At 72.7% G+C, this 90,107-nt stretch carries 71 protein-coding genes, 2 tRNA genes, 1 pseudogene and 1 riboswitch (1 of these 75 only partly in view); of the genes and pseudogenes, 44 read left to right on the top strand and 30 right to left on the bottom strand.

The window, feature by feature from the left end:
- Positions 1-154 precede the first annotated feature (154 nt).
- Together otsB and ACFYE1_RS05095 are read right to left on the bottom strand one after the other, a co-directional pair.
- Positions 155-961 (bottom strand): trehalose-phosphatase, encoded by an 807-nt coding sequence (gene otsB, locus ACFYE1_RS05100; protein WP_387740643.1) that lies wholly within the window; start codon positions 959-961, stop codon positions 155-157.
- Positions 961-2,463 (bottom strand): alpha,alpha-trehalose-phosphate synthase (UDP-forming), encoded by a 1,503-nt coding sequence (locus tag ACFYE1_RS05095; protein ID WP_387740641.1) that lies wholly within the window; start codon positions 2,461-2,463, stop codon positions 961-963. The genes otsB and ACFYE1_RS05095 overlap by 1 nt, the downstream gene beginning before the upstream one ends.
- 165 nt (positions 2,464-2,628) lie before the next feature.
- Here ACFYE1_RS05095 and ACFYE1_RS05090 point away from each other — a divergent pair, with 165 nt between their 5' ends.
- From ACFYE1_RS05090 to ACFYE1_RS05080, 3 genes are all read left to right on the top strand, one after another.
- A complete protein-coding gene (locus ACFYE1_RS05090; RefSeq protein WP_387740639.1) occupies positions 2,629-3,492 on the top strand; it encodes a DsbA family protein in 864 nt (287 codons plus the stop codon).
- 172 nt (positions 3,493-3,664) lie between these two features.
- Positions 3,665-3,741, top strand: a tRNA-Thr gene (locus tag ACFYE1_RS05085).
- A 443-nt stretch (positions 3,742-4,184) separates the two neighbouring features.
- The gene (locus ACFYE1_RS05080; RefSeq protein ID WP_387740637.1) at positions 4,185-4,796 is read left to right on the top strand and encodes a hypothetical protein; all 612 of its coding nucleotides are present in this window, start codon (positions 4,185-4,187) and stop codon (positions 4,794-4,796) included.
- A 136-nt stretch (positions 4,797-4,932) separates the two neighbouring features.
- On the opposite strand, the gene ACFYE1_RS05075 is transcribed toward ACFYE1_RS05080, so the two are convergent.
- The gene (locus ACFYE1_RS05075) at positions 4,933-5,814 is read right to left on the bottom strand and encodes an alpha/beta fold hydrolase (protein WP_387740635.1); all 882 of its coding nucleotides are present in this window, start codon (positions 5,812-5,814) and stop codon (positions 4,933-4,935) included.
- Positions 5,815-6,139: 325 nt separating this feature from the next.
- On the opposite strand from ACFYE1_RS05075, the gene opgC reads away from it, so the two are divergent.
- From opgC to ACFYE1_RS05060, 3 genes are all read left to right on the top strand, one after another.
- Complete coding sequence (gene opgC, locus ACFYE1_RS05070) at positions 6,140-8,593, top strand: OpgC domain-containing protein (protein WP_387740633.1); 2,454 nt, start codon at positions 6,140-6,142, stop codon at positions 8,591-8,593.
- Between the two features lie 701 nt (positions 8,594-9,294).
- Entirely contained in the window at positions 9,295-9,948 is a 654-nt protein-coding gene (locus tag ACFYE1_RS05065) for a hypothetical protein (protein ID WP_387740631.1), read from the top strand.
- A 20-nt stretch (positions 9,949-9,968) separates the two neighbouring features.
- On the top strand, positions 9,969-11,975 hold the full coding sequence (locus tag ACFYE1_RS05060; RefSeq protein WP_387740629.1) for a L,D-transpeptidase family protein: 2,007 nt from the start codon (positions 9,969-9,971) through the stop codon (positions 11,973-11,975).
- Positions 11,976-12,039: 64 nt separating this feature from the next.
- Here ACFYE1_RS05060 and ACFYE1_RS05055 read toward each other — a convergent pair whose 3' ends face one another.
- The 4 genes from ACFYE1_RS05055 to ACFYE1_RS05040 all read right to left on the bottom strand — a co-directional run bounded on the left by ACFYE1_RS05055 (position 12,040) and on the right by ACFYE1_RS05040 (position 16,878).
- Positions 12,040-12,642 (bottom strand): TIGR03085 family metal-binding protein, encoded by a 603-nt coding sequence (locus tag ACFYE1_RS05055; protein ID WP_387740628.1) that lies wholly within the window; start codon positions 12,640-12,642, stop codon positions 12,040-12,042.
- Positions 12,643-12,744: 102 nt separating this feature from the next.
- On the bottom strand, positions 12,745-13,200 hold the full coding sequence (locus ACFYE1_RS05050) for a DUF3817 domain-containing protein (RefSeq protein WP_387740627.1): 456 nt from the start codon (positions 13,198-13,200) through the stop codon (positions 12,745-12,747).
- On the bottom strand, positions 13,187-15,145 hold the full coding sequence (locus ACFYE1_RS05045; RefSeq protein WP_387740626.1) for an ABC transporter ATP-binding protein: 1,959 nt from the start codon (positions 15,143-15,145) through the stop codon (positions 13,187-13,189). The genes ACFYE1_RS05050 and ACFYE1_RS05045 overlap by 14 nt, the downstream gene beginning before the upstream one ends.
- Positions 15,145-16,878 (bottom strand): ABC transporter ATP-binding protein, encoded by a 1,734-nt coding sequence (locus ACFYE1_RS05040; RefSeq protein ID WP_387740624.1) that lies wholly within the window; start codon positions 16,876-16,878, stop codon positions 15,145-15,147. The genes ACFYE1_RS05045 and ACFYE1_RS05040 overlap by 1 nt, the downstream gene beginning before the upstream one ends.
- 225 nt (positions 16,879-17,103) lie before the next feature.
- On the opposite strand from ACFYE1_RS05040, the gene ACFYE1_RS05035 reads away from it, so the two are divergent.
- The 6 genes from ACFYE1_RS05035 to ACFYE1_RS05010 all read left to right on the top strand — a co-directional run bounded on the left by ACFYE1_RS05035 (position 17,104) and on the right by ACFYE1_RS05010 (position 24,542).
- Entirely contained in the window at positions 17,104-17,895 is a 792-nt protein-coding gene (locus tag ACFYE1_RS05035) for a DeoR/GlpR family DNA-binding transcription regulator (RefSeq protein WP_387740622.1), read from the top strand.
- Positions 17,892-18,866, top strand: a complete 975-nt coding sequence (locus tag ACFYE1_RS05030; protein WP_387740620.1) for a 1-phosphofructokinase family hexose kinase — start codon at positions 17,892-17,894, stop codon at positions 18,864-18,866. The genes ACFYE1_RS05035 and ACFYE1_RS05030 overlap by 4 nt, the downstream gene beginning before the upstream one ends.
- Before the next feature lie 64 nt (positions 18,867-18,930).
- Entirely contained in the window at positions 18,931-21,072 is a 2,142-nt protein-coding gene (locus ACFYE1_RS05025; protein WP_387740619.1) for a PTS fructose transporter subunit IIABC, read from the top strand.
- A gap of 71 nt (positions 21,073-21,143) precedes the next feature.
- Positions 21,144-22,844: a phosphoenolpyruvate--protein phosphotransferase gene (gene ptsP / locus ACFYE1_RS05020; protein ID WP_387740617.1), complete on the top strand. Its 1,701-nt coding sequence runs from the start codon at positions 21,144-21,146 to the stop codon at positions 22,842-22,844.
- An 80-nt stretch (positions 22,845-22,924) separates the two neighbouring features.
- Positions 22,925-23,203, top strand: a complete 279-nt coding sequence (locus tag ACFYE1_RS05015; RefSeq protein WP_017832764.1) for an HPr family phosphocarrier protein — start codon at positions 22,925-22,927, stop codon at positions 23,201-23,203.
- Between the two features lie 136 nt (positions 23,204-23,339).
- Positions 23,340-24,542 carry an ATP-grasp domain-containing protein gene (locus tag ACFYE1_RS05010; protein ID WP_387740615.1) on the top strand — a complete coding sequence of 401 codons (1,203 nt, stop codon included), beginning with the start codon at positions 23,340-23,342 and terminating at the stop codon, positions 24,540-24,542.
- A gap of 9 nt (positions 24,543-24,551) precedes the next feature.
- On the opposite strand, the gene murJ is transcribed toward ACFYE1_RS05010, so the two are convergent.
- Positions 24,552-26,102 carry a murein biosynthesis integral membrane protein MurJ gene (gene murJ / locus ACFYE1_RS05005; protein WP_387740613.1) on the bottom strand — a complete coding sequence of 517 codons (1,551 nt, stop codon included), beginning with the start codon at positions 26,100-26,102 and terminating at the stop codon, positions 24,552-24,554.
- A 319-nt stretch (positions 26,103-26,421) separates the two neighbouring features.
- Between murJ and ACFYE1_RS05000 the strand changes: the two genes are divergently transcribed.
- Together ACFYE1_RS05000 and ACFYE1_RS04995 are read left to right on the top strand one after the other, a co-directional pair.
- Complete coding sequence (locus ACFYE1_RS05000; RefSeq protein ID WP_387740609.1) at positions 26,422-27,504, top strand: lipid II:glycine glycyltransferase FemX; 1,083 nt, start codon at positions 26,422-26,424, stop codon at positions 27,502-27,504.
- Positions 27,505-27,562: 58 nt separating this feature from the next.
- Entirely contained in the window at positions 27,563-29,512 is a 1,950-nt protein-coding gene (locus ACFYE1_RS04995) for a threonine/serine exporter family protein (RefSeq protein ID WP_387740607.1), read from the top strand.
- Between the two features lie 84 nt (positions 29,513-29,596).
- Here the strand turns inward: ACFYE1_RS04995 and ACFYE1_RS04990 are convergent, their stop codons facing one another.
- From ACFYE1_RS04990 to ACFYE1_RS04980, 3 genes are all read right to left on the bottom strand, one after another.
- Positions 29,597-30,532, bottom strand: a complete 936-nt coding sequence (locus ACFYE1_RS04990) for a siderophore-interacting protein (protein WP_387740605.1) — start codon at positions 30,530-30,532, stop codon at positions 29,597-29,599.
- A 30-nt stretch (positions 30,533-30,562) separates the two neighbouring features.
- A complete protein-coding gene (locus tag ACFYE1_RS04985) occupies positions 30,563-31,240 on the bottom strand; it encodes a uracil-DNA glycosylase (RefSeq protein ID WP_387740603.1) in 678 nt (225 codons plus the stop codon).
- Positions 31,241-31,314: 74 nt separating this feature from the next.
- Complete coding sequence (locus tag ACFYE1_RS04980) at positions 31,315-32,412, bottom strand: YihY/virulence factor BrkB family protein (protein WP_387740601.1); 1,098 nt, start codon at positions 32,410-32,412, stop codon at positions 31,315-31,317.
- 110 nt (positions 32,413-32,522) lie between these two features.
- Between ACFYE1_RS04980 and ACFYE1_RS04975 the strand changes: the two genes are divergently transcribed.
- The 7 genes from ACFYE1_RS04975 (at position 32,523) to ACFYE1_RS04945 (ending at position 38,317) form a co-directional block, all read left to right on the top strand.
- Entirely contained in the window at positions 32,523-33,230 is a 708-nt protein-coding gene (locus ACFYE1_RS04975) for an SDR family oxidoreductase (protein WP_387740599.1), read from the top strand.
- Between the two features lie 29 nt (positions 33,231-33,259).
- Positions 33,260-33,667, top strand: coding sequence for a DUF3263 domain-containing protein (locus tag ACFYE1_RS04970; protein ID WP_387740597.1), 408 nt, complete (start codon positions 33,260-33,262; stop codon positions 33,665-33,667).
- Positions 33,664-33,882 (top strand): hypothetical protein, encoded by a 219-nt coding sequence (locus ACFYE1_RS04965; protein ID WP_387740595.1) that lies wholly within the window; start codon positions 33,664-33,666, stop codon positions 33,880-33,882. Before ACFYE1_RS04970 ends, ACFYE1_RS04965 begins: the two co-directional genes overlap by 4 nt.
- 78 nt (positions 33,883-33,960) lie before the next feature.
- Positions 33,961-34,560: a GNAT family N-acetyltransferase gene (locus ACFYE1_RS04960; RefSeq protein ID WP_387740593.1), complete on the top strand. Its 600-nt coding sequence runs from the start codon at positions 33,961-33,963 to the stop codon at positions 34,558-34,560.
- 250 nt (positions 34,561-34,810) lie between these two features.
- Positions 34,811-36,442: a chaperonin GroEL gene (groL, locus tag ACFYE1_RS04955; RefSeq protein ID WP_387740592.1), complete on the top strand. Its 1,632-nt coding sequence runs from the start codon at positions 34,811-34,813 to the stop codon at positions 36,440-36,442.
- 144 nt (positions 36,443-36,586) lie between these two features.
- On the top strand, positions 36,587-37,294 hold the full coding sequence (locus ACFYE1_RS04950; RefSeq protein WP_387740590.1) for an MgtC/SapB family protein: 708 nt from the start codon (positions 36,587-36,589) through the stop codon (positions 37,292-37,294).
- A gap of 60 nt (positions 37,295-37,354) precedes the next feature.
- Positions 37,355-38,317: an RNase H family protein gene (locus ACFYE1_RS04945; RefSeq protein ID WP_387740588.1), complete on the top strand. Its 963-nt coding sequence runs from the start codon at positions 37,355-37,357 to the stop codon at positions 38,315-38,317.
- Between the two features lie 9 nt (positions 38,318-38,326).
- On the opposite strand, the gene ACFYE1_RS04940 is transcribed toward ACFYE1_RS04945, so the two are convergent.
- Genes ACFYE1_RS04940 through ACFYE1_RS04920 form a run of 5 tightly spaced genes read right to left on the bottom strand, consistent with a single transcriptional unit; the run spans position 38,327 to position 44,604 of the window.
- Positions 38,327-39,793 carry a sensor histidine kinase gene (locus tag ACFYE1_RS04940; protein WP_387740586.1) on the bottom strand — a complete coding sequence of 489 codons (1,467 nt, stop codon included), beginning with the start codon at positions 39,791-39,793 and terminating at the stop codon, positions 38,327-38,329.
- Positions 39,794-39,805: 12 nt separating this feature from the next.
- On the bottom strand, positions 39,806-40,528 hold the full coding sequence (locus ACFYE1_RS04935) for a response regulator transcription factor (RefSeq protein WP_387608436.1): 723 nt from the start codon (positions 40,526-40,528) through the stop codon (positions 39,806-39,808).
- 36 nt (positions 40,529-40,564) lie between these two features.
- On the bottom strand, positions 40,565-42,241 hold the full coding sequence (locus ACFYE1_RS04930) for a DNA repair helicase XPB (RefSeq protein ID WP_387740584.1): 1,677 nt from the start codon (positions 42,239-42,241) through the stop codon (positions 40,565-40,567).
- On the bottom strand, positions 42,229-44,343 hold the full coding sequence (locus ACFYE1_RS04925; RefSeq protein WP_387740582.1) for a helicase-associated domain-containing protein: 2,115 nt from the start codon (positions 44,341-44,343) through the stop codon (positions 42,229-42,231). Before ACFYE1_RS04925 ends, ACFYE1_RS04930 begins: the two co-directional genes overlap by 13 nt.
- Before the next feature lie 3 nt (positions 44,344-44,346).
- On the bottom strand, positions 44,347-44,604 hold the full coding sequence (locus ACFYE1_RS04920) for a hypothetical protein (RefSeq protein WP_387740580.1): 258 nt from the start codon (positions 44,602-44,604) through the stop codon (positions 44,347-44,349).
- A gap of 154 nt (positions 44,605-44,758) precedes the next feature.
- Here ACFYE1_RS04920 and ACFYE1_RS04915 point away from each other — a divergent pair, with 154 nt between their 5' ends.
- From ACFYE1_RS04915 to ACFYE1_RS04905, 3 genes are all read left to right on the top strand, one after another.
- Positions 44,759-45,142: a cold-shock protein gene (locus ACFYE1_RS04915; protein WP_387740579.1), complete on the top strand. Its 384-nt coding sequence runs from the start codon at positions 44,759-44,761 to the stop codon at positions 45,140-45,142.
- An 80-nt stretch (positions 45,143-45,222) separates the two neighbouring features.
- Positions 45,223-45,759, top strand: coding sequence for a DUF3027 domain-containing protein (locus ACFYE1_RS04910; RefSeq protein ID WP_387740577.1), 537 nt, complete (start codon positions 45,223-45,225; stop codon positions 45,757-45,759).
- 53 nt (positions 45,760-45,812) lie between these two features.
- The gene (locus ACFYE1_RS04905) at positions 45,813-47,033 is read left to right on the top strand and encodes an MFS transporter (protein WP_387740575.1); all 1,221 of its coding nucleotides are present in this window, start codon (positions 45,813-45,815) and stop codon (positions 47,031-47,033) included.
- Here the strand turns inward: ACFYE1_RS04905 and serC are convergent.
- Complete coding sequence (gene serC / locus ACFYE1_RS04900) at positions 47,030-48,184, bottom strand: phosphoserine transaminase (protein ID WP_387740574.1); 1,155 nt, start codon at positions 48,182-48,184, stop codon at positions 47,030-47,032. The two genes, ACFYE1_RS04905 and serC, sit on opposite strands and share 4 nt — an antisense overlap.
- Positions 48,185-48,408: 224 nt before the next feature.
- Between serC and ACFYE1_RS04895 the strand changes: the two genes are divergently transcribed.
- The 4 genes from ACFYE1_RS04895 to ACFYE1_RS04880 all read left to right on the top strand — a co-directional run bounded on the left by ACFYE1_RS04895 (position 48,409) and on the right by ACFYE1_RS04880 (position 51,910).
- Positions 48,409-49,095 carry a metal-dependent transcriptional regulator gene (locus ACFYE1_RS04895; RefSeq protein ID WP_387740572.1) on the top strand — a complete coding sequence of 229 codons (687 nt, stop codon included), beginning with the start codon at positions 48,409-48,411 and terminating at the stop codon, positions 49,093-49,095.
- A 428-nt stretch (positions 49,096-49,523) separates the two neighbouring features.
- A riboswitch (cyclic di-AMP (ydaO/yuaA leader) is annotated at positions 49,524-49,673 on the top strand.
- 5 nt (positions 49,674-49,678) lie between these two features.
- Complete coding sequence (locus ACFYE1_RS04890; RefSeq protein WP_387740570.1) at positions 49,679-50,359, top strand: C40 family peptidase; 681 nt, start codon at positions 49,679-49,681, stop codon at positions 50,357-50,359.
- A 271-nt stretch (positions 50,360-50,630) separates the two neighbouring features.
- On the top strand, positions 50,631-51,512 hold the full coding sequence (locus ACFYE1_RS04885; RefSeq protein ID WP_387740568.1) for an NlpC/P60 family protein: 882 nt from the start codon (positions 50,631-50,633) through the stop codon (positions 51,510-51,512).
- 131 nt (positions 51,513-51,643) lie between these two features.
- A complete protein-coding gene (locus tag ACFYE1_RS04880) occupies positions 51,644-51,910 on the top strand; it encodes a hypothetical protein (RefSeq protein WP_387740567.1) in 267 nt (88 codons plus the stop codon).
- Here the strand turns inward: ACFYE1_RS04880 and ACFYE1_RS04875 are convergent.
- On the bottom strand, positions 51,828-53,219 hold the full coding sequence (locus tag ACFYE1_RS04875) for a DUF4031 domain-containing protein (protein ID WP_387740565.1): 1,392 nt from the start codon (positions 53,217-53,219) through the stop codon (positions 51,828-51,830). The two genes, ACFYE1_RS04880 and ACFYE1_RS04875, sit on opposite strands and share 83 nt — an antisense overlap.
- 63 nt (positions 53,220-53,282) lie before the next feature.
- Between ACFYE1_RS04875 and ACFYE1_RS04870 the strand changes: the two genes are divergently transcribed.
- A tRNA-Arg gene (locus ACFYE1_RS04870) sits at positions 53,283-53,355 on the top strand.
- A gap of 134 nt (positions 53,356-53,489) precedes the next feature.
- On the opposite strand, the gene ACFYE1_RS04865 is transcribed toward ACFYE1_RS04870, so the two are convergent.
- Complete coding sequence (locus tag ACFYE1_RS04865) at positions 53,490-54,143, bottom strand: hypothetical protein (protein ID WP_387740563.1); 654 nt, start codon at positions 54,141-54,143, stop codon at positions 53,490-53,492.
- A 149-nt stretch (positions 54,144-54,292) separates the two neighbouring features.
- On the opposite strand from ACFYE1_RS04865, the gene ACFYE1_RS04860 reads away from it, so the two are divergent.
- Complete coding sequence (locus ACFYE1_RS04860; protein WP_387740561.1) at positions 54,293-55,021, top strand: integrase; 729 nt, start codon at positions 54,293-54,295, stop codon at positions 55,019-55,021.
- A 55-nt stretch (positions 55,022-55,076) separates the two neighbouring features.
- Positions 55,077-57,542: a DNA helicase PcrA gene (pcrA, locus tag ACFYE1_RS04855; RefSeq protein ID WP_387740560.1), complete on the top strand. Its 2,466-nt coding sequence runs from the start codon at positions 55,077-55,079 to the stop codon at positions 57,540-57,542.
- Positions 57,543-57,732: 190 nt separating this feature from the next.
- On the opposite strand, the gene ACFYE1_RS04850 is transcribed toward pcrA, so the two are convergent.
- Positions 57,733-59,181, bottom strand: a complete 1,449-nt coding sequence (locus ACFYE1_RS04850) for a sugar porter family MFS transporter (RefSeq protein ID WP_387740558.1) — start codon at positions 59,179-59,181, stop codon at positions 57,733-57,735.
- A 303-nt stretch (positions 59,182-59,484) separates the two neighbouring features.
- Positions 59,485-60,222, bottom strand: a complete 738-nt coding sequence (locus ACFYE1_RS04845; protein ID WP_387740556.1) for a hypothetical protein — start codon at positions 60,220-60,222, stop codon at positions 59,485-59,487.
- Positions 60,223-60,484: 262 nt separating this feature from the next.
- Here ACFYE1_RS04845 and sucC point away from each other — a divergent pair, with 262 nt between their 5' ends.
- Together sucC and sucD are read left to right on the top strand one after the other, a co-directional pair.
- Positions 60,485-61,654: an ADP-forming succinate--CoA ligase subunit beta gene (sucC, locus tag ACFYE1_RS04840; RefSeq protein WP_387740554.1), complete on the top strand. Its 1,170-nt coding sequence runs from the start codon at positions 60,485-60,487 to the stop codon at positions 61,652-61,654.
- Positions 61,655-61,689: 35 nt separating this feature from the next.
- Positions 61,690-62,607 (top strand): succinate--CoA ligase subunit alpha, encoded by a 918-nt coding sequence (gene sucD, locus ACFYE1_RS04835; protein WP_387740552.1) that lies wholly within the window; start codon positions 61,690-61,692, stop codon positions 62,605-62,607.
- A 97-nt stretch (positions 62,608-62,704) separates the two neighbouring features.
- Here the strand turns inward: sucD and ACFYE1_RS04830 are convergent, their stop codons facing one another.
- Entirely contained in the window at positions 62,705-63,097 is a 393-nt protein-coding gene (locus tag ACFYE1_RS04830) for a tautomerase family protein (protein ID WP_387740550.1), read from the bottom strand.
- Positions 63,098-63,559: 462 nt separating this feature from the next.
- Between ACFYE1_RS04830 and ACFYE1_RS04825 the strand changes: the two genes are divergently transcribed.
- The 7 genes from ACFYE1_RS04825 to ACFYE1_RS04795 all read left to right on the top strand — a co-directional run bounded on the left by ACFYE1_RS04825 (position 63,560) and on the right by ACFYE1_RS04795 (position 71,989).
- Positions 63,560-64,519: a sugar phosphate isomerase/epimerase family protein gene (locus ACFYE1_RS04825; RefSeq protein WP_387740549.1), complete on the top strand. Its 960-nt coding sequence runs from the start codon at positions 63,560-63,562 to the stop codon at positions 64,517-64,519.
- 34 nt (positions 64,520-64,553) lie between these two features.
- A complete protein-coding gene (locus ACFYE1_RS04820; protein ID WP_387740547.1) occupies positions 64,554-65,444 on the top strand; it encodes a sugar phosphate isomerase/epimerase family protein in 891 nt (296 codons plus the stop codon).
- Positions 65,441-66,427 carry a 5-dehydro-2-deoxygluconokinase gene (gene iolC / locus ACFYE1_RS04815; protein ID WP_387740545.1) on the top strand — a complete coding sequence of 329 codons (987 nt, stop codon included), beginning with the start codon at positions 65,441-65,443 and terminating at the stop codon, positions 66,425-66,427. The genes ACFYE1_RS04820 and iolC overlap by 4 nt, the downstream gene beginning before the upstream one ends.
- A complete protein-coding gene (locus ACFYE1_RS04810; protein WP_387740542.1) occupies positions 66,424-67,362 on the top strand; it encodes a Cgl0159 family (beta/alpha)8-fold protein in 939 nt (312 codons plus the stop codon). The genes iolC and ACFYE1_RS04810 overlap by 4 nt, the downstream gene beginning before the upstream one ends.
- On the top strand, positions 67,359-69,314 hold the full coding sequence (gene iolD / locus ACFYE1_RS04805) for a 3D-(3,5/4)-trihydroxycyclohexane-1,2-dione acylhydrolase (decyclizing) (protein ID WP_387740540.1): 1,956 nt from the start codon (positions 67,359-67,361) through the stop codon (positions 69,312-69,314). The genes ACFYE1_RS04810 and iolD overlap by 4 nt, the downstream gene beginning before the upstream one ends.
- Before the next feature lie 12 nt (positions 69,315-69,326).
- Entirely contained in the window at positions 69,327-70,862 is a 1,536-nt protein-coding gene (locus tag ACFYE1_RS04800; protein ID WP_387740537.1) for a CoA-acylating methylmalonate-semialdehyde dehydrogenase, read from the top strand.
- An 89-nt stretch (positions 70,863-70,951) separates the two neighbouring features.
- Positions 70,952-71,989: a Gfo/Idh/MocA family protein gene (locus tag ACFYE1_RS04795; RefSeq protein WP_387740534.1), complete on the top strand. Its 1,038-nt coding sequence runs from the start codon at positions 70,952-70,954 to the stop codon at positions 71,987-71,989.
- Between the two features lie 99 nt (positions 71,990-72,088).
- On the opposite strand, the gene ACFYE1_RS04790 is transcribed toward ACFYE1_RS04795, so the two are convergent.
- Positions 72,089-73,096, bottom strand: coding sequence for a LacI family DNA-binding transcriptional regulator (locus ACFYE1_RS04790; protein WP_387740531.1), 1,008 nt, complete (start codon positions 73,094-73,096; stop codon positions 72,089-72,091).
- Between the two features lie 163 nt (positions 73,097-73,259).
- On the opposite strand from ACFYE1_RS04790, the gene ACFYE1_RS04785 reads away from it, so the two are divergent.
- A complete protein-coding gene (locus tag ACFYE1_RS04785) occupies positions 73,260-74,438 on the top strand; it encodes a Gfo/Idh/MocA family protein (RefSeq protein ID WP_387740528.1) in 1,179 nt (392 codons plus the stop codon).
- Positions 74,435-75,442, top strand: a complete 1,008-nt coding sequence (locus ACFYE1_RS04780; protein ID WP_387740525.1) for a sugar phosphate isomerase/epimerase family protein — start codon at positions 74,435-74,437, stop codon at positions 75,440-75,442. The genes ACFYE1_RS04785 and ACFYE1_RS04780 overlap by 4 nt, the downstream gene beginning before the upstream one ends.
- 73 nt (positions 75,443-75,515) lie before the next feature.
- Here ACFYE1_RS04780 and iolB read toward each other — a convergent pair whose 3' ends face one another.
- Both iolB and ACFYE1_RS04770 read right to left on the bottom strand, forming a co-directional pair.
- Entirely contained in the window at positions 75,516-76,433 is a 918-nt protein-coding gene (gene iolB, locus ACFYE1_RS04775) for a 5-deoxy-glucuronate isomerase (RefSeq protein WP_387740522.1), read from the bottom strand.
- A 63-nt stretch (positions 76,434-76,496) separates the two neighbouring features.
- A complete protein-coding gene (locus tag ACFYE1_RS04770; RefSeq protein WP_387740519.1) occupies positions 76,497-77,237 on the bottom strand; it encodes a GntR family transcriptional regulator in 741 nt (246 codons plus the stop codon).
- Positions 77,238-77,581: 344 nt separating this feature from the next.
- On the opposite strand from ACFYE1_RS04770, the gene ACFYE1_RS04765 reads away from it, so the two are divergent.
- Positions 77,582-78,646, top strand: coding sequence for a Gfo/Idh/MocA family protein (locus ACFYE1_RS04765; RefSeq protein ID WP_387740516.1), 1,065 nt, complete (start codon positions 77,582-77,584; stop codon positions 78,644-78,646).
- 34 nt (positions 78,647-78,680) lie between these two features.
- Here the strand turns inward: ACFYE1_RS04765 and purU are convergent, their stop codons facing one another.
- From purU to ACFYE1_RS04745, 4 genes are all read right to left on the bottom strand, one after another.
- Positions 78,681-79,547, bottom strand: coding sequence for a formyltetrahydrofolate deformylase (gene purU, locus ACFYE1_RS04760; protein WP_387740514.1), 867 nt, complete (start codon positions 79,545-79,547; stop codon positions 78,681-78,683).
- A 627-nt stretch (positions 79,548-80,174) separates the two neighbouring features.
- Complete coding sequence (locus ACFYE1_RS04755) at positions 80,175-81,320, bottom strand: VIT1/CCC1 transporter family protein (RefSeq protein ID WP_387740512.1); 1,146 nt, start codon at positions 81,318-81,320, stop codon at positions 80,175-80,177.
- A gap of 261 nt (positions 81,321-81,581) precedes the next feature.
- A complete protein-coding gene (locus tag ACFYE1_RS04750) occupies positions 81,582-82,994 on the bottom strand; it encodes a TY-Chap domain-containing protein (protein WP_387740509.1) in 1,413 nt (470 codons plus the stop codon).
- Between the two features lie 201 nt (positions 82,995-83,195).
- Complete coding sequence (locus ACFYE1_RS04745; RefSeq protein WP_387740508.1) at positions 83,196-86,558, bottom strand: DEAD/DEAH box helicase; 3,363 nt, start codon at positions 86,556-86,558, stop codon at positions 83,196-83,198.
- Between the two features lie 120 nt (positions 86,559-86,678).
- Here ACFYE1_RS04745 and ACFYE1_RS04740 point away from each other — a divergent pair, with 120 nt between their 5' ends.
- Complete coding sequence (locus ACFYE1_RS04740) at positions 86,679-89,804, top strand: hypothetical protein (protein ID WP_387740506.1); 3,126 nt, start codon at positions 86,679-86,681, stop codon at positions 89,802-89,804.
- Between the two features lie 93 nt (positions 89,805-89,897).
- On the opposite strand, the pseudogene ACFYE1_RS04735 reads toward ACFYE1_RS04740, so the two are convergent.
- Positions 89,898-90,107, bottom strand: a pseudogene (locus ACFYE1_RS04735) (GMC oxidoreductase); its annotated part runs 258 nt beyond the window's last position; the annotation flags it as partial.

Below are 90,107 nucleotides of genomic sequence, written 5' to 3'. Positions count from 1 at the left end.
GGCGTAGCGCACGGAAGACATGGGAAGGCCTCTTTCCCGGCAGGCACGTGCCGGACGATCCGAAGGAGAAGAGCAGCCCCCTCAGGTGACGGGGGCCACGGTGAGCCTACTCACCGTCCGGGTGCCGCCGCCGTCGACGCTCCGTCGTCCGAGGTCACCGCAGCGCACCCCGTCTCAGTTCGGCCAGCCGGGCCAGGGCCGTGGCCAGCTCCTCCGGCGAGGCGACCCGGTGCGCGGCCACGCTCTGTCCCGTGCCCACCTTGATGCCGAGATCGGCGGGACCGAGCTCGCGCATCGCGTTCTCGTCCGTCACGTCGTCGCCGGCGAACAGGGTGACGTCCGCCCCCGTGGCCTGCATGAACGCCGTGATGCCCTCGCCCTTCGTCGCCGAGTGCACCGAGGACTCGACCACGTGCTGACCCGGGGTGATCTTCAGTCCCTCGAGCTGCTCGAACTGCTCGGCCATCTCCTGCTCCGCCTGGGCGCACAGGGTCTGGTCCGCCATCGTGCGGGTGTGGAAGGCGGCTCCCGTGGGTTTGAGCTCCAGCTTGGATCCTGGATACCGGGACACCTGCGCCTCCACGAGAGCGGTGGCCTGCGCCAGCAGCTCCTGCTGGGCGGGGGAGAGCTGCAGCGCGGTGTCGGCGGCCGCGTCCCCCAGCGCGTCGAGGAGCAGCTCCGCCCCGTGCGACCCGGACAGGAGCATCCGGCCGGCCGGGTCCACCACGGAGCGCAGGAACCGCATCGGCCGGCCGGAGATGACGGCCACGTACGTGCGGTCCAAGAGCAGGAGCTCCTCGAGCGCGGACCGGGCCTCCGGCAGCGCCCGGCTGTCGTCCGGGTCGTCCGTGAACGGGGCCAGGGTGCCGTCGAAGTCGAGGGCGACCAGCAGGGTGTCGGCGCCCGCAGCCCGGGCCAGGGCCTCCGCGAGCGCATGTTGGGTGTCGTCGTGCGGGTCCATCACCGCTCCTCCTCTTCGGCCGTTCCAGGGCGGGTGCGGGCGAGGTCCCGCAGGAACGCCTCCGACCAGTCGTTGACGTCGTTGCCCAGGACCTGCCGGCGCATCGAGCGCATCCGCTTCTTCGCCTCGGCCGCGGGCATGTCCTTGGCCCGCAGCATCGCGTTCTTGAGCCCGTCGATGTCGTGGGGGTTGATCAGCAGAGCCTGCTTGAGCTGCTCCGCGGCGCCCGTGAACTCCGAGAGGACCAGGGTCCCGGACCCGTCCGTCTTGGCCGCGACGTACTCCTTCGCCACCAGGTTCATGCCGTCCCGGAGCGAGGTCACGAGCATGACGTCGGTCGCGAGGTACAGCGCCACCATCTCCTCGAACGGGTAGCCGTGGTGCAGGTAGCGGATCGCGGTGTGGGAGATGGTGTCGTGCTGGCCGTTGAGGTGGCCCACGAGCCCTTCCACGTCCTCGCGCAGCTGGACGTAGGACTCCACGCGTTCCCGTGAGGGGTTCGCCACCTGCACCAGCACCGACGGCCCCACCGTCAGCCGGCCGTCCTCCAGCAGCTCCCCGTAGGCCTTGATGCGGTGCAGGATGCCCTTGGTGTAGTCCAGGCGGTCGACGCCCAGGAACACGGTCTCGGGGTCGCCGAGCTCGTGGCGGATCTCCCGGGCCCGCTCCTTGACCTCCGGCCGGGATGCCAGTTCCATGATCGACTGCGCGTCGATGGAGATGGGATAGGACTGCGCGTGCACGGTCCACGCGGCGTCGTCCCTCCCGAACCGGGCCGCTCCGTTCTTGAACTGCACGTCCAGGAGCCGCCGCACACAGCGCTGGAAGTTCTGGGCGTCGCCGGGGCGCTGGAAGCCGATGAGGTCCGCACCCGACAGACCGTCCAGGACGGCCCGCCGCCAGGGCAGCTGCGCGAAGATCTCCAGGGGCGGGAACGGGATGTGATTGAAAAAGCCGATCGTGAGGTCCGGCCGCAGCTCCCGCAGCATCTTGGGGACCAGCTGCAGCTGATAGTCCTGCACCCACACCGTGGCGTTCTCGGCGGCGATCTCGGCGGTCCGCTCCGCGAAGCGGCGGTTGACCTGGCGGTAGGCGTTCCACCACGCGCGGTGGAACTCCGGCGGCGCGATGACGTCGTGGTAGAGGGGCCACAGGGTCGCGTTGGAGAAGCCCTCGTAGTAGGCCTCCACCTCCCGGGCGGCGAGCGGAACCGGGGCGAGGTGGAAGACGTCGTGGTCGAAGCGCTCGAGGGTCTCGTCGGCGGCCCCGTGCCAGCCCACCCAGGCGCCGGCGTTGCGGGCCATCACGGGGGACAGCGCGGCCACGAGCCCGCCGGGGGAGCGGCGCCAGGACGACTCCCCGTGCTCGACGACGCGTTCGACCGGCAGCCGGTTGGAGACCACGACGAAGTCGTATCCGTGCTCCTGCGGCACGTCCGTCCGGGGCTCCGGCACCTGCTCCAGATCGGCCGGGGAGGCGGTGGGGGTCTGCTCTGCGCTCACGAGGTGTCCTTCCGGTAGGTCGTCGTCGTCCTGGCTCCAGTCTATTCATCAGCGTGCTCACGGTTCTGCCTGATGATCTCCTGAGTCGGCGGCTCGGGAGGGGGTCCGATAATCTGGGCGACGACACGTCCCCATCCGCCCCCCAGGATCTTTCGAAGAGGACCCATGGCAGCCAGCAGCAGCACGACCCCCGACCCCCGCGACCGCGACGCCGCCCGAGAGCGGGCGCGGCAGGTCGCGGACCAGCACGCACGGCAGGACAAGCGCTCCCGCCGGATCCTGCAGCTGGGCATCCTCGCCCTGGTCCTCGTCATCGTCGCGGTGATCGGCATCGTCGTGGCGCAGAACCGTGCCCAGCAGATCCCCGAGGCCGGGCCCGTTCCCGCCAGCGCCAACCAGTGGGGCGGCACCGTGCTGACGGCCGACGGGATCCGCACGGGCGAGTCCGAGGTCGAGGAGCGCGACCTCGGCGAGGTCCCCGCGGCCCCGGAGACGCCGGACGAGTCCGCCGTTCCGCCGGGCGTCGAGGCCTCCGGCGACGACGAGCCCGTGCAGGTCGTCATCTTCCAGGACTTCGAGTGCGTGCACTGCGCCGACTTCGAGGCCGAGAACGCGGATGCGCTCGAGGAGGCCGTGACCTCCGGGGACATCATCCTCGAGTACCGCAACCTGAACTTCCTCGACCGCTCGACGCCCACGCAGTACTCCTCCCGGGCCGCGGCCGCCGCCTACGAGGTCGGCAACCAGGTTTCCACCGAGCAGTACCTCGCCTTCGTCGAGGAGGTGTTCTCCCACCAGGGCTCCGGAGGACTGGACGACGAGGAGCTCGTGGAGATCGCCTCTTCGCACGGCGCCGACATCGCGAGCGCGCTCGAGGAGAACACGTGGCGGCCGATGGTCAACGTGGTCACACGGGAGTCCTCTGCCAACGGCGTGTCCGGCACCCCGACCGTCTTCATCGACGGGGAACGGCTCGGCAACGAGGCGTTCCAGGACGCCCTCGAGGCGGCTGTGGAGGCCAAGGAGTAGGGCCCCGCTCCGACCGGCAGTGCGACGGCGCCGCGTCCCCGCCCCGGGACGCGGCGCCGTCGCACTGTGCGGACCCCCGGTGCCCGGGGATTTCGGGGTCATCGGGCGTGTCCGATATCCTGAGGAACCGGCAGCTCGGGCCGCACCCGTGCGGTTGCCCGAAGGCCGACCCGCCTCCTTAGCTCAGCTGGCCAGAGCACCTGTCTTGTAAACAGGGGGTCACCGGTTCGAATCCGGTAGGGGGCTCCACCGGTCCGCGACGTTGCCTTCGCGACCGCTCATGACGTCACATGTTGCGCTGAGATCTCGGCTCGGGAGGCAGGCCCGCCGATGTCCCGGCGGCGGGCGGGCGACCCGTGGGCTCGGCCGGAACTGGCTGGCGGCTGTGCGCCGGCGAACGATGCCGCTGGGTTCCGCGCCAGCACTGGGCCCGGGCGGCCGCCCCTCCGAAGCGGCCGACAGGCCGACCGTCAGGCGGTCGCACCGGCGAGGGCCCGGGCATTTCGTGCCGCACGGGGGAATGTGACGAGACGGAACCGTGACGGTGCTCCCCTCGCCTGCATCTTGAACCGTGACTCAGGTCACTTCTACGGTGTCCATACCCATCTCATGGGTGAGACCTCTTGCTCAGGCCTCGGAACATCTCCATCGCATGACGATCCCCATGTCATGCCTTGTCCACAGGAGCAGCAATGAGCGATCTGCGGAGAATCCTCGTCGGAGCGGCCATGGCCGCCGCCCTCGTGGGAGGAGCGGTTGCCACTCCGGCGATCGCGGGGGCAGATGATCACAGCGGCGATGATCGCCATGACAACAGTGAATATGAGGAGAAGCGTCACGAGCGCCGGGACCGTGATGAGCGGAAGGACGGTGACGAGCGCAAGCATCGGGGTGATCGCCATGGCGACTACCGGGGTCACCAGGACCGCTCCGAAGACAACGGTCACCGGGCCGACAAGAACTATCAACGGGCTCACCACCACAGGGACGGCCACAGGCGCGACGACGACTGGTCTCGCCACGACGACGACCGGTCTCACCATGACGACGACCGGTCTCACCATGACGACGACCGGTCTCACCATGACGACGACCGGTCTCACCACGACGACGACCGGTCTCGCCACGACGACGACCGGTCTCGCCACGACGACGACAAGAATCACTGGTGGCACTGCGAGGAGCACGGCTGGCACTACTACGACCATGAGGATGCGGAGAGCAGGAAGCACCACGAAGACATGGACGACGAGGGCAAGCACTCGCACGAGAACGACGACGACGACCACGACCAGAAGACCTGAGCCGGTCGGCACCCGGCCCGACGCGCACGGACTGTCCGTGATCGGACGCCGTGACAGCCGTCCGTAGGATCAGGATCCGCGCGAAGGAACGAGCGCCCCGTCCCGTGGTGGACGGGGCGCTCCCCTGTGCGGAGTGTCAGCCGGTGCTGTCGCCGTCGATCGCCGCCATGTGCTGGAGGATTGCGTCGGCCAGGGGACCGATCGCCATCTCCGGCAGCGCGTGGCCCATCCCGGGGACCGTGACGAGGTGGGCGGAGCCGATCACCGCGGCGAGGTGATGCGCGTGCGGCGGTGGGTTCACCGGGTCCTCGGGGGCCTCGACGACCAGGACGGGCACCGCGACGTCGGCCAGTTCCCCGGCGCGGTCCAGGCCCGACTGGTCCGCGAGGGCGTGCGCCGCCGGATTCTCCGCGGTTCCCGAGTGCGCGACGACGCGCTCCTCCAGGCGCCGGAACTCTTCCGCGTCGAACGGCAGCGCGTCGCCGTTGAGGATCCTCCAGTGCTCGACCCGCCACGCGATCTCCTCCTCCGGACTGCGCGGATCGGCGAGGTGCTGCCACAGCTCCAGGAGGCGCGGATCGGGGCCCGGGAGTTCGGCGTGACCGACAGCGGCCGGGTGGGCCGGTCCGGCGCCGAGCGAGGACGTCGCGAAGACCGTGGCACTGAGCAGCCGGTCGGGGTGGTCGAGCAGGAGGAGCTGGACGAGCGTGCCGCCCATCGACATGCCCACCGCGTGCGCCCGGTCGACGCCGAGGGCGTCCAGGATCATGACCGCGTCCTCGGCGAGGTCACGGATCGCGTAGGGGCGCGTGGCGAAGGCGCGGGTCGATCGGCCGGTGTCGCGGTGGTCGTAGCGCACCACGCGGTGGTGGACGCCCAGACGGGCCACCAGCTCGGCCGGCCACGCGGCGCCGGAGGCGTTGGCCCCCATCACGAGGAGCAGGAGCGATCCCTCGGCGCGGCCCGTCTCCTCCACCCACAGCTCGTAGTACTCGTCCACCCGCACCGTCCGTTCCATGACGCCCAGTATCGGTCCCGCCCGTCCTGCCGGGCCAGGGGGCGTCCACGCCAGGCCCGGCCCCCTGTGCTGCGGGCCGAGCCGCCCGGCCCACCGTGCACGGAGTCGGGGACGCCCCGCGGGGGACGTCCGAGGACACGGGGCGAGCCTCCGCACGTCGGGCGCCGCCCCGTGATGATATCGGTGGACGCACGCGGGAACGGCTGTTCCCCCGTGACGTCCGTCGTCCGCCGCAGGACCCCCCGGCCGCTTCGGCAACCCCGGGCGACGGTCCCCCCTGCGAGCGGACGACGCCGCACGCGGATCGACTCTGGAGTGCACCCTGATGCCCATCGTCCGACCCCGCCTGCGCCCCCTCGCCGCCGCGGTGGCGATCCTGTTGCTGCTCGTGCTCCTCCTCGTGCCGACAGGGGAGGCACGGGCGACGGGGGAAGCGCGGGCGACGGGGGACGTGGGGGCCGAGGACCCGTACCTGGGGGCACTGCTGGACTGGGGCACGGACACGGCGGCCGGCCACGCCGAGCGTCTCGGCGCACCGGCCGCGGTCTACGGGCGGCCGGTGCCGCTGCCGATGGACGACCGGGAGCAGGGCTACCTGCGGGACTACCTGTCCCAGGTCTCCGAGCAGGGCGCCCACGCCCTGCTCACGATCCGCCCCGGGATCGCGCTGGACCGGGTGGACGAGGCCCGGGCCGCCGTCCTCGCCGGGCAGCTGGCCGACGTCACGGAGGGCTTCGGCGGCACGGTGTTCATCCGCTTCGCGCCGCAGATGAACGCGTCCTGGGTGTCGTGGGGCCAGCAGCCCGAGGCCTACACCGAGGCGTTCCGGGCCGTGGCGGCCGCGATGGACGCCCGGCTCGGGGATCCGGTGATGGTGTGGTCGCCCACCGCCGGGACCGACTACCCGTTCCGCGCCCCGACGTCCGTCGCCCCGCAAGGGACGGATCTCGCGGCGCTGGACACCGACGGCAACGGGGTCTGGGACCGGGACGACGACCCCTACGGTCCCTATTACCCGGGCGACGACGTCGTGGACTGGGTGGGTCTGTCCGCCTACCACGACGAGACCGGCAACGGGGCGGCCCGCAACACCGTCCCGGGGCCGGAGGAGTTCGGCACGCTGCTGGGCGCGCCGGGCGGCTTCTACGCCGCCTATGCCACGGGTCGGGACAAGCCGCTCATGGTGGAGACGGGTTCCTTCTACAGCCCGGACGCGGACGGGCCGTCGGCTCTCGAGGTCAGGACGCCGTGGTGGGACCAGGTGCTCGCGGCGGCCTCCTCGGACGACTACGACCGGATCGGCGCGGTCGTGTGGAACGAGACCGTGGAGGAGCGGGCGGACGGGGCGGTGACGGTGGACTGGCGGTCCACCGCCGATCCCGGGCTCGCGACGGCCTTCCGGGAGCGAGCACGGGCCTCGTCCCTGGTGACGGGCCCGGTGACCGAGCAGGCGGCGCTGCCGGGCGCGGTGTCCTCCGCCCCGGGGGTCGTCCTGCGGGGTCCCGCCGCGTGGACCGCGGCAGCCGCCGTCCTCGGCGCGGGGCTCTTCCTGTGCCTGCTGCCCCGATGGCGGCCCGCACGAGCGTGGCGCTACGCGGAGCCCGAGCCGCGCGACAGCCGGATCGACATGCTGCGGGGAGTCGCGATCGTGTTCGTCGTCGTCAACCACGTGGGACTCACCTCGTTGTTCCAGCTGCTCACCCAGGAGGCCGTGGGCGTCGTCTCGGGGGCCGAGCTCTTCGTCCTGCTCTCCGGGGCCGTGCTGGGCATGGTCTACGGGCCCCGGGCGAAGGGCGAGCTGGGGACCGTCGTCGACCGCACCGCTGCACGGGCGTGGAAGCTCTACGTCACCGCGCTGGCAGTCGTGCTCCTCGTCTACGCCCTGAGCTGGATCCCCTTCCTCGACGCCGGCGCCGTCACCACGTTCACGGACCAGGGCACCGGCGCCGCCGGCACGGGGGCCGCGGGCACCACGTACGACCTCTACGCGGGCATGGAGGGGCTCTTCGCGTTCCCCGTCCAGGCCCACCTGGTCCCCGCCGTGCTGCTGCTGCAGGTCGGCCCGTGGCAGTTCAACATCATGGGCCTGTACGTGATCCTGCTCCTGGTGAGCCCGCTCGTGCTCGCCGCTCTGGCTCGCGGCCGGGCCTGGCTGGTCCTGCTGGTCAGCGGTGGGCTCTACGCCGCGGGCACGGTCTTCCGGGTCCGCCTGCTGCCGTCCCAGTTCGAGGACTCGTTCCCCCTGCTCGTGTGGCAGGTGCTGTTCGTGCTCGGCCTGGTCGCCGGGTACTACCGGCGGCAGATCGTCGCATGGTTCGCCGACCGGCGCCGACGGCCGCTGCTGGTCGCCTCCCTGCTGCTCGCCGTCGCCTTCGCACTGTTCTCCTGGTCCAGTCCCTATGCCAGCAGCGCCTACGACGTCCGGCTGGTCCTGCTGCCGGACGCGGCGTTCCGCACCGTCTACGACGGCTTCTTCGGCCGGACCTACCTGGGGATCGGCCGGCTGGTGAACGTGCTGCTCGTGCTGATCGCCGGCTACGCCCTGCTCAGCGCCTACTGGGCCCTGCTCCGGCGCGCCCTGGGCTGGTTCCTCATCCCGCTGGGCCGGGCCACCCTGTACGTGTTCATCGTGCACGTGTTCATGGTCCTGGCCGTGGCCAACGTGCCCGCCCTCCAGCAGGGGGACCTGTGGCTCAACACCGCCGCCTATGTGGGGGTCCTGGGGCTGCTGTGGGCCATGGTCCGGACCGAGTTCCTGTTCCGGCTCGTCCCCCGCTGAGATCCCGCGGCGCCCCGGCCGAGCCCCCGGTTCGCACGTGCCCCCTGCGCTTCGGCGTCGGCACGGCCCGTGGTCCCGCGGCCCCCGCCGAGCTCGGCGGGGGCCTCCCTGACCGGGGAGAAGCCGTCGATCGTGCTCGACTACGGGTCCACGCCCCTGGACGGGCTCTGCCCCGGCGCGGACCACGTCGACGTCGTGGCTCTGGACGACGACACCTGGGGCCCCTCCCGGACCTGGTCCAGCCGGCAGCAGCCGTGGGACCTGTTCGCCGACGGGCTGTCCGAGATGCGGCGCCTGGCCCCCGGCAGCGACGTCATCATCGCCGAGACCGCCACCGCCGAGGCCGGCGGGTCCGGGCCCGGGACGGACGCACGATCCAGACCCCACCCACCGAGGTCTGGATCAACCAACCCCTCACCCCCATCAACCCCCAGCTGTCGCAAGCAGCTTGGGTCATACCGACGAGGAGGTGGACTGGCGGATCAGCTCCTCCGCCGCATCGGCTCGGTCCCTGGCTGCCGAGCTCGCCGAGCGTCCCCGCCCGTGACGACCGCGGCGCCGCGCGCCACACGGTGTCATGCAAATCACAAAAGCAAATGACACGTGTAGCGTGACCCCCAACGACCGGCGCCACGCCACCGCTCATCCGGAGGCGGCGCGGCGCCGGTCGGTCCCCCTGGACCGTGTCGAGGAGTCCCCCCATGGCAGTTCACTTCCCCCCATCGCCCGGCCACCGGCTCGGGTCTGTCTGCGCGGCGCTGCTCGTCGTCGCGCTGGCGGGCTGCGCCGAGGACCGGGGGACCGGCACCACCGCGGCGTCCAGCGCGAGTCCGCCGGCGGCCACGTCCGGACCCACGTCCGGGTCCGGAGCCGCGGAGACCGGGAGCGCTGCGCCGGAGACGCCGGGTGGCAGCCCGGCCCCGTCGGGCAACGACGTGGCCCCCTACGACGACACCTCCACCCGGGACGCCGCCGCGTCCTTCGGCGCCGCCCAGCGGCTCGGCGATTCCCTCGAGGCCGTCGTGGAGGGCCCTCGTCCCGGCACCACCGGCGAGCGCCCGGTCCGCGCCGCCCCCGGCACCCCGGTGCAGGTGTTCACGCTGACGCTCACCAACACCGGCAGCACCCCGGTCGACGCCGTGCCGTGGTCCTTCCCGGTCGCCGTCGAGGGCGATGAACCGGCGACCCCCGTCTTCGACGACTCCCTGGGCGTGCCGATGGAGACTTTCCCGACCATCGCCCCCGGGGACAGCGCCTCCCTCGAGGTCGCCTTCTCCGCGGAGCACGACGCCGACCTGGCCGTCCGCGTCTTCGACAACACCGCCCCCGACCACTACGTCGAATTCACCGACTGAAGCCCAGCAAGGGACCCCCCATGAAGATCTCAGCTCTGCGCACTCCCGCCGCGGTCGCGGCCTGCTTCGCGGTCGTCCTCGCCGGTGCCCCGGGGGCGTCCGCGGCGCCGTCCGCGCCCGCCCCCGGCGTCTCGGCCGGTCCGACGACGGACCCCGGCCCCGCGGCGGGTGCCGTCGCGGCGACCGCGCATCTCGCACCGGTGGACGACGAGTTCACCGCGCCCGCGACGAGGACCGCACTCGTCGACGTCCTGGCCAACGACGGACTCGAGGACCCGGCGACGGCGCGGCTCCTGCTCGTGGACCCCTCGGCCCCCCAGACCGATGACGAGCTGGCCGACGAGCTGCGCACGGACCTCGGGACCCTGCGCGTGGTGGCCCCGGGCACGGCGCCCGGGGCCCTGCCCGAGGGCTGGGAGGCCCCCGACCACCCAGTCCTCGTCCTGACACCCGCTCCGGACCAGCCGGCCGACGCCCCCTCGGTGGAGGTCTCCTACGCCGTGGTGGAGGCCACGGGTGCCGAGGCCCGGGCGGTGCTCACGGTCGCCCCGCACCCCGAAGGGCAGGCGGCCCCCGCCGACCCCACCACCTCGGCGGACGATGCGGAACCGGCCGTCCCGGCCGAGCCGACGGCGCAGCCCTCCACGGGCGCGGAGTCCGCCGAGGAGCGGCCGGCCGCACCGGAGGCAGCGCCGCAGAAGACCGCGGCCGCGGCCGCCGCGGAGAACGCGGCCGTGCCCGCCGAGGTCCGACAGGCCCTGGAGGCCGCCGCGGCCCGGGCGGCCTCCAGGACCGGGGAGCCGACCGCGGAGATGCGCCCCTGGAAGGGCGGCTGGGAGTGGCCGCACCAGAAGGGCGTGGTCCTGTGGTCCGAGGCGCACGGCGCGCACTTCGTGCAGCTGCGGGGCGCGATCGGCCACCGGTGGATCTCCACGGGCAGCGTGGACGCGCTGGGCTGGCCCGTCGACGACGAGACCTGCCTCCTGACGGGCGGCGGGTGCCGGCAGTCCTTCTCCAAGGACCGCACGATCTACTGGAGCTCCTCCACGGGGGCGCGGGCCGTGCACACCCGGGGCGCGATCGGCCACAAGTGGGTCCTCGGCGGGCGCGAGGCCGGGACCTACGGCTACCCCACGACCGACGAGGTCTGCGGGCTGACCGGCGGCGGGTGCCGGCAGTCCTTCACCAAGGCGCACACGATCTACTGGAGCTCCGGGACGGGGGCACGGGCGGTCAAGACGAACGGCGCCATCGGCCAGCGGTGGATCGCCACGGGACGCGAGCGGGGGTCGCTCGGCTACCCCGTCACGGACGAGGTCGGGACCGGGACCGTGCACCAGAAGTTCCAGCGGGGACTCGTCACCTGGAGCCGGGCCACCGGAGTCCGGACGCACCTGTTCCGCGGCGAGTGCCACCACCTCAACACGGGGCGCTCCGTGCAACCCACCCGCAACGCGGCGCGCGTGTCCCTGACCATCGCCGAGGGCTACGGGCGCTCGCAGGCCACGTTCATCAACTGCGTGCGGATCGGCGGCAGCTACGTCGAGGAGTGGCGGACGTCCGCCTACGTGGGCGCCAGCGGGTTCAAGCGGCCCGGTGTGCCCTCGGGCCACACGCAGTACCTGTTCTCACCGCAGGGCTCGTACTCGGTCACGGAGTCCTTCGGCGTCTACAACCCGGGCACCGCGCTGCCCTACCGGCCGCTCAACCCGAACTCCCGGTGGGGCGGCCGCCTGGGCACGCTCTACAACAAGTACTTCGAGTCGACCGGCTACACCTGGCCGGACGAGAACATGTGGTACTTCGCGCAGTCGGGCGACTACCGGCTCGGCGTGGTGATCAACTACAACCGCCCGCCCGACTCGTCCATCGTCCAGGGCAACGGCTTCGCGATCTTCCTGCACGCGAACAAGAAGCCCACGGCGGGGTGCATCGCCCTGCACGAGCACGAGGTCGCCCGGTACATGCGCACCGCGCGGTCCGGTGACCGGATCATCATGGGCGTCAGGGCGGACCTGTTCCGCTGAGCGCCGGGAGACGGAGGAGGGGGCCGCGCCGCGCGCGGCCCCCCTCCTCCGTGCGGCTCGCGGACTACTCGACGGTCAGCTCCACCTTGGCCTGCTCGCGGCGGCCGAAGGTCCACAGCAGCAGCTCGCTCGGCACGGCGCGCAGCACGCGCACGGTCCCCGTTCTGCCGCGGCCGCCGCGCACGGCGCCGTAGGACGGGGCGATGAGCACCACGGTGTCGTCCTCGTCCTTGAGCATGACCTTGGCCACCAGGGTCAGGGACCGCCACAGGGTCTGCTCCTCGTCGTGCAGCAGCGGGCGCTCGTGCCAGCCGGGCTGGGCCCGGCGGACGTCCTCGTGGTGGACGAAGTACTCCACGGTGTTCATCCTCTTGTCCACCGGTCCCAGCCGCGCGGGCGAGTACAGCGGAGGGTGCTCCACCTTCCGCACGAGCTCCTCCCACGGCTGGCCGGCGACGGTCTGCTCCGTGCGGCGGGCGTGCTCACCCAGCACGGGCACCCGCGGCAGCACCCGCCCGGCGAGGACGTCCGGTCGCCCGGAGCGCAGGACGAGGTGCACGGCGAGGTCACGGGTCCTCCAGCCCTCGCACAGGGTCGGGGCGTCGGGGCCCAGTCGGCGCAGGAGCGCGGCGAGGTGCCGGCGCTCGACGTTGGCGAAATTGGTCACGTGGATCCTCCTCGTGGCGCCGCCGTCGGTCGGCGGGGCTGTCCTCCGACCACGCTATACCGGGTGCGTGCCCACCGGTGCCCGGCGCGGCGCGGGCCGGGCTCAGCCGCGGGGGACGGGCGGGCCCAGGTACAGGAGCACCGAGGCGAGGCCGGCGACCACGACCACGCCCGCCACCACCGCCAGCCACGGGCTGCGGAGGGACCAGGCCTCCAGCCTCTCCAGCACGGTGCCGGGACGGTCGCCGCCGGGTGCCAGGCGCCAGCGGCCTGCGAGCCGGCCCGTGCGCTCCGCGCGGCGCTCGAAGGGGATCGTGGCGTACGGGACGACGGCGCTGGCCAGGCCCAGGGCCCCGAATCCCGCGGACCACCGCTGGTCCACCCAGACGAAGCAGGTCACCACGCAGTACCCCAGGAACACGAGCCCGTGCAGCATGCCGAAGACGGGCACGAAGGCCTCCGAGACCCCCGTGTACTTCAGGACCATGCTGAGGATCAGCAGCGTCCAGGTCACCGCCTCCGCGAGGGCGAAGCGTCCGTAGAGCTCACGGGGTGTCATGGGTGGTGCTCTCCTGCACGTCGAGGGGCTGGCGGGTGGTGGGGCCGTCGTCCGGGACCGTCGGAGCCGTGAACTGGCTCGCGTGCAGGGCGGCGTACGCGCCCCGAGCGGCGAGCAGGTCGTCGTGGGCGCCCTGCTCCACGATCCTGCCGTCCTCCATCACCAGGATGATATCGGCGTCGCGGACGGTGGAGAGACGGTGCGCGATGACGAACGAGGTCCGGTCGCTGCGCAGCGCGGCCATGGCCTGCTGCACGAGCAGCTCCGTGCGCGTGTCCACCGAGGACGTCGCCTCGTCCAGGATCAGCAGGGAGGGATCGGACAGGAAGGCCCGGGCGATGGTGATGAGCTGCCGCTCGCCCACGGACACGTTGCTGCCCTCCGGGTCGATCACGGTGTCGTAGCCCTCCGGCAGCGCCCGCACGAAGCGGTCCACGAGGGTGGCCCGGGCGGCCTCGAGCACCTCCTCGTCCGTGGCGTCGAGCCGTCCGTAGCGAATGTTCTCCCGGATGGTCCCGCCGAACAGCCAGGCGTCCTGCAGGACCATCCCGACCCGCGAGCGCAGCTCGGCGCGGGAGAGGTCGGTGATGTCCACGCCGTCCAGCGTGATCCGCCCGGCGTCGAGCTCGTAGAAGCGCAGCACGAGGTTCACGAGGGTCGTCTTGCCGGCGCCGGTGGGCCCCACGATGGCCACGGTCCGGCCGGGGCGCGCCTCGAGGGTCAGGTCCTGGAGGAGCGGTGCACCGGGGGCGTAGGAGAAGGAGACGTGCTCGAAGCACACCCGGCCCGGGGACCGCCCCGGGAGGCGGGCGCGGGCGGCGTCGGGCCGCTGCTCCGGGGCGTCGAGCAGCTCGAAGGCGCGCTCCGCGGAGGCCACCCCGGACTGCAGGGTGTTGGCCATGCCCGCCAGCTGGGACAGGGGCTGGGTGAACTCCCGCGAGTACTGGATGAACGCGGTCGCCGCCCCGAGGCTCAGCTGCCCGGAGGCCACGCGCAGCCCGCCGAGCACGGCGATGCCCACGTAGGAGAGGTAGGAGATGAACTGCATGACCGGCAGGATCGTGCCGGAGACGAACTGCGCCCCGAAGGCCGCCCGGTACAGGTCCTCGTTGCGCTCGTCGAAGCGCTCGGCCATCTCCTGCTCGCGGCCGAAGACCCTGATCAGCTCGTGGCCGGAGAAGGAGTCCTCGATGTGCCCGTTGAGCGCGCCGGTGGCGCGCCACTGCTCCGTGAACAGCCGCTGGGCGCGCACCCCGATGAACCCGGCGGCCCCCGCGGACAGGGGCAGGGCGACCAGGGCCACGAGTGCCAGCTGCCACGACACCACGAACATCATGATCACGATGCCGACGACCGTGAGCAGGGACTGGACCAGCTGGGCGAAGGAGTGCTGCAGCGCCGTCTGGACGTTGTCGATGTCGTTGGTCACCCGCGAGAGCACGTCCCCGCGCTCACGGGTGTCGAACCACCCCAGCGGCAACCGGTTCAGCTTGTCCTCGACCGCGTTGCGCAGGTCGTGCACCACCTGCATGACCAGGCGGTTGAGCAGCCAGCCCTGCGCCCACATGAGCAGCGAGGCCACCAGGTACATCACCAGCACCGCCGTGATCAGCCGGGCGAGCGCGGAGAAGTCGATCCCCGCGCCGGGAACGAGGTCCATGGCCGAGACCATGTCCGCGAGGTTCTGCTCGCCCCGGTCCCGCAGGGCCTGGGCCACCTCCTCCCGGGTCGCGCCCGCGGGCATGTCCCGGCCCATCACCCCTGCGAAGATCACGTCCATGGCCCGGCCCAGGACGAGGGGGGCCCACACGTTGAGCGCCACGGACACCGTCCCGGCCAGGAGGACGAGCACCAGCGCCCGCCACCGCGGCGCGAGCAGGCCGAGGAGTCGCCCGGCGGAGGACCAGAAGCGCTGGGGCCTGCGCGGCGGGGCGGGGGCGGCCATCAGGCCACCTCCTCCGCGCCGACCTGCGACTCGACGATCTCCCGGTAGGTGCCGGAGGAGGCCAGCAGCTCGTCGTGGGTCCCGCGCCCCGTGATGCGTCCTCCGTCCAGGACGAGGATCTGGTCCGCGTCCCGGACGGTGGACACGCGCTGGGCCACGACCAGGACGGTCGCGTCCCGGGTTGCCGGCACGAGGGCGGCGCGCAGCCGGGCGTCGGTGGCCACGTCGAGGGCCGAGAACGAGTCGTCCAAGAGGTACACCGCCGGGCGGGCCACCAGCGCCCGTGCGATGGACAGCCGCTGCCGCTGCCCGCCGGAGACGTTGGTGCCGCCCTGGGCGATCGGGGCGTCGAGCCCTCCGGGCATCCGGCGCACGAAGTCCTCCGCCTGCGCGGTGCGCAGGGCGGCCCACAGCTCGTCGTCCGTGGCGTCGGCGTCCCCGAGCCGGAGGTTGGAGGCCACGGTGCCGGAGAACAGGTACGGCCGCTGCGGGACGAGGGCCACCCGGGCGGCGATGTGCTCGTGGGCCAGGCGTGGCAGCGGCACGTCGTCGAGCACCACCGTGCCCCCGGTGGGGTCCAGCAGACGAGGGACGAGGTGGAGCAGCGTGGACTTCCCCGATCCGGTGGCGCCCACGAGGGCGGTCGTCCGGCCCGGCTCGGCACGGAAGCCCACTCCCTCCAGCACGGGTGCCTCGGCACCGGGGTAGCGGAACGCGACGTCGCGCAGCTCCACCACGCCGGACCGGGAGGCGGGGACCACGGGCTCGGCGGGCTCCCGCACGGAGGGCGCGGTGCGCAGGACCTCGGTGATGCGCTCGGCGCACACCATGGCGCGCGGGACCATCATGACCATGAACGTCCCCATCATCACGGCCGTGAGGATCTGCAGGAGGTACTGCAGGAACGCGGTGAGCGAGCCGACCTGGATCTGCCCCGCGCCCACCCGCTGGCCGCCGAACCAGAGCACGGCGGCAGTGGCCAGGTGCAGGATCATGGTGATGATCGGGAACATCAGCACGAACAGGGAGCCGATGCGCACCGACACGTCGGTGAGCTCACGGTTGGCGGCCGCGAAGCGGCGGCACTCGTGGTCCTCGCGCACGAAGGCCCGCACCACCCGGATGCCGACGATCTGCTCGCGCAGCACCGCGTTGATCCGGTCGATCCGCCCCTGCATGAGCCGGAAGAGGGGCATGAGCAGGCCCACCAGCACCCCCACCGCGATCCCGAGCACGGGCACCGACACCCACACGAGCCAGGAGAGACCGGCGTCCTCCCGCAGGGCCATCACGATCCCGCCGACGCACATGATGGGCGCGGCCACCATGAAGTTGAGCCCCATGAGCACGAGCATCTGGATCTGCTGGACGTCGTTGGTGCCCCGTGTGATGAGGGTGGGGGCACCGAAGCGGTTGACCTCGCGGGAGCCGAAGGAGCCGACCTGCCGGTGCACGGCGCGGCGGAGGTCGCGGCCGGTGCCCATGGCCGCCCGGGCCGCGCAGTACACCGCGGCGTCGGCGGCCGTCACCTGCAGGAGCGCGACGCCGAGCATCACCTCCCCGACGTGCAGGATGAGTCCGGTGTCCCCCCGGACGACGCCCTCGTCGATGATCCGCGCGTTGAGGCTCGGCAGGAGCAGCGCGGCGATCGTGGCGACGAGCTGGAGCGCGACGACGGCGAGGACCCACGGCAGGTACCGGCCGGTGTGCTGCCGGACGAGACGGAGAAGCATGGGCGTCCGCTCCTGGTCGGGGACGGGCGGGGCGGGCCGGGCGGTCCGGGGTCCAGGCTACGCCCGGGCGCGGACACCGTGCCCGGACACCCGGACCCGGCCCGGCCGCCGAAGGTAGCCTTCCGTGAAGTGGATCACCACGACCCCTAGTAAAACCACACGAACTCACATAAACTCAACGGAACGCAGAGCTCGTCCATCGTTCCCGTCCGTAAGGTGCACGCCATGTTCGCAGAAGAACGCCAGGCCGAGATCGCCGCGCTGGTGCTCACGACCCGCCGGGTCAACGGCGCGGACCTGGCACGCCGCTTCGACGTCACCATGGAGACGGTCCGCCGCGACCTCGCGGCCCTCGAGGCCGCGGGCAGGCTCCGCCGGGTGCACGGGGGCGCGGTCTCCGCGGACCAGTCGACGTCCGACGAGAAGGCCATCTCGTCCCGCAAGCACCTGAACACCCCGGAGAAGCGGCGGATCGCGCAGGCGGCGTTCGACCTCCTGCGCACCAGCGGGGCGGGGGCCGTCGTGCTCGACGCCGGCACCACCGTCGAGGCCCTGGCCGACCTCATCGTCCGCACCGACTCCACTCTGCCGGACGGGCAGGAGCAGCTCATCATCACCCACGCCCTGCACATCGCCGCCAAGCTCGCCGACGCCTCGGGCATCGGGCTCGAGCTCGTCGGCGGGCGGGTCCGCAAGCTCACCTGGGCCGCCGCCGGCGGACGGGCCGCGGAGCACTACACCCGGCTGCGCCCCGACCTCGCGTTCGTGGGCTGCAACGGGATCCACGCCGCGTTCGGGCTGAGCACCCCGGACCCCATCGAGGCGGTCGTCAAGGCCGCCATCATCCAGACCTCCCGCCGGGTCGTGGTCCTCTGCGACTCCGCCAAGCACGATCAGGAGACCCTCATGCGCTTCGCGTCGCTCGACGAAGTCGACACCCTCATCACCGACCGGGCGCCCGGTCCCGAACTGGCCGCCGCCCTCGAGGAGGCCGACGTCGAGGTGGTGATCGCGTGATCCTCACCGTCACCCTCAACCCGTCCCTCGACCGCACGGTCGAGCTCCCGGACCCGCTGCGCCGCGGCGCCGTCCAGCGCGCCGACGGCGCCCGGCAGGACGCCGGGGGCAAGGGCGTGAACATCTCCCGGGCGCTGCGCGCGAGCGGCGTCCCGACCCTGGCCGTGCTGCCGGGGGACCCCGGCGACCCGCTGCTGGCGGAGCTCGCCGCGGCCGAGGTCCCCTACGAGACGGTCCCCGTGGGCGCCCCGATCCGCTCGAACATCACGATCACCGAGCCGGACGGCACCACCACCAAGATCAACGCCCCGGGTGCGCCGCTGGGCCCCGAGCACGTCGACGCCGTCGTCGAGCTCCTCGTGCACCGCGGCGCGGACGCCTCCTGGGTGGTCCTGGCCGGCTCCCTGCCGCCCGGTGCCCCCGAGGACGTCTACGCCCGGGTTGTCCGCCGTGTCCGGTCGGCCCTGGGGGAGCGTTCGCCCTTGTTCGCCGTGGACACTTCCGGGGCGGCGCTGCGAGGCGCCACGTCCGGCGACGACGCCCTGCCCGACCTCATCAAGCCCAACGGCGAGGAGCTCGCCGAGCTCGTGGGGACGGTCGACGGCGAACGGCTCGAGTCCGATCCCGACCTCGCGGCCGCGACCGCCGCCGCGCTCGTGGGCCGCGGCCTGGGCGCGGTCCTCACGACCCTCGGGGCCGGCGGGGCGGTGCTCACCGTCCCGGAGGGCTCCTGGCACGCCGTCCACGACCCCGTGGCCGTGCGCTCCACCGTGGGTGCCGGCGACAGCTCGCTCTCCGGCTACCTCATCGCCCACGAGCGCGGCGACGCGCCGCCGGAGTGCCTGCGGCAGGCCGTGGCCTCGGGGTCCGCGGCGGCTGCCCTGCCGGGCACCCGGGTCCCCGCCCTCTCAGAGACCACCCCGGAGGCGGTCAGCGTGCGGGAGATCCCCGCGCGCGCCGTCTCCGGCTGAACCGCCCCATCCGACCTCATCCACACCACCCGGGCCACTGACCCGGCCGCTCAAGGAGGACATCGTGTCCGAGCTCATCACTCCCGACCTGGTCTCGCTCGACCAGGACCTGGGAGCAGACAAGGAAACCGTCATCGGCCGGCTCGCCGCCCTGGTGCAGCGCACCGGGCGCGCGGAGCAGCTCGACGGGCTGCTGGCGGACGCCATCGCCCGCGAGAACAAGACCGCCACCGGCATCCCCGGCGGCATCGCGATCCCGCACTGCCGCTCCACGGCCGTGCTGGAGCCGACGCTGGTCATGGCACGGCTCGCGCAGGGCGTCCCCTGGGGCGCCAAGGACGGCCCCGCCGACATCGTCTTCTTCATCGCGGCGCCCGAGGGCGCCGACCAGACGCACCTGAAGCTGCTGGCCAAGCTCGCCCGGTCGCTGATGAAGAAGGACTTCGTGGCCGCCCTGCGCGCCGCGCGGTCCGAGCAGGAGATCGTCCAGATCGTCGACGACGCACTGGGGCTCGGCCGCACCGCCGAGGGCGCCTCCGCGACCGGCGCGGGGACCGCCGGCTCCACCTCCGCCGCCGCGGTGCCCGCGTCGGTGGACTCCCGGTCCGGGGACGGGGACGCCGCACCGGCGCCCACCGCCCAGACCCCGGACGCCGCGCCGACCTCGGGCGACTCCGGACCGCAGCACGCCGGCAAGAAGATCGTGGCCGTCACGGCGTGCCCCACCGGCATCGCCCACACCTACATGGCCGCGGACGGGCTGACCTACGCGGCCGAGGAGATGGGGGTCGACCTCCAGGTCGAGACCCAGGGCTCCGCCGGTTTCACCAAGCTCGACCCGGCCACCATCGCGGCGGCGGACGCGGTGATCTTCGCGACCGACGTCGACGTCCGGGACCGCTCCCGGTTCGCCGGCAAGCCCTTCGTCGCCTCGCCGGTCAAGCGCGGCATCGACGAGCCGAAGGTCATGATCGAGGAGGCCCTCGCCAACGCCGGGAACCCCAACGCCAAGCGCGTGCAGGGGGCGGCGGGCGCCGCCGACGAGGCCGCCTCCTCCGGCGGTCGCGAGGGCTGGGGCACCCGCATCCGCAAGGCCGTGATGACCGGCGTCAGCTACATGATCCCCTTCGTGGCCGCCGGCGGTCTGCTCATGGCCTTCGGTTTCATGATCGCCGGTGCCGACATCGCCAACGTCGCCGACGACGTCCTCACCGGCTCGACCATCTGGAACCTGGGCGAGTTCACCCTCGCCCAGTACATCGGGGCCGTGCTGTTCAAGATGGGCAACCTGGCCATGAGCCTGCTCGTGCCCGCCCTGGCCGGCTACATCGCCTACGGGCTGGCCGACCGTCCCGGCATCGCCCCCGGCTTCGCCGCGGGCCTGGTCGCCAACTTCATGGGAGCCGGCTTCCTCGGCGGCATCGTGGGCGGCCTGCTGGCCGGTCTCGCCGCCTACTGGCTGGCGCAGCCGCGCCTGCCGCGCTGGCTCGGCTCGCTGATGCCCGTGGTGATCATCCCGCTGCTCGCCACCATCTTCGCCGCGGGCCTGCTGCTGCTGGTCCTGGGCGGGCCGATCGCCACCTTCATGGCGTGGCTGACCGAGGTCCTCAACGGGATGACCGGTGCCAGCGCGCTGGCACTCGGCGCGATCCTCGGCCTGATGATGGGCTCGGACCTGGGCGGGCCGATCAACAAGGTGGCCTACACGTTCGCCGCCGCGGGCCTCGGTGCCGCGACGGTCGCCAACACCGCCCCGCAGGAGATCATGGCCGCGGTCATCGCCGCGGGCATGGTGCCCCCGCTGGCCATGGCCCTCGCCTCGACGGTGGCCAAGCGCTACTTCACGGTGGCCGAGCAGGAGAACGGCAAGGCCGCGTGGCTGCTGGGTGCCTCCTTCATCTCCGAGGGCGCCATCCCATTCGCCGCGGCCGACCCGCTGCGAGTGCTGCCCGCGTCCATGATCGGCGGCGCCGTGACCGGTGCCATCAGCATGGCCACGGGCGTCACCTCCGCCGCGCCGCACGGCGGGGTCTGGATCCTGCCCGTGATCGGCAACCCGCTGATGTTCCTGCTCGCCGTGGTTGTCGGTACCTTGGTCACAGCAGCAGTCGTCGTCGCCCTCAAGCACGTGGGTGGAGCGCACGGGCGGGTGGCGGACGCCACCCGCTCGCGCGAGGACGCCGCCGCTGTGCCGACCACCGCCTGAGCGGTGCGCACGGGCCCCGGCCGGGGCCCGTGCGCTGACCGACTGGACTTTTCTCGAGGAAGAGGAACACCATGCAGACACTGACAGGCGTGGGGGTGTGCGCGGGCCGCGTCATCGGCGAGCTCGTGAGCATGCCGGAGCCCGTCTCCGAGCCGGCCGCGGGGCTGACCCTGCAGGACGAGGAGCCGGAGGCGGCGGTGGCCCGGCTGCAGACGGCCGCTGCCGCCGTCAAGGCCGAGCTCAAGCGCCGCGCCGAGGTCGCCGTCGAGAAGGACGCCGCGGACGTGCTCAAGTCCACCGCCCTCATGGCGGGGGACAAGGCGCTGCTGAAGAACGCCGCGAAGCTCATCACCGGCAAGGGGCTCGCCCCCGAGCGTGCCCTGTGGGAGGCCGCGAGCGACTACGCGGACCAGATGCGCGCCCTGGGCGGGTACATGGCCGAGCGCGCAGCGGACATCGAGGACGTCCGGGCGCGCCTGGTGTCCCAGCTCCGGGGACTCCCCATGCCGGGCGTGCCGCAGCGGGACGTCCCGTTCGTGCTGACCGCCGAGGACCTCGCGCCCGCCGACACGGCGACCCTGGACCCGGAGATGGTGCTGGCCCTGGTCACCTCCGGAGGCGGTCCGCAGTCCCACACGGCCATCCTGGCCCGGAACCTCGGGCTGCCCGCGATCGTGGCGGTCCGGGGCGTCGAGGCCATCGCGGACGGCACGCGCGTGTTCGTGGACGGCGCCACCGGCGAGATCCGCACCGAGCCCGGGGAGGACGAGCAGGAGCTCGTGGAGGCCTGGGTGCGCAGCGCCGCGGCGCGCAGCGCCTTCGACGGTCGCGGCGTGCTCTCGGACGGCACCGAGGTCCCGCTGCTGGCCAACGTGGGCACCCCCGAGGACGCCCGCACCGCGGCCGCGGCCGGGGCCCAGGGCGTGGGGCTGCTGCGCACCGAGTTCTGCTTCCTGGGGCGGGACAAGGAGCCCTCCGTCGAGGAGCAGGTGGAGCAGTACACCGCGATCCTCGAGTCCTTCGCCGGCAAGAAGGTGGTGGTCCGCACCCTCGACGCCGGAGCGGACAAGCCGCTGCCCTTCCTCACCGACACCGCCGAGCCCAACCCCGCGCTCGGGGTGCGGGGCTACCGCACGGACCGCTCCGTGCCGGGCGTGCTCGCCCGCCAGCTCGAGGCGATCGCCCTGGCGGAGAAGGCCACGGACGCGCACGTGTGGGTGATGGCGCCGATGATCGCCACGACCTCGGAGGCCCGGGACTTCGCCGAGATGGCGACGGCCGCCGGCCTGCGGGTGCCGGGGGTCATGGTCGAGACCCCGTCCGCGGCGGTCACCGCCGACCAGATCCTGCGCCACGTCGAGTTCGTCTCCCTGGGTACCAACGACCTGACCCAGTACACGATGGCCGCGGACCGGATGATGGGCTCGCTCGCGGAGCTCAACAACCCGTGGCAGCCCGCCGTGCTGCGCATGATCCGGTACACCGTGGAGGGCGCCCGCCGGGCCGAGTCCGAGGGCGCGGGCCCCCGCAACGTGGGCGTCTGCGGCGAGGCCGCGGCCGATCCCGCGCTCGCCGTGGTGCTCGTGGGCCTCGGGGTCCACACCCTGTCCATGAGCCCCCGCGGACTGGCCGCGGTCGCCGCCGTGCTGCGCAGCGTCGATCTCGCCACCGCCCAGGCCCTCGCCGAGGTCGCGATCGAGCAGCCCAGCGCGGAGGAGGCCTCCGCCGCCGTGCGGGCGCAGCTCGGCGTGCTGGCCGAGCTCGGGCTCTGATCGCCCGACCGCACCGTTCCGCACCACCCCAACCACCGGGGCCCGTCACGCAGGACCCCGCAACCCGAAGGAGCACCACCATGGCAGAACGCACCGCCACCATCGCCTCGTCCGTGGGCCTGCACGCCCGCCCCGCCGCGATCTTCGCCGAGGCGGCCGGGGAGTACGACCTCGACATCACGATCGCCGCCGAGGGCGAGCCCGAGGACGAGGCGATGGACGCCTCGAGCGTGCTGTCGCTGATGTCCCTGGGCGCAGGTCAGGGGGACAAGGTCGTCCTCCGCGCCGAGGGCGCGGGCGCCGACGACGCGCTCGACGCGCTCGTGCAGATCCTCGAGACGGACCACGACGCCGAGTAGGGACCCACCGCCCGGCCCCGGCGCCCGCCCACCGCACGGTGGGCGGGCGCCGTCGCGTGCCCCGACCTGTCTCACGGGCCTCTCACGTGCGCCGACTACCGTGGAGGGGATGCCCGCACACCCCGATGGAGGACCGATGACCGCCGACCGACCACCGCTCGACCAGCGCCGCCGGGAGCCGGAGCGCGCCGCGCCGGCACCGCGACGAGCCCTCATCGTGGGCACGGGCCGGGATCGGGGGGCCCTCGCGGCGGTGCGCGCGCTCGAGCGGGCGGGCTGGTACGTGGGCGTCGGCACCCCGGACGGCCCTGGCATGCTCGGCGCCACGCGGGCGGCCGCGGTCCGCCACGAGGTGCCGCGCCCCCGCGGGGACGGCGCCGGCTTCATCGACGGCGTCCGCCGGGCGATCGCTGAGGGGTCCTACGACGTCGTCTTCGGCGCCGGCGACGACTGGATGGCCGCGATCTCGTCCTACCGCCAGCACTTCCCGGCGGCGGTGGCGCACCCGGGGCCCGACGTGGTCGCGGCGGCCCTCGACAAGGTCGGCCTCGCGGACCGTGCGGCCCGGGCGGGCCTCGCCGCTCCCCGGACGCTGGTGGCCACGGACGAGGCGCTCGCCGCCTGGGACGGCCCGGTCGTCGTCAAGTGCCGGGCGCACTGGGCCCCCGGGCAGACCCGGCCGCACCGCATCGAGGCCAAGCTCTTCCCGGACGCACCCGCCGCCGCCGGACAGGTCCGGCGCATCCGCGAGGCCGGCGCCGAGCCCGTGCTCCAGGCGCCCGTGCGCGGCACCCTCGGGGCCCTCATCGGGGTCCACCACGACGGCCGCCTGGGCGGCCGGGTGCAGCAGGCCACCACCCGGCTGTGGCCCACGCCCAACGGTGTCTCGGCCCGCGCGCAGACGGTGCCTGTCGACGAGGCCCTCGCGGCCCGAGCCGAGGCGCTGCTGCGGGACCTGGGCTGGTGGGGCCTCGTGGAGCTGCAGTTCCTCACCGGCGACGACGGCGTCCCGCAGCTCATCGACCTCAACGGCCGCTTCTTCGGCTCGATGGCCCTGGCAGAGGCCGCCCGCCCCGGGCTGGCCGACGCGTGGGGCCGGCTGGTCCTCGGCGCGCGCGTGCCGGCGCTGCCGGACGCCCGCCCCGGGATCCGCTACGCCTGGCTCGCCGGGGACCTGCGCCGGGCGTCCGTGGAGCGCCGCGGCGGTCTGGCCGCGGACGTCGCGGACACCCTCCGCTGGGGCCGCGGTGCCCAGCACAGCGTGTGGGACCGGCGCGATCCCGGGCCCGCGTGGCACCTGGCCACGTGGCGGCTCGGGAGCGGCGCCCGTTCCCGGTAGCGCGGCCCGTCAGCGCCGTCGGCGCAGCGTGCCCAGGGTCTCGCCCACGAGCCGGCGCTCGGGAGCCCGCAGCACGACGAGACCGAGCAGGTACGCCCCGCCCACCACGGCGGCGCAGAGCGCCGCCAGCACGAACGACGGCAGCTCCGGCAGCGCCTCCCGTGCGCCCAGCCCCGCGGCGCCGGCGACGGCCGCCAGTACGAGCGCCCGGACCACCAGGGCCGTCGTCGTCCGGGCGTCCAGCCCGGCGTGGCGCCGGTGCAGCAGCCACGCGTTGAGCAGCGCCGCGACGACCAGGGACGCGCTCGTGGCCGCAGCGATGCCGGCGAGGCCCAGTACGGGGGCCAGGACGACGTCGCCGACCACGTTGACGACCATGGCCAGCACCGCCACGACCACCGGACCGCGGGAGTCGCCGAGGGCGTAGGAGGCGCGGACCACCACCTGGCGGAAGCCGAGGGCGAGCAGGGCCGGGGCGTACCAGGCGACCGCGGTGGCCGTTGCCGCGACGTCCCGGTCGTCGAACGCGCCGTGGCCGAAGGCCGTGGCGACGAGGGGACCGGCCGCGACCACGAACACCGCGCACACCGGGGCGAGCACCGTGACGACCACGGACAGCCCGCGGTTCACGAGCCGCCGCAGCTCGGGCCGGTCGTCCGCGGAAGCGCCCAGGGCCGGGTACAGGGGGACGAGCAGGGCGGCGATGACGATGGTCTCCGGCAGGTCGACCAGGCGCCAGCCGTAGGACAGTGCCGTGATCGTGCCGTCCTCGAGGGTGGAGGCCACCGCCCGGTCGACGAGCGTGTTGATGTTGACCACGGCGTTGCCGACCAGCATGGGCGGCACGAGCCGGGCGATCTCCCGGAAGCCCGGGTCCCGCAGCTCCCACCGGGGCCGGAGCCGGGTGCCGAGCGCCTGCACGGGGGGCACCTGCATGAGCAGCCGCGCCGCGGAGCCCACCACGTAGCCCACGGCGAGCGCCGAGATGCCGTAGCGGGGCCCGAGCAGGCCCGCCGCGGCGATCATGACGAGGTTGAACGGGACGCCCTGCAGGGAGGACCACGCGAACCGGCCGTGCGCCTGGACGAGCGAGGCCAGCAGATCGGTGCCGGCCACGAGCACCGTCGCGACAAGGACGATCCGGGTGAGCGAGGCGGCCGTGGCGGTCTGGGCGTCGTCGAACCCGGGGGCGAGCAGAGCTGTCACCGGTTCCGCGAGCAGACCCGTCACCACGGCGGCCAGGCCGAGGACGACCACGGTCACGGTGAGGGAGACCTCGAAGCCGCGGTGGCCACGGCACCCCCGGCCGTCGGCGCGCTCCCGGGCGGCCTCCCGGGAGGTCACGGGGGTCACGGAGCGGGCCATCGCCCAGGCGATGAGGCCGAGGACGACGTTCAGCACGCCCTGCGCCACGAACCACGCGTCGAGCTCGGCGCCCGCGCCGAAGACCGCGCCGATGACGACGTCCCGGACCAAGCCCAGGAGCGTGGAGACGGCGGTCAGCCCGGTCACGAGGACTGCGGCGCGGGCGATGCTCCACCGCCCGCCCGGTCCACCCACGGCTTCCGCCACCTCCCTGGTCCGGACCGCGCCGGGGATCGGTGCGGGCTCCGTCTGGTGCGAGCCGCGGACCTGCCGGTGCGAACCGCCTGAACAGGATACACATCGCGGCCCCCGGTCCTTTCCGGGTCCCGCCGGGGTCCCGTCCTGGCCTCCGTCCCGGGGACGCGGTCCCGATGCGCGGCACCCGTCCGGCACGGCTCAGAAGCCGCTCAGGCCCGCGCGGTTAGACTGACCGGGGCCGGCCCCCGCCGGCGCACCGGTCCGCCGGTCACCCCCGGCCGACCGGCCCCCGAAGACCCCGACGATTGAGAGAGCCTTGCGAGAGTTCACCGCACGCTTCGCCACCGCCCAGGAGATCGCCGACTGGGACACCCACGTCACGGCGAACCCCCACGGCGGAAACCTGCTGCAGTCCGCCTCCTTCGCGGACGTCAAGGCGGACCACGGCTGGCGGCCCCTGCACCTCGTGCACGAGCCCGCCGACGGCGGGCAGGCGTCCTACAACCTCGTCCTCGAGAAGCCGGTGCCCGCCCTCGGCAAGCTCTGGTACATGATCAAGGGCCCCGACGTCGCCTCCGTCGACGACATCCCCGGGATCGCCGCGGCCAGTGCCCGCCTCGTGGCCGAGCAGCGGCTCAACGTCTTCGCGATCAAGATCGAGCCGGACGTCCTGGCCTCCGACTACGCCCGGGGCGTGCTCGCGCGGGCCGGGCTGAAGAAGTCCTTCAACATCCAGCCCAACGACTCCACCGCGGTCCTCGACACCGACCGGGACGAGGAGGCCGTGCTGAAGTCCTTGCACTCCCGTGGGCGCAACGCCGTCCGGCGGGCCCTGCGCGAGGGCTGCGCGGTCGAACGGGTCGAGCTCACGGAGCAGAACATGCGCCGGATGTACGCGCTCATGGACACGGTGGGGCAGGGGGACGCGAACGTGAACCTGCGCTCCTACGAGTACTACGCGAAGTTCTGGACGGCGTTCGAGCAGGCCGGTCAGGGCCGGCTCTACTTCACCTACGAGGACGGCGAGCCCTCCGTGGGCGCCTACGTCATCGCCTACGGCACCAAGGGCACCTACAAGGACGGCGGCTCGAAGCCCCGGCGCCGCCAGTACGGTGACTCCCACCTGCTGCAGTGGACCGCGATCACGGACCTCATGCGAGAGCACGGGATCGTCGAGTACGACTTCTGCGGCACCCCGCCCAGCGACCAGCTCAAGAACAAGGAACACCCCTACTACGGGCTGGGCCTGTTCAAGACGAGCTTCACCAAGACCGTGGTCGACTTCGTGGGCGTCCACGACCACGTCCTGAACCCCGCCAGGTACGCGGTCTGGACCAACGTGGCCGAGAAGGTCCAGCGCCAGCTGTGGGTCCGGCGCACGGGCCAGCCCTTCTACTGACCCGGCCCCGACCGCCCGCCGGGCCCCCGCCCCCGCGCCACGGAAGGAGGACCGCCGCGTGGTGACCGACCAGCGCGCCCCCCTGCGCCCGTTCGCCGCCTACCCGTCGTCGGACGGGGCCGAGGAGCCCGACGTCCATGTCGTCGAGCCGTTCGGGCCCGGCGGGGACACGACGCTCACGGGCGCAGCCCGCCCGCTCGCCCGGCACGGTGCGGGTTTGCCCGCGGTGCGCCCCACCGAGGACCAGGCCCTGCACGCCCGGCGCCGCGCCGGGACCGCCGCGTCCGACGACGTGCCCGACGCCCCGCAGGCGCTGCCCGTGCTCAGCACGAGCCTGATCCGCGAGTACGGGGACACCTCCGAGCCGGAGAAGCGCCGGGAGCTGCTCTCGGCCGCCCAGACCGTGCCCCGGACGACGTCGGCCCGCCGGCGTCGCCGCACCGACGCGGCACCCGTCTCCCGGCCGGAGACGACGACGATCGGAGCCGTCCCGGCCCCCGGCAAGAGCTCCGACCGGATGCAGCGGGGCGCCTACCCGTCCACCCGGGCGCAGGCGGCCCGGCCCGGCGGGCGCGCCCGGCTGCGCTCCATGCTGCAGGGGGAGGCCGCCCCGACCGCCCCGATGCGCGTGGTGGAACGGCTCAACGCCTCGCCCTTCGCCAATCTGCGCCGCTTCGGGGAGTCCACCAGCCGACAGGCCCGGCGCACCCTGAACTTCGCGCTGCGGCTCGCGGAGACGATGTTCCACTACGGCGCGGACGCCCTCGACGTCGAGAACGCCATCATCGCCGTGTGCGCCACCTACGGGGTCGAGAACGTCGAGGTGGACATCACCAACCAGGCCGTGACGATCAACTACGTGGAGGACACCGACGACGGCGGGGACACGCGCACCCGCGCGGACGTCTTCAACGACCCGGACACCTCGAGCCACACCGTCATGCGCGTGGTGCGCTCCTGGACCGACAACTACGCCGGGCTGGGGGAGACCCACCAGCTGGTCGCGGAGATCGCGGGCGGGGAGATGCCCCGTGCCGAGGCCGAGCGGCGCCTCGACGCGATCAACGCCAAGCCCAAGCCGTACCCGCGCTGGATGGTCTCGGCCGCCCTCGTCGTGGCCGTGATGGCTCTGACCATCGGCATGGGCGGCAGCCCCACGGGCGCGGCGGTCGCCGGGGTGACCTGGATCGTGGTGCAGTCCGCCGTCGGCCGCCTGCGGACCTGGCGGATCCCCGAGTTCTTCGTGCTGGCGACCCAGTCCGGGATCGTCACGGTCTTCGCCCTGCTGCTGTCGTGGACGGGGCTGGACCTGTCACCGGCGCTGGTCATCGCGGGCGGGATCATCCTGCTCCTGCCCACCAACCGGATGGTCTCCACGATGCAGGACGCCATCAACGGCTTCCCCGTCACGGCGGCCGGCCGGATGCTGTCCACGGCCATGGCCTTCCTCGGCCTGGTCGCGGGCATCGCCGGCGGCGTGTCGCTCGCGGGCTACGTCGGCATGCCCCGCGTCGACGTCGCCCAGGGCACGTTCGTCCCGGCGTCGCCAGTGGTCAACACGGTCTTCATGCTGGTGGGCACGGCCCTGATCGCCCTGTCGGTGCACGCCAAGCCCCAGCACATCCTCTCCAGCGCGCTCGCAGGCTTCGCCGGGCTGCTGGTCTACCACGCGGGGATCGCCGTCGGCCTCGGCGGGCGCATGGACACCGCGCTCGCCGCCGTGGTCAGTGCCTCCGTGGCGACCCTGCTCGCGGCCTACCACCGTGTGCCCCAGCTGATCGTGGCGATCCCGGCCCTGACGTTCCTGTTGCCCGGTCTGTCCATCTTCCGGGGCATGTACATGCTCACCGTGGAGACGGAGAGCTACTCTGCGGGCGTCGTGCTCCTGGCCAACGCCATGGCCACCATCCTGGCCCTGGCCTCCGGCGTGGTGCTCGCCAAGTACCTCATGCGGCCCTTCGTGGGCCATCTCAACGGCACCGGCTCCCGGCGCAACCGACGCCGCTGACCGGGTCGGAGTCCTTGCCGAGGCCCTCCCCGGCGCACCGGCCGCCACGGGCGGACTCCGGCATGTCGGGTGGTGTGACCCGGGTCAGAGAACCTGGCCGACCGGCAGCTTCTTCTCCGCCTGGAACACGTCCTCGGTGCGGCCCCGCGCCCAGTAGCCGGACAGCGAGACCTGGTCCCGCTCCAGCCGGCGGTGGGTGAACAGCTCCTCGCGCAGGGCCTTCATGACCTCCCGCTCGCCGTGGGCGAAGACCTGGACCCCTTCCGGGCCCGCGGGCCACCCGGCCTCACGCACGGCCCGCGCCAGGGCAGCGTCCTCGCCGGGCTCGACGTCCGCGCGGAACACCCAGTGCACCGCCATCCCGGCCGGGGCGGACACCGGCTGGACGTCGCCGGGGGAGTCCACCTCCAGCAGCACTTCGCCGTGCGCGGACGCCGGGAGGGCCTCCAGGACGGCGAGGGCGGCGGGGATCGCGGCGTCGTCGGCGGCGATCAGGGTCCACGCGGCGTCCGGGGCGGGCGTCCACCTGCCGCCGGGACCCAGGGCGATGATGCGGTCCCCGGGCTCGGTGCGGGCCGCCCACGGGCCGGCGAAGCCCTCGTCGCCGTGCAGCACGAAGTCCATCCACAGCTCGTGCCGCTCGGGCACGTACCGGCGGATCGTGAGGTGGCGGGTGACGGGCTGCCGGTCGCCCGGCAGGGTCTCCTTGAGCTCCCAGTAGTCCGGGTTTCCCCCGGGCTCCGTGTCCGGGCGCGTCGAGCCCGGGGTCTCAGCGCCGGGGCCCTCCGGACCAGAGTCCGCCGTGCCGGGGTTCTCCTCACCGAGGTGCTGCGTGCCGGGCCGGAGGAAGACGAGCTTGACGTACTTCTCGGGCGGCGCGATGTCCGCGTAGCGCTCGGGCTCGTCGAGGCCGAGGACCACCCGGACCATCGACGGCGACAGCAGCTCGCGGGAGCGCACCGTCAGGTTCAGCTGCGGCCTGCGGGGGCGGGCGGGCCGGGCGCCGGGGGTCGTCGTCATGCGGCCCACCCTAACGGAGGCCTGCCGGGGTCACAGCCGCCAGTCGACGGGCTCCGCGCCCTGCTGCTCCAGGAGCTGGTTCGTCCGGGAGAACGGCCGGGAGCCGAAGAAGCCCCGGGACGCGGACAGCGGGGACGGGTGCGCGGACTCGACCGTGGGGAAGCCGTCCAGCCACGCGGCGGTGTTCCGCGCGTCCCGGCCCCACAGGATGGCCACGAGCGGGGTCCCGCGGGCGGCGAGGACCTGGATGGCGCGCTCCGTGACCGCCTCCCAGCCCTTGCCGCGGTGGGAGGCAGGGGCGCCCTCGCGCACGGTGAGGACCCTGTTCAGGAGCATCACTCCCTGCCGCGACCACGCGGACAGGTCCCCGTGCTCCGGCGGGTCGACGCCGAGGTCCTCCCGCAGCTCCTGGTAGATGTTCTGCAGGGAGCGCGGCACGGGGCGCACGTGGGGTTGCACGGAGAAGGACAGGCCCATGGCGTGGCCGGGCGTGGGGTAGGGGTCCTGCCCGACGACCAGCACCTTGACCTGCTCGAGCGGGTCCTCGAACGCCCGCAGGACCGCTGCGCCCTCCGGGAGCGTGCGGTGCCCGTCGGCGTGCTCCTCGCGCAGGAACCGGCCCATCTGCCGGATCTGCGGTTCCACCGGGGCCAGGGCCTCCGCCCAGTCGGGGGCCATGATCCTGTCCAGGGGCTGCGGCTCGCTCACGGTGCTCCTCGGTGCCGGTAGTGGTGCGGGTGTCGGGTGCAGGCAGTCGTGGGCACGGGTGCCCGGGCACCACTCTAGGCCGGAGCCGCGCCGTCCCCGGTCCGGTCGCCCGCCGGGTGGTCGGGGACGGAGTGCCGACGGCGCAGCGCGCGGCCCTCCTCGACCAGCTCCTGCTCCTTCGCCTGCAGCTTCCGGACGCCCCGGAGGTCCCGCGGCGGCAGCCGCAGGTTCTCCTCGGCCTCGATCCCGGCCTGGAGCTGGCGTCCGCGCTCGATCTCGGCGTTGAGCTCGGCGCCGGCGAGCAGCACGATGTTCATGATCCAGATCCACAGCAGCAGGACGATCACGCCGCCGATGGCGCCGTAGGTGGCGTTGTAGTCGTTGAAGTTGGACACGTAGAAGGTGAACCCGGTGGTCGCCGCGGCCATGACCAGGATGGCGACCACCGAGCCGATGCTGAGCCACCGGAACCTCGGCTGCCGGATGTTCGGGGTGGTGTAGTAGAGCAGGGCGATCATGAAGACGAGCAGGAGCAGCAGGGCCGGGATCCGGGCGGCCTGCCAGAGCTGGAGGGCCGCCTGACCCAGGCCGATCAGCCCGCCGAGGCGCTCGGCGACCGGCCCGGAGAGCAGCAGGAGCAGCATCATGCCCACCACCAGGACGACCAGGGACAGGGTCACCCCGACCATCAGGGGGTAGAGCTTCCAGACGGGGCGTCCCTCCTCGACCTCGTAGATCCGGTTCATGGACCGCCCGAAGGCCCGCACGTAGCCCGAGGCCGTCCACAGGGCGCCGACCAGACCGGTGACCAGCGCCAGGCCGGCGGACGGGAAGCCGGTGAGCTCGCCGATGGGCCCCTCGAGCACGGCCACGGCCCCCTCCGGGGCCCCGAACTCGTCCAGCAGGCGCAGCAGGGTCCTGGTGGTCGCCTCGGCCTGGCCGACGACCCCGAGCATCGACACCACCGTGAGCAGCCCCGGGAAGATGGACAGCACGGCGAAGAACGTCATCACCGCCGCCGAGTCCGTGCACTGGTCGCGGCGGAACTCGTGGACGGACCGGCGCAGGATGTAGCCCCACGACGGTCTCGTGATCTGCGTCGGTGACGAGGGCTTCTCCGCGCTGTCCGGGTCCGCCCCGGGATCTCCCGTGGCGTGGGGGTCGGCTGCCATGGGGCTCCTCCGCGTGGTCGGCTGCGGGCCAGGATACCGGGGCCGTCACCGTCCGGGCGCCTTCCGTCCGGGGCGGGCGGGACCGGCGGCGGACTGGCTAGAGTGGGCGCATGAGCGCTTCCCCCACCGAGACCCGACCCCGCGCCGTCGTCACCGGGGCCACCGGAGGCATCGGCCGCGCGTGCGTGGTGGACCTCGCCCGCGACCACGACGTGCTGGCGCTGGGCCGCGACCCCGGCCGGCTGGCCGAGCTCGCCGGCCTCCCGCACGTCACCGTCCGCGCCGCCGACCTGACCGACGTCGCGGCCCTGCCGGCCGTGGTGGCCGACCTGGACCGGGTCGACGTCCTCGTGCACTCGGCGGCACTGGCGGGGCGCACCACCGTGGAGGCCGCGTCCGTGGCGGACTGGCGGTCGCAGCTCGAGCTCAACGTGGTGGCCCCCGCGGAGCTGACACGGCTCCTGCTGCCGGCCCTGCGGACCGCGCGGGGCAAGGTCGTGTTCCTCAACTCCGGCTCGGGACTCACCGCCCGCGCCGGGGACGCCGTCTACGCGGCCTCGAAGTTCGCCCTGCGCGCGCTCGCCGACTCGCTCCGCCAGGAGGTCGAGGCCGACGGCATCGTCGTCAGCTCGGTGCACCCCGGTCCGGTCGACACGCGGATGCAGCGGGACATCCAGGCGAGCCTGGGCAACGAGTACGTCCCGGAGCGCTACATCCGCCCGGAGTCCGTGGCCGCGGCGGTGCGCGCGGTCGTGGACGCGGGCGCGGACGCGCAGCTGACCACCGTCTCCGTGCGGCCCCGGGCCGAGTCCCGGTGACCGGCGAGGACACCGGACCCGGACACACGGTGCCCGAGGACCCCAGGCCCGAGGACGCCCGGCCCGAGGACGCCCGGCCCGACGACGCCCGGCCCGACGACGCCCGGCCCGACGACGCCGCACCCGGCGCGGTGCCGGACGAGGACACGGCACCGGGTGCGGAGACCCGGGCGGAGCCCGATGCGGTGCCGGCGGGGGAACCGGGCGACGAGCCGGACGGGAACGGGCTCGGCGCCACCGACCGCGCGATCCTGGCGCTCGAGAACCTGCAGTGGAAGTACCAGGGGGCGAAGGAGATGGAGATCCACCGCCGCCTGAACCTCTCACCCACCCACTACTACCAGCGGCTCAACGTCCTGATCGACACCCGCGCCGCGCTCGAGCACGACCCGATGCTCGTGGCCCGGCTCCGCCGGCAGCGAGGAGACCGCGGATGACCCAGTACCCCCACGACGAGTTCGACGACGTCCCCGAGGACGGACCCCGCCAGGGCGCCCACCGCGGTCTGCGCCCGACCGTCCGCGTGGGCGCCCGGGAGCTCACCGCCATCGTCCTGGCCGGAGCGCTGACCCTCGGCGTGGGGGTGTTCTCGTTCCTGACCGCCCCCGGCGAGGGCGCCCCGGCACCGGGGGTCACGTCCCCGGGCCCCTGAGCCGACCTCGTCCCCGACACCTCCGTCGGCACCGACCCCCGACGCCGTTCAGCCCCGACGCCACCGGAAGGAACCACCGTGCAGATCGAAGGAAGCAGAGTCCGCCTCCGCGACTGGACCGAGGAGGACCTCGCCGCCTACGAGACGTGGATCATGCCGCCCCAGGGCGGCGGCGAGCACGAGTGGCAGCGCACGGACGGCCCGTTCTACCCGAACTTCACCGCAGAGGGCGCCCAGCGCTGGCTGGGCACCCTGCGGGAGCACGTGGCGGCCGGGGACTGGCCGGACCCGCGCGAGACGATGGTGGTCGCCGACGCCGCCGACGACCGGTTCATCGGGCAGGTCTCCTGGTACTGGTCGGAGAAGCCCACCGAGGACCCCGGGGACGGCACGCACCTGCTCCCGCTGCGCTCCCTGGGCATCACCGTGTACTCCCCGGAGCACTGGAGCGGCGGCTACGGCACCGAGGCCATGCGCCTGTGGATCGACCACCTCTTCGCCCGCTCCGACTCCCACCGCCTCGACCTGGAGACGTGGAGCGGCAACGTGGGCATGTGCCGGGTCGCCGCGAAGCTGGGCTTCACCGAGGAGGCCCGGATCCGCCGGGCCCGCAAGGTCGGCGGCGAGTACTACGACCGCCTGGTCTACGGCGTGCTCCGCGAGGAGTGGCAGAGCTGAGCCGAATCGGCTCAGGGGTTTGCACTCTCCGAGGACGAGTGCCAAGATTGCGATTAGCACTCAGTCGTGTGGACTGCCAATGGCTCGGTCCCCGGCCCGACCCGGGCAGCCACCGGCACAGGAGTGACACCTCAACCACCACGGTGAGGTGCCGCACGGCGTCGGGAAGAGTCCGCCGTCGTGCGCGCCGTCCGTCGCGGGCACCGTGGAGGTCGACCGTTTGTCTACCGTCCAGGAGGGACGAAGTCACATGGCAAAGATGATTGCTTTCGACGAAGAGGCACGCCGCGGACTCGAGCGGGGCCTGAACACCCTGGCCGACGCCGTCAAGGTCACCCTCGGCCCGCGCGGCCGCAACGTGGTCCTCGAGAAGGCCTGGGGCGCCCCCACGATCACCAACGACGGCGTGTCCATCGCTAAGGAGATCGAGCTCGACGAGCCGTACGAGAAGATCGGCGCCGAGCTCGTCAAGGAGGTCGCCAAGAAGACCGACGACATCGCCGGCGACGGCACCACCACGGCCACCGTGCTCGCCCAGGCGCTCGTCAAGGAGGGCCTGCGCAACGTGGCCGCCGGCGCCGACCCGCTGAGCCTCAAGCGCGGCATCGAGAAGGCCGTCTCCGCGGTCACCGAGGAGCTGCTGGCCTCCGCCAAGGAGGTCGAGACCGAGGAGCAGATCGCCGCCACGGCGTCGATCTCCGCCGGCGACCCCGAGATCGGCCGCCTCATCGCCCAGGCGATGGAGAAGGTCGGCAAGGAGGGCGTGATCACGGTCGAGGAGTCCAACACCTTCGGGCTGGACCTCGAGCTGACCGAGGGCATGCGCTTCGACAAGGGCTACCTGTCCGGGTACTTCGTCACCGACGCCGACCGCCAGGAGGCCGTCCTCGAGGATCCCTACATCCTCGTGGTCAACTCCAAGATCTCCGCGGTCAAGGACCTGGTCCCCGTGCTCGAGAAGGTCATGCAGGCCGGCAAGCCGCTGCTGATCATCTCCGAGGACGTCGAGGGCGAGGCCCTGGCCCTGCTGGTGCTCAACAAGATGCGCGGCTCCATCAAGTCCGTGGCCGTCAAGGCCCCCGGCTTCGGCGACCGCCGCAAAGCGCAGCTGGCCGACATCGCCATCCTCACCGGTGGCCAGGTCATCACCGAGGAGGTGGGGCTCTCCCTCGAGACCGCCACCGTGGACCTGCTGGGCCAGGCCCGCAAGGTCGTCGTGACGAAGGACGAGACCACCATCGTCGACGGCGCCGGCACCGCCGAGGAGATCGAGGGCCGCGTGGCCCAGATCCGCGCCGAGATCAACAACTCGGACTCGGACTACGACCGGGAGAAGCTGCAGGAGCGCCTGGCCAAGCTGGCCGGCGGCGTGGCCGTCCTCAAGGCGGGTGCCGCCACCGAGGTCGAGCTCAAGGAGCGCAAGCACCGCATCGAGGACGCCGTGCGCAACGCGAAGGCTGCCGTGGAGGAGGGCATCGTCGCCGGCGGCGGCGTGGCCCTGATCCAGGCCGGCCAGAAGGCGTTCGACAAGCTGCAGCTCACCGGCGACGAGGCCACCGGCGCGAACATCGTGAAGGTCGCCATCGACGCCCCGCTCAAGCAGATCGCGATCAACTCGGGCCTCGAGGCCGGCGTGGTCGTGGACAAGGTCCGCGGCCTGCCCCAGGGGCACGGCCTCAACGCCGCCACCGGCGAGTACGAGGACCTGATGGCCGCGGGCATCAACGACCCGGTCAAGGTCACCCGGTCCGCGCTGCAGAACGCGGCGTCCATCGCCGGGCTGTTCCTCACCACCGAGGCCGTCGTGGCCGACAAGCCGGAGCCCGCGGGTGCCGGCGCCGGCGCCGACGACGGCATGGGCGGCATGGGCGGCATGATGTGATCGACGGCTGACCCGTCGAGCGTGCCCAGCACGCATCCGGCGCGGGCCGGGCACCTCGGTGAGGTGCCCGGCCCGTCGTCGTCCCGGTGCGGCGGGGCCGGAAGTGGTGTTCAATCGTAAGCACCGGCTGACGGAGGAGGTGCCGTGGGCGTCGTCGTGTGGGACGCGGTCCCCGTTCAGGCCGCGCTCGTGCTGATCGCCTTCGCGCTCACGTCGCTGGTGGGTCTCGAACGGCGGCTGCGGCGCAAGAGCGCCGGACTGCGCACGCACGCCCTGGTCGGCACCGGGGCGGCGGTGTTCACCCTCGTGTCCGCCTACGGCTTCGGCGCCCTGCCCGGCATCGACGCCGGTCCCGATCCCTCCCGCGTGGCGGCCCAGATCATCACGGGCATCGGCTTCCTGGGCGCGGGCGTGATCTTCACGAACCGGGACGTGGTGCACGGTCTGACCACGGCCGCGAGCATCTGGCTCTCCGCCGCCATCGGCATGGCCTGCGGGGCCGGACTCGTGCCGCTCGCCGTCGTCGCCACGGGTCTGCACTTCGTCTCCGCGCTCGTGCTGACCCCGCTCTCCCACCGCCTGCCCGGACTGCTGGCCCCCCAGGGCCTCCGTTTGCGCTACGAGGACGGGCACGGCGTGCTGCGAGAGGTGCTCACGGTCGTCGACGAGCTGCAGCTGAGGGCCTCCGTGGTCTCGAGCCGGACGGTCGAGGTGCCCGGGGGCGCGGAGGTGGAGCTGCTGCTGCGGCTCGACGGCAAGACGGACCTGCGCACGGCGGCCGTGCAGCTGTCGAAGGTCACGGGAGTGCGCGACGTCGCCCAGCAGCAGCTCGAGCAGGAGCGCGGCGACTGAGGCCGTGGCGCACGGGGTCCGTGGCGCTCGGGATCCGGGCGCCGTGAAAAGATGAGTGCCATGACGATCACTGCTGCCGCCGACGGCTCCGCGCTGGGCAATCCCGGTCCCGCGGGATGGGCCTGGTACATCGACGACAACACCTGGCGGGCCGGTGGGTGGCCCCACGGCACCAACAACATGGGCGAGCTCAAGGCCGTCCTGGACCTGCTCGAGGCCACGGCCCACCGCCCCGACGAACCCCTGCGGGTGCTGTGCGACAGCCAGTACGTCATCAACTCGATCACCAAGTGGATGCCCGGCTGGAAGAAGAAGGGCTGGAAGAAGAGGGACGGCAAGCCCGTCCTCAACGTGGAGCTCATGAAGGCCCTGGACGCCGCGATGGCGGGCCGGGACGTGCACTTCGAGTGGGTCAAGGGCCATGCCGGCCACGAGCTCAACGAGGCGGCCGACTCCCGCGCCCGGGCCGTGGCCACGGCGTTCCAGACCGGGCGCCCCGCACCCGAGGGACCCGGCTTCGACGGCGCCGCCCGGCCCCCGGCTCCGGAGCCGGCGGCAGCCGGGCAGCCGGCGGCGGACCCGGATCCCGACGCGTTCGAGGACCGCCACGACCCCGACCTGCTGAGCGAGCTGCTCGCCCACGAGGAGGAGCTGGCCCGCGGCCGGACGGCGGGGGAGACCGTCCAGGCGCTCGAGCGGGACCTGCTGCGCGCGGAGGTCAGGGCGGACCGGGGCCGGCTGGGCCAGCTGCTGCACGAGGCCTTCGCCGAGGTCGGGGCCTCGGGGTCGTGGTGGTCCCGGGAGGACGTCCTCGACCGGCTGCCCCGCGAGCCGGGCCTCGGCGCGGTGGACGTGCACGTGCTCGAGGCCACCGAGCTCGGCCCCGCGGCTGTGCACCTCGTCTACCGGCTCACGGCGGGGGACCGCACGAGCCTGCGCAGCTCCCTGTGGGTCCGGGAGGATCCGCCCAACGAGCTGGGGCCCTGGCAGCTGCGCTTCCACCAGGGCACCTACGAGTCCTGACGGGCCCGCTCACACCTCGGGGGCGTCGTCGGCCGGCTCGATGCCCGGCACGCGGACGGTCATGGTCGCCCCGCCGCCGGGGGTCTCGGTGAGCCGCACGGTGCCGTCGTGCTGCTGGACGATCGCGGCCACGATCGACAGCCCCAGCCCCGTGCCGCCGGTCTCCCGCGTGCGGGAGGAGTCGGCCCGGTAGAAGCGCTCGAAGACGCGCTCCGCGTCCTCGCCGTGGATGCCCGGGCCGTGGTCTCGCACCTGCAGGACGGCGTTGAAGGAGTCGTCGACCGAGCGCTCCACGCCCACCGCGATCTCGATCGGAGTGCCCTCCGGGGTGTAGCGCAGGGCGTTGGTCACGAGGTTCGCCACGACCTGGCGGAGCCGGAACTCGTCGCCGTGCACCCACGCCGAGACCGGGCCCCCGCCCCGCAGGCCCTCGACCTCGATCCGCCGGTCGGGGGCGGAGGCGCGGGCGTCCCCCACCGCGTCGAACGCGAGGTGGAACAGGTCCACGTCGACGTTCTCGGCGGGCCGCCGCTCGTCGAGGCGCGCGAGCATCAGCAGGTCCTCCACGAGCTGCGTCATCCGCTTCGCCTCCGACTCGATCCGGGACATCGCCCCGGCCACGTCCTCGGGCTCCTGCAGGGCGCCGTGCCGGTAGAGCTCCGAGTAGCCCCGGATGGTCACCAGGGGGGTGCGCAGCTCGTGGGAGGCGTCGGCCACGAACCGCCGCAGCTTGGTCTCCGACCGGGTGCGGGCGTCGAAGGCGTCCTCGATGTGGCCGAGCATCGTGTTGAGGGACGCCGAGAGCTGGCCGATCTCCGTCTGCCGGTTGTAGCCCTCCATGCGCTGGGAGAGGTCGCCCTCCGCGATCCGGGCGGCGGTCTGCTCCACCCGGTGCAGCGGCTCGAACGCCCGGGTGACCAGGATCCAGCCGACCGCCATGGCCGCGAACAGGGTCGCCACGCCGAAGCTCAGCGTCAGGAGGGTCACCGCGCTGAGCATCTCGTTCATCTCGTCGAGCGGCTCGGCGACCGCCACCACGAGGTTCAGCCGTTCCGTCTCGGCCGCGACCACCCGCCACCGGCGGTCCGGGGCGCCCACCGAGCTCACGGTCGTCGGCTCGAAGGGGTTGTTCCGCACGTGCTCGAGGTCGACCTGCGAGAGGTCCGGCCGCTGCTCGAGCACGCCGTCCGGCGTGTACACCGCCTCGGCGAGCGTCTCGCCCTCGGCGTCGAGGAGGAACCCGGCGTGCGGCACCTGGACTCCCTGCGCGCCGCCCATGTCGGCCACCAGCACCGCGGACACCGTCTGGACGGAGTCCCGCAGGCCGCGGTCGATGTCGTTCAGGAGCGAGGTGCGCAGCACCGAGATCGCCACGAAGCTCGTCACCAGGATGGACAGCGCCAGGAGCAGGCCCGTGAGCACCATGAGCTGCGAGCGCAGCGAGGCCGAGCGCCACCGGGAGGACAGGGTGTGCATCCCGGGACCGGGTCAGTGGTTCTTGTGCTGGGACCGCAGGAGGTAGCCGACGCCGCGCTTGGTGTGGATCAGCGGGGGCAGCTCCGGGTCGTTGTCGATCTTCCGGCGCAGGTAGGAGATGTAGGACTCCACGATCGAGGCGTCCCCGTTGAAGTCGTACTCCCACACGTGGTCGAGGATCTGCGCCTTGGACAGGACCCGGTTCGGGTTGAGCATGAGGTAGCGCAGCAGCTTGAACTCGGTGGGGGACAGGTCGATCTCCCGCTCGCCCCGGAACACCTCGTGCGCGTCGTCGTCGAGGACGAGGTCGTCCACGCGCAGCCGGGAGTCGTCCTCCTCGGCGGGCTGCGTGCGGCGGAGCACCGCGCGGATGCGGGCGACGACCTCGTCGAGGCTGAAGGGCTTGGTGACGTAGTCGTCGCCGCCCACGGTCAGGCCCGTGACCTTGTCCTCGGTCTCGTCCTTGGCCGTCAGGAAGAGGATGGGGAAGTGCCGCCCGGACGCGCGCAGCTTGCGGGTCACCGAGAAGCCGTCCATGTCCGGCAGCATGACGTCGAGCACCGCGAGGTCCGGGTTCTCGGACTCCGCCTTGGCGAGGGCGTCACGGCCGTTGGCGGCGGTGACCACCTCGAAGCCGGCGAAGCGCAGGGACGTGGCCAGCAGCTCGAGGATGTTGGGCTCGTCGTCGACGACGAGCAGTTTCGCTTCGGGGTTGTCGTTCTTCACACCACCCATTTTCTCGGAACACCCTGAACGCCGGCTGAACGGCGCTCACCGATCCTCGGGGAGTTCGCCGGAGGTCTCGACGGCCGCGGCGTCGACGATCCGGTAGGCGTAGCCCTGCTCCGCGAGGAAGCGGCGGCGCTTGGCCGCGTAGTCGGCGTCCACGGTGTCGCGGGCCACCACGGTGTAGAACGTCGCCGGCCGGCCGTCGTGCTTGGGCCGCAGCAGCCGGCCCAGGCGCTGCGCCTCCTCCTGCCGCGAGCCGAAGGCCCCCGAGACCTGCACCGCGACCGAGGCCTCCGGCAGATCGACCGAGAAGTTCGCGACCTTGGACACCACGAGCACCGGCAGCTCCCCGGCCCGGAACGCGGCGAAGAGCTTCTCCCGCCTGGCCGTGCCGGTGCTGCCCTTGAGCACGGGGGCCTCGAGCAGCGCGCCCAGCTCGTCGAGCTGGTCCAGGAACTGACCGATCACGAGCACCGGCTCCCCGCGGTGGCGGGCCACGAGCCGGGCCACGACGTCGAGCTTGTGCGCCGAGGACGAGGCGAGGCGGTGCCGGTCGGCGTCCTCCGCGGAGGCGTAGGCCATCCGGTCCGCGAGGGGCAGCTCCACCCGGACCTCGACGCAGTCGGCGGGTGCGATGTGGCCCTGGGCCTCGATCTCCCGCCACGGCGCGTCGTAGCGCTTGGGGCCGATGAGGGAGAACACCTCGCCCTCGCGGTGGTCCTCACGCACCAGGGTGGCCGTGAGGCCCAGCCGGCGCCGCGCCTGCAGCTCGGCGGTCATCCGGAACACGGGGGCGGGCAGCAGGTGCACCTCGTCGTAGACGATCAGCCCCCAGTCGTGGCCGTCGAGCAGCTCCAGGTGGGGGTGGATCCCGCCGCGGCGCGCCGTCAGCACCTGGTAGGTGGCGATCGTCACGGGGCGGACCTCCTTGACCGCACCGGAGTACTCGCCGATCTCGTCCTCCGTCAGGGTGGTCCGGCGCAGCAGCTCGGCCTTCCACTGCCGCGCCGAGACCGTGCTTGTGACCAGGACGAGCGCCGTCGTCGAACTCGCGGCCATCACCCCGGCGCCCACCAGCGTCTTGCCGGCGCCGCAGGGCAGGACGACGACACCGCTGCCGCCCGCCCAGAAGTTCTCCACCGCGTGGCGCTGGTACGGGCGCAGGGCCCAGGCCTCGCCCGTGAGGGGATCCGTCTCCGTCAGGGCGACGGGGTGGGGCGTGCCGTCCACGTAGCCGGCCCGGTCCTCCGCCGGCCACCCCACGGCGAGGAGCAGCTGCTTGAGCTGGCCGCGGGCGCTCGCGTGCACCACGGTGGTGACGCCGTCGATGCGGGGCCCGAGCAGCGGGGCGATCTTGCGGTGCCGGGCGATCTCCTCCAGGACCGGGGCGTCGTGGCTGCGCAGCACGAGCCCGTGCACCGGGTCCTTCTCGAGCACCAGGCGGCCGTAGCGGGACATCGTCTCATCGATGTCCAGGAGCAGGGCGTGGGGGACCGGGAAGCGGGAGCGGGTGAGGAGCACGTCGAGCACCTGCTCGGCGTCCAGCCCGGCCGCCCGAGCGTTCCACAGCCCCAGCGGGGTGATGCGGTAGGTGTGCACGTGCTCCGGGGCGCGCTCGAGCTCGGCGAAGGCGGCGAGCTCCCGCCGGGCGTCGTCGGCGTCCTCGTGGTCGAGCTCGAGCAGCACGGTCCGGTCGCTCTGGACGATCAGGGGTCCCACGGGGCGGCTCCTCCGCTGTCGGTCGGGTCGTCGGTCTGGTGATTGGGCAGGCGCCGCGCACGGTCCGGGCCGGTGAGCCGGTCCACCAGGTCCTGGATCTCCTCCGCGGAGGGGACGGGCAGGCGCGGGGCGGGGACCTCGAGCAGCAGGGCCGGGCTGCCGGCGGTCGCCGACGGGGAGGTGTCCGAGGGGGCGACGTCGAGCGCCGGCTCCGTGCCCGTGGCCCGGACGGCGGCCGCGAGCTCCCGGAGCACGCCGTCCCGGCCGGCCGGTCCCCGGCGCCGGTCCGGGACCTCCTCGCCGGGGTCGACCACGAGCACGCCGGGGGCGGGCCGCCGCAGCCGGCGCCCCGCGAGGTCCGGGGAGCCGGCGAGCGCCTCCAGCAGCTCCTCCTCGCCGGTGAGCACCCAGTCCGCCCGGGTGATCCGGATCCGCCCGTGCCCCCGGCCGGCCTCCTCGACCAGGTAGGCCAGGGCCTGCGGCACCGGGCCCCGGCTGTGCTCCTCGAGCCACGCCAGGATCGAGGGCGGGCTCCAGCCGGCGTCGAGTGCCCGGTGCAGGGAGCGCTCGCTGAAACGGTGCCGCGGGACCGGCCCGTGGCCCTCCGGCTCCGCCATCCGGTCGAGGGTCCGGGCCACGTCCGGCGCGAGGTAGCCGGTGGCCGTCGCTGTGAGGTCGCTCTGCAGCAGCACCGTCCGCGAGGGTGCGGGCAACCACCCGGCCACGGAGCGGACGGCGTCCACGGACCGGTCCTCCACGAGGGCCCGGCCGGGCTCCGTGAGGGCGCCGGCGCCCACCAGGCCGAGCTCGGCGGCCTCCGTCAGCATTCCCGCACCCCACCGGTCCAGGGCCCGGGCCAGGCGCGGGCGCCGCCAGCGGGCGAGAGTCAGGACGTCCTCCGGCTCGTGGCCTCCCGGCGCGCGCTCGGCGAGCTCGGCGTGGGCGGCCAGCAGTGCCCGGCGCACCGCCGGGGCCTCCGGGGCGTGCGTGCCGCGGGTGAGGACCCCGACGACCGTGCCGTCCGCGAGGGGCAGGCCCGCCGCGGAGGGCACGACGTCGGAGGCCAGCCACGACCGCACCACGTGCCACCACTGGTCGGTGCGCTCGGCGTCCTCGAAGGGTGCCGGTGCCGGGCGCCAGGCCGAGGTGTCCGGGTCCAGCCGCACGAGCCCGGCCAGCTCGCCGAGACCGAGCAGGCGGACGAGCTCGGCGTGCTCGATCCCCAGGGCAGAGCGCAGCCTGCGCAGCTCGCGCACGCCGATCCCGCCGGCCCGCAGGGTGGCCAGCGGCCGTGCCCGCAGCTCGGCGCGCAGGGCCGCGGCCCGGCGCAGGAGCTGCTCGACCGCGGCCGCGGCGGCGTTGTCCCGCAACCGGTCGGGCACGCGCGCGGCCGGCCGGACCGGCGGCTCCGGGGAGGTCGCGGCCCAGGGATCGGCACCGCGCAGGAGCAGGCCGACCTCCCGGGGGAGCTCCACGTGACGGGAGTCCACGGGGAGGAGGACGCCTTGGGCCAGGATCCAGTCGACGGGCCGGGAGTCCGGGTCGGCGGCCGGGTCGACACGGCGCAGGGCGTCGGGCAGAGCCCCCACGGGACGGGAGCGGAACCGCTCGAGGACCTCCCGCGCCCGGGCCGGCCACAGCGCGAGCTCCTCGGCGGTGCGGGGCCCGGCCCCGGCACCTGGCGCGGCCGGTGCCTCGTCGCGCAGGCGTGCGGCGAGGGCGGCGAGCACCGGCCGCGGGCGGCCGAGGCCCGCCGGATAGCGGCCGAGGGCCTCCGCCAGCCCCGGCACGAGACGCAGCGCGTCGCCGTCCCGGTGGACGAGGCCCAGCCGGTGCAGCCGGTCCCAGGGCGGGCCGGTCAGCAGCCGCGCGGCGGGTCCGTCCGGCGGGCCCAGGACCACGGCGCGCTCGATGGCGTCCAGCTCGGGCCGGGACAGGGTGTCGAGGGCCCGGCGCAGACCCACCCGGGACAGCAGCGCCTCGGCCAGGTCCTCGACGGACTCCGTGCCCGGGCGTGCGGCGTCGGGCCGGGCGGCGAGCAGCTCGCCCAGCTCGGCGGGGGAGCGGGGCGCGAGATCCCGGAGCAGCCCGTCCGGGAGCACGGGTCAGGCCCGGCGGCGGCGCAGCAGGGAGCGCACCAGGACCGCGCAGAAGAGCAGGAAGGCCACGGGGAACGCGAACCACGGAACGACTGTGAGCCCGTCCCAGGGGTCCGCGCCGGCGGCCTTGAGCACGAGCAGCAGGGCGAGGCACACGGCGCACAGCAGGCCGAGCGCGACCGCGGAGACGCCGAGGACGTCGATCCCGGGACGTCGGGCTGTGCGGTTCGCGGGCGCGGCCGCGCGGTCGTGGGAAGCAGGCATGGCTCCAGAGTACCGAGCGGAGCGGTGTGCCGGGGACCGCGCCCCGGCGGTCCCCGCCCGCGGAGCAGGGCTAGAATGGGAGGTTCCACAGGGTGGCCCGGCGGCAGTGACCGACGGGCCACCCCTCCACGAACACGAGGACGAGGGAGACAGCGTGCCCACCGGCAAGGTCAAGTGGTTCGATGCGAAGAAGGGCTTCGGGTTCCTGGCGGCCGACGACGGCCAGGAAGTGTTCCTGCCCTCCTCGGCGTTGCCTTCCGGCGCCACCACGGTGAAGCCGGGCACGCGGATGGAGTTCGGGGTGGCCCAGGGGCGGCGCGGCGCGCAGGCGCTCTCCGCCCGGATCCTCGACCGGACCCCGTCGGTCGCGAAGAACGTCCGGAAGCCCGCCGACGAGATGGCGGTGATCACGGAGGACCTCATCAAGCTCCTGGACGAGATGTCCAACGGGCTGCACCGGGGCCGCTACCCGGACTCCGCGCACGGGAGGAAGATCGCCGCCATCCTGCGCACGGTGGCCGACAACCTGGACGTCTGAGGCCGCCGCGCCGTTGCACCCACCGATCCCGAGCACCCACCGCCGGCACCCGCCGGCACCCACCACGAGGGAGACCAGCAGTGACCGAGGAGACCGTCCAGGACGTGCCCGTCGAGGCCGTGCCCCTGGCACCCGAGCCGACGGCACCGGCGCCCCGCCGGCGGCGGACCCCGAAGCAGGACCCCCTGCTCGTGGCAGACGTGGCCACGGCCCGCGCCGGGGTGGAGCAGATCGCGGAGCCCTCGCAGATCGGTGCCGGCCACCGCGTGACGGTGGAGGAGGACCGGCTGGTCGTCCACCTCTTCGAGTGCACGCTGCCCGGGTACCGGGGCTGGAACTGGTTCGCGAGCCTGGCCCGGGCCCCGCGCAGCAAGGCGGTGACGGTCTGCGAGGTGGGCCTGCTGCCCGGGGAGGACGCCCTGCTGGCGCCCGAGTGGGTCCCGTGGTCCGCCCGCGTGAGCCCCGAGGAGAAGGCCCAGGAGGAGCAGGACCGGGCCGAGGACGAGGCCGGGGAGAACGCCGCTGCCGGCGGGACCGGGGTCCCCGGCGGCGAGCCGGCGCCCGGTGACCGCGCCGAGGGCGGGTCCGTCCCGCCGCGGGAGGGCGAGGGGTCCTGACCGCTCCGTCGGGGACCGCGAGGACGGACGAGGTCCCGGAGCCCGCGCGCGGCATGTTCCGGTCCTTCCGGTTCCGCAACTACCGGTTGTGGTTCCTGGGCGCGCTCGTGTCCAACATCGGGACGTGGATGCAGCGCACGGCCCAGTCGTGGCTGGTCTTCGACGAGCTCTCCGACCACGACGCCACTGCCATGGGCGTGGTGACGGCCCTGCAGTTCCTGCCCCAGCTCTTCCTCGCGCCCTGGGCCGGCGTGCTCGCGGACCGGCTCGACCGGCGGCGACTGCTGCTGTGGACGCAGACGTCCATGGCTGTGCTGGCGGCGGGGCTGGGGGCGCTGGTCCTGGCCGACGCGGCCACCCTGTGGCACGTCTACGGCTTCGCCCTCGCCCTGGGCGTCGTCTCCACGCTCGACGCCCCCGTGCGCCAGACCTTCGTCTCGGAGATGGTCGACGACGCCTACCTCTCCAACGCCGTGGCCCTGAACGCGACCTCGTTCAACACCGCCCGGATGATCGGGCCCGCCGTGGCCGGCGTGCTCGTGGCCTCGATCGGGTCGGGCTGGGTGTTCCTCCTCAACACGCTGACCTTCGGGGCCATGCTCGCCGCCGTCCTCGCCATCCGCACGGACGAGCTGCGCGGGATGCCCCGCTCCGGCCGGGGACGGGGCCAGATCCGGGAAGGACTGGCCTACGTCGGCAACCGCCCCGACATCGTGGCGGTGCTGGTCACCATCTTCCTCATCGGCACCTTCGGGTTGAACTTCGCGGTCTTCCTGGCCGCCATGGCCGGCCCCGAGTTCGGCCGGGGCTCGGAGACCTTCGGGCTGCTCAACTCGGTCCTCGCGGTCGGCACGGTGGCAGGGGCCCTGCTCTCGGCCCGGCGCCGCAGCGCCCGGCTGCGCTACGTCTACGGCGGCAGCGCCGTCTTCGCCCTGAGCTGTCTGGGCGCGGCGACGGCGCCCACCCTGCTCCTGTTCGCGCTGTGGCTGATCCCCTGCGGACTCTCCTCGCTGACCATCATGACCACCGCCAACGCGTACGTGCAGTCCACCACCTCGCCGGTGATGCGCGGACGCGTCATGAGCCTCTACATGGCCATCTTCATGGGCGGCACCCCGATCGGGGCGCCGGTCGTCGGCTGGATCACCGACGCCCTCGGCGCGCGCTGGGGCATGGGCGTCGCCGTGGCGGCGGGACTCGGCGGAGCCCTGGTGGGCTTCGTCGTCTGGCTCCGGCTGCGCGCGGAGCGTGCGGCGGCCGAGGACTGCGGCTAGTGCCCCGGCCGACCGCGGAGCTGCTCGACGACGTGGTCCACGCAGGCCAGCAGCCGGGCGACGTCGTCGGGCTCGATGGAGACGAACGTGGCGATCCGCAGCTGATTGCGCCCGAGCTTGCGGTAGGGATCGACGTCGACCACGCCGTGGGCGCGCAGGACCGCCGCGACACCGGCCGCGTCCACTCCGTCGTCGAAGTCCACCGTGGTGATCACGGTCGAGCGGTCCTCCGGACGGGCCACGAACGGGGTCGCGAAGGACGAGGCCTCCGCCCACGCGTAGACGAGGTCCGAGGAGTTCTTCGTGCGGGCCGCGGCCCACGCCATGCCGCCCTGGTCGTTGAGCCAGCGGACCTGCTCGTCGAGCAGCACGAGGGTGGTCAGAGCGGGGGTGTTGTAGGTCTGGTTCTTCCGGGAGTTCTGCAGCGCCGTGCTCAGCTGCAGGAAGTCCGGGATCCACCGCCCGGAGGCGCCGATCCGCTCGATCCGCTCGATCGCCGCGGGGGAGAACGCGCCCAGCCACAGGCCGCCGTCCGAGCCGAAGTTCTTCTGCGGGGAGAAGTAGTACACGTCCGTCGCGGCCACGTCCGCGGCCATCCCGCCGGCGGCCGAGGTCGCGTCCACCAGCACCAGCGCGTCGTCCGCGATCCCTGCGGGCCGGTGCACGGGGGCCGCCACTCCGGTGGAGGTCTCGTTCTGGGGCCACGCGTAGACGTCCACGCCCTCTTCCGCGCGGGCCTCCGGGCGCGCCCCGGGGGCGGACTCCACGACGGAGGAGGCCTCCAGGAACGGGGCCCCGCCGGTTGCCTGGGCGAACTTGGCGCCGAACTCCCCGAAGACCAGGTGCTGGGCCCGCCGCCCGACGAGCCCGAAGGCGGCGGCATCCCAGAACGCGGTGGCCCCGCCCAGGCCCAGGAGCACCTCGTGGCCGGCGGGGAGGCCGAAGAACTGCGCGAGGCCTTCGCGCACCGAGCCCACGAGCTCCTGCACCGGCGCCTGGCGGTGGGAGGTGCCGAGCAGGGCGGTCCCGGCCCGGGACACGGCCTCGACCTGCGCCGGGCGGATCTTCGAGGGACCGGCGCCGAACCGGCCGTCGGCGGGCAGCAGGTGCTGGGGGATGGTGACGTGTGCGGGCAACGGGCGCTCCCTCATGGGTGACGTGCGGCGGTGGCGGGTGACGTGCGGCGGGCGCGACCGCCGCGAAAGCGTGCTCGCGCCTTCCGCGCCTCGGCCCATTCTGCCCCACCCGCTGTGGCGGGCCTTGCGGGTGCCGCCCCCGACCGCACCGCAGCGGGGTTCGCCCACTAAACTCGGGGGGAAGACCGGTCCGGGCGGGGTCCCCGGGCCCGGACGGCCGGACGAAGGATGACTGAGGCATGAGCGAGCTGATCGACACCACGGAGATGTACCTGCGCACCGTCCTCGAGCTCGAGGAGGAGGGGATCACGCCGATGCGGGCGCGGATCGTCGAGCGCCTCGACCACTCCGGGCCCACGGTCTCGCAGACGGTGTCCCGGATGGAGCGGGACGGGCTGCTGACGGTGGGCCAGGACCGGTCGCTGCTGCTCACCCCGGCGGGCCGGCAGCGGGCGGTGCAGGTGATGCGCAAGCACCGGCTGGCGGAGCGGCTGCTCGCCGACGTCATCGGCCTGGACCTGGCCCAGGTGCACGACGAGGCGTGCCGGTGGGAGCACGTCATGAGCGAACAGGTCGAGCGGCGTCTCGTGGACCTGCTGCACAGCCCCCGGTACTCGCCGTACGGCACGCCCATCCCTGGTCTGGCCGCCCTCGGCGTCGAGGAGAGCCCCGTCGCGGCGCACCCCTCCCTGCTCGACGCCGCCCGACACGACCCCGACGGGCAGCACACCGTCGCGCTGCTGCCGGAGGTGGTCCAGGCGGACGCGGACCTCCTGGGCGTGCTGAGCGACGTGGGAGTGCTCACCGGGGCGGAGGTCAGGGCCCGGGTGGACGATCAGGTCGTGCGCATCGAGGTGGCGGCCACGGGACGTTCCGCGGAGATCGACCTGCGCACCGCCGCGGCCATCCGCGTCCTCGCCCCCTGAGAGCCCACCGGACGTCCCCGGAGTTCCGGGGGCGGCTCCGCAGAGGTCCGTGGGGCGGCCCCGGCGAGGCCCGTGGGGTGTCCTTTGGAGCGCGCCGGTGCGCAGCTCGCTCCGGGTGTGTGGACGTTCACAAGACACTTTCGGCCAGTTCCGCCCGGTCGGGGCGGCCGGGTCGGCGATGCCCTGGCGGGAAGCGGATTTCCGGGCCTCGTCAACGCACTGCACAGCGCGTCACACTCGGGAAGTCATATGCCGCAGGGAATCAATAGGGCGGTATTGATACATTGGGCGTTGCTCGACTGTTATCCGTCGTGATCAAAACGTGACACTTCCGTAATCAGTCATGTACTGTTCAACGCGTGCCGATCACTGGTCGGATCGGCGCCCTCGGAGCACATCGCCGAATTCTGCCGGTGCCCGTGGCCTCTACACAGAAACTGCTTGGCAGAAGCGGGGGAACCACTTTCGGTCCCGGTGATCCGGGTCCTTGGGGTTAAGTCGTCAGAGCGCGTGCGTTCTGCGACCGGGTGTCTCCCACCCGAATCCGACAGCTCACCTCGTAGGCAAAGGGAGGAACTCAACCATGTCGCTTTTCCAGCAGAACACTGCCCGCCACCGCGCTGAGAGCACCTCGCACGTCGTGCGCAACACCACCATCGCCGCCGCTGCCGGCGCCGCGATGATCGGCTCCGTCGCCCCGGCCCAGGCCTTCGCCCAGGCCCCCGTCGAGACCGGTGCGGCCTACTCGGCCCCGGCCTCCGCCTCGCTGGCCGCGTACTCCTCGTACACCTACCAGGCCCCGGTCGCCGCGCAGCCCGCGGCCCCCGCCTACGAGGCCCCGGCCCCCGCCTACGAGGCTCCGGCCCCGCAGCAGACCGCTGCCACCTCGAGCGTGACCCCGCAGTCCACCGCCGTCACTGCGATCGCCCCGTCCGCCGGCGGCGTCGTGGGCACCGCGATGTCGGCGCAGGGCGCGGGCTACGTCTACGGCGGCACCGCCTACGGCGCCTGGGACTGCTCCGGCTTCACCCAGTGGGTCTTCGCCCAGAACGGCATCGACCTGCCCCGCACCACCTGGTCCCAGTTCGCGGCAGGCACTCCCACCGCCAACCCGCAGCCCGGCGACCTCGTCTCCCAGAACGGCGGCGCGCACGTCGGCATCTACATCGGCGCCGGCAAGATGATCTCCGCCCTCAACCCGGCCCAGGGCACCCAGATCCACTCCGTCAACGCCATGCAGCTGGACGGCTACTACACCTTCTGATCCGGTCCGCCGCCCGCGACGACCCCGCTCGTCGCGGGCGGCCCCCGATCACCCCCCCCCGCACGCCGAGACCCGCTCTCCCGGTTCTCGGTGATGCCTGCTGTCCGCCCGGACGGCGCCCCCTCCTCCGCTCGCCCGGCCGTCGTTCCCGATCCCGGAACGCGCTCCTGCCGGACACCGGATCACCCCGAGCACGGCCCGGGGTGGTCTGTGCTGTCGTCCGCGCCCCTCCGGCAGGCCCGGCTCCGAAAGAAAGTCGTCTGAACTCCTCATGACTCGTGACCTGACCTCCTCGCACAGCATCGGCTCTCTCTTCTCCGGCAAGGCCCGCACCGTGGCCGCCGTGGCGGCCTTCTCCGGCCTGGCCCTCGCCACCACCGTCTCCGCGCAGACCGCTCCGGCCCAGGAGGCCTCCGCCGACGCCCCGCTGTCCGCCGTCGCCGCCGCCACCCCCACTGCGGCTCCCACGGTGTCCCTCGAGCCGGTCGCCCACGTGACCAAGGCCGAGACGCGGAGCGACCAGAAGGCCGACCAGAAGGCCGACGAGAAGGCCGACCGGAAGGCCGAGGCCCCGGTCGTCGCGGCGCCTGCCGTGGCCGCCCCGGCGGCCGTCGCCGCTCCCGCCCCGGTCTCCCCCGCTCCCGCGCCGAAGCCTGCCGTCCAGGTCGCTCAGGCCCCCACCCCGGTCGCCGCTCCCGCTCCGAAGCCAGCCCCCGCTCCGAAGCCCGTCCCCGCGCCGAAGCCCGCCGCCGCTCCTGCCCCGAAGCCTGTCGTGCAGGCCGCTCCGGCCACCCAGCGCACCGTGACCCCGCAGAGCTCGGCCTCGGGCAAGGGCGCGACCGTCTCCTCCGCCGCCATGGGCCAGCTCGGTGTGCGCCAGGACTGCACTGCGCTCGTCACGAACGCTCTGCGCGCCGCCGGCATCAACCACCACGGCTGGCCGGCCTCCTACCTGAGCCTCGGCACTCAGGTCTCCGCCGGCCAGGCGCAGCCCGGCGACCTCGTCTACTACGCCGACGGCGGCATGGGCGCGGCCCACATCGCGGTCTACATCGGCGGCGGCAAGGCCGTCCACGGCGGCTGGAACGGTGGCACCACCGCGATCTCCGGCGTCAACGTGGGCTCCGGCCCCGTCTTCGTCCGCGTGCGCTGACCGCACGCGAGAGCACCGCTTCGGGTGCGCGGTTCCTGGTCGGCCAGACGGGAACCGCGCACCCGCTGTCGTCCCGGCGTCCACCGCGCCGGCCACCCCGGGGCCCTGCCGGCGGACGATAGACTGGTCCCATGTCCACCGACTTCAGCCGCCACGCCCGCACAAGCCTCGATCGCGAGTACGCCTACATGGCCTACGGCATGATCTGTGGCGCTGTGCCCGGCATCGTTGCCGGCTTCGTCGTCGCCGCGTTCGTGGGCCACGCCGCGATGTGGCTGTCCGTGTTCGGCGGCATCGGGATCGTGCTCGGCCTGGTCACCGGGATCCTGCTCCACCGGAGGTGGCACGCCCCGGCCGGGACCGAGGACCCCCGGGAGCGCGGCGCAGCGCCGGAATGACGTGCTCCCGCAGCAGCGGCGCGAGATCCGCGGGCATCGCGCCGGGGGAGTCCTCGCCCACCGGCTGCCAGCGCAGCTCCTCGATCTCCGCGAGCGGCACGGGCCGGCCCGTGAGAGGCGCCGTGAACACCGTGCAGCGCACCCACGTGCCGGCCTCGTTCGCGGCCGGTGCCTCGAACACCCCGAGCAGGCGCAGCTGAGCGGTGTCCAGCCGCAGGCCGACCTCCTCCGCCGTCTCCCGCACAGCGGCCGACGCCGCGGATTCGCCCGGGTCGAGCTTGCCGCCCACCAGCATGAAGCGCTCCGTGCCGCGCTTGCGCACCGTCAGCAGCGCTCCGTCGTCGTCCCGCAGGCACACGGCGGTGATGGTCAGCACCTCCGCGTCCACCGGGGGACCGTCGGACGGTTTCCCGACGGCGACGCGCAGCCGTCCGATCTCGCCCTCGAGGTTGCGGACCGCCGCCGGACCCCACCGCCGCTGGGCCGCAGGGGTGCGGAACAGGGGCTGCCGGGCCCGCAGGTCCTCCAGCACGCTCAACCGGGCCTGCGCGAACAACGGTCCGGGCACGTGTGCATACTCCCTCCGCACGCCCGCGACGTAGGCGGCGTAGCCTGCCGGGTCGGCGCCGAGCACCGAGAGATCGGCGTCCAGGAGCACCTCTCCGACGGTGTCCTCGTCCGCGACCCGGTGCCCGAGAGTGAGCAGGACCAGCCGCTCGACCTCCGCCACGAACGGCTCGGCGAAGCCGGCGGTGCCCAGCCGGGTGCGGGCCAGCGCCGCCGACTCCCGCTCGTCCGCCCCGGGACGGCCGCGGTAGACCGCGTCGTGGAACCACGCGGCCAGCACCAGCGCCTCGGACCGGGCGGGACCGAGGCCGGTCCCGGTCAGCAGCAGGTCCACGGCCTCGAGGACCGCCAGCAGGTGGGCGGGGCCGTGGTAGTGCCGGTGCGGCTCGCTCCACCGGTCCACGAGCTCGCCGCCCAGTGCGGGGTGCGCCGGGAAGCGGGCGGCCCACCGCCGCAGCAGCACCCGGGCGATCCGGTCCGGACGCGCCCGCGCCGGGACGCGCAGCCCGCTGCGCACGAGCACGCGTGTGAGCTGCCGGCCGTCGACCGGCAGCGCGCCCGCGGCGACCGCCTCGTGGTACAGGCTCTCCCGCACGTCGTAGTGGTCCCGGTCGAAGGCGCGCCGGGCCACGCCCAGCCGGTCCGCGAACTCGTGCAGCTCCTCGTAGGACGTGTCGGAGACCAGGTGCGAGAAGCGCGTCCCGTGGGCGGGCCACAGCGGCGGATCGATGTAGACGGGCATGCGACCGATCCTAGACGGGGCCGGTTAGCGGGCGTCCGGGGGACCCCCTAGACTGTTCGCGTCGCCCTCGTAGCTCAGGGGATAGAGCACGGCTCTCCTAAAGCCGGTGTCGTTGGTTCGAATCCAATCGGGGGCACGCACGGACGCCCCGGACCGCACGGTCCGGGGCGTCTGTCCGTCCGGGACGGCGCCGGACGGAGCCGGGCTGCGCCCGATGGCCGGGGTCCGCCGGACGGGGGAGGGCGCCGGTCACCGACGCGGCGTGGGTGGTCAGTCCTCGGGGGCGGTGTCGGCGGCCCTCGACCGGCGCCGCAGGGCCTCCACGGACACGGTCGCGGTCACGGCGAGCATCAGCACGAGCAGCACCCAGCGGGCGATCACGAGCACGGACGCCGTGGTGACGGCGGAGCCGTCACCGGGGTCCGCGAGGGCGGCGTCGATCGCCGCGTTGCCGGCGAGGGAGACGGCCGCGAAGCCGAGCACCACCGCCGAGCGCCTCCACCGCCGGGCGCGGGAGGCCGTGTGCACCGCCACGAACAGCAGCCACGCCAGTCCCACGAGCAGCGGCGCCAGCAGAGCGGAGGACCGGTGCACCGCCTCGTACTGGGCCCGTCCCGGCTCACCCAGCGCCGTGGCGAGCCGCCGGGCGTGCTCCTGCCCGAATCCGCCCGGCATCCACTCGGGCAGGGTCAGCCCGCCGGCCGCGGTGGCGCCGAACCGGGGGAGGACCCAGGCGTGCACGTACAGCCAAAGGAGCGCCGAGGCGGACATGGCCACGCCCACCACGAGGCCCGAGCTCGACCTCGTGGGCTCGGGGCGGAGCTCGCCGGGCTCCGCCTGGTGCAGGCGGGTTGCCCGTGCCGGCCCCGGGGTCGCCGTGGTCGCGCCGTGCTTGCGTGCCTTCTGTGCGCGTGTCGGTCCCATGCCCCCATGATCCGGTCGCACCCCCACCGCCCAACGCCGGGACCGCGGGGTAGGCTGGGGCCACCCACAGCGGTCCTCCGGACCGCACGGGGAGCGGACCGGCCGACGACGACCGGGCGCTCGACGAGGACGACACGGAGGTGCCGGTCATGGAACTGTCCATCGGACTCCCGGACGGCCTGCTCATGCGGCTGACCGAGGGCAACGTGCTGACGCTGTTCGAGAAGGACCACGACACGGTGCGCCGCACGGTGGACTGCTCCGTCCTCGGCGGGGCCCCCATCGCGGACATGGTGTGGTCGCACAAGCTCTCGGCCGTGATCGTGGCGGTGCCCTCCCTGCACCGGCTCTTCCGCTGGGACCCGTACACCGACGTGCTGTACGAGTTCGCGGGCACGGGCGAGTCGGGCCGGAGGGACGGGAAGGCGGTTCAGGCGAAGTTCGCCGCCACCGTCTCCATCACCGAGGACGGCAACGGCACGCTGTGGCTCATCGACCGGGACTCCTCGTCCCTGCGCTGCATCGAGATCGACACCGACAAGCCCGACGGCGGCCCGCAGGTCTGCACCGTGGTCGGCCGGGCGGGCGCGGGGTTCGCGGACGGGCCCGCGGACGTGGCGCAGCTGGACCACCCCGAGGACCTGCAGATCCTCTACGACGGCTCCATCGTGATCGCCGACACCGGCAACGACGCCATCCGTCACCTCGACCCGGCCAGCCGGGAGCTCGACACCGTCTACGGCGGTAAGGCCGAGGGCTCCGTCGAGTTCGACGACGACATCGAGCTGCAGCGGCCCGTCCGGGTCACGGTCGCCGACTCGGAGCTGTGGGTCGAGGACGACAACGGCCGGCACCGGCTCGAACTGCACTTCGTCTGAGGACCGTCCACCGGACGACCCGGCTGTCACCGGGCCTCGGTAGACTGGGCCCACGATGGACTACCTCTTCGACAACCCGCTCCTGCCCTCCGCCTCCGTGGCCCGCCCCGGCACCGACACCCGCCCACGGCGCGGCACCGTGTCCGCCGACGCCCTCGTGGAGGGGCTCAACGACCCCCAGCGGGCCGCCGTGGAGCACTCCGGCTCACCGCTGCTGATCGTCGCCGGCGCCGGCTCCGGCAAGACCCGCGTGCTGACCCACCGGATCGCGCACCTGCTGGCCACCGGGCGTGCTCACCAGGGCGAGATCCTGGCCATCACGTTCACGAACAAGGCCGCCGCCGAGATGCGCGAGCGCGTGGTCGAGCTGGTGGGGGACTCCGCGAGGTCGATGTCGATCTCCACCTTCCACTCCTTCTGCGTGCGAGTGCTGCGGCGGGAGGCCGCCAGCGTGGGCCTGAAGTCGACCTTCTCCATCTACGACTCCGCCGACTCCCTGCGGCTGCTCACCCTCGTGGCCAAGCAGCACGACCTCGACCCCAAGCGCTTCGCGCCCAAGAGCATCCAGCACCGGATCTCCGCGCTGAAGAACGAGCTCGTCGACGACGAGACGTACCTGTCCCGGGTCTCCGAGACCGACCCCTTCGAGAGCGCCGTGGCCCAGGTCTACCGCGGCTACACCGAGCGGCTGCGCGCGGCCAACGCCATGGACTTCGACGACCTCATCGCCCAGACCGTGCACATGCTCCGGGCCTTCCCGCAGGTCGCCGAGTACTACCGGCGGCGGTACCGGCACGTGCTCATCGACGAGTACCAGGACACCAACCACGCTCAGTACGCGCTGGTCCGGGAGCTCGTCGGGACCGGGGCGGAGACCGAGGCCGGGACGAGCCACGTCCCGCCCGCCGAGCTGACCGTCGTGGGCGACTCGGACCAGTCGATCTACGCGTTCCGCGGGGCCGACATCCGCAACATCGTCGACTTCGAGCAGGACTACCCCCAGGCCCGCACCATCCTGCTGGAGCAGAACTACCGGTCCACCCAGAACATCCTGACCGCTGCCAACGCGGTGATCGCCAAGAACAAGGGCCGCCGGGACAAACGGCTGTGGACAGCCTCCGGCAGCGGCGAGAAGATCACCGGCTACGCCGCCGAGAACGAGCACGAGGAGGCCCGCTTCATCGCCGAGGAGATCGACCGCCTCCAGGACGAGGACGGGTACCGCCCCGGCGACGTCGCCGTGTTCTACCGCACCAACGCGCAGTCGCGCTCCCTCGAGGAGATCCTCATGCGCGTGGGCCTGCCCTACAAGGTGGTGGGCGGCACCCGCTTCTACGAGCGCAAGGAGATCAAGGACGCCCTGTCCTACCTGCGGGCGATCGTGAACCCGGACGACGACATCAACGTCCGCCGCATCGTCAACGAGCCCAAGCGCGGCATCGGCGACCGCGCCGAGGGCGCCGCCGCGGTGCTCGCCGAGCGCGAACGGGTCTCCTTCATGGCCGCGCTGCGCCGTGCCGACGAGGCGCCCGGGATGGCCACCCGCTCCCTGAACGCGGTCAAGGCCTTCGTCCAGCTCATGGACGACCTCGCCTCGGTCGCCGAGGGCTCGGGGGCCGCCACCGTCCTCGAGGCCGTCCTGGAGCAGTCCGGGTACCTGGCCGCGCTGCGCCAGTCGCAGGACCCCCAGGACGAGTCCCGGGTCGAGAACCTCGCGGAACTCGTGGCCGTGGTCCGGGAGTTCGAACGGGACCACCCCGACGCCGGACTGCCCGAGTTCCTCGAGCATGTCTCCCTCGTGGCCGACGCCGACCAGATCCCGAACCGGCCCGCCGCCGGGAGCGAGGACGGCCCGAGCGCCGAGCAGATCGCAGCGGAGGTCGCCGAGGCCCGCGCCCAGGGCGTGGTCACCCTGATGACCCTGCACACCGCCAAGGGCCTCGAGTTCCCCGTGGTCTTCCTGACCGGCATGGAGCACGGGCTGTTCCCGCACCAGCGCTCCCTCACTGACGAGAAGGAGATGGAGGAGGAGCGGCGCCTCGCCTACGTGGGGCTCACCCGCGCCCGCGAGCGCCTCTACCTCACGCGCTCCGAGTTCCGCTCCATGTGGGGGCAGTCCCAGTACAACCCGGCCAGCCCGTTCCTCGACGAGATCCCGGCCGAACTCCTCGACTGGAAGCGCGAGGGGTCCTCGGCCCCGGCGTCGTGGGGCTCCTCGCTGCACGGCGGCGGCTCCGGGCAACGGGATCCGATGCGGGGCTCCTACTGGGGCGCCGCGGCGGCGTCGAACGCGGCCTTCGAGCGGATGGCGCCGTCCCGGGCCACCACGGCAGGACGGGTCCAGCCCAACAAGGAGATCCCCAGCCTGTCCGTCGGCGACACCGTGGACCACAAGACCTTCGGCATGGGCACCGTGGTCTCCGTCGAGGGCGCCGGGGACAAGACCGTGGCGAAAGTGCGGTTCGGGGCCGACGAGAAGCGGCTGCTGCTGCGCTACGCTCCCCTCACCCGCGTGGGCTGACTCGTCCGCGGAGGGTGATCCCGCGCGCTCCCGCCCGCGTGGGACCGGGACGGGCCCATCGGCCCCGTCCCGGTCCCGCGCGTGAGTTCGGGTGGCACGGAAGAGCCTCCGGGTGAATGCGGTCCGTCGAGGGGCCGCATCCACCCGGAGGCTTTTCTCGCGTCACGGCGTCCCCGCCGTGATCGACTTCCTAGGAGTTCGGCGCCTTGATCTTGTAGATCGCGCCGGTCGAGACGTCCTCCTCCAGCGCCTCGAGCGTGCGTCCCCGGGTCTCCGGGACCTGGGTGTAGACGAAGAGCAGGGCCAGCACCCCGACCCCGGCGAAGAGGAAGAACGTGCCGGTGATGCCGACGGCATCGACCAGGGAGGGGAAGTAGAGCGAGAGGACGCCGTTGGCGACCCACAGCATGAACACGGACACGCCGATCCCGAAGCCGCGCATGTGCAGGGGGAACACCTCGGAGAGGTACACCCACACGGCGACGTTGAGGAAGGTCTGCATGGAGCCCACGAAGGCCACCACCAGCGCCAGGATCACCCAGGGCCGCAGGGGGTTGCCCTCCTCCAGCGTCATCGCGGACATCCCGATGAGCAGGTGGCACGTGGTGGTGAGGCTCAGGCCGATCATGAAGGTCTTGCGCCGGTCGAGCCGGTCCATCAGGTACAGGGCGATGAAGCCGCCGACCACCGCGATCACGCCGGGGGCGATGTTGGCGATCAGGGCCGCGTTCGCGCTGAAGCCGGACTCGATGAGCACGATCTGTCCGTAGTACATGATCGAGTTGATGCCGGTGAGCTGCTGGGCGATGCCGAGGCCGATGCCGACCAGCATGATCCGGATCAGGTGCTTGTTGGTGAGGATCGTGCCCAGGCCGATCTGGTTCTCGGCCCGCTCCTCCTCGGTGATGTGCTCCACCTCGCCGAGCTCGGCGATCGCCCGGTCCTCGGAGCGCACGGTCTTGAGCACCTCGAGGGCCTCCTCGTGCCGGCCCTTCTCGACGAGCCAGCGCGGGGACTCCGGCATCCGGAGCATGCCGATGAACAGTGCCACGGCCGGCAGGGCGGAGATGGCGAACATGATCCGCCAGACCCCGGTGACATCGCTGAAGACGTTGCCGATGATCGCGTTGATCACGAACGCGGAGAGCTGGCCGATCACGATGGCCACCTCGTTGCGGCCGGCGATCGATCCGCGGATCTCGTAGGGGGCCAGCTCCGCGAGGAAGACGGGCACCACCGCCGAGGCGCCGCCCACGGCCAGGCCCAGGCAGATGCGCCCGACCACGAGGATCTCGTAGTTCGGGGTGAAGACGACGATCATTGTGCCGATGAAGAACAGGACGGCCAGCAGGAGGATCGTCTTCCGGCGCCCCCAGGCGTCCGAGATCCGGCCTCCGGACAGGGCGCCGACGGCGGCGGCGAAGACGAGCGAGCTGGTCACCACGCCCTCGGTGAGCGGGGTGAGGCCGAGCTCGGCCGACATCGGGCGCAGCGCGCCGTTGATCACACCGGTGTCGTAGCCGAAGAGCAGGCCGCCGAAGCAGGCGACGACGGAGATGAGACCGAGACGCTTGCGATGTGGTCCGGCAGTGAGGGGAGGCAGCGCAGCAGCTGCTTCCCGGGGTGAGGAGGTGGCCATCGGAGTTCCTTTGTTCGTGCGCAGCCGGTGCGCTCTTCACGGTGCTGATGGGTCGGACGGGTCACTCGATGCGTGACGCAGGTCTCACTCGTCCTGATGTCACTATGTTAGGACATGGTGTGGACCTGCGGAACCCTGCACCGTAATTTTCTGTGACCGCGGCAACACCGCCCTCGGACCCGGGGACGAGGAGAGACGAGGAGAGCAGTCACAGCGAGGCGGCGGCAACGGGCGCACCGGACATGCGCCGTCGCGGCCCCGGGTGGCGGGGCCCGGGGACGCCACCGTCCCGGTCCGGCACTGCTAGACGAACAGCAGCACCGCCACGGCCGCGGGGACCGTCCAGCGCAACGACCTGCCGGTGAGGTTGTGCACCACCCCCAGCAGCGTGCAGCAGACCACGGCCGTGGCGACGGAGGCCCATCCGCCGAGGATCAACCCGGGCAGGGCGAGCAGGAGGCCGAGGACGAGCCCGCCCACCGGGGCCAGCCGCGTCCAGGGTGCCTGGCGGCGAAGCTCCACGGCCCGCTGCACGCACGTGAGGACCAGCGCGAGGAGCAGGGCCCGGCCCACGTGGTAGGCGGCGAAGCCCACCATGCCGAGCCACGCGCCCGCGCCGTACTGGGCGTAGAGGTCCAGGTAGAGCTGGACCGGCTGCACGCGCCACTCGCCCACGAGGAAGACGGGCAGGATCACCCCGAGCAGGACGGCCAGCACGAACACGACCAGGGCGGTGGTGGTCCGCCGGTGGTCGGCCGCGAGGAGCGAGGGCGCGGGGACGGCGGGGTCCGCCGCCCGGTGGCGCAGCCACGCCACGAGGCCCCGCTGGATCGCGAACCACGCCGCGCCCAGGCACAACCACGTGAAGACCTGCCAGCCCAGCGGGTAGACGCCGGGGATCTCGCCGGTGAAGGTGAGCACCGTGCCGTCGACCACGGCCTCCAGCCCGAGGGCCACGAAGGCGAAGGTCGCGATCGAGACGAGGAAGCCAGGATCGGCGGGGGCGAACGCCCGGTTCTCGGGGGAGTCGACGGAGCTCATGGAGTCAGTCAATCAAGAAATGCCGGGCCGCACGCGCGAGCCCCCGGTTGTGGCCGCCGATTCGGCATGCACTACAGTCTCGTACAGGGAGTGCACCGGAAAGTCCCGCGCCGGGAACGGTTCCGCGGAACGGCCCGGACGCATCCGCCGGGCCTCGGCCGGGAGGATGCGGGGTGCTCCGTTCACCACCAGGTCGGAGGACGACCCGCGTACTGCCCGGGTCGCCGCCGCCCACGACTTCGACGAAGAAGGGCATTCACCCGTGGACCTGTTCGAATACCAGGCACGTGACCTGTTCGAGAAGCACGGCGTCCCCGTGCTCCAGGGCATCGTCGCGACCACCCCTGAAGAAGCAAGGGCCGCCGCCGAGAAGATCGGCGGGGTCACCGTCGTGAAGGCGCAGGTCAAGGTCGGAGGCCGCGGCAAGGCCGGCGGCGTCAAGGTCGCCAAGACCGCCGACGAGGCCTATGAGTACGCCCAGCAGATCCTCGGCATGGACATCAAGGGCCACACCGTCCACCGGGTCATGATCGCCCAGGGCGCCGACATCGCCGAGGAGTACTACTTCTCGATCCTGCTGGACCGCGCCAACCGCTCGTACCTGGCCATGTGCTCCGTCGAGGGCGGCGTGGAGATCGAGCAGCTCGCCGTCGAGCGGCCCGAGGCCCTCGCCCGCGTCGAGGTCGTCCCGACCGAGGGCATCACCGAGGCCAAGGCCCAGGAGATCGTGCAGCAGGCCGCCTTCGACGAGGAGACCGCGGCCAAGGTCGTCCCGGCCCTGGTCAAGCTGTGGGACGTCTTCAAGAACGAGGACGCCACGCTCGTCGAGGTCAACCCGCTGGTGAAGACCGGCGACGGGCAGGTCATCGCCCTCGACGGCAAGGTCACCCTCGACGAGAACGCGGAGTTCCGCCAGGCGGAGCACGCGGCACTCGCTGACAAGTCCAGTGCCGACCCCCTCGAGGAGAAGGCCAAGGAGCACGACCTCAACTACGTCAAGCTCGACGGCGAGGTCGGCATCATCGGCAACGGCGCTGGCCTGGTGATGTCCACCCTGGACGTCGTCGCCTACGCCGGCGAGCAGCACGGCAACGTCAAGCCCGCCAACTTCCTGGACATCGGCGGCGGCGCGTCGGCCGAGATCATGGCCGCCGGTCTGGACGTGATCCTCAACGACCCGCAGGTGAAGTCCGTGTTCGTCAACGTCTTCGGCGGCATCACCGCGTGCGACGCCGTGGCCAACGGCATCGTGAAGGCCCTCGAGATCCTCGGGGACCAGGAGGACAAGCCGCTCGTGGTCCGCCTCGACGGCAACAACGTCGAGGAGGGCCGGCGCATCCTCGCCGGTGCCAACCACCCGCTCGTCACCCTCGCCGAGACCATGGACGAGGGCGCGGACAAGGCCGCCGAGCTCGCCCACGCCGCCAACTGAACCGCCGACCGGACGAACACTCCTAAGGAACAGCAATGTCAATTTTTTTGAACAAGGACTCCAAGGTCATCGTTCAGGGCATCACCGGCGGCGAGGGCACCAAGCACACCGGTCGCATGCTCGCGGCGGGCACACAGGTCATGGGCGGCGTCAACGCCCGCAAGGCCGGCACGACCGTGGCCCACCAGGACAAGGACGGCAACGGCGTCGAGCTGCCGGTCTTCGGCACCGTCGCCGAGGCCGTCGAGAAGACCGGCGCGGACGTGTCGATCGTCTTCGTGCCGCCGGCCTTCACGAAGGACGCCGTGATCGAGGCCATCGACGCCGAGGTCCCGCTCGTCGTGGTCATCACCGAGGGCATCCCAGTGCAGGACTCCGCCGAGTTCTGGGCCTACGCGAAGTCGAAGACCGGTGCGGACGGCAAGCAGACCACTCGCATCATCGGCCCGAACTGCCCCGGCATCATCACCCCGGGCGAGTCGCTGGTGGGCATCACCCCGGCGAACATCACAGGCAAGGGCAAGATCGGCCTGGTCTCCAAGTCCGGCACCCTGACCTACCAGATGATGTACGAGCTGCGCGACATCGGGTTTACCACCGCCATCGGCATCGGCGGCGACCCGGTCATCGGGACCACGCACATCGACGCCCTCGAGGCGTTCGAGGCGGACCCGGAGACCGAGGCCATCGTGATGATCGGCGAGATCGGCGGCGACGCCGAGGAACGCGCCGCGGACTTCATCCAGGCGAACGTGTCCAAGCCGGTCGTCGGCTACGTCGCCGGCTTCACCGCTCCCGAGGGCAAGACCATGGGCCACGCCGGCGCCATCGTCTCCGGGTCCTCGGGCACCGCGCAGGCCAAGAAGGAGGCCCTCGAGGCCGCGGGCGTGAAGGTCGGCAAGACCCCGTCCGAGACCGCCCAGCTGATGCGGGAGATCTTCGAGAGCAAGTGATCCGGCGGGCTCCGGCCCGCCGACCCGGCACGCGAGGCAGGCCCCGTCCACGATGTTCGTGGACGGGGCCTGCCCCGTCGCCGGAGCCTCGCAGGGCTCAGAGCTGTCCTTCGAGGAACTGTGCGACGCCTCGGCCGAAGGACCAGTCCTCGCGGGTGTTCTCGGTGACGGACACGATGAGGTCCTGCGGATCCAGCCCGGTGCGTTCGTGGAGGCGATCGGCCAGCGCCCGGTACATCGTCTGCTTCTGGGCTTCGCTGCGGCCCTGCTGGACCACCTGGACGATCACCAGATCGTCGGTGCGGGTGAGGCCGAGGCCGGTGTCCTCGGCGATGATCTGGCCGGGCCTGTGCTCGGTGATGATCTGGTAGCGGTCGCGGGGCGGGGCGGCGAAGGTGTCGAGCATGACGTCCTGGACGGCGTCGGCCAGGTCGCGGAGCTGTTCGGGGGTTCGACGGTCCTCGGTGACGTCGATGCGCACGAGGGGCATGATCGGATCCTTTCGGTGGGTGACGCGTGCCGGGAGCGGTCTCGGCGAGCGCAGTGGCGGAGGCGGAGAGGAGTGCCAGGAGTTCATCGTCCGGCGGCGTCCGGGGAAGGGCTGTGCGCGGCCGAGCGGCGGGTGCAGATCTCGCGCGGCTGTTCCCGTGCTGTGGAGGGAATGCCCGGCTGCTGGGCGTCGTCCCAGGCACCACCTCGTCGGAAGCCACTGTCCCACCCGCCCAGCCGGTTTGGCAACACATTAATACAAATGTTCCCAGGGCTGTCGTCCACGCACCTCGCGAGGTCTGTGGTGCCGGTGTGCGAGGCAGCACCCCTAGGGCCACAGTTAGACGTTATGTCTTTACAAACTGACCTCATGTCGTATTCTGGTTGTGATCCGGACCACTGATCGGCCGGGTGTCCGATGTCTTCACCGGGACGCCGGTCCAGCACCAGAAAGCAGGTCACCATGGCGCAGCAGAACGCGACCACCACGACCGCCGACGCGGCGGCCCAGCAGAAGAACCCCGTGCTGATCGGCACCGCCCCGGACTCCTGGGGCGTCTGGTTCCCCGACGACCCCCAGCAGACGCCGTGGGAGCGCTTCCTCGACGAGGCCGCCGAGGCCGGCTACTCCTGGATCGAACTGGGCCCCTACGGCTACCTGCCCACGGACCCCGTCCGGCTCGCGGACGAGCTGGCCCAGCGGAACCTGAAGGTGTCGGCGGGCACGGTCTTCACGGCGTTCCACCGCGGCGCCGACCAGTGGCGCGAGGCCTGGGAGCCCGCGCGGAAGGTAGCCGAGCTGACCGCCGCCGTGGGCGGCGAGCACATCGTGGTCATCCCGGCGATGTGGCGCGACGACGTGACGGGCGAGGCCCTCGAGAACGAGCACCTGAGCTCCGAGCAGTGGAACGCCCTGTGCGAGGGCCACGACCGTCTGGGGAAGGTGCTGCGCGAGGACTACGGTCTCCAGCAGCAGTTCCACTCCCACGCCGACTCCCACGTGTGCGGCCAGCCCGACATCGAGACCTTCCTGGACCGCACCGACCCCGAGCTGGTCACCCTGTGCCTGGACACCGGCCACGCCGAGTACGGCGGCGCGTCGTCCGCAGACCTCATCAGGAAGTACCCGGAGCGGATCGGCTACCTGCACCTGAAGCAGATCGACCCGGTGATCATGGAGCGCGTGCGCCGGGAGAACCTGACCTGGGCGGCGGCCAATCTCGCCGGCGTCATGGTCGAGCCGCCCGCCGGCCTGCCCGACCTCGCGGAGGTGATCGCCGAGGTGGAGAAGCTGAACCTGCCGATCTTCGGCATCGTCGAGCAGGACATGTACCCCGTCTCGTCCTTCGACGTCCCGCTGCCCATCGCCACCCGCACGCGCGCCTACCTGCTGGGCTGCGGCTCCCGCACCCGCGTCCGCTGACCCGTCCGCGCCACACCGACCTGGAGGACCGTCCATGAAGATCGCTCTCGATCCCACACCGTTCCACTCCACCCACTCCCTGCTCGAGTTCCCGCAGCTCGCCGCCGAGCTGGGTTACGAGTACCTGCAGCTGACGCCCCACGCCGACTTCCTGCCCTTCTTCAACCACCCCAAGGCCGACGACCAGCTCGTCGCGGACCTGCGCGCGGCCTGCCGTGACGCCGGGGTGCAGATCGCCTCCGTGCTGCCCGTGCTGCGCTGGTCCGCCCCGGACCCCGATGCCCGCGAGGCCGCCGTGCGGTACTGGAAGCGCGCCGTCCGGATGACCGTGGACCTCGGAGTGCAGCAGATGAACACCGAGTTCCAGGGCCGGCCCGAGCTCGCCGAGGAGTCGGAGCGGGCGTTCTACCGCTCGATGGAGGAGCTGCTGCCCCTCATCGAGCGCGAGGGCGTGCACGTCGCGATCGACCCACACCCCGACGACTTCGTGGAGCAGGGCCTCGCCGCGTGGCGGGTGATCCGGGGCGTGAACTCCCCGAATCTCGGCTTCGCCTACGTGGCGCCGCACACCTTTCACATGGAGGACGAGCCGCTGGAGATCATGGCCGCGGTGGGGGACCGGCTGCGCGTGGTCCACGTCGCCGACACCATGGACCACCACCGCTCCCACGGGCTGCGCTACATCACCAACCCGCCGGGAGCTCCGGCCCGCGTGCACCAGCACCTGAAGATCGGGGACGGCGACGTCGACTGGGACGAGTTCTTCGGCGGACTCGCCACCAACGGCTTCCTCGACCGCGAGGACTCCGTGATGGTCTCCTCGGTCTTTGCCGAGGACGAGAACGCCGTGGAGGTCTCCCGGTACCAGCTGGAGCAGATGCGCAGCCGCGTCGCCGCGGCGCAGAAGGCAGGAGTGAACGCATGAGCTACGACGTCGTGACCCTGGGGCGCATCAGCGTCGACATCTACCCCGACGACGTCGGGGTCGGCCTCGAGGACGTGACCACGTTCCGCAAGTACCTGGGCGGGTCCCCGTCGAACGTCGCGGTCGCCGCCGCCCGCCACGGCGAGTCCGCCGCGGTGATCACCCGCACCGGCGACGACCCGTTCGGCACCTACCTGCACCGCGAGCTCACCCGCTACGGCGTGGACGACCGGTTCGTGAGTTCGGTGCCGGGTCTGCAGACCCCCGCCACGTTCTGCGCGATCCGGCCGCCGGAGGACTTCCCGCTGTACTTCTACGGACGCTTCCCCACGGCCCCTGACCTGCAGATCCGGCCGGAGGAGATCGACACCGAGGTCGTGCGCGACACGCGGATCCTGTGGTCCACCGTCACTGGCCTGTGCCAGGAGCCGTCCCGCTCCGCCCACTTCGCGGCCCACGAGGCCCGTCCGCGCGAGCAGCTGCGCGGCGACCAGCACACGATCCTCGACCTCGACTACCGTCCCATGTTCTGGGAGTCCGAGGAGGACGCCCGCGCGCAGGTCCACGAGCTGCTCCAGCACGTGACCATCGCCATCGGCAACGACAAGGAGTGCGCGGTGGCCGTGGGGGAGGGCACCCCCGACGAGCAGGCCGACCGGTTGCTCGAGGCCGGCGTGCGCATCGCCGTCGTCAAGCTCGGCCCCGAGGGGGTCATGGCCAAGACCCGCGACGAGCGCGTGGTCTCCGCCCCCGTCCCGGTGGAGACCGTGAACGGCCTCGGCGCCGGGGACTCCTTCGGCGGAGCCTTCTGCCACGGCATCAACCAGGGCTGGAGCCTCGAACAGGTCCTCGACTACGCCAACGCCTCCGGCGCGATCGTGGCCTCGAAGATCTCGTGCTCCGATGCCATGCCCGCGCCCGATGAGGTCTTCCAGCTGCTGCGCGAGCGCGGCCGCGCCGTTCCCGAAGGAGCCACTCGATGACGACCACGTCCCCCGCCGAGCTCGACACGGCCGATCCGCGCCGCTACGAGCACCTCAGCCGGATCCGGCTCGAGGACCCCCGGGCCGTCCAGCGTGCGGCCGACTCCCGCCGCCGCCACTCCGGCCTCGTGCAGGGGCGGCAGAACTTCGTGGTCGCCGCCGACCACGCGGCCCGCGGCGCCCTGAAGGTGCGGCAGGACGCCGGCGCCATGGCCGACCGGCGCAGCCTGCTCGACCGGTTGCAGATCGCCCTGGCCAACCCCCAGGTGGACGGCGTGCTCGCATCCCCGGACGTGCTGGACGACCTGCTGCTGCTCGGTGCGCTCGAGGGCAAGCTGGTCTTCGGCTCGATGAACCGCGGTGGCCTGCCCGGACTGGTCAACGAGATCGACGACCGCTTCACCGGGCACACCGCGGAGGCGCTGAACAAGATCGGCGCTGACGGCGGCAAGATGCTCACCCGCATCTGCTTCGAGGACCCGCACACCACCTCCGTGCTGGAGAACACCGCCCGCGCGGTGGACTCCCTCGCGGACCTGGGGCTCATCGCGATGGTCGAGCCGTTCATCTCCCGGATCACCGACCGGGGGATCGTCAACGACCTCTCGGCGGACGCCGTGATCCAGTCCGTGGCCATCGCCCAGGGCCTCGGCGGCACGTCGGCGCACACCTGGATGAAGCTGCCCGTCGTCGAGGAGATGGAGCGGGTCATGGCCTCCACGACCCTGCCGACCGTGCTGCTGGGCGGGGACCCGTCCGGCCGGCCGGACGAGGTGTTCGCCACCTGGGAGGCCGCGCTTTCCCTGCCCGGCGTCCAGGGCCTCACGGTCGGACGCACCCTCCTCTACCCCGAGGACGGCGACGTCGCCGGCGCTGTGGCCACCGCTGCGTCCCTGCTCAAGGGGCACCCCGTCGAAGAAGGAGCGGCCCGATGAGCACCCGCACCCTTTCCGTCTCCCAGGCGCTCGTGGAGTTCCTGGCCAACCAGTGGACCGTGGACCGGATCGGCGCGGAGGAGTACCGGCAGCGGACGATCCCGGGCATGTTCGGCATCTTCGGCCACGGCAACGTGGCCGGGGTGGGCCAGGCGCTCAAGCAGTACCAGGCCGAGGACCCCGCGGTCATGCCCTACTACCAGGGCCGCAACGAGCAGGCCCAGGTGCACCAGGCCGTCGGCTACGCCCGGCACACCCGGCGCCGGGCCACCTTCGCGGTGAGCACCTCCATCGGCCCCGGGGCCACCAACATGGTGACCGGTGCCGCCCTGGCCACCACGAACCGGCTGCCCGCGCTGCTGTTCCCCTCGGACCAGTTCGCCTCCCGGCGGCCGGACCCGGTGCTGCAGCAGCTCGAACGTCCCGACGCCAACGACATCACCGTCAACGACGTCTTCCGGCCGGTCAGCCGCTACTTCGACCGCGTGTGGCGGCCCGAGCAGCTCTTCTCGGCGCTGCTCAACGGCATGCGGGTGCTCACGGACCCCGCCGAGACCGGGGCGGTGACGATCGCGCTCCCGCAGGACGTGCAGGCCGAGCCGCTCGAGGTGCCCGAGGAGTTCCTCGCGCCCCGGGAGTGGCGGATCCGCCGCCCGGCCCCGGAGGAGGAGGACGTCCGTGCCGCTGTCGCGGCGATCCGAGCGGCCGAGCGGCCCGTCGTCATCGCGGGCGGCGGGGTGCACTACGCCTTCGCCACCGAGGCGCTGCGGGAGTTCGCCGAGGCGACCGGGATCCCCGTGGCCTACACCCAGGCGGGGGTGGGGGTCCTGGACTGGGACCACCCGCTGTGCCTCGGGGCCGTCGGCTCCACCGGCTCCACGGCGTCCAACGCCGTGGTCGCCGACGCCGACCTGGTCATCGGCATCGGCACCCGGTACGAGGACTTCACCACCGCGTCCCGCACCGCGTTCCAGCACCCGGACGTGCGCTTCGTCAACGTCAACGTCGCGGCCTTCGACGCGTACAAGCAGGGCACCGCAGTGCCCGTCGTCGCCGACGCCCGCAAGACCCTCGTCGAGCTGACGAAGGCGCTCGGCGGGTACCGGGCCGGTGCGGACCTCGCCGAGGTCGTCGAGACCGAGAAGCGGCGCTGGGACGGGACCGTGGACGCAGCCTTCGGCGATCGGCACGAGCCGCTGCCCAGCCAGAACGAGATCATCGGGGCCGTCAACGAGGCCATGGACGACCGCGACGTCGTCGTGTGCGCCGCGGGCTCGCTGCCCGGCGACCTGCACAAGATGTGGCGGGTCAAGGACCCGTACGGTTACCACGTGGAGTACGCCTTCTCGTGCATGGGCTACGAGATCGCCGGCGGCCTCGGGGTCAAGCGAGCGGCCGTGGCCGAGGCGGAGCGGGCCGGAACGCCCCAGGACGCGCGCGACGTCGTCGTCATGGTCGGGGACGGCTCGTACCTGATGATGCACACGGAGCTCGTCACGGCCGTGGCCGAGGGGCTCAAGCTCGTGGTGGTGCTCATCCAGAACCACGGCTACGCCTCGATCGGCGCCCTGTCGGAGCAGCTGGGGTCCCAGCGCTTCGGCACCAAGTACCGCTACCTCGACGAGGAGCGGCACAGCTTCGACGACGGCTCGACGCTGCCGATCGACCTCGCCACCAACGCCGAGTCCCTCGGCGTGCGCGTTCTGCGCGTCGAGCCCGGCGAGGGCGTGATCGACCGGCTGAAGGCGGCCGTCGGGCAGGCCAAGGCCGTGCCCGAGGGCTCCGGTCCCGTGCTCGTGCACGTGGAGTCGGATCCGCTGATCGACGCGCCCAGCTCCGAGTCGTGGTGGGACGTGCCCGTCACGGGCACCGCCACCCTCGGATCCACGAACGAGGCCTACGAGGTCTACCAGCAGCACAAGGCCCGGCAGCGCCCGCTGCTCGGGAACTGAAGGAGGAACGCCATGACCCAGCAGATCGACAAGACCCAGCAGCAGATCCAGCACGTCGAGCACTTCATCGCCGGGGCCCGGACGCCCGGCACCGGGGACCGCACCCAGGAGATCTACAACCCCGCCACCGGCGAGGTGTCCGGCATCCTGCACCTGGCCACCGACGAGGACCTGCAGACCACCGTCGCGGCGGCGCGGAAGGCGGCGGACTCGTGGGGCGACGTGTCGCTGTCCCGGCGCACCGCCGTGCTGTTCAAGTTCCGCGAGCTCGTGGCCGCCCACACGGACGACCTGGCCCGGCTGATCACCGCCGAGCACGGCAAGGTCCTCTCCGACGCCAAGGGTGAGGTGGGCCGCGGTCTCGAGGTCGTCGAGTTCGCCTGCGGGATCGCCGAGCAGCTCAAGGGGGAGTTCTCCGACCAGTTCTCCACCGGCATCGACGTCTACTCCTTCCGCCAGCCCCTCGGCGTGGTCGCGGGCATCACCCCGTTCAACTTCCCGGTGATGGTGCCGCTGTGGATGGCCCCGGTGGCGATCGCCACCGGCAACGCGTTCATCCTCAAGCCCTCCGAGCGGGACCCCTCCCCGTCGCTGCTGATCGCCGAGCTGTGGAAGCAGGCCGGGCTGCCGGACGGCGTCTTCCAGGTCCTCCACGGCGGCAAGGAGGCCGTGGACGGCCTGCTGACCCACCCGGACGTCGACGGCATCTCGTTCGTGGGCTCGACCCCGATCGCGCAGTACGTGCACGAGACCGCGACGAAGCACGGCAAGCGCGTCCAGGCCCTGGGCGGGGCGAAAAACCACGCGATCGTTTTGCCGGACGCGGACATGGACTCGGCCGCGGACAACCTGACGGCCGCGGCCTTCGGCTCCGCCGGTGAGCGGTGCATGGCCGTGTCCGTGGCTGTGGCGGTGGGCGAGGCCGCGGACCTGCTGGTGGACAAGCTTGCGGAGCGGGCGAAGGACATCACCGTGGGCAACGGCATGGACGCCGGGTCCGACATGGGCCCGGTCATCACCCCCGCGTCCCGGGACCGCGTGCGCCGGATCGTCACCGCCGCCGAGCAGGACGGCGCGGCCGTCGTCGTGGACGGGCGGGACCTGATCGTGAAGGACCACGAGGACGGCTTCTTCGTGGGTCCCACCGTCCTCGACAAGGTCCGCCAGGACATGGAGGCCTACGAGGAGGAGATCTTCGGGCCGGTCCTGGTGGTGCTGCGCGTGGACAGCCTGGACGAGGGCATCGAGATCATCAACGCCAACCCGTACGGCAACGGCACCGCGATCTTCACCTCCTCGGGTGCCTACGCCCGGCAGTTCAAGCGCCGCGTGACCGTGGGCATGATCGGGGTCAACGTCCCGATCCCCGTGCCCGTGGCGTGGCACTCCTTCGGTGGCTGGAAGGCCTCGTTGTTCGGCGACCACCACATCTACGGGCCGGACGGGGTGCGGTTCTACACCCGTGGCAAGGCCGTCACCGAGCGGTGGCCGGAGCCGCACCACGCGTCCGGGGCGTCCTTCGCCTTCCCGTCCTCGTCCGACCACTGACCCCCGCGTTCCTCCGCTCCCGCCGGTCCCGGACCGGCGGGAGCGCCCCGCACACCCCGCCCCCGCAGGGGCAGAGGAAGGAGACCACCATGAACACCTCGCTGCGCGTAGCCGTCGTCGGAGCCGGCCGCATGGGCGCCGACCACATCGAGCGCATCCACCGTCGGATCAACGGCGCCGAGATCGTCGCCGTCGTCGACATCGACAGTGCCCGGGCCGAGGCCGCCGTCGCCCACATCCCCGGTGCGGCCGCCCACACGGACTTCCAGGAGGTGCTCGACCGGGACGACGTCGACGCCGTTCTGATCGCCACCCCGGGGTTCCTGCACGAGCAGGTGCTGCTGTCCGCGATCGAGCACGGGCTGCCCACGCTGTGCGAGAAGCCGCTGACTCCGGACGCGGAGTCCTCCTGGCGCGTGGTCGAGGCGGAGGTCGCCGCCGGCCGGCAGCTGATCCAGGTCGGCTTCATGCGCCGCTTCGACGCGGGCTACGTCGCCCTGCGCCGGATGATCGAGGAGAAGGCCTACGGTGAGCTGCTGACGCTGAACCACCAGCACCGCAACCCCACCACCCCGCCCGGATTCACCAACGAGATGATCATCCACGACACGGTGGTGCACGAGTTCGACGCGGTGCGCTTCTTCACCGGGGAGGAGATCACCTCGGTCCAGGTTCGGATCGGGCGGTCCACCCGCAACGCCCCGGACGGCCAGCGTGACCCCCAGCTGATCCTCCTGGAGACCGAGTCGGGGGTCCTCGCCCAGGTCGAGGCATACGTCAACGCGCAGTTCGGCTACCAGGTCGCCACGCAGGCATCCTTCGAGACGGGCGTCGTGGGCATCGGCGGCGACACCGAGCCCTACGTCCGCACCGCCGGCACGTGGGGCGGCCAGGTGACCCCCGGCTTCGAGGAGCGCTTCGTCGAGGCCTACGACCGGGAGATCCAGGCGTGGGTCGACGCGACGGCGCGAGGGCAGATCGGGGGGCCCTCGGCGTGGGACGGCTACGCCACGGCCGCCTGCTGCGAGGCCGGCGTCCGGGCGCAGGCGAGCGGGGACATCGTGCCCGTGCGGATGCAGCCCAAGCCGGAGCTCTACGGCGCGGCACAGGTGCCTGCCCGAGCCTGAGCGACGGGCCGGGTGTCAGGGCGCGGCGGGGCCGCGGCCCCGCCGCGCCCTGATGCGTCCGCCCGGCGGGGGCGACGGGGCGCTCCACGGGTTGCTCCGTCACCCGGTCGAGCGGGGTGCTGCCGTGGAACCGCGGACGACCAGCTCCGGCCGGAGCAGGCCCGCCGCCCCCGCACCGGGGCTTCCGCCGATCCGTGCGACCAGCCGCTCGGCGGCCACCGCGCCGATCTCCGCGTTGCGGCTGTCGACGGTGGTCAGCTGCAGGAGGTGGGTGGACGCCATGGGGGAGTCGTCGTAGCCGACCACGGAGAGGTCCTGCGGGACGCGCAGGCCGCGCTCGCCGGCCGCCGCGAGCGCCCCCATGGCCATGGTGTCGTTGGCGGCGAAGACCGCCGTGGTCCCCGGCGCGCTGTCGAGCAGTCGCACCGCGGCGGCGTAGCCGTCCTCCTCCGTGGTGGCACCTGCCCCCGGGACGGTGAGCGGCTCGAGACCGGCCGCGAGCATCGCCTCCGCGAATCCCTCCGCCCGCAGCCGGGCCGCTCCGCCACCGCCCGTGAGATGGCCGATCCCGCGGTGGCCGAGACCGGTCAGGTGCTCCGTCGCCAGGCGGGCGCCGAGGCGGTCGTCGTTCGCGACGACGTCGGCGCCCGGGACCCGGCCCTCCCGGTGGCCGGCCACGACGACGGGCAGCCCCTCGGGCACGCGCATGGCCCCGGTCGGCTCGGTGGCGATCACCAGCCCGTCGACGCGCATCGACAGGAAGCCGTCCAGCGGGTGCGCCTCCACGTGGGCGTTGAGCGTGTGGTCCGCCACCGCGATCCGCAGCCCGTGCGGCGCCAGACCCTCCTGCAGGCCGCGCAGCAGCTCCACGAACCAGAGGTTCCGGTAGTCGTCTATGACCACCCCGATGGTGCGGGTCGTCGCTCCGGCCAGGGCCGCGGCGGCCTGGCTGGGGCGGTAGCCCAGCTGCTCCACCGCCGTCAGGACGGCGGACCTCCGGGCCTCCGACACGTTCGGGGAACCGCGCAGGACGAGGGACACGAGGGACTTGGAGACACCCGCGGCGCGGGCGACGTCGTAGATGGTGGGCGGGCGTGAGTTCACCACAGCATTGTCTCCCGGAAATTGTCCTGACAAATCTCTTGACCCGGTGCGAGGAAGATTCTACGCTTTTTGGAGCGCTCCAATAGTGGGCGGCACCACAGCATGACAGCGCCGGCGCGGCGCCCGCCCTTCCTCTTTCGTCCCGTCCTCGTTCCAGGAGAAAAACATGACCGACAGCATCGGCATCGCCGTCATCGGCGCCGGCATGGCAGGGCAGGCCCACGCGGCGGCCTACCGCGTGGCCCCCACGCTCTACGACCCCGTGCTTCCCCCGTTGCGCTACGTCGCCGTCGGCGACGTCAACGAGACCCTCGGAGGACACGTCGCCCGCCGCTACGGCTACGAGAAGGCCGTCGGTTCCTGGGAGGCGGTCGCGGAGGACCCGGAGGTCGACGTGGTCAGCGTCGTGATCGCGAACCGGTTCCACCGCCAGGTCGTGGAGGGTCTGCTGGAGGCGGGCAAGCACGTGCTGTGCGAGAAGCCGCTCAGCGACACGCTCGAGGACGCCCGTGCCATGGCCCGGGCCGCCGAGGAGGCGGACACCGTCGCCAGGATCGGCTTCACCTTCCGGCGCACCCCCGGCATCGCCGCGATCCGCGACCTGGTCCGGGAGGGGACGCTGGGGAAGGTGCTGCACTTCAGCGGCCGGTACTGGACCGACTACGGCGTGAATCCGAGGGCTCCCATGAGCTGGCGGTACAAGGGCGGCCCCGGCTCGGGTGCCCTGGCCGACGTCGGCAGCCACCTGGCCTACGTGGCGGAGTTCCTCTGCGGGGACGTCCGCTCCGTCAGCGGTGGCCGGCTGGCCACGTCCATCCCCGAGCGGCCCCTGCCGCTGGGGGCGGTGACCGGACACCACCTGGTGGAGGTCAGCGACGACCACGAGCCGGTCGAGAACGACGACTACGCCGCCTTCTCGGCCGAGTTCGCCCAGGGCGCCGGCAGCCTGGAGGTCTCCCGGGTGGCTGCCGGGCACCCGAACACGCTGACCTTCGAGGTGTTCTGCGAGAAGGGCGCGGCGCGGTTCAACCAGCTGCGCCCGGCCGAGATCGAGCTGTTCCTCACCGACGGCCCCGAGGCCACCAACGGCTACCGCACCGTCAACCTCGGGCCCCGCCACGCCTACCTGGCGCAGGGGCTGGCGATGGACGCCCCCGGCGTCGGCTTCGGTCAGAACGACGCCTTCGGCTACCAGGCCCGCGCCTTCCTCGAAGAGGTCGCCGGACTCGAGGAGCCGGCGTCCCTGCCCCGCAACGCCTCCTTCGCCGACGGCGTGCACAACATGGAGATCCTGGCGGCGGCCGTGGAGTCCGCCACCCACCACGGAAAGAAGGTCACCCTGTGAAGCTCGGCGTCTACAACGCGATCCTGCACGACCGGCCGCTCCCCGAGGCCCTGAAGGTCATCGCGGACCTGGGCCTCACCGGCATCGAGATCAACACGGGAGGATTCCTGCCGCCCGTCCACGTTCCCGACATGGACCAGATCCTGGCCAGCGATGCCGCCCGTGACGACTACCTGGCGATCTTCGAGGGCACCGGTGTCTCGATCGCGGGCCTGAACTGCAACGGCAACCCACTGCACCCCAAGCGGGGAATCGGCGAGAGGCACGCCGAGGACATCCGCCGCTCCATCCGGCTGGCGCACCGTTTGGGCCAGACCCGCGTGGTGACCATGTCCGGGCTGCCCGGAGGGGAGCCCGGGGCCACCGTGCCCAACTGGGTCGTCAACGCCTGGAGCTCCGGCGCCCTGGACGTCCTGGACTACCAGTGGGGTGTCGTCGCCGACTTCTGGAGGGAGACCGACCGCCTCGCCGCCGACCACGGCGTGAAGGTGGCCCTGGAGCTGCACCCGCAGAACGTCGTGTTCAACACCGCTGATGTCCGCAAGCTCATCGACCTGACCGGCGCCACCCACGTGGGCGTCGAGCTCGACGCGTCGCACCTGTTCTGGCAGCAGATGGACCCGGTCGCCGTGGTTCACGAACTCGGCCCGCTGATCCTCCACGCGGCCGCCAAGGACGTGCGCATCAACAAGGCGAACGCCGCGCTCTACGGTGTGCTGGACAACAGCTTCCGCCGTCTGTCCCCCGGGGAGGACCGCACGAACCTCGGCGGCGACGAGTGGGCCAACGAGTGGCCCCGGGACTCGGCGTGGGACTTCGTGGCCCTGGGCCGCGGCCACGACACCGCGTACTGGGCCGAGTTCCTCGCCGCCCTGCACGAGGTCGACCCCGACATGGCCGTCAACATCGAGCACGAGGACGTCTCCCTGGGCCGCATCGAGGGCCTCGAGATCGCCGCGGGCGTCCTGAAGGACGCCGCGGCGTCCGTCGGCGCCCTGCGCTGATCCTTTCGCCCACCCGGGCTGGGCCCGCCCCCCGAGGGAGCGGGCCCAGCCCGGGTGGCGGTGTCGAGGGTGCTCAGCGGCCGAAGGGCAGCCGCGGGTCGACCGCCGACTCGTCCCAGGTCCGGCGGATCCAGCCGTGGTGGGGGTCGTCGCTGATCAGCCACTCCCGCACCCGGCCCGGCCCGGCCATGACGTTGAGGTAGTACATGTCGTAGCCGGGGGTCGCCATGGCGGGTCCGTGCCAGCCGTAGGGCACCAGGACGACGTCGCCCGAGCGCACCTCGGCGTTGACGTCGATGGGACGGTCGTCCGAGGCGTAGACCCGCTGGTAGCCCATGGGATCGGTGCCGCCGCCCTCCGGCACCGGCATGCCCTCGGCGAGCTGCGTCTCGAAGTAGTAGATCTCCTCGAGGGCGGTCTCGCCGTCCTTCTCCTCGTCGTGCTTGTGCGGCGGGTAGGAGGACCAGTTGCCGGCGGGGGTGAGCACCTCGCACACGATGAACCGGTCGGCCTCGAGCGCGGCGGGCGTGCCGAAGTTGTGCACCTGGCGAGAGCAGCTGCCCGCGCCGCGCAGCTCCACCGGGATCTCCTCGCGGGTCACGAGCCGAGTCGGGTGCTCCGCCCGGGCGGGCGCCGAAGCCACGGCCACCCGGCCGCCGGTCCCGGTGGACACGGTCAGGTCCCGGCGGATCCCGGTGTAGAGGACGTCGGTGGGTCCGGCGAAGACGGACGGGCGGCCGGCGAGCTCGTAGCTCTCGCCGCCCGTCTCGGCCGTGAAGCTGCCCGTGAGGGGCACCACGATGCGCTCCTCCTCGGCGGCGTCCAGGGTGATCCGGTCGCCCGGGCCGAGATCGGCCACGCGCAGCCCCGTGTGGGCCCAGCCGGGGACCTCGGTGGCGGAGTCGTGGCCGCCCAGGGAGACGAACCAGCCGTCCTGGGCGGCGGAGTCCTTGGGGTGGACCCATTCGGGGCGGGAGCTGTCGGTGTGCATGCGGCGGATGTGCCTTCCGGTGTCGTCGTCGTGCGGAGGTCTCGGTCCGGGGAGGTCCTGCGCTCAGCGCTGGACGAGGGTGAGCTCGAAGGTGTACTTATCGGCCCGGTACACGTGCCGGCCGGTCTCCACCTGCCGGCCGAGGTCGTCCATGGCGGTGCGGTGCATGCTGACCAGCGCGGCACCGGGCTCGACGCCCAGCTGCCCCGCCTGGAACGCATCGGCCGAGACGGCGCCCACCCGCTGGTGGGCCAGCTGGAAGTTGACGCCCTGGCCACGCATGAGGGAGTACAGCCCCTCCTGTTCGAGCTGCTCGCGCGTGAGCTCGCACAGCGCGCAGGGGATCCAGTTCTCCATGAGGGCCAGCGGGTCGCCGTCCGTGCTGCGCAGGCGCACGAGGTGGTAGACCTCGTCGCCCGGCGCGATTCCGAGCAGCAGCGCCACCTCGTCGTCGGCAGGGATCCGTGCGAGCTCCAGCACGTCCGTGCTGGGGCTGCCTCCGCTGCGCTGGAGGTCCTCGTGCAGGCTGGTCAGCTCGAGCGAGCGGCGGACCTGGCTGCCGACCACCTGGGTGCCCACGCCGCGCTTGCGCACGAGCAGGCCGGCGCGGACGAGCTGGTCCATGGCCTTGCGCATGGTGGGACGGGACAGGTTGAGCCGGTTGGCCAGGTCGATCTCGTTGTCCAGCTTGGTCCCGGGGGGCAGCTCACCGCTGCGGATCGCGTCCTCCAGCCCTTGTGCGACCTGGTGGTAGAGGGGCACGGGGGAGGTCTTGTCGACCGTGAGGCGCAGTGGGCCGGACATGGGACCTCCAGGGGCTGTGCCGTTCCGGTGGGAACGGTGATCTTCTCCCATTGTGAACGGAGGGATGTGCATATGTCCATACATTCTGTTGACATCAGTGATCTGTGCCACTCAGAATGGACGTCGATCGGGCATGCTCGTCCGGTCAGGAGCGGCAGGCTTCCCTCGAGCCGAGGAGAAGGTCCGGAACTGCTCGCCGACTTCCCGGACGCCACAGCGCACATCGCATGTGAGCGGGTCGCCGGCTCGCCCCGCGCCGGAGCCGACGCCGGTCCCGCTTCTCGACGACCCGGGTGGCGGCACCGGTCCCACAGCAACTCCGCCTACCGAAAGGTGCTCTTGACATGACCGTCCGGATCGGGCTGATCGGCGCCGGCCGCATCGGCGCCATGCACGCCGCCCACCTCGCCGCCCTGCGCGATCCCGGGGGCGAACCGGCTGTGCGGCTCAGCCTCACGGACGCCGTGCCCGAGCAGGCGGCCGCCGTGGCAGGCCGGACGGGTGCGGCACCGCGGCCGACGGTCCAGGCGCTGCTCGACGACGGCGTGGACGGCCTCGTGGTCGCGACCGGCACGGCCACGCACCCGGATCTGGTCCGGGTCGGTCTGGCAGCGGGGCTGCCGGTCTTCTGCGAGAAGCCGGTGGCGCTGTCCGTCGAGGAGGCGCTGCCCCTGCTCGACGAGATCGAGCGCGGACAGGGCGTGGTGCAGATCGGTCACCAGCGCCGCTTCGACCCCGGCTACGTCCGTGCCCGGGAGCTCTACGCCGCGGGCGAGCTGGGCTGGTTGCACACCGTGCGCGCCGTGACCGGTGACATGACCCCGCCGCCTGTCGAGTTCCTCGCCACGTCGGGAGGACTGTTCCGGGACTGCTCCGTGCACGACGTCGACGTCCTCCGGTGGATCACCGGCCGCGAGGTCGTCGAGGTCTACGCGCGCGGGTCCAACCGCGGGGATCCCCGGATCGGCGAGGTGGGCGACGTCGACACCGCGCTGGCCGTGCTCACCCTCGACGACGGCACGGTGGCGACCGTGGCGGCGACTCGCTACAACGGCGCGGGCCACGACGTGCGCCTCGAGCTGCAGGGCTCGAAGGGCTCGGTGGCCGTCGGGATGGACGAGCACATGGCCCTGCGCTCGGCCGAGCCCGGGGTCGGGTTCCCGGCCGGGCCGCCGCACACGACGTTCCACGAGCGCTTCGCCGAGGCCTACCGCCGTGAGATGGCGGCCTTCGTGCAGGTGGTGCGCGGGGAGATCCCGAGTCCCTGCACGGCCCGTGACGCCGTGGCCGCCTCCCGGGTGGCCGACGCCGCGCAGCGCTCGCTCGAGACGGGCGCCGCGGTCCGGGTGGAGCCGCTCAGGACGTCCGACGGCCCTGCGTGGACGGTTCCGGGCCCGGCCCGAGCGTGAGTGCGCCCGGCCCTCCTGCGGTGCGGGGGCCGGGTCAGACCAGGACGATGGTGCGGTTGCCGGAGAGCACCACGCGCCCCTCGGCGTGCCACTTCACCGCGCGGGACAGCGCCTGCATCTCGGCGTCCCGGCCCACGGCCACGAGATCCGCCGGGGTGTGGGCGTGGTCCACGGGCATGACGCGCTGGGCGATGATCGGCCCCTCGTCGAGGTCCGCCGTCACGTAGTGGGCAGTGGCTCCTACCATCTTCACACCCCGGGCGTAGGCCTGGTGGTAGGGCTTGGCGCCCTTGAACGAGGGCAGGAACGAGTGGTGGATGTTGATGCACCGTCCCGACAGCTCGCGGGTCAGCTCGTCGGAGAGCACCTGCATGTAGCGGGCCAGCACGACCAGCTCGACGTCGTAGCGGTCCACGAGGTCGAGCAGTCTGCCCTCGGCCTGCGGCTTGGTCTCGGCCGTGACGGGGATGTGGTGGAAGGGGACCTCGTGCCACTCCACGAGGCTCTTGTGGTCGAGGTGGTTGGAGACCACGGCCACGATCTCGATGGGCAGCTCGCCGATCCGGGTGCGGTGCAGCAGGTCCGTGAGGCAGTGGGAGAAGCGGGACACCATGACGAGCACCCGGGTCCGGCGCTGCACGGAGACCAGCCGGAACCGCATGTCGTGCTGGTCCGCCACCGGGCCGAAGCCCTCGGTCAGGGACGCCACGGTGGCCGTGCCGGCCTCGCTGACGGTGTGGCAGCGGATGAAGAACTCGTCGGTGAAGCGGTCGGAGAAGTGCTTGACGTCGAAGATGTCGCAGCCCTGCTGGGTGAGGTTGGACGTGATGGCGCTCACGAGCCCGTGGGCCTCGGGGCAGTGGACGGTCAGGACGTGTTCGACGGTCCCCTGGGCGGGCATGGGCGGGCTCCTCGGCGCTGGTGACGGGTGCGCCGCGCGGTCCGGTCTCGACGACGGCGGGCGCGGCCCTACGATCCTAGCCCCAGCGGACAGGGAGCCCGGACGCCGTGCCGCGCGGGGCGACCGGTGCGGAGGACGTGCGGTGTAGACCGATGGCCGCGGGAACGGGCGGTAGGAGTCCGCCCGGCGCGGGGAGAGATGCGCCTCCCATGGAGGACCCGCGGCCATCGGCAGGCGTTGAACGCCTCAACAGAGGAGAGCCGTGGGCTGAGCGGCTTTCAGAACACGGGTGCCGCAGACGGTGCACCCCCCAGTGCGTCCGAATCGGTCCGACCCGTGCAATTTCCCCCATTGCTGTGGTTCTCACCACGATCGCAACCTTATCCGAACCGGTACCGCGTCCGCACCCGGTTTCCCCAGGGAATTCCCGGGCGGGACCGCGCACGTCCGGTTGCGGGGACGTCCCGGGCCGGCCGGACGGGTCCCGAGGCGGTGCAACCACGGGGAAACCAGGCGCTGACCAGCCCTTTCGTGGGCGGACAGCCCGCTGCACACCCCCTCGGCCTCCCCGTCTGTCCGCTGAAGTGAGGACAGCATCCGTTCACGTTGGTGACGTTCGGCGGTCGGTCAGGCAACGCTCGTGTTGAACAGCAGGCCGAGGAGGTAGGTGGCCAGGGCGGCGCCGTAGCCGATGGCCAGCTGGCGCAGCCCGCGCTTCCAGGGGGAGGCCCCGGAGAGCATGCCGACCAGGCCTCCCGTGACCAGCAGGGCGAGCCCGACCAGCACGAGGGCGACGAGCATCGCGGGGAGGCCGGTGAGACCAGCGAGGTACGGCAGGATCGGGACGATCGCCCCGGAGGCGAAGAAGCAGAAGCTGGACGCGGCGGCCCCCAGGTCCGTGCCCAGGGCCACGGTGGAGCGCGGCTCCGGCTCGTCCTCGACGGTGTCCTGGAACGACCGGGAGGGGTCGCAGTCGCACTCGAAGAAGCCCAGCCGCTCCGCGGCGCGGTGCTCGGCGGCCTCCTCGCTCATGCCCCGCGCCCGGTAGATCAGCACGAGCTCGTTGGCGTCCAGGTCCAGGTTCGGCGCCACGTGCAGCGTCACCTGGGTCGGCTGCGAGGCGTCGAGCAGCTCGCGCTGCGAGCGCACGGACACGAACTCCCCGGCCCCCATGGACAGCGCGCCGGCGAGCAGGCCGGCGATCCCCGCGAAGAGCACCATCCCGGGGGAGGTGCCGGTGGCGCCCACGCCCATGACCAGTGCGAGGTTGGACACGAGGCCGTCGTTGGCGCCGAAGACCGCCGCCCGGAAGTTGCCGGAGAGCTTGTGCCGGCCCTCGGTGGCGAGCGCGCGGATGATCTCCTCGTGCACGGCCTCGTCGGCCGCCATGGCGTCGGACGCGTCCTCTTCCCGCTCGTAGGGGGAGCGGCTCTCGGCGCGCTGGATCAGGGCCAGGACGAAGACGGAGCCGAAGTGCGTGGCGAGGAAGATCAGCATCCGGGAGTACAGGGACGGCCGGGCCTCGGAATCCGCGTGGGGGCCGAGAAGCCGGACCCAGTGCTCGGCGTGGCGCTGCTCGGCCTCGGCGACCTGGTGCAGGATCTCCTGCTCCCGGCCGGTGCTGCGGGCGGCGAGGAGACGGTAGATCCGCGCCTCGGCGCGTTCCTCGGCGAGGTACTTGCGCCAGCGGCGGACCTGCCCGCGATCCGGTCGGGGCGGGCGGGCAGGGTCTCCCCGGGGGGTGGTGGAGTGGGCGTCGGGTGCAGGTGTCATCGGGCCTCCTCGGAACCGGGACGGCCTCGGGCGGCACGGGGCGCGCGGGGTCCGACCGGGGGTGCGGTGTCGTCCGGAAGGTCTCGTTCGCCCGCGGGCGCGGGTGGGCTGCCGGGACTCCTCGTCGAGACCGGGATGGCGACAGACCGACGGGTGCGCGGCACCCGCGAACTACTCCCCTTCGCTTCCCGACGAGCGTAGACCCGCGGTGTCGGCCCCGGGGTTCGGTGCGCCGAAGCCGTGCGCGGCGCTCAGCGGGGCTCAGGAGTCGACGGTGTCCGGCTCCGCCGGAGTGCGCCACTGCCGTCGGTCGGGGGCGATCACGGAGGCCTCGTCCCGGGCCTCCGCGGGGAAGGAGCCCACGCCCCAGTGGAAGCGGTACGGGTCGGAGCAGCCCCAGCCGAAGCGCAGGCCCTCGACGAGCTTCTGCGCCGCCTCCGGGAAGCCCAGCGGGGCAGTGGTCCACGGCTGGTCCCGGGCCGTGGGGTCGTTCCACTCGTCCTCGTGGAAGAAGGTGGCGTCCACGGGCCAGGCCGCGTGCGTGAGCTGCCCGCCCGAGAGCACGGCGCACTCCACGCCGTGCGGGCCGACCCCGGCCCATGCGACGGGCGCCTCCGACCGGGCGTCGTCGCGCTCGTACTCCACGACGAGGAAGTCGTTCCAGGGCAGCCGGGCCAGCACCGTGGCGATGAGCCGGCGCAGGTCCTCCCACACGTCCTCGCCGGCCGTCGGGGTGGCCGCGTCCGGCAGGACCACGCCGATGCCGGCGCGGCCCAGCATCTCCTGGGCCTCCGGCGTGGCCAGGTCGGACCAGGTCCTCGTGTCGGCGAAGCCGTCCGCCGGGGGCTCCCCGGCCGGCTGGCGTGCGGAGGCGAAGCGCATGGCCTCCTCCCAGGAGCCGAAGAACCGGCGGACGCCGTCGAAGTAGGGCCGGGGGGTGTCACCCGCCTTCTGCTCGACGACCCACCGGCCGTACCGGGCCGTGGTCGGGTGGTGACCGGTGCTGCGGCAGTGGGAGAGGAACGCCGTCACGGCGGTCGCGTACTCCTCCTCCGTGAAGACGTGCTCGAGGGCGGGCTCGGCGCCGGCCCGCAGCCCGATCCGCTCGAGCGCCACGTCCCACCGTCCGCCGCCCAGGCGCTGGGTGACGATGCGCTCGGGCACGGGCCAGTGGTGGGCGAGCACGCACAGGAAGTCGGACTCCGTGCACAGCCCCAGCCGCGCGATCTCGTAGCTGTGCGCGCTGAGGGGGCGGCAGGAGGACTTCTGGTCGCAGTGCCGCTGGGCGGCCCCGATCAGCCCCAGGGTCCGCCGGGTGAGCGAGCCGTCGGCGTCGGACGCCGCGAGCAGCCCCGTGACGTCACGGACCAGGGCCGCGCTCAGGTTCAGGGCCGCGTAGTCGGGGGCCGGGGTCAGGCCGAGGTGCTGGGCCATGACGAGCCACACGCCGGCGCCGACCGCGCCGTCGTTGACGTCCGGGGCGGAGGCGTCCTGCGGGAAGCGCTGCCCCAGGTGCGCGATCGCCGCGTCCAGCAGGGCGGTCGACTCCTCCGGGAAGAGCAGCTGGAAGCGCATCCGCACCTGACCGCGGGTCATCCCGCGGTCGGCCATCGCCTGGATCAGCGAGCCATAGCGCTGCACGAAAGCAGCGAGACCCGCCGCGGCGTGAGGCATGGAGGATCCTCCGGTCGGATGGTCGGAACGGCTCGGGGAAGGCACCCGGGCCGTGGTGGCCGCGTCATCGTGCGACAGCACGCCGCCGCACGACACCGCGCAGTTCCGATGCTAGTCCGTGCCCGCAGGTGCCTGCGCACGTCGGGCGAATGTGACCCTCTGATGACGGGTCCGGGAACAGCCCGTGAACGAATCCGCAGGTCAGAGCGTGAGCAGTCCCCGGATGTCCTCGGCGGTGAGGGCGCTGGAGAACATCCTGTCGTCGTCCAGCACGGCGGTGAACAGTCTGGCCTTGCGCTCCTTGAGCTCCATGACCTTCTCCTCGATCGTGTCCCGGGCCACGAGCCGGTAGACCATGACCTTCTTCTGCTGGCCGATGCGGTGGGTCCGGTCCACGGCCTGCGCCTCGGTCGCCGGGTTCCACCAGGGGTCCAGGAGGAAGCAGTAGTCCGCCTGGGTGAGGTTGAGCCCGAAGCCGCCGGCCTTGAGGCTCACCAGGAACACGGGGACCTCGCCGGACGTGAACCGGTCCAGCACCCGGGCCCGGTCCGTCGTCGAACCGTCGAGGTAGGCGTAGGGGATCCGCAGCTCGTCCAGGCGTGCCGCCGCCTTCTTGAGGAAGCTCGTGAACTGGCTGAACACCAGGGGCCGGTGGCCCTCCGCCACGATCTCGGGCAGGTGCTCGAAGAGCAGGTCGAGCTTGCTCGAGGAGACCTCCGCGGTGGGATCCACCAGGGACGCGTCGAGGCTGAGCAGGCGCAGGGTGGTCAGGGACTGGAAGATCGTGAACCGGTTGCGGTCGAGGTCGCGCAGCAGGCCCAGGACCTTCTGCCGCTCGCGCTGCAGGCGCGTGTCGTAGATGCGGCGGTGCGCGGGGGAGAGCTCCACCTCGATGGTCTGCTCGAGCTTGGGAGGAAGCTCCAGGTCCACGGACTCCTTGGTGCGGCGGAGCATGAGCGGCTTGACGCGGCGGCGCAACTGGGCCAGCGCGGCGGCGTCCTCCCCGCGCTCGATGGGGCGCTGGTAGGTCTCGGTGAACTTCCGCCGGGAGGGGAACAGGCCGGGCGCGGTCAGGGACAGCAGCGCCCACAGCTCCACGAGGCTGTTCTCGAGCGGGGTGCCCGTGATCGCCAGCTTGAACGGGGCGTCGAGGTCCTTCGCGGCCCGGTGCGCCTTGGTCCGGGGGTTCTTCACGAACTGCGCCTCGTCGAGGAGCACCCCCGCCCAGGTCAGCGCCCGGTAGGCGGGCTCGTCCAGGCGCAGCAGGGTGTAGGAGGTCACCACCACGCGGGCGCCCGCCGCGGAGTCCGCGAGCTCGGTGCCGGCCTTGACCTGCGTGTCGGTCACGCCCACGACCGGCAGGGACGGGGCGAAGCGCCGGATCTCCGCCGTCCAGTTCGGCACAACGGAGGTCGGGGCGACCACCAGGAACGGCGGGAGGTCCGGGTCGCGCTCGACGGCGCGGCAGATCAGGGCGATCGCCTGTACGGTCTTGCCCAGCCCCATGTCGTCGGCGAGGATCCCGCCCAGGCCGTGGTCCCACAGCACGCTCAGCCACGCGTAGCCGTCGCGCTGGTACGGGCGCAGCTCGGCGTGCAGGGTCGCGGGGACGGGGGGCGCCTCGACGGTCTCGAGTTCGAGCAGGGAGCGCACCCCCTCCCGCCAGGCCTCGGCCTGGTCCGTGTCCGTCGCGACGTCCTCGAAGTCCTGCCACAGCCCGGCCTGGTGCCGGTGGATGCGCAGCGGCCCCTCGGAGGTGTCCTGCAGTGAGCGCGCCTCGGCGATGAGCTCGCGCAGCCGGTCGAACTCCGGGCGGTCCAGGGAGAACCAGGACCCGTCCGGGGCCAGCATCACGTCCTGGCCGAGGTCGAGGGCACGGAAGACGTCGGCGAAGGAGATGTAGAACTCGCCCACCTTGACGGTGACCCCCAGGTCGAACCAGTCGCGGCGCTCCGTGGCGGCGGTGCTGACGGTGATGGTGGGCGGGTCGGCGATCTGCTGGTAGGCCCGGCGCCCGCCGGTGTGCTCGATCCGCAGGTCGGGGACCTTCTCGAGGGCGGGCAGCCACTCGCGCACGAGCACCAGGGCGTCCTGGGCCACGTAGCTCGAGCGGCGGAAGTCCACGCCCGGGGCCCGGTGCCGGACCGCGGCGGTGACCGCCGTCTCCCAGGAGGACTCGCGGTGCACGGGCTCGTCGGCGAGCGGGTCCTCGGGGCGGAAGGGCAGCAGGATCCGGTCGTGGCCCTTCTGGTACTCCCACTCCCAGCGGGCGCGGATCGTGAGTTCCTGGTGCTCCAGGGTGAGCACCAGTTCGGGGTCCGCGACCTGCGGCAGCTCGATGGACCCGTCCCCGGTGTCCACGTCCATGCTGCGGTGCAGCCGCGGGAAGTAGCGGTCGAAGAACTCCTCGACCTCGTCCTCGGGGATCCGCAGCCCTCCCGCCGTGTCCAGGAACCGCCGCTGCTCGCGGGTGAGCCGCGTGGCCAGGGGCACGAGCCGCAGCGGGAAGACGTTGAGGTCCTCGGTGTCGGCGACGTTCTGCGGGTCCCCGTCGGGGGAGAACAGCCCGTGCCCGGGGTCACCGATGATCCGGGCGGTGCCGAGGGCGATCCGCCGGCCGCCGCTGTCCACCGTGGGCCGCAGTTCCAGGTCCTTCCCGGGTCCGCGCAGCACGTCCACGTGGAAGCGTCCCGGCCCCTCGACCGTCACGGGCAGCCCGTGCTCCCGGCCGACCAGGGTGATCCCGGCGGCCTCCGCCCGGGCGAGGATGCCCCACAGCAGGGGGGAGGCGTAGGAGTCGAGCCGGATCCAGTGCCGGTCGTGCACCGCGTAGGGGGAACGGGTGGCGCTCAGCGCCCGGAGCTCGTCGAACCAGTCGACCTGCGCCGGGCTCAGCGACCACCGGCCGGCGTCGGCGGTGACGCTCTCCCAGTCCAGCCCGCCCTTGATCCATCCGCCCCGCCGCCCTCGGCGCACCGGGCGGACGTACAGGTGCCACGGCGAGCCCGCGCGGCCCGTGCCGTGCACGTACCGGTAGGGCTCCCGGCGAAGGTCGAACTCCAGGGCCACCCCCTCGGGCTCCTCGGAGGGCGGTTCCGTGGGGCCCGGCCCGCCCAGGATCTCGGTCAGGGCGTCCTTCCAGTCGGGTGCCCCGCCCCGTCGCGCGGACGCGAGGCCCACCGGGGACGCGGGATCCTCCCGGGCCGCGGCGCCGGCCGGGGACGACGGCGCCGCGGTCCCGCCCGGCTGGTGGGCCCGGACCGCGGTCTCGAAGTTGTGGCGCAGCACCGTGGCGACGGCGTGCTTGCAGAACCCCCCGGCCGGGCAGCTGCACCACGCGGGCCCCGGCGCGCCGTGCGCCCCGACGTGCACGGAGACCGAGTACACCGACCCGGAGCCCTCGACCTCGGCGGAGAGGCTGCCGGCCCCCTCGGTCCCCGGGGACCACCGCACGGTGCGGACGCGCCCGGTGCGGAAGTACTCCTGGCCGCGGCGGAAGACGGCGGGCCCGGAGGCGGCGACGAGCCGCCGGGAGGCCACGAGGGGACCGGGAGGGGAGTGCATCGTCCCACCGTATCGGGCCGGGGCGCCGCGCGTGCGGAGCGGTCCTGCGGCCTCTCTATAATCGAGGCGACCCCTCGAACGACGACAGCGGCCCCACGTGCGGCCGCGGACGGAGGACTCGTGCCCGACACTGCTGGGCTCCGCCTCGGAGACCATGCCATTGCCGACAGTGCCGAGGAGCTCGCCCACCTCCGCTGGAACGATGCCGTCAGCGCGGCCTTCTTCGGCCCGGAGCGGGCGGGGGAGCTGATCTACCTCGACCTGGACGACAAGACGCTCGCCGCGATCGGCCAGGACCGCGGCCTCGACGGGCCCTCCGCCCTGCGGGCGCTCGCCGACTCCGTGACGCCCCTGCTGGTGACCGAGGACGGGCGGCGCTCGGTGTTCGACGTGTTCAACCGGCTCAACGGCCAGTGGTACCGCGCCACCCGACGCAGCCTGGACTCCATCGCGGAGATCCCGCCGCCGCCCGTCGTCGCCCTGCTCGCACTGTTCGCCCTCGCCGGGCGGCACATGTCGACCCTGGCCGCGCGGACGGGCAACAAGTCCGTCTCCACGTTCTTCCTGCCCCTGACCGTGCTCCTGCAGGCCGGGCCGGAGAACGCCAAGGCCCTCGAGTCCTCCTTCAAGAAGGACACCGAGGCGTACTGGGACGCGCTGCGCTACTGGCTCGAGCTGCGCAACGGCGAGATCGGCCTGCCCACGGCGTACGCGGTGAACCAGCGGCCGGTCGGGCTCGCACTGTCCCAGACGATGTTCGGCGAGGCCGAGCGGCGCCAGCTGCACCGCATGTTCGAGGACCTGGGCATGACCACCGCCCAGGGCCTGTCCGCCGCCGAGCTCGGCGTCTACCTCGACTTCTGGCTCGACATGGCCGAGACCAAGGCGTCCAAGGCCATGAAGCAGGTCTGGGCGAACCCCCTCACCCGCGAGCCCGGCCTCGAGATCGCCCTGGCCGAGCTGGCGGTCTGGGAGCAGTCCCGCGAGCAGGCCCGCGCCGAGGTGCGCGCCAACGGCCGGGGGCCGGGCCGCAGCGCCGTCAAGTCGTGCTCGCTGTCCCTCACGGACAGCACCGACTACGTGGGCAACCCCGTGTTCGAGCTCGGCTTCGTGGTGCCCAAGCGCTTCCTCACCGGCCGGGAGGTGGAGCTCGAGACCACCGCGGGGCCCCGCACCGTGTTCCTGTCCTTCATCGGGGACGCCTTCCTGGGGGTCTCCGCCTACACCGCGCGGACGGACCCGGGGACGCTGCTGAGCGGGACCCTGCAGCTCAGCGCCGGGGACGTGCGCTTCGAGCGCAACCCGCGCCCCGTCGTGATCTTCGCGAAGGACGGCTTCTCGGACACCTTCATCTCCGTGGACCACATCCCCGCGGCCTGGCCGTGCCGGATCATGGTCCGGGACGAGCCCGAGTGGATCGCCCAGATCAAGCGCATCCTCGACGACTCCGCCTCCCCGGACTACCGCTTCGTCGAGGCCGGCACGCACGGCCTCGCCGAGGGCTGGGTGATGTTCGACGACGTGCAGGTGCTGCGCGCGGGCAACCCGGAGCTCACCGCGAACGACAACTTCTCCGGCCTGGTGCCCCGCCTCGTGCCCGCCGTGACCCTCTCCGGGGGGCTGCGGATCCCCGGCGACGTGGTGCGCTGGTCCGCGCTGCGCCCCCCGCAGGTGACGATCACCTCGGACACGGACGCGCCCCTCACCGTGGAGTGCGAGTGGCGCAACCCGCACTCCTTCAAGCTCGAGAAGGCCAAGCTCGTGGAGGGGCGCGTGCCGCCGTTCCAGATCTCGTTGCACGGCACGCCGATGGCGCGGGCGGACAGGACCCTCAAGCCCAACGACTACACCCTGGTCCTCAAGGCGGGCCGCACGGTCCGGCAGCGCCGCGAGTTCAAGCTCCGGGACTCGTCCTTCCACCTGACCCAGCGCTCCCTCGGCTACGAGGGCGAGATGGTGCACGTCGAGGACGAGCCCCTGTGGCCCGTCACGGCGGGCATCGTGGGAGAGCTGCCCGAGCGGTACGTGCAGGGCGCGTTCGACAACCTGCCCGCACGGGAGGCGGCCGGGGACCACGATGTCCCGGGTGCCCCCGGCTGGCACTCCTCCGAGGGGCAGCTGCTGCTCGAGCGCACCAACGCGCTGCCCGAGCCGGAGGGGCGTTCCTGCCTGGCCACCGGCCGGCACCGCATCGTGCTGCCGGCCATGGAGCCCAAGGCGAAGGCGCCGTGGATCTTCGGGGTGTGCGCCCAGTGCGGGCTGCAGAAGCGCTATCCGGGCCGGCTCACCAAGCCCTCCGCGCTCACCTCCACCGGGTCCGTGGAGGCGCTGCGCTTCATCGGCCCGGACGAGGGGGAGTACCCGACGTCCTGGGCGCCGTTCCGGGACGCCCTCACGTTCCTGGGCGGCGGCAAGCGCTCCAGCCTGTCGATCGTGGCCCGCCAGCTCGAGGACTCCGAGCGGTTCGAGGAGTGGTTCGTGGGCCACCTGCAGGCCCTCGGCTTCCTCGAGGTGGTCCGCGACGAGCACTGGACGGTGCGGCGCTGGCAGGTCTGCGGGCCCTCCCTCACCCAGCTCGTGGACGGCTCCGTCCTGCTCACGGGCGGCTGGACGCCCGAGAAGGAGGCAGTGGTCGCGGAGGCGGCCGCGGCGCAGGAGGCGTCCGTGGTGGTGCTCTCCCCGGAGGACCACGGGACCACCCTGCTGCAGGACGTGGACCTCGGGACGCTGCAGACGGCGCTGCCGGTGGGGCTGTGCGACGTCGTCTTCGACGCCGGGCCCGCGATGCTGGAGACCCTGCCCCCGCTGTCCGAGGTCGAGGAGCAGCTGCGCCGCGCGGAGATGCAGTACAACGGGGTGGCCGAGCGCTTCGTCCCCGAGGACGCCACGTGGGAGCCCACCGAGGACCGCAACCGGCCGGGGCTGTACCGGATCAACCATCACCACCGGACCCGGTACGCGTTCCGCACTCCGGCCGACGTCGAGTCCGGCCACGCCCGGTTCGTGGCCTCGGGCATCGGCAAGCACCTCGCGGCCCGGCAGGCGGGGGTGCCGATCGTCTCCTACGACCCCGAGCTGGAGCTGCTCTCCGTGCCCATCGGCGCGGAACTGGCCGGGCTCTACGCCCGTGCCGCCGTCCTGTGCTCCGGGCTGCTGCCCGCGAAGGTGGACGAGGACTTCTCGCTCAACTACGGGGACGTCACGCCCGAGTTCGCCCAGGTCCTGGTGGACAAGCTGATGAGCTGAGCGGGCGGCTGTGACGGACGGGCCTCGGGCCGGTGTGCGACCCGCGGCCCGTCCGCGTCGGAGAACACGCGGGTGCCGCCGCGGAGGAGGCGCTCAGGCGTCCGCGGCGATCAGCTCCGCCGCGCGCTCCCCGATCATGTAGACGGTGATGTTGGGGTTCACGGTGGTCTACTCCGGCATCACGGAGGCATCGGCCACGCGCAGGCCCGCCACGCCCTTGACCCGCAGCTGCGGGTCGAGCGGGGACTTCGCGTCCCCGGCCGGGCCCATCCGGCAGGACCCGGCCGGGTGGTAGACGGTGTT

The organism is Kocuria nitroreducens, from assembly GCF_042879195.1.
In the GTDB taxonomy this organism is placed as follows: Bacteria; Actinomycetota; Actinomycetes; order Actinomycetales; family Micrococcaceae; genus Kocuria; species Kocuria nitroreducens.
Note: the sequence above shows the minus strand (reverse complement) of the source record. Positions and strands in the feature narration are given on the sequence as shown.

Excerpts from the sequence above, each read along its gene's own strand:
- otsB (WP_387740643.1), bottom strand. The coding sequence starts at position 961 with ATGGACCCGCACGACGACACCCAACATGCGCTCGCGGAGGCCCTGGCC.
- ACFYE1_RS05090 (WP_387740639.1), top strand. The coding sequence starts at position 2,629 with ATGGCAGCCAGCAGCAGCACGACCCCCGACCCCCGCGACCGCGACGCC.
- ACFYE1_RS05080 (WP_387740637.1), top strand. The coding sequence starts at position 4,185 with ATGAGCGATCTGCGGAGAATCCTCGTCGGAGCGGCCATGGCCGCCGCC.
- ACFYE1_RS05075 (WP_387740635.1), bottom strand. The coding sequence starts at position 5,814 with ATGGAACGGACGGTGCGGGTGGACGAGTACTACGAGCTGTGGGTGGAG.
- opgC (WP_387740633.1), top strand. The coding sequence starts at position 6,140 with ATGCCCATCGTCCGACCCCGCCTGCGCCCCCTCGCCGCCGCGGTGGCG.
- ACFYE1_RS05065 (WP_387740631.1), top strand. The coding sequence starts at position 9,295 with ATGGCAGTTCACTTCCCCCCATCGCCCGGCCACCGGCTCGGGTCTGTC.
- ACFYE1_RS05060 (WP_387740629.1), top strand. The coding sequence starts at position 9,969 with ATGAAGATCTCAGCTCTGCGCACTCCCGCCGCGGTCGCGGCCTGCTTC.
- ACFYE1_RS05050 (WP_387740627.1), bottom strand. The coding sequence starts at position 13,200 with ATGACACCCCGTGAGCTCTACGGACGCTTCGCCCTCGCGGAGGCGGTG.
- ACFYE1_RS05045 (WP_387740626.1), bottom strand. The coding sequence starts at position 15,145 with ATGGCCGCCCCCGCCCCGCCGCGCAGGCCCCAGCGCTTCTGGTCCTCC.
- ACFYE1_RS05040 (WP_387740624.1), bottom strand. The coding sequence starts at position 16,878 with ATGCTTCTCCGTCTCGTCCGGCAGCACACCGGCCGGTACCTGCCGTGG.
- ACFYE1_RS05035 (WP_387740622.1), top strand. The coding sequence starts at position 17,104 with ATGTTCGCAGAAGAACGCCAGGCCGAGATCGCCGCGCTGGTGCTCACG.
- ptsP (WP_387740617.1), top strand. The coding sequence starts at position 21,144 with ATGCAGACACTGACAGGCGTGGGGGTGTGCGCGGGCCGCGTCATCGGC.
- ACFYE1_RS05015 (WP_017832764.1), top strand. The coding sequence starts at position 22,925 with ATGGCAGAACGCACCGCCACCATCGCCTCGTCCGTGGGCCTGCACGCC.
- ACFYE1_RS05010 (WP_387740615.1), top strand. The coding sequence starts at position 23,340 with ATGACCGCCGACCGACCACCGCTCGACCAGCGCCGCCGGGAGCCGGAG.
- ACFYE1_RS04990 (WP_387740605.1), bottom strand. The coding sequence starts at position 30,532 with ATGACGACGACCCCCGGCGCCCGGCCCGCCCGCCCCCGCAGGCCGCAG.
- ACFYE1_RS04980 (WP_387740601.1), bottom strand. The coding sequence starts at position 32,412 with ATGGCAGCCGACCCCCACGCCACGGGAGATCCCGGGGCGGACCCGGAC.
- ACFYE1_RS04975 (WP_387740599.1), top strand. The coding sequence starts at position 32,523 with ATGAGCGCTTCCCCCACCGAGACCCGACCCCGCGCCGTCGTCACCGGG.
- ACFYE1_RS04965 (WP_387740595.1), top strand. The coding sequence starts at position 33,664 with ATGACCCAGTACCCCCACGACGAGTTCGACGACGTCCCCGAGGACGGA.
- groL (WP_387740592.1), top strand. The coding sequence starts at position 34,811 with ATGGCAAAGATGATTGCTTTCGACGAAGAGGCACGCCGCGGACTCGAG.
- ACFYE1_RS04945 (WP_387740588.1), top strand. The coding sequence starts at position 37,355 with ATGACGATCACTGCTGCCGCCGACGGCTCCGCGCTGGGCAATCCCGGT.
- ACFYE1_RS04940 (WP_387740586.1), bottom strand. The coding sequence starts at position 39,793 with ATGCACACCCTGTCCTCCCGGTGGCGCTCGGCCTCGCTGCGCTCGCAG.
- ACFYE1_RS04935 (WP_387608436.1), bottom strand. The coding sequence starts at position 40,528 with ATGGGTGGTGTGAAGAACGACAACCCCGAAGCGAAACTGCTCGTCGTC.
- ACFYE1_RS04920 (WP_387740580.1), bottom strand. The coding sequence starts at position 44,604 with ATGCCTGCTTCCCACGACCGCGCGGCCGCGCCCGCGAACCGCACAGCC.
- ACFYE1_RS04905 (WP_387740575.1), top strand. The coding sequence starts at position 45,813 with ATGTTCCGGTCCTTCCGGTTCCGCAACTACCGGTTGTGGTTCCTGGGC.
- serC (WP_387740574.1), bottom strand. The coding sequence starts at position 48,184 with ATGAGGGAGCGCCCGTTGCCCGCACACGTCACCATCCCCCAGCACCTG.
- ACFYE1_RS04895 (WP_387740572.1), top strand. The coding sequence starts at position 48,409 with ATGAGCGAGCTGATCGACACCACGGAGATGTACCTGCGCACCGTCCTC.
- ACFYE1_RS04890 (WP_387740570.1), top strand. The coding sequence starts at position 49,679 with ATGTCGCTTTTCCAGCAGAACACTGCCCGCCACCGCGCTGAGAGCACC.
- ACFYE1_RS04885 (WP_387740568.1), top strand. The coding sequence starts at position 50,631 with ATGACTCGTGACCTGACCTCCTCGCACAGCATCGGCTCTCTCTTCTCC.
- ACFYE1_RS04880 (WP_387740567.1), top strand. The coding sequence starts at position 51,644 with ATGTCCACCGACTTCAGCCGCCACGCCCGCACAAGCCTCGATCGCGAG.
- ACFYE1_RS04875 (WP_387740565.1), bottom strand. The coding sequence starts at position 53,219 with ATGCCCGTCTACATCGATCCGCCGCTGTGGCCCGCCCACGGGACGCGC.
- ACFYE1_RS04865 (WP_387740563.1), bottom strand. The coding sequence starts at position 54,143 with ATGGGACCGACACGCGCACAGAAGGCACGCAAGCACGGCGCGACCACG.
- ACFYE1_RS04860 (WP_387740561.1), top strand. The coding sequence starts at position 54,293 with ATGGAACTGTCCATCGGACTCCCGGACGGCCTGCTCATGCGGCTGACC.
- pcrA (WP_387740560.1), top strand. The coding sequence starts at position 55,077 with ATGGACTACCTCTTCGACAACCCGCTCCTGCCCTCCGCCTCCGTGGCC.
- ACFYE1_RS04850 (WP_387740558.1), bottom strand. The coding sequence starts at position 59,181 with ATGGCCACCTCCTCACCCCGGGAAGCAGCTGCTGCGCTGCCTCCCCTC.
- ACFYE1_RS04845 (WP_387740556.1), bottom strand. The coding sequence starts at position 60,222 with ATGAGCTCCGTCGACTCCCCCGAGAACCGGGCGTTCGCCCCCGCCGAT.
- sucD (WP_387740552.1), top strand. The coding sequence starts at position 61,690 with ATGTCAATTTTTTTGAACAAGGACTCCAAGGTCATCGTTCAGGGCATC.
- ACFYE1_RS04830 (WP_387740550.1), bottom strand. The coding sequence starts at position 63,097 with ATGCCCCTCGTGCGCATCGACGTCACCGAGGACCGTCGAACCCCCGAA.
- ACFYE1_RS04825 (WP_387740549.1), top strand. The coding sequence starts at position 63,560 with ATGGCGCAGCAGAACGCGACCACCACGACCGCCGACGCGGCGGCCCAG.
- ACFYE1_RS04820 (WP_387740547.1), top strand. The coding sequence starts at position 64,554 with ATGAAGATCGCTCTCGATCCCACACCGTTCCACTCCACCCACTCCCTG.
- iolC (WP_387740545.1), top strand. The coding sequence starts at position 65,441 with ATGAGCTACGACGTCGTGACCCTGGGGCGCATCAGCGTCGACATCTAC.
- ACFYE1_RS04810 (WP_387740542.1), top strand. The coding sequence starts at position 66,424 with ATGACGACCACGTCCCCCGCCGAGCTCGACACGGCCGATCCGCGCCGC.
- iolD (WP_387740540.1), top strand. The coding sequence starts at position 67,359 with ATGAGCACCCGCACCCTTTCCGTCTCCCAGGCGCTCGTGGAGTTCCTG.
- ACFYE1_RS04800 (WP_387740537.1), top strand. The coding sequence starts at position 69,327 with ATGACCCAGCAGATCGACAAGACCCAGCAGCAGATCCAGCACGTCGAG.
- ACFYE1_RS04795 (WP_387740534.1), top strand. The coding sequence starts at position 70,952 with ATGAACACCTCGCTGCGCGTAGCCGTCGTCGGAGCCGGCCGCATGGGC.
- ACFYE1_RS04785 (WP_387740528.1), top strand. The coding sequence starts at position 73,260 with ATGACCGACAGCATCGGCATCGCCGTCATCGGCGCCGGCATGGCAGGG.
- iolB (WP_387740522.1), bottom strand. The coding sequence starts at position 76,433 with ATGCACACCGACAGCTCCCGCCCCGAATGGGTCCACCCCAAGGACTCC.
- ACFYE1_RS04770 (WP_387740519.1), bottom strand. The coding sequence starts at position 77,237 with ATGTCCGGCCCACTGCGCCTCACGGTCGACAAGACCTCCCCCGTGCCC.
- ACFYE1_RS04765 (WP_387740516.1), top strand. The coding sequence starts at position 77,582 with ATGACCGTCCGGATCGGGCTGATCGGCGCCGGCCGCATCGGCGCCATG.
- purU (WP_387740514.1), bottom strand. The coding sequence starts at position 79,547 with ATGCCCGCCCAGGGGACCGTCGAACACGTCCTGACCGTCCACTGCCCC.
- ACFYE1_RS04755 (WP_387740512.1), bottom strand. The coding sequence starts at position 81,320 with ATGACACCTGCACCCGACGCCCACTCCACCACCCCCCGGGGAGACCCT.
- ACFYE1_RS04750 (WP_387740509.1), bottom strand. The coding sequence starts at position 82,994 with ATGCCTCACGCCGCGGCGGGTCTCGCTGCTTTCGTGCAGCGCTATGGC.
- ACFYE1_RS04745 (WP_387740508.1), bottom strand. The coding sequence starts at position 86,558 with ATGCACTCCCCTCCCGGTCCCCTCGTGGCCTCCCGGCGGCTCGTCGCC.